Raw genomic sequence first — 112,691 nt, forward strand, 5'->3', positions numbered from 1 at the left:
ATCCTCATCGTCCCCGAACTGCCCAAAACCCGCTCCGGCAAAATCATGCGCCGCCTCCTCAAAGACGTCGCCGAAGGCCGGGACCCCGGCGACGCGACCACCCTCGCCGACAACACCGTCATGACCCAGATCGCCCAATCACTCAAGAAATAACCCGCCGCGCGTTTCGACACGGCGTGTGTCCGACGGCGGCGCTGCCCACAATGGTGGGCCGCCGTCGTCGTTGACCGAGTTGGCCAGCGCCGCAGCAGCGGTCACGATTCCCGGCGAGGAATCATGGGCCAGTAACGAACAGCGGGCGCGGGCCGCGGCGCGATAGATTTGCAGACATGACTGAAGCCACCTCCGCCAGCGGCGCCGGCCGCGGCACCATCCTGGTCCTCAACGGACCCAATTTGAACCTGCTCGGCACCCGCGAGCCGGAAAAATACGGGACGGCGACGCTGGCCGACGTCGAACAGCTCGCCAAGGACGCCGGTGCGGCACATGGACTGGACGTCGAGTGCTTCCAGTCCAACCACGAGGGGGCCCTGGTGGACGCCATCCACGCCGCACGCGGGAAGGCGGTGGGAATCGTGCTCAACGCCGGCGCCTACACGCACACGTCCGTGGCCATCCGGGACGCCATATCCGCTGTTGCCCTGCCGACCGTCGAGGTCCACATCACCAATGTTCACGCCCGGGAGCCCTTCCGGCACCATTCCTACCTTTCGGATATCAGCAAGGCCGTGATTGCCGGCGCCGGGATCCTGGGCTACCGCTTCGCTGTGGAATATCTCGCCGGGCTGCAGGCGGACAAGGACTGAGCATGTCCCCCTCGGAACCCGTGCCGACGTCCGGGGAATCGGCCGCAGTGTCAGGCACGGCGCCAGGCACAGAATCAGGCACGGCGCAGTGGTACCGGCACTTCGGCACGGTCGATGCGCCCGGTTCTTCCCCATGCTATGCCGCGTGGGCTGTGGGGATCGCCGGAGACGCCGAGCTGATCCGGCGGATCGACCGGTGGCCGCACAACAAGCGCCAGCCGCTGCTGATCCTGGCCGCTGCGAGGTTCCTCGGCGCGCAGATCAGCCCCTACCGCAATTTCCGGATCTTCCTGGATGAGCACTGGGCCCAGATCTCGGAGATCGTTCTTTCGCGGGCCACGCAGACGAACGAGGCCGGACGCTGCGCCACCTTGTTGCCGTCGCTCGGACAGATTTCGGCCGTGGAGGGCAGGCCCCTGGCTCTTATCGAGGTGGGCGCCTCGGCCGGCCTGGCCCTGTTCCCTGACTGCTACGGCTACGAGTTTGTCCGCGCGGGGGCCGACGGCGCCCCGGAGGGAGCGGGCGCCGGCACGGCGGGGGCGGGCGCCGAAACGGCGGAGGCTGACGGCGCCGACACGGCAAAGGGCGCAGACGTGCGGACGACGCGGCTGCTTCCGGCCGGCGCCACGCCCGGTACGTTCCCGGTCCTGCGCTGCGTCATCTCGGGTCCGGTGCCGCTGCCGGCGGAAATGCCCCGGGTGGTGTGGCGCGCCGGGATCGATCTCAACCCGCTGGACGTGCGCAACCCGGACGACGTCGCCTGGCTCGAGGCCCTTGTCTGGCCGGAGCAGGAGTTCCGGCTCGAACGGCTGCGCCAGGCGATCGCCATCGCCCAGGAACGGCCGCCGCTGCTGGTGGCCGGCGATCTCAATGAACAGCTCGTGGCCCTCGCCGGCCGCGCCCCGGCGGATGCCGCCCTGGTGGTATTCCACAGCGCCGTCATGGCCTACCTCGACGCCGCGGGCCGCTCCAGGTTCCGACGCACCATCGCGGATCTCGCGGCGGAGCGGGGTTGCCATTGGCTCTCGAACGAAGGCCACACGGTGGTTGCCCAGGCGGACGGATCCAACGTGGTCCCGGAAATGGAGGATGCCCGGCTCCGCGGCCGGTTCCTGTTGCTGCAGGACGGCGAGCCGGCGGCCATCACCGGCCCGCACGGGCAGAGCCTGGAGTGGCTCTAACCGGAGCCCGGATCCAACCGGAGCGCGGCGCTAACCGGAGCGCGGCAGTAACCGGAGGGCGGCAGTAACCGGAGGGCGGCAGTTCGGCGATTCCCTGAAGCGGCGTCATTTCTTGACGCAGTGTTATTTCTTGATGCACTGTCCGGACGAGACGGCACTGCCCAAACCGGGCGCCTGGGCCGCGACGGGGCCGAGGTCATTCATGGTGATCGCGAACCCGAGCGAGGACTCAGTTGTCGCCTTGGCAAAGACCACCCCCGCCACCTGCCCGTCCATGGTCAGGAGCGGGCCACCGGAGTTGCCCGGCTGCACGTCGCCGGCGAGCCGGTACACGTCCTCGGGCGAGGCATTCTTGCCGTAGATGTCCGGGACCAGCACGGTGGTGATGTCCTGCACCGTGGCAGGCTTGGACTGGAAGGGGCCGCCGTGCGGATAGCCGGCTAAGGCTGCGGCGCTGCCGGACGGCAGGTCAGCGGCCAGCGCCAAGGGCTCCGTTCGCAGGCCATCCACGGCCACGACGGCGAGGTCGTGCTGGGAGTCGAAGTACACCACGCGTCCAGGCAGCGCTCGGCCGCCGGACGTCTCCACCACAGGCTCGTCGACGCCGGCGACCACATGGGCGTTGGTCACCACGCGGCCGGGGGAAACCACGAAGCCGGTTCCGGTCTGGTTCTGGCCGCACTGGTAGGCCGTGCCGGCGATCTTGAGTACTGACGCGGCTGCCTTGTTCAGCGCCGGTGTGTCCGTGCTTGTATCCGGGATGGCAACGGGCTGGCTCTGGCCGAAGCCGTCCAGCAGGGTGGGTATGCCCTCGCCGATCACCGCTGAGCGCAGCTGGGCCATCGAGGCCTTGACCGGCGTCGGCGTCACGCCGTCGATGAACCTGATGACTTTGGACTCCGCGAGCTGCTGGGACACGAACGGCACGCCCAAGGCCCCGACGCTGAACGCCAGCATCGACATCACCAGGGCGGACACCACCACATTCACGCCTCCGCCCACGAGGCGGTCCGCCGCCCGCAATGGGCTGAACGGGACCACGCTGCGGATGCGCCGCCCGATCATGGTGCCCAGGCCGTTTCCCACGATCATCAGCAGGACGGCGGTGGCAACAATTGCCGTCAGGCGCCAGCCGCTGTCCTCCACGAGCCCGCTCACGATGGGAACCGACACGAACGCGGCCACCGCGCCTGCCGCGAATCCGGCGATGCCTCCGAGCGTCACAAGAAAGCCGTTGCGAAGACCGTGGATCAGGTAGGACAAGAGCGCCACAATCAACGCCAGGTCCAAAATGGTCAAGCCAAACACCGGGGGCTCCTCACAGACAGTTCAGCGACGATTGTACCGGTGTAAGCTGAACGTTTGCCGACCGGCCGCCGGTCTGCACAGGGAACTGCGCGGACATCCCGAGCCGTGCGCTTTCAGCCCCCTTCGGGCGTTTCGGTGCCAGCTACGTCACAGAAGCGCCAAAATTCTGAAAGAATGGCTGAAGCGCCCCAGCCGACACAGCTAGTCAGGAGATTTCATGGATATCGAGGTATTGCGCCGCGCACCCCTTTTCGCCACGCTCGACGACGAGGCGTTCCGTCTGCTGACGGACGAACTTACCGAGGTGGACCTTTCACGCGGTGCCTCGGTATTCCGGGAAGGCGATCAGGGTGACCAGCTCTACTTCATCGTCTCCGGCAAAGTCAAGCTTGGCCGCACGTCGCCGGACGGCCGCGAGTCACTGCTCGCCATCCTCGGCCCGGGCGAACTTTTCGGCGAAATGGCGCTGTTCGACCCCAGCCCGCGAACGGCCACGGCAACTGCCGTCTCCGAGACGCGTCTCGCCGGCCTGAAGAACGAGAGCCTCAACGCGCTGCTACGCACCCGCCCCGAGGTTTCGGCCCAGCTGCTGCAGGCCTTGGCCCGCCGCCTGCGCCGCACCAACGACTCCCTGTCCGACCTCGTCTTCTCCGACGTGCCGGGCCGTGTGGCCAAAGCCCTGCTGGATCTGGCCGACCGCTTCGGCCGCCCGGCGACCGACGGCGTGCTGGTCGCCCACGAATTGACGCAGGAAGAGCTCGCCCAGCTGGTCGGTGCCTCCCGCGAAACGGTCAACAAGGCTCTCGCTGAATTCGTGCAGCGCGGCTGGCTCCGTCTGGAAGCCCGCGCCGTCGTGATTCTCGACATGCAGCGCCTGCGCCAGCGTTCCCGCTAGGGATCCTCAGCAACCACGAAGGCCGGCCCCGGAAACGGGACCGGCCTTCTGTTGTTCACCCCGGGTTTGTCCACGGGACATGCCCAGCCCTGGCTGCGACGACTGGACATGATGCCACTATGTCCACCGGCCAGAGTGACCAGTGGGCATGTCCCGGGCTCAGCCAGGGCAACGAGGGACATGTCCAGTCGCGCGGTACAGGGAAGGGCATGTGCCCAGCGGCCGCAGACCCCATCAAGCCAAGCCCGTTCAGGCCACCCGCATAGTGGAGCCGTGCCCTTGAACCAGCGCGCCCTCGGGCCGAGCTCCCCGGACCCAACGCCCGTGCCCGGACATATTGGCCCCGGACCTAGCGTTCCCTCTGGGGTTCGCCGGCGATCGTGGTGGCGGCCTCGACTTCGAGCATGAGCCGGCCGCCCTCGTCGACCAGCTTCGGCTGGTAGACGTGGGCCTTGCGTTTGTAGCTGAGGTAGGCGATGCAGCCGTTGGCCTTGGCCATCTTCTCGAGCATGATCTCCGACCCTGGCACCAGGAGTTCGCCCAGGGTTCGGCCGACGGTGTTCTCCTGCCCCACCTCGTCGCCGAGCGCGGTGGTGTCGCGTTCGAGCACAACCTGCCGGGCGCACACCCAGCGGCCCCACACGCCCTTGCTGGCCAGCAGCGAGGGCTGCTGGTTCACGGGCACGGTGGCGGCGAAGTAGCGGGTGTTGAACCGGCGGTGCGCGAAATCGGGGCTGAGCCAGTTCACCAGGGGCTTGAGCAGGTCCGTGCGGAGGGAGAGCCCCCGCTTGGCGAGCAGTTCAGTGAAGGACTTCTCCTGCTCCGCCACGGCTTCGCGGGCACGCATCCAGTCCGCGCTGGAGGTCATCTCCACCGTGCTGGACAGGTCCGGGCCGGCCAGCAGGAGGCCGGTCTCCTCGAACAGCTCACGGATGGCGCCAACCACGTGGCGGCGCGCCAGCCCGACGTCGTCCGTCCCCATCTGTTCGGCCCAATGCTGGGGCGAGGGGCCAAGCCAGCCGACGGCGTCGTCGTCGGACGCCTCCAGCGATCCGCCGGGGAAGGCGAGGACACCGAGCGGGGAGGAGCCCGCCCGGTAGCCGAGCCAGGTCTCCAGGCCTGTGGGCGAGTCCCGCAGGAGGATCACCGAGGAGGCCAGGCGGGGCGCGCGGGGCGTCCGCTCACCGTGTTCAATCCAGCTTTTGGCTGCTCCCTCAAGATCGGGGGGCAAAACGAACAAGCGACGTGCTAACTGAGGCAACGAAGTGACCGGCCTTCTAGGCGAATTCGGCGATCAGTTCGACTTCGACGGGCGAGTCGAGCGGCAGGACAGAGACCCCGACGGCGGAGCGTGCGTGCTGGCCGGCGTCGCCGAGGACCTGGCCCAGCAGCTCCGAGGCGCCGTTGATGACGCCGGGCTGGCCGGTAAAGGAAGGATCGGAGGAAACAAACCCGACCACCTTGACGATCCGCGTGATGCGGTCGAGGTCGCCGATCACGCTCTTGACGGCCGCAAGGGCGTTGACGGCGCAGACGGCGGCGTAGGCCTTCGCGTCCTCCGGGGAGACCGTGGACTCGTCGGAGGCGCCCTGGGAGCCGGAGGACACCTTGCCGGTGGCCTCGAGCTTGCCGTTGATGAACGGCAGCTGCCCGGAGGTGTAGACGTGGTTGCCGGAGATGACGGCCGGGACATACGCCGCAACCGGGGCGGCGACGTCGGGGAGCGTGAGGCCCAGCTCGGCCAGGCGCTGCTCGACGGCGGACGACGCGCCCGCGCCGTTAACGTGGCTCGCTGCGCCGGCGGCGCTTTCGGAGGTGTTTTCCGCGGCGGCCGGCGTGGCCGGAACGGCTTCTGAGGGGGTGCTCATGGCTACTGCTTCTCCCGCTTCAGGTAGGCAACCAGGCCGTTTCCGTCAGGGCCAGTAACAACCTGGACGAGCTCCCAGCCGTCCTCGCCCCACTGGTCCAGGATCTGCTTTGTGGCGTGGATAATGAGCGGAATCGTGGCGTACTCCCATTTGGTCATGACATAAAGCCTAGTCGTTGCCGGTAAAGTGGAAAACATGGCGACTGGCAAGAACCCTTTATTCGACACGGCCACCACCCTCGGAAAGATCTTTCTTTTCCTGGGCGTGAGCGCCATTTGCGGCGTCCTGGTGGCCGGCCTCCTGGTCCCCGCGGCAGCCGTTTCGGGCAGCGCGGCGAGCGGTTCGATCCAGTTCTTTGACACCCTTCCGGCAGAGCTGAAGGTCGATCCGCCGAGCCAGTCGACCACGATCCTGGCCTCCGACGGCAGTGTGATCGCCAACCTCTACGCGGAAAACCGCACCCGTGTTTCGCTCGACCAGATGTCGCCGTACATCAAGGACGCGATCATCGCCATCGAGGACAGCCGCTTCTACGAGCACGGCGGCGTGGACACCACCGGCATCCTGCGCGCCCTCGTGAGCACCGCCCGCGGCAACAAGCAGGGCGCGTCCACCATTACGCAGCAGTACGTGAACAACGTCATCAACTCCTCGCTCGAGGCCGAAGGCAAGGGCGACGAGGTCCTCCTGAACGGCGTCAACAAGGGCGTCGGGGACAAGCTCCGTGAAATGAAGCTGGCTATCGCGCTGGAGAAGAAGTTCACCAAGGAGCAGATCCTAGAGGGCTACCTGAACATCGTCTTCTTCAACCGGGACGCCTACGGCATCGAGGCCGCGTCCAAGTTCTTCTTCAGCACCACGGCCAAGGACCTGACCCTGCCGCAGGCGGCGCTGCTGGCCGGCGTCGTGAACAGCCCCTCGTACTATGACCCGATCACGAACCCGGAGAACGCCAAGACCCGCCGCGACCTCGTGCTCAAGTCGATGCTCACCCAGGGCAAGATCAAGCAGGCCGACTACGATGCAGCAGTCGCGACGCCGGTGGAAACCAAGGTCACCCAGCCCCGCCAGGGCTGTGCCTACTCGCAGACGGCGCCGTATTTCTGCGACTACGTCCTTCACCTGCTCCTGAACAACCCGGCCTACGGAGCCGACGCGGCCGAGCGTGAGCGGAAGATCTTCCGCGGTGGCCTGACCATCAAGACCACGCTGGATCCCAACGCCCAGGCCGTGGCCCAGGCCCAGGTGGACGGTTCGGCCGGCGCGAACCCGGACAAGTGGGGCGCCTCGCTGGTGTCCGTGCAGCCCGGTTCCGGCAAGATCGTCTCCATGGCCCAGAACACGGTCTGGTTCCCGACCGACGGCAAGTTCGACCAGACCCAGAACTTCAACGTGGACAGCCAGGACGCCAAGGGCAACGACCTCAACGGCCTGGGCGGTTTCCAGCCCGGCTCCACCATGAAGCCCTTCACGTTCGCGGAATGGCTCAATGAGGGCAAGTCCATGAACACCCTGCTCAACGGGGCCGTGCGCCGATATCCGCAGAACTTCCCCTGGCGGAACACCTGCCCGGCACCGACCGTCGGCTGGTATGACGCAACCAACGGCAGCCACGACCTCCAGAACGCGGAGGAGGGCTACTACAAGTACATGTCCGTCCTCGACGGCCTGGCGAACTCCATCAACACCATCACGTTCGCCACTGCGGCCCAGGTGGACCTCTGCGGGATCCAGAAGGTCGTCGACGCCGTCGGCATCCACGGCGGACTCCCGAGCGCGGACAACCCCAACCCCCAGGTGCCGATGACCACCCTGGGCAACCTGATCGGGTCCACCCAGACGGCGCCGCTGACCATGGCCAGCGCGTTCGCCACGTTCGCCAACGACGGCAAGTACTGCGAGCCGATCGCCATTGACTCGGTGACGGACGCGACCGGCGCCCAGCTGCCCGCGCAATCACCGAACTGCAGGGATGCCATCAAACCCGAGGTCGCGCGCGGCGTCGCGTACGCCATGCAGGAAGTGCTCAACCGCGGCTCGGGCTCACTGATCCAGCCCCGGATCTCGACCCGGACCAACTTCCCCATCGCGGCGAAGACCGGTACCAACGACACCAACAGCTCCACGTGGGTGGCGGGCTACACCAAGGGCCTGGCGACGGCCACCTGGTTCGGCGACCCGCTGGGCAACCAGCAGCGTGCCGGCCAGAACGTCACGATCAACGGCAAGTTCTACAAGGGCATCGACGGCTACATGATCGCCGGGCCGCAGTTCTCGAACTACATGGCCCAGGTCGCGCCGGGCTACGGCACGGATCCGTTCCCGGCTCCGCCGTCGAACCTGCTGAACTCGCCGGCCCCGGCTCCTCGGGCCACTACGCCGACGAGCGAGAGCAGCGCTCCGGCCTCGGAACCGTCCGCCGACCCGACGCCGGCGCCTACAAAGTCGTCCGGCAAGAAGAAGTAGCCGATGACCCGGGGGAATGATCTGGCGAGCCGCGTTCGAAGCATCGGACGCGGCTTTGCCGTGACCGCCGCGATCGGGACGGCGGCAGGGGCGGCCACCGCCGGGTACGGGCTGTGGGAGAAGAACCAGTTCGTGCTCAGGGCGGAAACGCTGCCCATCCTGCCGGCCGGGTTTGGCCCGTTCCGGGTCCTCCACCTCTCCGATATCCACTTCGTTCCGGGCCAGCACCGGAAGGCACAATGGCTGTCCTCCCTCGCGGAGTTGCGGCCGGACCTCGTGGTCAACACCGGCGACAACCTCAGCCACGCCAAGGGCGTGACACCCTTGCTGGCGGCCCTGCGCCCCCTGCTGAACTTCCCCGGCGTGTTTGTCCCCGGCTCGAACGACTACTTCGGCCCGCGCTTCAAGAACCCCGCCTCCTATTTGCGCGGCCCCTCGGCCCAGCGCAAAGACCCGGAGAAGCTCGACTGGCCGCGGCTAAGGTCCGAGTTCGGCATGTCCGGCTGGGTGGATCTGACCAACCGCTGCCAGTCCGTCGTGCTGAAGGGCATCCGGTTCGACTTCTCCGGCGTCGACGATCCCCACCTGCGCCTGGAACGCTACGCCGGCTGGCCGCGCGGCACCAAGGGCCGGGCCGCCGACCCGCACCTGCGCGTCGCCGTGGCGCACGCGCCGTACCAGCGCGTCCTCGACCACTTCACCCAAGCCGGAGCCGACCTCCTCCTGGCCGGGCACACCCACGGCGGTCAGATCTGCGTCCCGGGATACGGCGCACTGGTCACCAACTGCGACCTTCCCACCTGGCGGGCCAAAGGCCTGCACACGTGGGAAAGCAACGGCAGCACGACGCCGGTGAACGTCTCGGGCGGAATCGGCACCTCACGCTTCGCCCCGGTCCGGATCGCCTGCCGCCCCGAAGCCGTCCTACTCACGCTGACCTCGCGCGCCTAAGGCTGCCCAGGGCTGGTCCTGCCCGCGCGGGTTCAGCCCGGGTCCTTGCCGGCGTCTGCGTTTTCGGCCCGCGTCTGCGGCCCGACGGATGGACATGCCCTCCTCTGGGCCCGACGGATGGACATGCCCTCCTCTCGCGCCCCCGCCCACGGGACATGCCCTCCCTAGGTCGCGAGCACTGGACATATAGGCATCATGTCCACTCCACGCAGCCAGCACTGGGCATGTCCCACCGGGGCCCAAGCCAGCACTGGGCATGTCCACCCGTGGGCGCAAAAACGGGGCATGTCCCACCGGCGCCGCAACCAGCACTGGGCATGTCCACAAGGGGGTGCCAAAAACGGGCATGTCCCGCGGGGCCTGGGCCTGGCACGCCGGCACGCCGGCCGCCAGGCATTGCGGACCGTGATGACTAGGCGAGATCCCCGGACCGCCCCACAACGTGTGAATCCGGTCACGTGATGCCCTAGGGTAGTTGCTAGAGGAAACTACATTCAACGGTGCTATCCACGCACGGGCGTAAGAAGCAGGCATGGCCAAGCAGAGTTCGTTCTTCACTTCCATCAGCCGTCTCTATCCGCATGTCAGGCCCATCATGCCGCGGCTGGTCATGGGCCTGCTGTGTGCCCTGCTTGCGAGTGTCATGGCGCTGGCGATCCCCCAGGTGCTGCGCGTGCTGGTCAACGAGTCCCTGCAGCCCGGCGGCAGCCCGGAAGCCGTCTGGGGCGCCTCGCTCCTGATCCTGGTCCTGGGCGCTGCCGAGGCCGGCCTCGTGGCCCTGCGCCGTCAGTTCGTCATCAATCCGGCCACCACCGTGGAAACCCGGATGCGGGTCTCGCTCTACGGGCACCTTCAGGACCTCACGGTCTCCTTCCATGACCGCTGGGGTTCCGGGCAGCTGCTCTCCCGCGCCATGACGGACCTGAACTTCCTGCGCCGCTGGATGGCCTTCGGCGCCATCATGCTGGTGGTCACCACGCTCACCGTGGTGATCGGCGTCGCGGTGATGTTCTCCATGAGCTGGCAGCTGGCCCTGATCTTCCTGGCTGCCGCGGTGCCAATCATGTTCTACGGATTCCGTTTCCGGACCCGGTTCAGCAAGGTGGCCCGCCGCAGCCAGGACCAGGCCGGGGACCTCGCCACGACGGTCGAGGAATCCGTCCACGGCATCCGTGTCCTGAAGGCCTTCGGCCGCAGCCGCGAGGCGCTGGAGAGCTTCAACGAACAGGCCGAGGAACTCCGCCAGACCGAGATCGCCAAGGCCAAGCACCTGGCGACGTTCAGTCTGGTGGTGACGCTCCTGCCCGAGCTCGCCCTCGGCGCCGGCCTGGTGGTAGGCGTCCTGCTGGCCTCCACGGACCAGCTGTCCATCGGCTCCCTCGTGGCCTTTTTCGCCACCGCCGCCGTGGTTGCCGCGCCAGTCGAGTTCTGCGGCATGCTGCTGGCGATGGCCCTCACCGCGAAGTCCGCCGTGGACCGGCACTTCGAGGTCATGGACGCGCAGAATACGATCACCAGCCCGGACCAGCCCCGCCGGCCGGCCCGGCTCAAGGGTGCCCTCAGCTTCCGCGACGCCTCGTTCGCGTACGAGGACGCCCCGGACAAGCCGATCCTGAAGAACATCACCCTGGACATCCGGCCCGGCGAGACCATGGCCCTCGTGGGCATCACGGGCAGCGGCAAGAGCGCCCTGCTCCAGCTGGTCCCCCGCCTCTACGAGGTCACCGGCGGTTCCATCAGCATCGACGGCGTGGACCTGCGCGAGTTCGGCGTGGAGGACCTGCGCACCGTCGTCGCCGTGGCATTCGAAGACACCACCTTGTTCTCCAGCTCCGTCCGGGACAACGTGCTGCTTGGTGCCCCCGACGCCGGTGCCCCCGACGCCGGATCGGCGGACGGCCGCGACGCGGCCCTGGAGGAAGCCCTCGACGTCGCCCAGGCCCACTTCGCCTACTCCCTGCCGGACGGGGTGGAGACCCTGATCGGCGAGGAGGGCCTCAGCCTCTCCGGCGGCCAGCGCCAGCGCATCGCCCTGGCCCGGGCCATCGCCGCGAAACCGGCCGTGCTGGTCCTGGACGACCCGCTCTCGGCGCTGGACGTGAACACCGAGGAACGCGTCGAGGCGAGGCTGCGTGAGGTCCTCGCGGACACCACCACGCTGATCGTGGCCCACCGGCCCTCCACCGTGGCGCTCGCCGACCGGGTGGCCCTGCTCGAGGACGGCCGGATCGCCGCCGTCGGAACCCACACGGAACTGCTCGCCAAGAACAGCCACTACCGCTACGTGATCGCCAGCCTGGACACGGAACCCCGGGACCTGGATTCAGAATTGTCCGCCCTCGAGGACCAGTCCGAGGAGATTTCCCGATGAGCAGCGCAACGTTCGGCACCGCCAATGAGGACAACGCGCACCTCAGCAGGAACGAGAGCAAGGCCGTCCGGCGTCGTTCCCTGGCTCTTCTGGGCTCGCTGATCCGCCCGGTCCGGGCGCGGTTCTGGCTGACGATCGGCGCCGTGGTCTTGTCCCAGGCCGCCCGTGTGGCCGGGCCGGCGCTGATCGCCTTCGGGATCGACCACGCCCTGCCGGCCGTGCGCGCCGGCGACAGCCTCCCCCTGGTCCTTGCCGGCGTCGCCTACCTTGCCGCGGCCGCGGTGGCGGCCGGGCTGACGGCCCTGTATGTGACCTCGACGGCGCGACTCAGCCAGGCGATGCTGCTGGACCTCCGCGTCCGGGTGTTCCGCCACACGCAGCGGCTGAGCCTGGAATTCCACGAGAAATACACCTCCGGCCGCATCATCGCCCGGCAGACCTCGGACCTGGAGGCGCTGCGCGAGCTACTGGATTCCGGGGTGAGTTCGCTGGCCTCGGGCATGCTGTTCATGGCGTTTACGGCCGTGACGGTGTTCGTCCTTGACTGGCGCAGCGGGCTCCTGGTGCTGGCCGCCGGGGTGCCGATGTATTTCCTGGCCCGCTGGTACCAGAAGCACTCGCAGATCGCCTTCCGCGAATCCCGGGTGGTCTCGGCTCGGCTGATCGTGCACTTCGTGGAGACCATGACCGGTATCCGCGCGGTGAAGGCCTTCCGGAAGGAACGCGAGAACGCCGCACGCTACGCCGAGCTATCCGAGGACTACCGGCGGGCGACCGTCCGCTCCATCAACCTCAACGGCATCTTCCAGCCCGGGCTGGTCCTGATCGGCAACGTCTGCGTCGCCCTCGTGTTGCTCACCGGCGGTTTCCGGGTCCTCAGCGGCGACCTCGAGGTGGGTGTGCTCCTGGCCCTGATCCTGTCCACCAAGCGCTTCTTCCAGCCCGTGGACCAGATGGCGATGTTCTACAACTCCTTCCAGAGCGCCCAGGCGGCCCTGGAAAAGGTCTCGGGCCTGCTCGAGGAGGTCCCCACCGTGCGGCCGCCGAAAAACCCGGTGGCGCTGGAGCACGCGCAGGGCGGCATCGACTTCACCGGCGTCGAATTCCGCTACGGCGACGGCCCGGTGGTGATCCCGCGCCTTGACCTGCACATTCCCGCGGGCCAGACGGTCGCGCTCGTCGGGCAGACCGGTGCCGGCAAATCCACCCTCGCGAAACTGATCGCCCGGTTCTACGACGTCTCGGCCGGGTCCCTCACCCTCGACGGCGTGGACTTGCGCCAGCTGACCACCGAGGACCTGCGCCGGAACGTCGTCATGGTCACCCAGGAGGCCTTCCTGTTCAGCGGTTCCGTGGCGGACAACATCGCCCTGGGCCGGCCGGAAGCCTCCCGCGAGGAGATCGAGGACGCGGCGCGGGCAGTCGGCGCGCACGCCTTCATCATGGAGCTTCCGGACGGCTACGACACCGACGTCAACAAGCGCGGCGGCCGAGTCTCCGCCGGGCAGCGCCAGCTGATCAGCTTCGCCCGGGCGTTCCTGGCCCGCCCGCCCGTACTGATCCTGGACGAGGCAACGTCCTCGCTGGACATCCCGTCGGAGCGCATGGTCCAGCAGGGCCTCGCGGGGCTGTTGCGCGGCACGCGGGGGGCTAGCACGCGGGAGGCTAGCACCCGGGAGGCCGGCACCGGGCGGACAGCGCTGATCATTGCGCACCGGCTCTCCACCGTGGAGACGGCGGACCGGGTCCTCGTGGTGCACGACGGCCGCGTCGTCGAAGACGGCACCCCCGAGCAGCTGATCGGCGACGGCGGCGCCTTCGCCCGGCTCCACGGCGCCTGGAAAGACTCGCTCGTCTGATCCCCGGGGCCGGGACGACTGCGGGGCACCCCGCCTCCCCCACGCCGATTTCACATCGGGGCCCTGATCCGATACTCTTGTGAAGTTGCTTTTGAAGCAGCGGATCGGGATGTGGCGCAGCTTGGTAGCGCGCGTCGTTCGGGACGACGAGGTCGCAGGTTCAAATCCTGTCATCCCGACCACAGAAAAAAGAGGGCCCTCCACACGGAGGGTCCTCTTTTTGTTTCCCTCACTTTTGGTGCCCCGGACTAGGGACCTCGCCCCGGAAGCAATACGGCCCCGGAAGAACATCTTCCGGGGCCGTATTGCCGTTAGGTCAAAACTCTTACATCGGGTCGGGCCAGTTGCCGACGTTCAGCTTGGCGGTCATGGGGTCGGGCCAGTTGCCCACCGCCTGGGCCGCCCGCATGGGATCGGGCCAGTTGCCGACGGCGGCAACGTGTGAGACATCCGTAAGTGAAGCAGCGGACAGCACGGCCGGGGCCGCGGCGGAGAATGCCAGTGCGCCCGCCAAGACGGCGCCGGCTGCAATCTTCTTCAACATAGAGTTCCTCAATATGAGTCGGGGTCGTTAACCAAGTCAGCACTACCCTTGTTGACACACATTGTAAAATGGTTTCCACAGAGACTGTCAAGCATTTAGTACAAAGAATGTCCGGAATTAGGAGGTATCCGTGGGGAACGGATTTGGGGAGAAGCTCCGCGCGGAACGGCTCGAAAGGGGCCTGACGCAGGCGGAACTGGGCCGTGACCTGTACTCCCCCAGCTACATTTCTCTACTGGAAACCGGACGCCGCGAGCCGACGGCCGACGTCATCGAAGAGCTGGCCCGCCGGCTCGAGCTGGCGCCCAAGGCCCTCGAGGCCTGGAGCCAGCCGGTGTCCGTCAGCGACGCCGAATACGTCCTCGCCGGCCTGTACGCCCGGCAGGCTTGGGACCTCCGGGACTACCCCGTGGCCGCCACCCACGCCGCGGCCGCCGCCAAGATCGCCCTGGAGGCCAAGAACACCAGCGCGTGGTGGAACATGACCTACATGCAGGCCGAGTGCCTGATCAAGCAGGGCCTCTGGCAGGAGTGCAAGGACGTCGTGCAGAACCTACTGGAGCACCCCATGGCCGCGGAGTCGGCAGGACTCGGCGTCCGGGCCCAGCAGATGCTCGCAGCGGCCTCGCAGGGGCAGGGACAGCTGACCGCTGCCGTCGGACATGCCCAGGAGGCCGTGCGGCTCTGCGCCGAGCTGCCCAAGGGCTCCACGATGATCATCGGCGCCTTCCGGGCGCTTATCGGCGCCCTGGCCGAGAGCGGCCGGCTGGATGAGGCCTGGGAGTACTGCCAGGCCATGAACGACCAGATGGACGACCACTCGATGTCCCAACTCGCCGGCGAGGTGGCCTGGGTGATCGGCAACGTGGCCTTCATGCGCCATGATTACCCCGAGGGGATCAAGTACCACGAGCGTGCCGGCCGGCTGCTATCCCCAGCGAATGACATTGACCTGTGGGCCCGGTTCAACAAGGCCTCGGCCGCCGTCCGGCTGTCCTCGGGGATCGTTGAACCCGAGACCCTGTCATCGATCGAACGCGCCGAACTGGCCCTTTCGATTGTCGGCGGCAACAAGACGGACCAGCTCGAGGTCGCCTTCATCCGGGCCCGCTGGCTCTACCTCACCGGCGACATCGTGGCCGCCGTCCAGAAGCTGCGCGAGATCCACGCCGAGCGGGAGGCGCTGGCCCGGCACACGGCAGGCGAGGTGTCGCTGCTGCTGGGCAAGGCCCTCAAGGCTGCCGGGGAGTCCGCCGAGGCCCTGGTGTACCTCGAGGAAGCCCAGAAGGAGTTCAGCGCCGCGGGCGCCTCGGACCGGGTCCAGCAGGCCCTCGATGCCGTGCTCGAGATCAAGCTGGCCCAGCGCCGGGTCGAGGCCGCCTCCGCGGAGGCATAGCCCCCGCGGCGGCAGCGCTGTCGTGCCGTGTACCGCCTTAGGCGAACGTGCGGCCGGTGAGCTTCTCGTAGGCCTCCACGTAGCGGCTGCGCGTGCGCGCCACGACGTCGGCCGGAAGGACGGGAGGGGGCGTGTCGGAGGCCTTGTCCCAGCCGGATTCCGGCGAGGTCAGCCAGTCGCGGACGTACTGCTTGTCGTAGGAGGGCTGGGCCTGACCGGGCTGGTACGTGGCCGCGTCCCAGAAGCGTGACGAATCCGGGGTCAGCACCTCGTCGCCCAGGGTGATCACGCCGGTGGCGGGGTCGAGGCCGAACTCCACTTTGGTGTCGGCCAGGATGATGCCGCGGCCGCGCGCGATTTCCTCGGCCTTGGTGTAAATCGCCAGGGTGAGCCTGCTCAGCTCCGCCGCGACGTCGGCACCCACCAGGCCAACGACGGCGTCGTAGGTGATGTTCTCGTCGTGCTCGCCCACCTCGGCCTTCGCCGACGGCGTGAAGATGGCCTCCGCCAGCCGCGATCCGTCAACAAGGCCGGCGGGCAGCGGGATGCTGCACACGGTGCCCGACTCGCGGTACTCCAGGAGCCCCGAACCGGTGAGGTAGCCGCGGGCGATGCATTCGACCGGGAACATGTCCAGCTTCTTGCAGATCATCGCCCGGCCCTCGACGGCGGCCGGGACACCGCCGTCGACCGTGGACGCGAGGACATGGTGCGCGACGCCGAGCTGTTCGAACCACCACAGGCTCAGCTGGGTCAGGATCCGCCCCTTGTCCGGGATCTCGCTGGCCAGCACGTGGTCGAAGGCGCTGATGCGGTCACTCGCCACCACCAGGACGCAGTCCTGGCCGAAGCGTTCCGTGGCGGCGTCCGCGGGGACGTAGAGGTCGCGGACCTTGCCGGAGTAGACGTGCCGCCAGCCCGGCAGGTCCTGCGTGGCGGTGTCGAGTCCGGCCTTCGGCCTGATGTCGGGAGCCGGGGCTGCGGGATCGCTCATGCTCATGCCTTCGCTTTCGACGAGGCCGGGGTTCCCGGCGCCGCAACGCGGATTTGCCCGCGGGCGGCCTTGCGGCCGATGTCGGTGCGGAACTGGCTGCCGTGGAGCTGGACGAGCTCGACGCCGTCGTACGCCCGTTCCCGGGCCTCCACGAGGTCCGTGCCAAGCGCGACGACGGCCAGGACGCGGCCGCCGGCGGAGACCACCCGGCCTTCGTCATCAAGTTTGGTGCCGGCGTGGATGACGTGGACGCCGTCCAGGGCATCGACCTTCTTCAGGCCCCGGATGCGATCGCCCGTCCGCGGGGTGTCGGGGTAGTTTTCCGCGGCCACGACGACGGCGACGGCCGTGTCCTTGGACCAGCGCAGCGGCTGCACCTTGTCCAGTTCGCCCTTGGCGGCGGCCATGAGCAGCCCCCCGAGGGGGGTCTTGAGCCGTGCCAGGACGGCCTGGGTTTCGGGATCGCCGAAGCGGACGTTGAATTCGATGACCCGCGTCCCGCGCGAAGTCAGGGCCAGGCCGACGAAGAGGACGCCGACGAACGGCGTGCCGCGGAGGGCCATCTGGTTGACCGTGGGCTGGGCGACGCGGTCCAGCACCTCCTGGACGAGGCCTTCGGGGGCCCACTCCAGGGGTGTGTAGGCGCCCATGCCGCCGGTATTGGGGCCCTCGTCGTTGTCAAAGATGCGCTTGAAATCCTGCGCCGGGGACAGGGCCACGGTGTTGCTGCCGTCGCACAGGACGAACACTGAGACTTCGGGCCCGTCCAGAAACTCCTCGATCACCACGGTGCCACCGGCGTCGAAGCAGCTCTGGGCGTGTGCCAGGGCCTCGTCGCGGTTCTTGGTGACTACGACGCCCTTGCCGGCGGCGAGCCCGTCATCCTTGACGACGTAGGGGGCACCGAAGGTGTCGAGGGCGTCGGCGGCTTCCGCGGCGTCGGAAGCCACGCGGGCCATCGCCGTGGGGACGCCGGCCTCGGCCATGACTTCCTTGGCGAAGGCCTTGGACGCTTCCAGCTGGGCCGCGGCCTGGCTCGGACCGAACACCGGGATCCCGGCGGCACGGACGGCGTCGGACACGCCGGCGGCGAGGGGCGCCTCCGGGCCGACCACCACCAGGTCCACGCTGAGCCTGAGGGCCAGCGCGGCGACGGCGTCGGGGTCGTTCGCGTCGATCGCGTATGTGGGGACCAGCACGCTGATGCCGGCGTTGCCCGGGGCCGCGTGGACCTCGGAAACATTGGGGTCGGCGAGCAAGGATCGGACAATGGCGTGTTCGCGGCCGCCGGGGCCGATGACAAGTACCTTCACAGTCTCCAAGGGTACGTGGTGCACCCCGCAGGCTCCTAAGCTGTGTCGGCCGCCGGACATGCTCAATTTTCGCTGCGCGGTTCACTGGGTGCTGGACTGCGGGGTTCACTGCGGGCTGGACTGCGGGCAGGACTGCGGGGTTCACCGCGGGGCCGGCCCCGGCGCCGGGGAATCCGCGGGGCATGCCCAGCCAGGGCGCGGCCACTGGACATATCGCCCTTATGCCCACGCCTGAGCACAAGGACTGGACATGTCCCCGGGAGTCACGGAGCATGTCCACTGCTCTATCCCAAGGCCGGACATGTCCCCCAAAACCACCAGGCACTTCCACCGCAGCCACCCAGCCCGTGCGCAGCACCCCTGAGGACATGCCCAGCCCAGGCCCCGGCCACTGGACATATCACCCCTATGCCCACGCCTGAGCACAAGGACTGGACATGTCCCCGGGAGTCACGGAGCATGTCCACTGCTCTATCCCAAGACCGGACATGTCCCCCAAGCCACGGAGCATGCCCACTCCCCGGTCCCGGAAGAGGGCATGTCCAGCCCGGCATCAGACAATCCGCCGGCCGCACGGCTACGAATGGCCTGTATGAACAAGCCCAGCATGAAGCCCAGCAAGCGGTCCCGCGGCGCCACTGCCTTGGCGGCGGTGGCCGGTGTGGCCGCCGCCGCCGTCGTACTGTCCGTGGCGGAACTGATCGGCGCGTTCTTCACGGCAAGGGCGACGCCCCTGGTTGCGCTGGGCTCGACGTTCATCGACTTCACGCCGCCGTGGATGAAGGACTTTGCCATTGCCACGTTCGGCACCAATGACAAGGCCGCGCTGTTCGTCGGGATGGCTGTCACGATCCTGCTCCTGGCCTGCGTGCTCGGCATCGTGGCGTACCGGAAGTGGGCCCTGGGGGTGGCCGGTGTGGTGCTGATGGGTGCCGTCATCGTCGGCAGCGTGGTCACCCGGGCCAGCGTCAAACCGGTCGACGCCATCCCGTCCCTGGTCGGCACCGTGGCCGGGCTGGTGGTGCTGCGGTTCCTGATCACCCGGCTGTGGCGGATGCGGCAATGGCCGGACAGTGCCGCCGACGTCGCCGCGAAGGATCCCGACCGCCCGGCGACCACGCGGCGCGCGTTCTTTGCCGCCGCCGGCATCACCGCCGCCGCGTCGGCCATTGCCGCCACCGGCGGGCGCCTGCTCAGCGCCGCCCGCAGCAACGTGGCCGCGGCCCGCGAATCCCTGAAGCTGCCCGCACCCGCCAAGGCCGCCGCCGCGGTCCCGGCCGGTGTCCAGTCCAAGGTCCCCGGCGTCACGCCGTGGCTGACCCCGAACAAGGACTTCTACCGGATCGACACGGCCCTCAGCGTCCCTGAGATCAACGCCCAGGACTGGGAACTGCGCATCCACGGCCTTGTCGAGAAGGAAATCCGACTCACCTTCCAGGACCTCCTCGACGCCCAGCTCATCGAATCCCATGTCTCCCTGACCTGCGTGTCCAACCCGGTCGGCGGCAACCTCGCCGGCAACGCCAAATGGCTGGGCATGCCCGTCCGCGATGTCCTGAAGATGGCCCGCCCAAAACAAGAGGCGGACATGGTGCTCTCCACCTCGATCGACGGTTTCAGCGCCTCCACCCCGCTGGAGGTCCTCCAGGACGACCGCGACGCGATGCTGGCGATCGGCATGAACGGCGAGGCCCTCCCCCTGGAACACGGCTACCCGGTACGGATGGTGGTTCCCGGCCTGTACGGCTTCGTCTCCGCCACCAAGTGGGTGGTGGACCTTGAGGTGACCCGTTTCGCGGACAGCAAAGCGTACTGGACCCAGCGCGGCTGGTCCGACCACGGCCCGATCAAGACCATGGCGCGGGTGGAAGTGCCCAAGTCCTTTGCCAAGGTCCCCGCCGGAAAGGTCGCAATCGGCGGCACCGCATGGGCCCAGACCCGCGGGATCACCAAGGTCGAACTACAGATCGACAGCGGCCCCTGGACCGAGGCAGTGCTCTCCGACGAGGCCTCCCTCATCACGTGGCGGCAGTGGTCCTTCGAGTGGGACGCCACACCCGGACCGCACTACATCAAGGTCCGCGCCACGGACGGCACCGGCGAGCTCCAAACGGACAAACGCGCGGACCCGGTCCCGAACGGCGCCTCCGGCTGGCAGTCGGTTATGGTGACCGTGGAATAACCGGGGTATCCGCGCCCGGCACCATAGACTTGCTGCATGGCTTTGAACCCGCATGCAACCTTCTCAGTCGACTCCGCCGTCGAACTGGCAGTCATCGAACGCAGCGGCTTCGTTGAGTCCCGCCACATCGGCTCGGCTGTTGTGATGGCTGCGGACGGAACGGTCGTATTCGAGCTCGGCGATATCACCGCCCCCATCCTTGCCAGATCCACGCTCAAACCCTTGCAGGCCCTCGCCTCGATGCAGTCGGGGGTGCCCCTGCGCGGCGCCCAGGTGGCCATCGCGTGCGGCAGCCACACTGGGTCCCTCGACCACATGGACGTGGTGGAGGGCATGCTCAAGGCGGCCGGTGCGAAGGAAGACCAGCTGCAGTGCCCGGCCGACTGGCCCCAGGATGAGACCGCCCGGAACTGGCTCGTCCAGACCGAGCGCGGCAAGTCCAGGCTGGCCTTCAACTGCTCGGGCAAACACGCCGCGTTCCTGTGGGCGTGCACGGAGAACGGCTGGGACAAGAACAGCTACCTCGAACCGAACCACCCGCTGCAGCAGCGCATCCGCTCGGTCATCGAGGAGTACTGCGGCGAACGCATCGCCCATCTCGGCATCGACGGCTGCGGCGCGCCGGTGGCTGCCGTCTCCCTGACCGGCCTGGCCAGGGCCTACTCGAAGCTGGCCAAGGCCCCGGGCGACAAGAACTCGAACGCGCGGGCCGCCACGGTTGCCACGTCCATGCTGGACTACCCGTGGGCGGTCCAGGGACGCGGACAAGCCAACACGATCGTCATGGACGAGCTCGGCATCCTGGCCAAGATCGGCGCCGAGGGCGTGCTGGTCATGGCCACTCGCCAGGGCGTCTCCGTTGCCATCAAGATGCTCGACGGCAACATCCGGGCCACCACGCTCGTCGGGCTGACCCTCCTGGCCGCTTCCGGCGCCGTTGAAATTCCCGAAGTGTCCAGCGTCCTGGACAAGGTGGTGGACCCGGTGCTGGGCGGAGGACGCCCGGTAGGCAAGATCCGGCTCGGACGGGCCGTCGCGGCCCTGCTGGACTAGGGGCAGGAGGGCAGGAACGTGGCTGTATCTCGCCGTCGAATCGCCGTGGACGAGGGCCGCGCGGCGCTTGCCGCATGGCAGGCCGCCAACCCCGCGGCGCCGGACACCGAAGGAGCCGGCGCCGCGGCACCGGACACCGAAGGAGCCGGCGCCGCGGCACCGGACACTGAAGGAGCCGGCGTTGTCCCGCGCGCCACGATCGCGACGGCGGTGCGCTACTCGCTGGAGGAAGTCACCGCCCGGGCGCCCGGCAATTCCGTGGAGGTGCGCGTCCCGCCGTTCGGCGTCACGCAGTGTGTGGAGGGCCCGCGGCACACGCGCGGCACGCCGCCGAACGTCATCGAGTGCGACGCCGCCACGTGGCTGGCGATGGTCAGCGGGCAGCTGAGCTGGGCAGACGCCGTCGCGGCCGGCAACGTTGCCGCCTCGGGACTGCGCGCGGACCTGTCCGCCCTCCTGCCCCTCTGACCGGTACCTTTCGAGCCCCGCCCTCAGACCGGGCACCTCTGGCCGGGGCCCTGCGGCCCGGGCCCTGGCCGGGACTCAGCCCCGCCCGAGGAACGGCATGCCCGCGGCCGTAACCACGAGGGATCCCACGTTCGCCGCAGCCGGCATTCCGGCCATCAGCAGCACGGCCCGGGCGGCGTCCTGCACCGCAAATGTCGGCTCCGCCCGCAGGCTGCCGTCCGCCTGAACGGCCCCGGAGCCGACGCCGATCTCTTCCATGAGATCCGTTGCCGCATTGCCGATATCGATTTGTCCGCAGCTGATGCCGAACCCGCGCCCGTCGAGGTCAATACTCTTGGTCAGGCCCGTGATCGCGTGCTTGGTCACTGCGTAGGCGACAGTCCGCGGCCGCGGCGAATGCGCCGCTATCGAACCGTTGTTGATGATCCGTCCGCCCTGGGGCGACTGCGCCTTCATGGCCCGGACGGCGGCGGCGGCGCAGAGGAGGGATCCTGTGAGATTCACGGCGACGGTCGCGTCCCAGTCCTCCACGGTGATCTCGTCCACCGAGGCGGCGGGGCCGAACACGCCCGCGTTGTTGAAGAGCACGTCCACCCGTTCCCACTGCCCCAGCGCCGCGGCGAAGAGCCGCTCGACGTCGGCGGGGACGGTGACATCGCACGGGACCGCGAGCGCCTGGCGGTGGCCCGCCGCGGTCTCGAGGAGCGGCTCCTCCCGCCGCCCGGCCAGCACCACCCGGTAGCCCTCGGCCAGCATGAGCCGGGCCACCGCCCGGCCGATGCCGGAGCCGGCTCCGGTGACGACGGCGACCTTTCCGGGGGTATGGTGCTGGCTCATTCGGTCCTCCTCGACGATTGCGCGGTGTGCGCGGCTGCCCGGCCAGCCTATCGCCGAGACGGCACATCACGGCAGTGTTGCGCGGCCCGACCGCCGCGTACTGTCATCTCGGCGGTAAATCCAGGGTGGGATTCGCCTACCGGGACTCGTCATCCCGGTCCCGGGTCTGCCGGCCCGTGCGGTAGCCGGACCAGAACGCCAGCACGAGCAGCCCGACGCCGATAAACGCGACCCCGGTCCAGGTCTCGGCACCCATGAACATGAGCCCTTGCGGCACGACGGGCCTCGTGGCCAGCGGGGCATACGCGAACCAGCCAAAGTCCTCGGAGGACACCGGCTGGGCGAGCAGGACCAGACCGGCGAGCAGCATGGCCGCGGCAGTGAGCGGCACGGCCACCCGGCCGAGCAGCCTCTTCCGGGCACGGCCGGCACGCCGGTCCCCCCTCTGGTCCATGGCCATACTGTAGCCGCTCTGCACGGGGAACCCGCCAAGGAAACGGCCCTCGCCGCAGAGTCAGTGCGGTGGAGGATCAGTACCAGTGGCGCGGAGGGTCAGCGGCGGGCCTGCGCCCTCTTTCCCGCCGCCAGCGGGCCGCCCATTGCGGAGTGGAAACGCCCGGCGCCGGCTCGCCGCCCCCTCACCACCCGTGCGGACGAGCCGGGCACGGCGGCCCGCCCATCGGCGCTGCGGTCCCTGATCAGGCCGGTTCCGGCGATCTCCCGCGTCTGGGCCACGCCGGCAACCGCCGCCTTCTTGTTCGGAAACGTGACCGAGACGGCCATAAGCCTTCCTGCCCCGTCCATCATCCGAATGCGGTAGCCGCCGTCGGGCGCGTCCACGAGCTCAAAATATCCCGCCATTGAAGATTCCTCACTCCCTCGTATCCCCCGCCTTGGTATTGGTAAGTGTACTTACTTTGCGGTGGAAGGAAAGTGCTGAAAGTCCTGCCACTCGCTTGGGGAATCACACGCGCCCGCGGCGGGGCGCGCTACCCGCGCGGGGCAGGGCCCGGACGGGGCGCCCGGGCGGTCCGTACAGGCGCCCCGCCCGCACCCGCGGGCGGGGCGGTGTCGCTGCGGCGGACTCCATCCTCATGCAGTTCCAGCGCGCTCATCACCAGGGCGAAGTGGCTGAAGGCCTGCGGCGTGTTGCCCAGTTGCCGGCCGGCCTCGACACCCCACTCCTCGCTGAGGAGTCCGACGTCGTTGCGCAGCGCCAGCAGGCGCTCGAACAGCTCCCGGGCCTCGTGGCGCCGGCCCGCCCCGATCAGCGCCTCCACCAGCCAGAACGAGCACGCCAGGAACACCCCTTCCTCGCCGGGAAGCCCGTCGTCGCTCTGCGCCGGCAGATAGCGGCGCAGGAACCCGTCGCGCATCAACTCACGCTGGACAGCGTCGATGGTTCCGATGATGCGCGGATCATCCGGCGGCAGGAACCCCACCCGGGGCAGCAGCAGGAGGCTCGCGTCCAGCTCGGGCCGGCCGTAGGACTGCACGAAAGTGTTGCGTTCCGCGTCGAACCCGTTGGCCATGACCTCGGCGTGGATGGTGTCCCGCAGCTCCTCCCACCGGTCCGCCGGGCCGGTCAGGCCGAAGTCCCGGACGCCCTTGACCATGCGGTCCGCCGCCACCCACGCCATCACCTTGGAGTGTGTGAAGTGGCGCTGCGGGCCGCGCATTTCCCACAGCCCGTTATCCGGCTGGGTCCAGGCGGTCTCGAGATGTTCCATGAGGGCCACCTGGACGTCCCAGGCGTCGTCGGTGTGCTTGAGGAGTGAGTTCCGGGTCAGGGACAGGCAGTCCAGCACCTCGCCCCAGACGTCGAGCTGCAGCTGGCCGGCCGCGCCGTTTCCGGTGCGCACCGGCGCGGAATTTTCATAGCCTTTCAGCCACGGCAGTTCGAGCTCCGGGAGCCGGCGTTCGCCGTGGAGGCCGTACATGATCTGCAGGTCCGCCGGATCCCCGGCGACGGCGCGGAGCAGCCAGTCGCGCCAGGCGCCGGCCTCCTCCGTGTAGCCCGCGGCCAGCAGCGCCTGCAGCGTGAGGGTGGCGTCGCGCAGCCAGCAGAAGCGGTAGTCCCAGTTCCGGGTGCCGGCGATCTCCTCCGGCAGGGACGTCGTCACGGCGGCGACGATGCCTCCGGTGGGGGCGAAGGTCAGGGCTTTGAGGGTGATGAGTGAGCGCTGGACCGCGTCCCGGTGCGGCCCGGTGATCTTGCACTTCGCGGACCAGTCCTGCCAGAACTGCTCGGTGGACGCCAGGACCGTTTCCGGGTCCACGGTCCGTGGCCGGCGGAGGTGGCTGGGGCTCCAGGTCAGCACGAAGGGCACGCGTTCCCCGGCCGTGACCGTGAAGTCGCTGACGGTGTGCATCCGCTCGCCGCGCAGGGGCGCCCCGGTCACCAGGTAGGCGGCGTCGGGGCCGGCGACGGCGTGGATCCCGCGGTCGTCATGGCGGACCCACGGCACAATATGGCCGTAGTCGAACCGGAGCGCCAGTTCGCCGCGCATCCGCACCGTGCCACGGACTCCGACGACAATCCGCACGATGTCCGCCACTTCGTCCCGCGGTGGCATGAAGTCAATGATCCTGACCTTGCCCTCGGGCAAGTCCCACTCCGTTTCGAGGATCAGCGTGCCCTTGCGGTAGCGCCGCCGCGTACATTCGCCGCCGCTTTCGGGCGCCAGCAGCCACCGGCCGGCCGCTGGGGTGTCGAGGAGGGCATTGAAACAGGCCGGCGAGTCGAAGCGTGGCAGGCACAACCAGTCGATGGAACCCTCGGTGCTGATCAGGGCCGCGGTGTGCAGATCCCCGACCATTGCGTAATCCTCGATGCGTGCCATGAGACTTACAGTGCCACACCGTGCCGCGGCACACGAGGACCCGTCGCGGCACCGCCCCCGCGGAATACGGCGGCCGCCACTGCGGACCGCCCGCCCGGTCCGGGCCTCCCGGTTCGGCCCGCCCGGCCCGCGGGTCTAGGATCCAACCATGCGCAGGAGCCGGAAAGGGACGGCCGATGGCTGACCGCGGCGGGGAACTGCGGATCGGCACATCGGGCTGGAGCTATGACCACTGGGAGGATGTGCTGTACCCGCACGGCCTGCCAGCCCGGGACCGGCTGGAGCACTACGCGGCCCGCTTCAACACCGTGGAACTGAACGCCAGCTTCTACCGCTGGCCGAAAGAGGTCTCGTTCGCCAGTTGGCGCCGCCGGCTGCCCGAGGGTTTCGCCATGTCCGTCAAGGCTCCCCGCGGCCTGACGCACGCCAAGAAGCTCTACTCCCCGGAGGTCTGGGTGGACCGGATCACCCGGTGCTGGCACGAGCTGGGCGACAAGAGGGCCGTGCTGCTGGTCCAGCTGCCCCCGGGCCTGGCGCGGGACGACGCCCGGCTGGACTACTTCCTGGCGGCGCTCCCCGAATGGATCCGCGTCTGCGTGGAGTTCCGCCACCCGAGCTGGAACGACGACGCCGTATACGCCCTGCTGGAACGCCACGGCGCGGCCTACTGCATCATGAGCGGCGCCGGCCTCCCCTGCGTCCTGCGCGCGACCGCGCCGTTCGTGTACATCCGGCTGCACGGCCCGGACCACGACTTCCTGTACGGCGGCTCCTACTCGGAGGACGACCTGCGCTGGTGGGCGGACAGGATCCGCGAGTGGCAGGCCAGCGGGAAGGACGTCTACGCCTATTTCAACAACGACGGCGGCGGCAACGCCGTCCGCAACGCCGCCACACTGCGCGGGCTGCTGGGCGAGCCGCCACCCGGGTAATCCGGCGTCATGGGCGCCCCCTCCCGGAACCCCGCGGGCACTGCCGGAGCCCGGCGCTGTGGGAGAGTGGAGGCATGGAATTGGCGTCACAACCAGCGCAGCACCTGCCCGTGTCCGGCAACAGGGCCTTCAGGCTCGCCCACTTGGTGTCGGACACCGTCAACGGGGTTCGCCTCAGGACGGCCCGGCGCTGGAAGTTCATCCCGCAGACCGTTGCCTACCAGGGCTACGGCTCCACGGAGTGGGTCAGGATACTGGGACGCGTGGTCCTCACCAGCAGGCCCGTGCCCGGCAGCAAGGCCGAGCGTCTTGCCCAGAACGGCAACCAGAACTTCCGCGGCTGGCGCGCCTTCACCAGCGTCCCGGTCCAGTTCACCGAGGTGGAAATCCAGATCGGCGGCGTCACCACCCGGGTGCGCGCGGACCGCGGCGGCCTGGTGGACACGCTGGTCCACGTGGCCCTGACTCCGGGCTGGCACACGGCCGTGCTGCGGGCCGAAGGCACGGAACCGGTGGAGGCCAAGATTTTCGTGATCTCCCGGGACACCACACTGGGCATCGTCTCGGACATTGACGACACCATCATGGTCACGGCCCTCCCCCGGCCCTTCCTGGCGCTGTGGAATACCTTCGTCCTGAACGAACGCGCCAGGATGGCGACACCGGGCATGGCAGTCCTGATGGACCGGCTCAAGGTGGAGCACCCGGAGGCGCCCGTGATCTACCTGTCCACCGGGCCGTGGAACGCAGCGCCCACCCTGGGCCGCTTCATCGCCCGGAACCTCTACCCCTCGGGCGCGCTCCTGCTGACGGACTGGGGACTGACCCATGACCGCTGGTTCCGCAGCGGCCAGGAACACAAACGCCGGAACCTCGAGCTGCTGGCACAGGAGTTCCCGAACATGCGCTGGCTGCTGTTCGGCGACAACGGCCAGCACGATGAAGAGATTTACTCCGGTTTCGCGCAAGAGCACCCGGAACAGGTTGCCGCGATCGGAATCCGCCAGCTCTCGGCCAGTGAGGCCGTCTTCGCCGGCGGCCATTCCGACACCGGGGACCACTCGGAATCATCGGTCCCGTGGATCTATTCGCCCGATGGCGCCGGACTCGCCAAGGGCCTGCAGGACCTGGACCTGCTCTAGTCAGGATCTACGGTGCCGGATCTACGGCAGGGACGACGGCGGCGCCGTCTTCCTGCCCGACGGCGGCACTGGTGGCGCGGGCGGCGGTGGCCGCGCTCCGGGCCGCGATGACCTCCTGGAGCCAGTAGTAGGAGGCCTTCGGCGTGCGGACCTGGGTGTCGAAATCGACGTGCACCAGACCGAACGGCTGCTTGTAGCCGGCTGACCACTCGAAGTTGTCCATAAAGGACCACACATAGTAGCCGCGTAGGTCCACGGACTCGGCGGCACCGCCGCGCTGTGTCGCTTCCAGGGCCGTGCCGATGTGGTCCGCGAGGTAGCGCAGCCGCCGTTCATCCGGAACCATCGGCCGGTCAGCCCCGGGAACCCGGACCACGACGTCCTCAAAACTGGCCCCGCCCTCGGTGATGTAGACCGGCGGCAGATCCGGATAGCGCTCGGCCATCTCAGCCAGCGCGACGGACATGTATTCGGGCTTCACCGGCCAGCCGTAGGCCGTGGTCTCGGTGTCCGGGAAGGACGCGATGTGGAAGGGAGCGCCGGGTGTCCCGCCGAGGTCGTTCCCCATGGCCTCGGCCATGCCCGGCGGCACGGCTCCTTCACCCGGACCCGCCCCGACAAGGGTGGGCATGTAGTAGTTCAGGCCGTAGAAATCCAGGGGCTGCGAGATCAACTCCATATCGTCGCTGGAAGGGCTGAAGGAGGATGAGAAGAACGTGGCGGCCCTGATGACGTCCGGGTACTTGCCGAGCAGCACAGGATCCGCGTAGAGCCGGTTCTGCGCCATGTCCATGAGTCCGGCGCTTACCTTGTCCAGCGGGTTGGCGGTGGCCGGGACCATCGGCGAATACACGTTGGTGATGCCGATGTCCCCGCGTACCTTGGCAGCACGCAGCGCCTGGAGCGCCAGGCCGTGCCCCAGCAACTGGTGGTGCGCGGTGGGGAGCGCCTGGAGCATGAGTGCCTCGCCGGGCGCGTGCATGCCCAGGGCGTAGCCGTTGGTGGTGACCGTGGCGGGCTCGTTGACAGTCACCCAGCGGGTAACGCGGTCCCCGAAGGCAGCCGCGGCGATTGCGGCGAACTCCCCCAGCCGGTAGGCAGTGTCCCGGTTCATCCAGCCGCCGGCCTGGTCCAAGGGCAGCGGGGTGTCCCAGTGGTAGAGGGTGGCCATGGGGGAAATGCCGCTGGCGAGCAACAGGTCGATCAGCCGGTTGTAGAAGTCCAGTCCTGCGCGGTTCACAGGCCCGCTGCCGCCGGGCTGGATCCTGGACCAAGACAGCGAAAACCGGTAGGAATCGATCCCCAGGTCCTTCATCAGTGCCACGTCCTCCGGCATCCGGTGATAGTGGTCGCAGGAGACAGCCGGGCTCTGGTCCCCCACGATCGAACCCGGTTTCGCGGCGAAAACGTCCCAGCCGGAGGGGCCCCGGCCGTCTTCATCAAGCGCGCCCTCGATCTGGAAGGCCGACGTCGCCACACCCAGAGTGAATCCGGGCGGAAGGAGGGAAGCCAGATCCCTGGCGGATGCGTTCATCGACGGGAACCTCTATGTAGTTTCAGTGGTGGTGGACTGATTTTAGGCTTCCCCCGGGGCGGGCGCCACGACCTGCGGAGTTTGACGGACGCTATGCAGTCAACTCAACGAGCGGAGCCCAGGCGGGCCGCAGCCGCTGACGCCGATTAGTCCTGGCCGGCGTCAGCGCCGGCGTCAGCGTCGGCGTCGGAGGCAGCGTCGGCGGTGGACAGCGTCCCGGTGACCTGTTCGCCCGGAATCCTGGCTGTCCGCCAGGTATCCAGCGCAATGACAGCGCCAAGGACCACGAGCGAGATCGAGAAGGCGCCCAGGGCATCGGTCAGCCAGTGGTAGCCCAGGTAGAGGCGGCTGAAGGCGGCGAAGAACATGCCGATCCCCGCCACAATGAAGGCGACGACGGCGGCCGCGGGGTTCTTCCGGCGCGAAAAGACCAGGTACGTGGTCACCAGCAGGAAATCGCAGGCGCCCAGGACGTGTCCGGAGGGAAAGGAGAACGTGGAGTCGGCCCCGAAGAGCATCAGCTCTATGGGCGGACGCTGGCGTTCCACGATCCGGCCAATAACTTGCGCCAGGATCACCCCGGTCAGCATGGCGCCGGCCAGGAGCATCGGCCGCCAGGCATGCTTGGCGAGCAGGCCCCAGGCCACGGTCACCACCAGGACGATGATCGGCAGGCCGATGGGGCCAAAGATGATCGCCAAAATGATCATGATGGTGGTGGTAGGTTCCCCGCGCAGGGTCAGGAGCCAGGACCGCGTGGGCTCATCGTCCGCCGAAATGCCGCCATGCTGGAGGACTCCGGCCAGCAGGACCACGAACAGCACAACGCCGGTGATCATCAGGACGACGGCGGTGCGGTAGAGATTCCGGCGTGCCGCCGCGCTCATGTACCGCTCTTCCACGACGAACTTTTCGTGGAAGGTCCGCCACCGGCCCTGCGGTTTGCCTGTTTGAGCCTGTGCCATGTCGCCGTACCGCCTTTGCGCCGTGTTGGATAGTCTCCGCTGTCGATTATCCCCGTTATTCGCTGCGGTGGCAGGTAAGAATGCAGCCGAAAGCATCCGTGCGTGGATGGAGGCCGGGCTTCCGGCCGGGGTAACCTGCCGGCCGGAAGACGCAAATGCCTTGCTGCGAGCCGCTTGGCACTGCGCCCTCCAAACAACTTATGATGTCTAATAAGCAACTCTAACTCGTCTTCGCCCGGGCCGCGGACGGCCGCATCCTCAGCGTCCACGAGCGCAGGTCCGCCGGTCGGTTCGATATCTAGGGCCGAAGGTGCCGGAGCGGGAGGAAGCGCAGGTCAACAGCGCACAGCCCTCCGGAACCGTATTTCCGGACCGAAAGTTGACCCTTTGAGGATTTGACGCGTGAATAAATATGACGTTAGTGTTCCTGAATCCATTGGGGCCGACTAGAAGTACTCCAAGAAAGACAGAGCGATGACCACCATTACCGAGTCCATTGAGATCAAGGTCGACAGCCGGAAGGTCCTCGACGAACGACTCAACGACGCCGTCCGCGGCCTCCAGCAGGTCGCCATGACCACTGGAACCCACGGCATCCTGCTCACACGGCACAAGCCGGGCCACTACACTGCGGCCCTTTCCGAGCAGGTTCCCTTCGGCATGACCCGCGAGCTCGTCCACTAAGCCGAATCTTCCGCAAGGCCACAACGCGGGGTCACTTCCCGCCCGTCCACCTGGAGCGGCGCGAAGTGACCCCGCGTTGTTTGGTTGGGGCGTTGCCGGGTTAGCGCGTTGCCTGCCTAGCGGCCGCCCTCGAGCTTTCGGCTGCGCTGTTCCTGGGCCATGGGCCCGTACGGATAGACGCCGACGCGCGGCCGGCTGACCTCGGTCAGCCGGTCTGTCTCGCCCGCGGTGAGCTTGAGATCCGCCGCCGCGAGGTTGTCCGCCAGCTGCCCGGTGGAGCGGGCGCCCAGGATAACGGAGGTGACCGCGGGCCGGTCCGCCAGCCAGGCCAGCGCCACCTGGGCCGGGCTTACGCCGTGCCGCCCGGCGGTTTCCTCCACCTCGGCAATCACCTCCCACGTGCGGGGATCGGCGTTCCGGGCCTCCCAGGCCTCCATTCCGCGTTTCGGATTTTCGCCGAGTCGGGTGGCCCCCGCGGGCGGCTGGTCGCGCTTGTACTTGCCGGACAGCCACCCGCCGCCGAGGGGCGACCATGGCAGCAGCCCGATTCCGGCGTCCAGCGAGGCCGGAACCACTTCCGATTCGATGTCGCGGACCAGCAGGCTGTACTGCGGTTGCAGCGTCACCGGGGCACTCCAGCCATGAGCCTTCGCCACGTGGACGGCCTTGGTCAGCTGCCAGCCCAGGAAGTTGGAGAAGCCGTAGTAGGCAATCTTGCCGCTGGTGACGGCGTCGTGCAGGAAACGGAGGGTCTCCTCGAGGGGAGTGATGGGATCCCACGCGTGCAGCTGGTACAGATCGATCTGCTCGACGCCGAGCCGGCGCAGGGAGTCATCCAGCGCCCGGACCAGGTGCCGCCGGGAGGTCCCGACGTCGTTGGGGGCCTGGCCCATCGGGAAGCGGCCCTTCGTGGCCACCACGGCCCGGTCCCGGACTTCTGCCCGGTCGGCCAGCCACCGGCCAATGATTTCCTCCGACACTCCGGAGCTGTAGACGTCTGCGGTGTCAATGAAGTTGCCGCCCGCCGCGAAGTAGTCATCCAGGATGGCGCGGGACTGCTCCTCGGTGGCCTCGGCACCAAATGTCATGGTTCCCAGCGCATAGTTGGAAACGACGGCGCCGCTGTTGCCCAGGGTGCGGTATTGCATGGGACTCCTCAGGTTGGGTCAGTCTTCTGTGGGGGTGGTGCGCAGCGAATGGTAGGTCCGCCAGCTGTGCTCGGGCGCGTAGCCCAGCAGCCGTTTGGCCTTGTCGATCGACAGCATGGTCTCGTGCTCGCCGAGGTCCTTGACCACTGTGACGTTGGGGAACACCTCGGCGGCGAGGCTGGCGCTGGAGCGGCTCATCACGGTGTCCGCGTTGGCGATGATGAACGCCTCGAAGCCCGGCTTGGCGTGCTCCAGGGCGCGGGCCACGGCCTGCGCGCCGTCCCGGCCGTCAATGTAGCCCCAGAGGTTCCATTTGCGCAGGGTGGCATCGTGGTCGAAGGAGGGGAACTCCTCGTAGTCCTCCGGGTCCATCACATTGGAGAACCTCAGGCCGGTGATGCTCAGCTCCGGGTCCCAGCGGGTCAGCTGGATGGCCATCTGCTCCTCAAGGTGCTTGACCAGGGAGTAGGTGCTTTCCGGCCGGGCCGGGTAGTCCTCGTCCACCGGGATGTAGGGCGGGTCGACGTCGAACGGCAGCCCCAGCACAGTCTCGCTGGAGGCGTAGACAATCTTCTTGATCCCGGCCCGGCGGGCGGCCTGGAACACGTTGTAGGTGGAGAGCATGTTGTTTTCGAACGTGGCGGCGTCGGGGGCAAGTCCCGGTGCCGGAATCGCGGCCAGATGCACGACGGCGTCGAAGCCGGCGTGGCGGTCGTCCAGGCCAAGGATCGCATCCACCACCTGGCCGTAGTTGCGCAGGTCCACCTGCGTGAACCCGCGGCCGCTTGCGCCCGTCCGGTCCAGGTTGGTCACCTGGTGCCCGTCTTCGCCGAGCCGCCGCACGACGCTTCGGCCCAGCTTTCCGCTTCCTCCGGTAACAGCAACTCTCATCAGGTACTCCTCGGGTGGCAGGCTCTGGAAGTCCGGCGCCTGTGCCGGCGCCGGCAGTCACCGTTCCACCCTATGGGTAGGCGGGCCCGGCGCCCAGCCCCAGCGTGACTTTCGGCCCTAGGCAGTTCCCGGACCAGGCGGGAGGCTGGGGGCCATGAACGGTGACCAGCGCGTTGGCGTGGGCGCGGACCGCCATCAGGTCCACCGGACCACCGCATGAGCCACACCGGATCTCCGCCGGCAACCCGGCCGGCTACGCACGCCCCTGGCAAGATGCGCGGACCGATCGCGGCCTTTGCCGCCGCAGCCGCCGGCGCCGCGTACGTCCTGGCTCTCCGGCCGCGGCTCCTGCGCTGGGGCGCCACCACCCAGGAGGCCGCCGGGCCGCTCGCCGGGGACGAGATCGTGCCCGGACCGCGCATGCAGACCACCCGCGCCGTGACCATTGCGGCGCCGGTGTCCGAAGTCTGGCCATGGCTGGTCCAGCTGGGCGCCGGGCGCGGTGGCTTTTACTCCTACGACTGGCTCGAAAACGCCGCGGGTCTGGGCATCAGGAGTGCGGACAGAATTCACCCCGAGCTTCAGCACTTGAAGGTTGGCGACGTCGTTCCGCTGTCCCCCGACGGCGGCCTGCCGGTCAGGCTCCTCGAGTCCGAGGCTGTACTGGGGCTGGGCGGATCCTTCGATTTGCGCACGGGGAAGATGTCGCCGGCTGGGGTTCGTCCAACCGGGCCCCGGCTGGACGTCGGTTGGACCTTTGTGTTGCGGCCCGCGGGTCCCCGGGCCACCAGGCTGCTGTCCCGCACCCGGTATGACTACTCCCCCGTGGCCGAGGGAGTGGCCCTCCGGACGCTGCTGGAACCGGCGCAGTTCCTGATGGAGCGGCGGATGCTCCTGGGGATCCGTTCCAGGGCACAGCGTTCCAGGGCACAAAGACGCCGGCGCTGAGGACCCGGGCGGCGCCCTTCAGACACCGGCGCCCTTCAGACACCGGCGGCCCGCGGGTTGGTACTGCCGAGGGGCAGCAGGTAGTCGACAAACCAGTCCCGAGCCAGGATGGCCGCCGCCGCGAGCGTGCCAGGTTCTTCAAACAAGTGCGTCGCACCCTGCACGACGGCGAGCTGGCTGGGGCAGCGCATCATGGCCTTCGCGCGCCGGTTGAGGTCCAGGACCTCGTGATCCAGGCTCCCCACGATCAGGAGGGTTGGCGCTGTCACGGCGGACAAGCGCGGGCCGGCGAGGTCGGGGCGGCCGCCGCGCGACACGACAGCAGAGATCCGCGCTGAGGGCTCCGACGCCGCCCACAGCGCGGCCGCGGCGCCCGTGCTCGCGCCGAAGTAGCCGACGGCGCACGCGGCAGTGTCCGCCCGGGTGGACAGCCAGTCCGTTGCGGAGGACAGCCTGCGGGCCAGGAGCTCGATGTCGAAGACGTTGGCGCGGCTGCGCTCCTCCGCGGTGGTCAGCAGGTCCAGCAGCAGCGTGCCGAGGCCGGCCTGCTGCAGGACGCCGGCCACATACCGGTTCCGGGGGCTGTGGCGGCTGCTTCCGCTGCCATGGGCGAACAGCACCACGGCCCGTGCCGGCACCGGAAGGTGGAGCTGCGCCTGGAGCCGCATCGCGCGGGACGGGATCTCTACTTCCTCGTCGACGTCGGCAGCGGCGTCTTTGCGGGCCGCCGCCGAGGCCCAGAATGGCGGCGGCGCGGCCTCGAGGCGTTTGGCCGCCAGATCGAGCAGGCGGAGTACCTCGTCGTCGTCCGTCGGCGAGAAGTCCCGGTAGTGGTACCCGACGGCGGTGAACTGGCGCGGCGTGGCCAGGCAGACGACTTCATCCGGTTCGCTCAGGTTGGCGAGGGTCTCCGCCGGGGCCACCGGAACGGCCAGGATCACTCGTGCCGCGCCCTGCTTGCGGGCGACCCGGCAGGCCGCCCGGGCGGTGGAGCCGGTGGCAATCCCGTCGTCGACGATCACCGCGATGCGTCCGGTCAGGTCGAACCGGGTCCGGCCCTTCCGGAAGAGGACCAGCCGGTTTTCCAGCGCGGCGCGTTCATGCTCCTCAACGGCCTGCAGTTCGCCGGCGGTGACCCGTGAATGGGCCAGGACCTGCTCGTCCAAAACCTTGGCTCCGCCTTCACCGATTGCCCCCATGGCGAGCTCGGGCTGGTAGGGAAGGCCAAGTTTCCGCACCACAATCACGTCCAGGGGAGCGTCCAGGGCGGCGGCGACTTCAAAGGCGACGGGCACGCCGCCGCGCGGGAGGCCGAGGACCACGATGTCCTGGCCACGCAATTCCGCAAGACGCCGGCCGAGCTGCCTGCCGGCGTCGACCCTGTCTTCAAAGATGCTCATGGGTTATGGCTTTCCAGTCGAGACGTCGGCCATGGGCCATCAGTCGGGTGCTGAACTGGTGCGCTCCCCCAGGCTCCCCGCGCCCGGAATGGACCAGATGGCCGCTCTCTCCAACTATCCGCCCGGCGCCGAAACCCGTTGAGGGCCATAGTGCCCGATTTTGCAGCCGCGGGACGGGCACCCGCACCGCGGCTGACGGGGAGCTGCCCGGATGTATATACTCACTCGGTACGGTTTTGCAGCGAGCCGTTGGATTGTTCTTCGATCCGGCCTGCTGCTGCCGTACCCGCCTCCTGCCGCGGTGCCAGCACGGACGGGTCGTCTTGACCTGAGTGAAACGGCACAACAGACAAGTGGTCAGCGAATCAACGGCACATTCTATTAACCAGCACCTGCATGAAATGGTACTCAGCAGCTCCGACGTCGAGGACTTCCTGTGCGAGCTCGCTCGCGTGTCCGCGCGCAGCCTGTCGGAGGCCGGGGACGAAATCCTGTGCGGCATCACGCTGCTGCGCCACAGGAAGGCGGCCACCGTCGCCAGCAGCAGCCCCGCCGCGCAGGCCATGGACGAACTCCAGTACGCCTACGGCGACGGGCCTTGCATGACGGCTTCCCGGGAACAGGAAACCGTCCGCGTTGAGGACCTCGAATGCGATGGCCGCTGGCCGCAGTACGCCGCGACGGTGCGCGGGCACGGTTTCCGGTCCATCCTGGCACTGCCGTTCCTGCTGGAAGGCGGAACCCGGGCGGCCTTGAACCTGTATTCGCACCGGCCGGGCCGGTTCGATGACCGTGCCACGGAGCTGGCCCGTGACTTCGTCCACCAGACATCCCTGGCCCTGCGGCTCGCGGTCCGGTTCGCGCACAGCAGCGATACCGCCGCCAACCTCAAGGCCACCCTGGAAACGCGGACCGTGATCGACGTCGCCATCGGCATCATCATGGCGCAGAACCGCTGCAGCCAGGTCGAGGCGTTCGGGCTCCTGAAGTCGGCGTCAAGCGCCCGGAACATCAAGCTCCACGTCGTCGCGGCCGGGGTGGTCGAGTCACTCGGTCAAGGCCCCACCCGGACCCACTTCGAGGTCTAACCCTGCCTAGGCGGGCTCAGAACCGACATTCACCAGCCAGTCGATCCCAAACTTGTCCTTGCACATGCCGAAAATGTCCCCCCAGGGCGCCTTGCCCAGCGGCATCGCGATGGTGCCGCCCTCGGCCAGTTTGTCGAAGTAGCCGCGGAGTTCGGCTTCGTCGGAGCCGCTCAAGGACACCGAAAAGTTGTTGCCGGGGGTGAAGTCCATGCTGTTGGGTGTGTCCGCCCCCATGAGCACCATGCCGCCGTCCGTCCGCAGCTGGGCGTGCATGATCTTCTCCTGCTCCGCGGGGTCTTCGCTGGCGTGGTATTCGGCGAAGGTACTCATGGTCAGTTCCCCGCCGAACACCGACTGGTAGAACGTCATGGCGTCCTTGGCGTTGTCGCGGAAACCGAGGTAGGGGTTGAGCGTGGTCATGTCCGAAACTCCTTGCTGCATGGGGCGGCTGCTGGGGCGTCGGCCTGGACGGCAGCGACGACGGTGCACGTTACAGGGCATATCCTGCCCCAAAACCGCCAGCGTGGGTAGGTGCCCGGCAGAAGCCCAAGGCAGGAGAAAGAAGAGCAACCGGAAGCGTCCGACGGCGGCGTGTGCCGCCGTCGGACGCTGCAGCGGGAACGGGGCTAGGCGGTCTGGCCCGCGTGTTCTCCCTCGGCTATTTCCTCAACGAGTTTGGCGTTGAAGGCCGGGAGGTCTCGCGGGCTGCGGCTGGTCACCAGGCCCTGGTCCACCACCACTTGTTCGTCCGTCCAGATCGCGCCGGCATTCTTCAGGTCCGTCTGGAGCGTGTGATACGAGGTCACGTTCCTGCCGCTGACCACGCCGGCATCGATCAGCAGCCACGGGCCGTGACAGATGGAGGCGACGGGCTTGTGCTGCTCGAAAAACGCCCGGGTGAACGCTTGGGCATCCTTGTCGACGCGGAGGTGGTCGGCGTTGACGACGCCGCCGGGGATGACCAGGGCGTGGAAGTCGGCGGCGTCTGCCTCGGCCGCGGTCACCTCGACGGCGAACGTCTCGCCTTTTTCAGTGCCGTTGTAGCCCTGCAGCTTGCCGCTCTTCGGCGAGACCAGGGTGGGCACGCCGCCGGCTTCCTTCACGGCATTCCATGGGCTGGTCAGTTCCACTTGCTCGACGCCATCGGTCAGCAGGAACGCGACTTTCTTGCCCGAAATCTGCTTGCCCGAAATCTGCTTGCCGGAAATATTGTGCTCTGACATATGTACTCCTCGTGCCGGGGCGCGGGCCGGGCGCGCCCGTCCGCGCCCGGCGCCTGCGCAGAGTCTTATTGGCTGGCACTTTCAACTCTAGGAAGCCGCCAAGTCATAAGCAAGCTGATGATATGCCGATGAGGCCTCCAGCGACGGCCGTGTTGCTGGCAGAATAGGGCAATGGAAGTCGCTTTCGGGCTGCTGGCCCTGGTCGCAATTGTCTGCGCCTGCAGCGCGCTGGGCCACAAAATCAACATCTCCGTCCCACTCCTGCTGGTGCTGGCTGGCGTTGGATGTTCCTTCCTCCCGTTCGTCCCGACCATCGAGCTGAACCCCGAGCTCGTGCTGGTCGGGCTGCTGCCGCCGCTGCTCTACGCGGCCGCCTTGCAGACCTCGCTGTTCGACTTCGGTTCCAACCGCCGCGCCATCGGTCTGCTTTCGGTGGGTTACGTCATTTTCGGCACCGTCTGCATCGGTCTGGTGGTCGCCTGGCTGTTCCCGGAGATCCCGCTGGCGGCGGCCATGGCCCTTGGCGCCGTCGTCGCACCCCCGGATGCCGTGGCTGCGACCGCCATTGCGCGCAAGGTGGGCATGCCCCGCAAGATTGTCACCATCCTGGAGGGCGAATCGCTGGTCAACGACGCCACGGCGCTGGTCTGCCTGCGCGCTGCCATCGCCGCCATCGCCGGAACGGTGTCCGCCGCGGAGATCGCCGGCGGCTTCGTCCTTGCTGCCGGCGGGGGCCTGGTGGTGGGCATTGCCGCAGCCTTCGTGCTCACCGCGCTCCGCAAACGGATCCGCAACGTGGCCATCAACACCTCCATTTCCCTGATCGCCCCGCTCGTGGCCTACCTCCCGGCGGAAGCGATCCACGCCTCCGGCGTCCTGGCCGTCGTCGTCACCGGGCTGATCATGGGAACCAAGGCGCCGTCCATGCCGAACGGGGCCGCCCGGCTGAGTCAGCGCAGCAACTGGCACACCGTCCAGTTCCTGCTGGAGAATTCGGTGTTCCTGCTGATTGGGCTGCAGGTCCGGACCATCATCGAGGGCGTCCGGGATGACTCGCTGGGGCCGGAACGGATCTGGATCGGCTGCGCCGTGGTCCTGCTGGCCGTGCTGGTCCTGCGTCCGGTCTGGGTCTTTCCCGCAACGTACCTGCCGCGGCTCATTCCCGCGGTCCGGCGCGCGGATCCTGCGCCGCCCTGGCAGTACGCCGCCATAGTCTCCTGGGCCGGCATGCGCGGCGTGGTGACGCTGGCCGCCGTTCTGGTCCTGCCGGCAGGGCTGGAGCACCGGTCCGTGCTGATCCTGATGGCCCTCGTGGTGGTGGCCGGAACGCTGACGCTGCAGGGCTTCACGTTGCCGGGACTGGTCCGGTGGCTGCACGTGAGCGGACCAGATCCGCGCGAGGACGCACTCAACGAGGCTTCGCTCATGCAGATGGCCACGGCGGCCGGCGTACGGCGGCTCCAGGAAATCCGCTCGGACAGCGACCCCCCGGAAGTCGTGGCGATGCTGAAGCGGCGGACCCAGGAGCGCGGGCTGGCCGCCTGGGAGCGGCTGGGACGGCCGTCCGCGGAAGCCGCCACCCCCAGCCAACGCTACGCCCAGCTCCGGCTTGAGATGCTGGACGCCGAGCGCGCCAAGGTCCTCGAGCTGCGGCGCAACGGCGAATACGCCCACGAGGTCCTGGCCAACGTCCTTGACCGCCTCGACGTCGAGGAGTCCATGCTGGATGCCTCGCTGGAGGAGCCAGAGAGCGACGGCGGCCGCGGCGAGGGGATCGCCCGGCCCCGTGGCGTGTGCCCCCACTTGGAGTCCGCCCCGGACCCGGCCATCCCGGCGGATCCCTTCTGCGCTGCCTGCCTGCAGGAAGGAACGACGACGGTTCACCTGCGGATGTGCGTGGAGTGCAGCAACGTGGCCTGCTGCGATTCCTCGTCCGGAACCCATGCCTACAAACACTTCAGGGCCAGCGGCCACCCCGTCATGCGCAGCATTGAGCCGGGCGAAGACTGGCGCTGGTGTTACCCGGACGAACTCCTTGGCTAGGCCCAAGACCGAGGCGTAGTTCCCAAGGACCGCGTACGTGGCTGTGCGCCGCAGCCGTGTGCCGCATCAGCCCCCCCTGTTCAGGGCCACTTCCCGTCCGTAGGCTGGGAAGGGACCCACGGACGGTTCGGGGCCCCGCCGCCGTCGGACGAAAAGAGGACACAGTGGACAACCAGGACATCCTGGAGCGCATCAAGGAACTCGTGGCGGAAGAACACAACCTCCGCGAGGGCTCAACCCAGGACGGGACGGGAGTCCCCAACATCCTCAGGCTGCAGCAGGTGGAAGAACAGCTGGATCAGTGCTGGGACCTGCTCCGCCAGCGGCGCGCCAAAAAGGACTACGGCGAGAACCCCGACGAGGCGGAGGTGCGGCCGGTCAGCGAGGTCGAGGGCTACCAGAGCTAGCCCCCGGCCATGACCTGACGGACCGGTTGGCCATGCGGATCGCGCTGCTGGGAGACGTCATGCTGGGCCGCCTGGTGAACCGGCACCTGGCAAGGGCCGGGCCCGCCTACCCGTGGGGCGACACGCTGGAGGTCCTCCGGCAGGCGGACCTCCGCATCGCCAACCTCGAGTGCGTCCTGGCATCCGGCGGCGAGCCCGAGCCTGGCAAGGTCTTCACTTTCCGCTCAGACCCGGAGAACGTCGCCAGCCTCCTCGCGGCCGGGATCGACGTCGTCTCGCTCGCCAACAACCATGTCCTGGATTACGGCCAGGATGCGTTCCGGGAAATGCTCCCGGTACTGGACGGCCGCGGCATCCTGCATGCCGGGGCCGGCCTTGACTCGGACGCCGCCCGGCGGCCGGCCGTGCGGCGGGTGGGCACCACCGCCGTCGGCGTCATTGCCTTCACGGACAACCAGCCCGACTGGGAGGCCGGCGCCACGGCCCCGGGGGTCCACTACGTTCCCGTGGAATACGTTCCGCTGAAGGCTCGTCCCGCGAACGACGGCGGCGGCCAGGGCGGTGCCGCCCCATTGGACGACCTGTTGGACCTGGTCCGGCGGACCAAGGCCCGCGTCCAGCTGCTGATCGTGTCCGCCCACTGGGGAGGCAATTGGGGATACGACGTCCCTGCCCGGCATCAGGACCTGGCCCGGAACCTCATCGACGCCGGCGCCGACGCCGTCTTCGGCCACTCACCCCACGTCTTCCGCGGTGTCGGGATCCACCGGAACCGTCCGATCATCTTCAGCGCCGGCGACTTCGTTGACGACTACGCCGTGGACCCCGTCGAGCGCAATGACCAGTCCTTCGTGTTCATGCTGGAAACCGACGGCGGCGAACCCCGCACGCTGCGGCTGTATCCCACGATCATCACCGGGTTTCAGGCCCGGCTGGCCCGCGGGGCGGCGCCCGATATTGCCGCCCGGATGCAGCGGCTGAGCCGGCATCTCGGCACGCCGAGCGGCTGGAACGCGTCCGGCCGCTGCCTTGAGATCCCCCTCGACCAGGCCCGCGGACCGGGCTGACGCCGCCACGTCTCGGCTAGCGGGAGTGCATTCCCGCTAAAGCACAATGCCGCAAAAAATCGGCCTGGCCGGCACCTCACCGCCGGGCGGCACAGCATTCTCCCGCCGCCGCTGCCGATCCGCCTCTTCGGCCCCGGCGGTGAGCACCGGGCCGACGTTCGCAAGAGATCCCGTTTACATTCCTGAAACATGCCGGTCACGCGAACTTCACGCAGTCCCGATTCCTGTAACGTGCCCGCAACTTTTCGCCCCACTGCCGGAAACATGGCTCCGCGAGGATTAAACCCGGATCGGGGGGCCGGCGGCGACGTGTCCCGGCAAAGGAAGACTGACGAGAAGGGACCCCCGGTGGAACTCACTGCTGGCAGCGTCTGGATGATTATTTCGGCGGCGCTCGTTCTGCTGATGACCCCCGCACTGGGACTCTTTTATGGCGGCATGACCCGGGCCAAGGCCGCGCTGAACATGATGATGATGAGCTTCGTCTCCGTCGGAATCGTCGGCGTGGTGTGGGTCCTCTGGGGCTACTCCATGAGCACCGGGCAGGGCGTCCTGGGAGTCTTCGGCAACCCGTTCGCCAGCTTCGGCCTGAGCAACGTCATCGGTTCGCCCGACCTGATCAAGGCCGGCTACAGCGCCACCTTTGCCATCCTCACGGTGGCCCTCATCAGCGGCGCAATCGCGGACCGCGCGAAATTCACCTCCTGGGCCGTGTTCGTTCCCATCTGGATCACCCTCGTTTACTGCCCGCTGGCCTTCATGGTCTGGGGCGGCGGCCTCATGAGCGCCGGCGGTGCCGTGAGTGCCGTCTTTGGTCAGGTCATCGACTTCGCCGGCGGCACCGTGGTGGAAATCGCCTCCGGCACCGCGGCACTGGTTCTGGTCCTGATCCTGGGCAACCGGCACGGCTTCGGCAAGGACCCCGGCCACCGCCCGCACAACATCCCCTTCATCATGCTCGGCGCAGGCATCCTCTGGTTCGGTTGGTTCGGCTTCAACGCCGGCGCCGCCACCACTGTGGAGCAGGCCGGCCTGATCTGGGTCAACACCTTGGCCGCTCCCGCCGCTGCCATGATCAGCTGGCTGGTCGTGGAAAAGGTCCGCCACGGCCACCCCACCTCTCTGGGTGCGGCGTCCGGCGCCGTTGCCGGCCTGGTGGCGATCACGCCGTCGTGCGCCAACATCAGCCCGCTCGCCGCGCTGGGCCTGGGCTTCTTGGCCGGTGCGGCCTGTGCGGTGTTCGTGGACCTGAAGTTCAAGTTCGGCTTTGATGACTCGCTCGACGTCGTCGGCGTCCACCTGGGCGGCGGCCTCATCGGCACCCTCGCGCTGGGCTTCATCGCCCTTCCGGTGGACGGTGCGGGCGGCGGCCTGTTCTACGGCGGCGGGCTCCACCAGGTCATCGCGCAGACCGTGGCCGTGCTCATCACGGTGGCAGTGTCCGGCCTCGGGACCGCCGTGATCGGGCTCGCCATCCACAAGACGCTGGGGTTCCGGGTCAGCCACGAGGACGAACTCGCCGGCGTGGACCGGACCGAGCACGCGGAGACCGCCTATGCCTTTGCCGAACTCGGTTTCAGCCGCTTCAACCCGTTCGGCCACCACACCAGCCCGGCACACTCCGTGCACGCCGCGGCGTCCGCCCACGCGGCCGGCCGGGCTCCGGCGAGCGCGCCGGCACCGGCACCCGTGAAGGCACCGGCGCCCGTGAAGGCGCCCGTGAAGGAAGACAGCCTGGTCTGAGGCAGCGGCCGCTGCCCCGGCCGAGACGGATGATGCCGCTGCCGCGGCCTGGCGGAAGCACAAGTTTTTCCAAAGGGCCTGGGTATAAGACACGGCCGGAGGCTTAAGATATGGGCGGGGGGCACTCGAATTAGCGAACACGCTTAATGGGAGGCCACGATGTTCAGCCAAGCCAGCCGCAAGGCATCAAACCCGCAGCTAACATCGGTGGCGCGGGCCCCGCGCAGACACCGGCGCAGCGGACTTCCCAGACCGGACAGACTCCCTTTTCGGCGTGCGCTGGCCTCGCTGAGTGTCGTTGCGCTGGTCTCCGGCTTTTCCCTGGTGGCCGCCGCCCCCTCGTCCGCAGCTGAGACGGCGCAAAACTACATCGTCGTTCTCAAGGATGGCGTCGTGGATGCCGGAGCGGCGGCGGCCGCGCAGCAACGCGCCTACGGGTTCACGGCCTCGAAGGTCTACCGCAACGCTGTAAACGGCTACTCTGCCACGCTGACGGCGGCCCAGGCGCAACGCCTTCAGGCCGACCCCAACGTTGACTTCGTCACTGCGGGCCGGACCTTCCAGCAACCGCGGGATCTGGGATCCGCGGCCAGCCAGGAGACACCGTTCTGGCGGGAGCGGATCGCCGGAACAGACTCAGACGTCCGGAAGGCGCTCGACAAGGGGCCTTCGCGGATCAATGTCAACGTTGCCGTGATTGATAGCGGCATCGATGCGACCCACCCGGACCTGAACGTCAAGGGTGGCGTCGACTGCCAGTCCGGCTCGCCCGTGGACGTGACACCCGTTGACGTATTGGGGCACGGGACATTTGTCGCTGGCGTCATCGGCGCCAAGAACAACCGCTTGGGTGTCATCGGAACGGCCCCGGGCACCCCGCTGTGGTCTGTCCGGGTGGTTGACGACGCCGGCCTGATCTCCGAGCAGAGCCTGATCTGCGCCATCGACTGGGTGACGTCCACACAAAAGGACGACGACCCGGACAACGACATCGCCGTGGCCAACATCAGTATTGCCGGCGGCGCCCCGGACACGCCTAACTGCGGCAAGGGCACCGACCCGATGCACTACGCCATCTGCCGCTCCGTCCGGGCCGGCACCACCTATGCTGTCGCGGCCGGCAACGAGGGTATGGACTTCGCCAACACAGTGCCCGCCACCTACGACCAGGTGCTGACCGCCACCGCCATGGGCGACTTCGACGGGAAGCCTGGCGGCCTCGCCGCCCCAACCTGCGACACCACGGATTTTTCGAAGTACGGTCAAAAGGATGACGAGCCAGCATTCTTCTCCAACTTCGCCACCACGAGCGACGACAAGGCCCACACGGTCTCCGGTCCGGGCGAGTGCATCCTCTCCACCGTGCCCGGCGGCTACGGCGTGAACCACGGCACCAGCTTCGCCAGCCCGGCAGTGGCAGGGTCCGTGGCCCTGTGCATCAGCCAGAAGGCCTGCACGGGCTCGGCCGAGCATGTCATGGAACAGTACCTGGACCTGACGAAGGGGTACACCAAGCGCCACCACAGCTACGGTTTTGAAGGCGATCCCGTCCACCCGATCAGTTCCCGGTACTACGGCTACCTGACGCAGACGACCAGCTTCTGACGAGCCAGCAAACGACGTCCCGGCCGCGAGATCTGCGGTCGGGACGTGGGGTCCCGGCCGGTCTCGTGGCCGGTCTCAGCCGCGGCCATCAGCCCAGTAGCCGGCGCTCATAGGCAAACGCCACCAGCTGAAGCCGGGTCCCGAGGCCCAGCTTGGCCAGCACGCTCCTGAGGTGTGTCTTGACGGTAGCCTCGGATACGAACAGGCTTCCGGCGATCTCCCCGTTGCCCAGCCCCTTGGCCGCGAGCAGGAAGACGTCCCGTTCCCGGGCCGAGAGCACTTCCAGCGCGGACAGGTCCGGTCCCGCGGCCGGCACTGTCCGGGCGGCGTGCTGGAACAAGTCCTGGACCGACCCGGGCGCAATCACGGAATACCCTGCGTACACAGTCCGGATCGCGGCGAGCAGGAACTCCGGTTCGGCGCTCTTGAGCAGGTAGCCGCTGGCCCCGGCGTGCACGGCGTCAACCACCGCCTGGTCCCGGTTGAAGGTGGTCAGGGCGATGATCTTCGGCGCGCCGGCGCCTGCTGCGTCCGTCTGCTGCACGATCCGCCGTGTGGCGCCCACGCCGTCCAGGACCGGCATACGCAGGTCCATGAGCATCACATCGGGGCACTGTTCGACGGCGAACGCCGCCGCCTGTGCGCCGTCGCCGGCTTCCCAGGCCATTGCCATGTCCGGCTGGCTTTCGACCAGCATCCGGATTCCCGCCCGGAACAGCGCCTGGTCGTCGACGATCGCCACCGTGATAGCCGTCCCGGCATCAGCCACGGTCGCCGGCCTCCACCAGCGGCGTTTCCGGGCGCGCTGCGGGACGTCCCGCGGGCACCAGGTCCGGTCCCGCGCTGGTGACGGCGGCGGCGTCGACAATCCTTGTACCGTAGGGGACGAACACGGTCACCCGGTACTGTTCCCCGTCCGGTCCGGCCGTCATCCAGCCCCCGGCGAGGTGGGCGCGTTCCCGCATCCCCGGGAGACCGCGGCCCACCCGCGTGTCGGCGGCGGGGTCGGAATTGTCCGCCGTTGCCGGGATCCCGGATGCCACATGCAGCGTGAGCCCCGGGCCGCTCCAGTCCAGGTGCAGCCGCACTGCGGTGCCGCGGCCGCCATGTTTCAGGGCGTTGGTGAGGCATTCCTGGATGATCCGGAAGACCGCGAGCTCCTGCCCGGCGGAGAGCCCGGCGGGCGCACCGGACTCGCTCTCTTCGATGGCGAGGCTGTCCTGCATGCGCGCGACCAGCGGCCCGACGTCGCCCAGCCGGGGCTGGGGCGTGACCGCGCCGTCGTCGTGCACTCCCTCGATGACGCGCTGCGCGTCCACCAGGGCGCTCCGGGCCGACGTCGCGATGTTTTCCAGTGCGTTCAATACGGCCCTGGGCTGGTCCTTGCTCAGGTACCGGGTGCCATCCGCCTGCGCGGCAATCACGGCGAGGGAATGGGCCAGGACATCGTGCAGGTCCCGGCCGATCCGTGTCCGCTCCTGTTCCACGATCAAGTCCACCTCGGCTTCCCGGAGGCTGGTCTGGGCGATGGTCCGGGCCCGGAAGAGGCTGCCGCGCTCCTCGTAGAGGGCCAGTGCCAGCCCGACGGCGGCGCAGGCTCCGGCGATGACGGCCAGGAGAGCGAAGAGCTGCCAGCCGAAGGCCCGAAACGTCCACCGGTCGCCCATGTAAAGCGGCGGGAACCAGCCCACCCCGGCGCCATAGCGCCAGGACAGCATCAGAAATGTCATAGTGGCGGCGAACACCGTGGCGGCGCCGGCGGCGATGAAGCGTGTCCTTCGCCGGGCCGTCCACTGGATGAAGCCCAGGGCCACAAACGCCCCCAGGTAGATGGCCCAGTCGTTGTCATACATCGCGGGAATGGCGTGCCCGAGCTGGCCCGCGAGCAGCCCTGCCGTGAATCCGAGGGACACATAGGGCTTCCAGGCGGCGACGGCAATGGCTGCTGTCGTGAGGATCAGCGGCAACGTCCCCGGCCAAGTATCGAGGCCCGGCCCCATCCTGCCGGCCTCGGCCACGCACCACAGCGTGAAAAAGAGAACGGCCGCCGCGGGGGCGCCCCAATGCCGCAAGACTTTCAGTAGTGGTTCCATGGTTGTCACCCTATCCACGGGTGTGGGTGCTGGCCGGCCAAATCACGCCAGGCTCAACCTCTGGGCCAGAAGATTCATCCTTCGAGCCAACTGCCGCCGGTGCGCGTAACATGACGGCCATGACCAAGGCCGCGGTTGAGGTCGCCGCCCCCGCCGACGCGGTGCCATACTCCCTGCTGGACACCTTCTTCTTCGTGGTGGGTGGCCTCGCGGCCGTATGGCTGTCCTCGCTGCTGCTGCAACTGAGCTTCCAGTGGGGCTGGGGGGCAGGTCTGGTTCATCTTCATCTTTTGGGCCCTGCTCGCGTATCTGGTGCTCCCCCGGCTCCACAGAATCCTGACCCGGCTCTACGTCCCGGACTATTTCATCGGCCGGGCGCGCACCAGCGACGGGCTGCTCGGCGATCCCGTGAACGTGGCCCTTCTGGGATCCGCACCGCAGGTGCACGGAGTGATGAAGGCCGCGGGCTGGACACTGGCCGATGACGTCACGCTCGCCAGCAGCCGGCGGATTGTCTCCTCCACACTCCTGCACCGCAGCTATCTCGAGGCCCCGGTCAGTCCCCTGTTCCTGTTCGGCCGCCAGCAGGATTTTGCCTATCAGCAGGAAGTCGACGGCACCCCGGGCAAGCGGCACCACGTCCGTTTCTGGCGCTGCCCACCCGGGTGGCTGCTTCCTGGCGGCCTGGCCGTTGACTGGCTGGCTGCGGGCACATACGACCGCAGCGTCGGGCTGTCCCTGTTTACCCTGCAGATCACCCACAAGATCGCTGAGAACACCGACGCCGAACGCGACCACGTCGTCGAAGCCATCACCCAAGCCGACCCCGCGGCCGGACTCCGCGTGGTCCGGGACTTTTCGACCGGCTATCACGCGCGCAACGGCGGGGGCGACACCATCACCACCGACGGCGACCTCCCGATCATTGATCTCAGGCAGACCGCCGAGGCACCGGCGGCCTTGTCCTCGGGCGACAAGCTTTCGGGCGGCGGGCTTCCGAGCGACAAGCTTTCGGGCGGCGGGCTTCCGAGCGACAGCCGGAACAGGCGCCCGGCGCCCACGATCGTCGGGGCGATCTTCGTCGGCGCCCGTGCGGTGGCGGCTGTCCTGCTCGCCATATCAACGGTGCTCTTCCGGGACGCGCACGTGGAGTCCCTGGCGCAGCCTGCAACCGGCCCGGGGATCACGGAGGCCCAGGCTGAAGTGGCCCTCAGCATCGCAACGGTGCTGGTCCTGCTCTTTGCCCTGGCCTACGTCCTGCTTGCCTGGTTTGTGTTCCTGGGCCGCAACTGGGCCCGGACGCTGGCCATGGCGCTCAGCACGGGCGCCATCTTCATCCAGGCCGTCGATGTCTTCCACGGCGGTCCCGACATCACGCTGGCGTCCAATCTGCCCGGCCTGACGCTGGATATCCTGCTGCTTCTGGCGCTCTCCAGCAAGCGGTCCCGCGACTATGCCCTGCGCCCCCGCAAGGAACCCAAACGGGATTCCAGCCGCCCGGGCGGCCGGGCACCGTTCTGACAACGCAAGGATCCGGGAGGCCTTGACAGCCCTGTGACCCCGGGAGCTAGATGATCAGTAGCCGACAATCCACCGCAGGAACAGCAGGATTCGCAGCAGAGGAGCGGACATGAACCAGGACTCACAGGCGCCGGAGCGCGCCCACAGCGAGACCGCGGCCGAGGGCGACGCAACGGCTGAACCCTTTGACGACCGGGCGCATTCCCAGGACGCAGCGGAAGGCCCGGACATCGACGATGAACCGGGGACCACGGCCTAAATCGGGACAGCGCCGAAGCTTCGCCGACGCGCGAGTTCGCCGGTTTCCGGCGACTTGGCTGGCCAGTGCGCTGACGGTCCCGGGCGAAATATCTGTGGCCGTCCGGGTGTTGGCCCCGACATGACAACAATCGGATTCATCGGTGCAGGACACATTGGCGGCCAGATGGCCCGCAAGGCCGTGGAACTCGGCTACGACGTCGTGATCAGCAACTCCCGGGGGCCGGAATCCCTCGCGGGCATCGTGGCGGAACTGGGGCCCAAAGCCCGGGCCGCAACGCCGGCCGAGGCCGCGGCGGCCGGCGACTTCGCCGTCGTCACCGTGCCGCTCAGGAGCCTCCCGGACGTGCCGGTGGAGCCGCTGGCGGGCAAGATCGTCCTGGACACCAACAACTACTACTGGGAACGCGACGGGCATTTCCCGGCCCTGGACGCCGGTGAGGCCACCACCTCGGGCCTGCTGCAGGAGCACCTTCCCCAGTCCAAGGTGGCCAAGGCCTTCAACCACATCATGTTTTCCCAGATCACCACCGACGGCACTCCGCCCGGCACCCCCAACCGCCGGGCCCTGGCCACGGCGAGCGATTTCCCGGAAGCGGCGAAGCTGGTTACCAGGCTCTACGACGAATTCGGCTTCGACACCGTCAACATGGGCCCGCTGTCCGAGAGCTGGCGTACGGAGCGGGACCGCCCGGCCTACGTGGTCCGGCAGAACGCGGCCGAGCTGGCAGAGAATCTGGCCAAGGCCCCGCGGACCATCTGACGTCTCCTACCCCGACGCGCGAAATCGCCGGAAACCTGCGAGTTCGCCGGACTTTTCCGGCGTATGGGCAGCTTTCCGGCGAATTCGGCCGCGTGCGGACCTACGGCGTTGGGCGGCGGCTCAGCGCTGGGCGGCAGGCTCGAGCTTGAGCATCTTGGCGATGACGTAGTCGAGCTCGGAGTCGTCGAAGATTTTCTTCCAGTCGTCCTTGATGATGGTGTCCTTGCCATACTGGATGGCGATTTCGCAGGCCTCCGAGAACGGGTTGGAGCCGCGCAGGGCGTTGGTGAGGGCGATCTGGACGTGCCCGAACAGCATGGCCTTGGCAGCCTCCTCCGGGACGCCGGCGGTGTGCACGGTCTCGTGCAGGGCTTCCTTGAGCAGGGTGCCGATCATGCAGGCGACGGTCTCGACGAGGGTGGGCTCGAGGATGGCGAGCTGCTTCACCGTAACCCAGTGCACATCGATCACCGGGGCGTAGATGACCTTGATGGTCGCCTCGGCGGCGGCGCGGGCGGCCTCGGTGGCGTCCTCGTCGATCGCGGCGACGACGTTTTGCGGGGCGCCCTGGCCGCCGAAGGTGTCGGCCCATTCTTCCTTGGTGGTGCGCTCCAGGAAGACCGAGGGGTGGCAGGGGTGCGCCACGGCCTGGACGACGTCCTCGCGCTTGGCGAGCAGACCGGCGTAGGCAGCGGCCGGGTCGAGGGTGAGCAGGATGGCGCCGGATTTCAGCTGCGGGACCACGCCGTGGGACACGACGCCCAGGACGGTGTCCGGGACAGCCAGGATCACGACATCGGCGTCCTTGATGGCGTCCTCGGTGGTGCTGATTTCCCGGCCCTCGGCGCGGACGCGCTCCTGGCCTGCCGGCGAGTTTTCGCTGTAGTAGACGGTGTGGGCGCTCTTCTGGAGGTTGGCTGAAACACGCAGCCCCATTTTGCCTCCGGCTCCGATGACGGCCACGGTCAATTGTTCTGCTGACATTTCAGTTACTCCTTAGGAAATCGAGGCTTTGCTGGGTCCACTGCTTTTCGAGGCGGATGGTCGCTTCTTCGGAGGCCTGCCACGGCAGCCAGTGCTCGATGATCTGGTTGATGTTTCTTTCTTTGGGCTGCAGTTTCCGGGCCATGTAGGCATAGTCCAGGAGGCCTTCGCCGAGGGGAGCGCCGGAGTACGTGAACCCGACCCACCCCTCCTTGCGGCTGAACGCAAAGTCTTTGATGTGCATGTTCAGGACATACGGCGCGACGGCGTCAATCACCTCGCGCGGGGATTCCAGCGCCGCCACGGTGTTCGCGGGATCGCTGCAGATGCCGAGGTAGGGGCTGCCCACCCGGGCGACAACGTCCAGGACGCGGGAGGTGGGGACCTGCTCGTAGGTTTCCACGGCGATCTTCACCCCGGCGGCCTCGAACTCAGGCAGCACCTCGGTGAAGGCGGCCACCGCCTGGTCCGCGTCCGGGGTGTGGCCCGGGACGTTGAACATGGTCCGCAGCAACGGCGCGCCCAGGATTCCGGCGATGAGCAGGAACTTCCGGAGATGCTCTGGCCGGATGCCCTTGGTGCCGAGCTCCAAGGACATCCCCAGCGAGTCCGCGGTGGCCCTGATGTCTTTGAGTTCGGCGTCGGTCATGGATTCGAGCCGCGCGTAGTCGCAGATCTGGAAGAGGTCCACGCCCAGGGCCGCGGTCGCGGCCAGTGCCTCATGGAGGTCCAGCGGTGCGGAGACGCGGTCCGAGAGCTGCCAAAAGAAGGCGTAGCTGCTCAGGCCAATTTTCGAACCCGCTCCGGTCCGGGAGCCCTGGCCGGCCCTGCTCATGCTGCCGCCGTCCCGGACAGGAGTCCCAGGCGTGCCGCGGTTTCGTCCAAGATGGTCCTGAGAGCCTTGGGGTCGTGGGCGAAGCGGCCCAGGAACAGCCCGGCGACGGCGTCATCGAGCTGGCCGATCAGGCCGGGGCCGGCGCTTCCGCCGTAGATCACCCGGCTGTCGGCCTGGCCGCGGAGCCCGCGCAGGTGCCCGTCCAGTCCGGCGATGACGGCGCTGATGTACTCCGGGGTGGCCGGTTCCGGGGCACCGATGGCCCACTGCGGTTCGTAGGCCACAATGGTCCGGCGCGCGGGTCCCAGGGACTGTGCCCGGTTGAGCGCGGCGTCGATGTCCGCAGTGCAGTGCCGGATGGCTTCCTCCACCGAGCCGGGCTGCAGCTCCCCGACGCAGAGCACCGGGGTGAGCCGGTTGCGGAAGGCGGCGGCGGTCTTGAGCCCGATGGTCCTGTGGTCCTCGCCGAAGATCCGGCGACGCTCGGCGTGGCCCACCTCGGCGTAGCGTCCGCCGAGCTCGGACACAGTCCGGCCGGAAACCTCACCGGTGTAGGCGCCCTCGTCTTCCCAGAAGATGTCCTGGGCGCCGGCGCCGGCCCCGGCCACGCCGAGGATCCGGGCAGCCTCAGGCAGTGCCGGCAGCGCGGGCAGGACAAACAGTTCGATCTCGCCGCTCTGCACGGCGGGGTGTGCCAGGGCGACGGCGGCGACCTCGCGGCAGTAGTCCAGCGTGCGCTGGTAGCCGAAGTACATTTTCAGGCTGACGCCGATGATGGCCCTGGGCTGTGTTGCGCCGGCGCCGGCGGCGGCACGGCCGGCGGCACGGCCGGCGGCTGTGGCTGTCCCGGCTGTCGCGGAGTTAGCAGGAAGTGACACCCTCGTAGTCCTTAATCAGTGTGACTTTCTCGGCCGAGGCCGAGTTCTCGTCGAACGTGTAGGTGAGCCACTCACGGGCCAGCCGGCGGGCCAGTTCCAGGCCGACGACGCGCTGGCCGAACGTGAGGACCTGGGCGTTGTTGCTCAGGACGGAGCGTTCCACCGAGAAGCTGTCGTGCGCCGTGACGGCGCGGACCCCGGGGACCTTGTTGGCGGCGATTGCTACGCCGAGGCCCGTTCCGCAGACCAGCAGGGCGCGGTCCGCCTCGCCGGAGGCAACGAGTTCGGCGGCCTCGATGGCCACGGAGGGGTACGGGGTGTGGCTGGTGGCATCGACGCCCACATCGCGGACGGACTCGACCAGCCCGCTGGCTTCAAGGTCTGCCTTCAGGGCTTCCTTGTACTCGAATCCGGCGTCGTCGCACCCGATGACCAGGCGCAGTTTGGCGCTCATGCGTTCTCCTTGACTGTTTTTCCCTCGACTGTTTTTTCGAGAAGAGTGTTGTGGATTGCTCGGACGATCAGTGCCATGGACACCGCTCCCGCGTCCGGGGTGCCGAGGCTTTTCTCGGCGTGCGGGCGGGCCCTGCCCATGAGCGGCAGCAGCTGCGCGGTGTCTTCGGCGGCCTGCTGCGCAATGGTGGCGGCGGTGCCCCAGGCGCTGGTGAGGGACTTCCCGGCGTCCACGCCGCCGGCAAGGGCGTCGCGGAACGGGACCAGGACGTCCACGAGGGTCTTGTCGCCCGGCGCGGCCTTGCCGAAGCCCATGATGGCGGCAGCGGCGCCGGCGACTCCGGCGGCGACAGCACCGGCGTCGGGGGCGTTGGTGTTTCCGAGCGCATCCCCGACGGCCCGCAGGGCCATGCCCCAGAGGGCACCCGAAGTGCCGCCGGCCTTGTCGGCCCAGGCGTCGCCGGCCAGGTGGAGGGTGGTGGCGGCGCCGGCCCCGCGGGCGACGGCGGCTGCCGCGGCGTCGACGGCGGCGCGGACGCCGCGTTCCATACCGATGCCGTGGTCCCCGTCGCCGGCCACGGCGTCGATCCGGCCTAGTTCCTCGGCGTTGGCGTCCACCACGTTCTTCGCGGCGCCGAGCGCGGCGAGGACCCGGACGGCGCCGGCGCGGGATTCGTCGGAGGTCTCCGGGATGGACGCTTCGATCTCTGACGGGTCGGTGAAGTCGGCGGCCTCGAGGGCGGCAGCGGTGACGGCGCCGCGGCGGAAGGCCGGGGCGTCGGCGGGTGCGTGCCAGAGGGTCTCGAGCTCGTTGTCGAGCCAGAACAGCGTGAGGGAGGTGCCGGCCATGTCGAAGCTGGTGACGAGTTCGCCCACCTGCGGGTCGACGGCGTCCAGGCCGGCCTCGGCGAGGAGATGGGCGACGCGGCGGTAGACCACGAAGAGTTCCTCGTACTTGACGCTGCCCAGCCCGTTGAGGATGGGCACAACGCGCGGCCGGGCGGCGGCATCTGCGGAAGCGTCGATACCTTCGGGGATTTCGGTGAGGAGCTTGGCGACCAGCAGCTCGGCGAGCTCATCCGCCGTCGGGATGCCCGTCTCGCCGATGCCGGGTTCGCCGTGGATGCCCATGCCGACGGCCATCCGGCCCTCGGGGACGGAGAACAGCGGATGGTCCGCGCCAGGCAGGGTGCAGCCGCTGAAGGCCACGCCGAAGGAGAGGGTGCGGTGGTTGGCGCGCTCGGCGATCTCGAGGGTCTGGTCCATGCTGTATCCGGCCTCGGCAGCGGCGGCGGCCACTTTGAAGACGGTGAGGTCGCCGGCGATCCCGCGGCGCTTGGCGCGCTCGGCCGGCGGGGCGGAGGAGACGTCGTCGGTGACGGCGATGCTGCGGCAGTCGATGCCTTCGGCGCGGAGGCGGGCCTGGGCCTGGTTGAAGTGCAGGACATCGCCGGCGTAGTTGCCGTAGCCGAGGAGGACGCCTGCGCCGTTGTTGGCGGCCTTCGCCACGTTGTAGATCTGCTGCGCGGACGGGGAGGCAAAGAGATTGCCCATGGCGGCGCCGTGGGCGAGGCCCTGGCCGACGAGCCCGGCGAACGCGGGGTAGTGGCCGGAGCCGCCGCCGATCACGAGCGCCACGGTGTTGGCGGTGCTTTGGGTGTTGCGGACGACGCCGCCGGAAACGCGCCTGACCCAGCGGCTGTGGGAGGCGACGAAGCCCTCGATCATTTCGTCAGCGAAGGCTGCGGGGTCATTGAACAGGCGGGTCATGGGGGTACTCCTGGAAGAGGGAAAGCTGCTTGGTGGGTGCCCGCCGCGGCCGTTGGCACGCGGCGGGCACCGGTTTGTTGGGAGCGGGCTACGTCCGTTAGTGGGCGGCGGCCGACTCCGCGGCCTCGGACTCCCCTGACATGGCGGAAAGGTCCGTGGCCGTTGCGTTGGCGGTGCCCTTGCGGGCAAGCACCACCATGAGGATGGCCGAAAGGATCATGAAGCCACCCACTACGAACATGGGCACGTTGTAGCTGCCGGTCCAGTCCTTGAGCCAGCCGGTGACGTAGCCGGCGCTGAAGCCGGCAAGGTTGCCCACGGTGTTGATCAGGGCGATGCCGGCGGCGGCCGCGGCACCGGTGAGGAACTGGGTGGGGACCGTCCAGAAGTTCGGCAGGGCCGCGAAGATGGACATCGCCGTGAGGGTGATGACCGCGATCGTCGCTGCCGGCGATCCCGCGAAGAGGGCCAGCGGGATGCTCAGTCCGCCGATGAGGGCGGGGACGGCGATGTGCCAGGTCTTCACACCGCGCTTGGTGGCGTCCTTGGACCAGAAGTACAGGGCAAACGCGGCCGGCAGGTACGGGATGGCCGTGATCAGACCCTTCTGGAAGACGTCGAACTTGGTGCCGTACAGGCCCTCGAAGCCGGAGATGATCGTCGGCAGGAAGAAGCCGAGTGCGTACAGGCCGTAGATGAAGCCGAAGTAGATCAGGGCAAGCATCCAGACGCGGCCGTTGCCAAAGACGGTACGGACACTGACGTGCTTGTTGCTGGCGGCGGTTGCGTTCTTTTCCTTCTCCAGCGCTCCGGTCAGCCAGGTCTTCTCGTCAGCGCTCAGCCACTTGGCCTTGGCCGGGGAATCCGCGAGGTAGAACCAGGCGGCGACGCCGATCAGGATGGCGGGGATGGCGACACCGAAGTACATGACGCGCCAGCCTTCGAGGCCGAAGAGGCCATGCTGCTGGATCAGGAGGGCGGCAAGCGGGGCTCCGATGACTGTGGTCAGCGGCTGGGCCAGGTAGAACAGGGCAAGGATCTTGCTGCGGTGCCGTGACGGGACCCACAGGCTGAGGAAGAGGATGGCGCCGGGGAAGAATCCGGCCTCGGCCACGCCCAGGATGAAGCGCAGGACGTAGAGCTGCTCCACGTTGCCCACCCACGTGAAGAGCAGGGAGACAATGCCCCAGCTGACCATGATGCGGGCCAGCCAGCGGCGGGCACCGAACTTGTGCAGGGCGAGGTTGCTGGGGACTTCCAGCAGGATGTAGCCAATGAAGAAGACGCCGGAGGCGAAGCCGAACTGGGCCGCCGAGAGAGCGAGATCGGTGTTCATGCCGTTGGGGCCGGCAAAGGAGATGGCCGTGCGGTCCAGATAGTTGATGAAGAACATGAGAGCGACGAACGGCACCAGCCGCACTGCCACCTTCTTGATTGCAGATCTTTCGACCACTGATTGCGTGGTGTCCACATTGACTCCTAGATGTTGATGTCCCGGCCGCATCCTGCGTTGGAAGCACGGGGTTGGTCTCACCGCATAGTTCTTGAGAGCTGGCCAGGCCCAACTAAGCGTGTGATAAAAACCATACGCCGCTCATCCTAAATTGGTCAACCGGTTGACATGTTTATTTCACAGATGGAAGTCTGCATGGTTCGGCGGGTCCGGGTTGTTACGCTTTGAAGGTGTCCGTAAATTCCGCCGCTTCAACGGCCAAAATAAGTGCCGCACTCGGTTCCATGGAGCAAGGCTCGGTTGTATCCGAGGTCGCGGAACGCCTTCTGGGGTACTTCACGAGCGGCGAGATCGCCGTCGGGACCCGACTGCCGGCGGAGCGCCAACTCGCCGCCTCGCTGGGGGTCGGACGCTCAGCGGTCCGTGAAGCCCTCGCAGCACTCGAGATCCTCGGGATTGTCATTGTCCGCCCGGGGTCCGGAACCTACCTTCGCGACGGCATCTCCGAACTCCTCCCCCGCACCCTGAGCTGGGGCCTCATGCTTGGCGCCCCTCGCACCCGCGAACTCGTGGAACTGCGCAGCGGACTCGAGGTTCAGGCCGGCCAGCTGGCGGCCCAGCGGATCACCGACGACGCCCTGGCCCGGATGCGCGAAAATCTGGCCACCATGGAGCACAACCTCGGGGACCTGGCAACGTTCGTGGAGGCCGACGCCGCCTTCCACCGCGAAATCGCCGCCGCCTCCGGCAACCAGGTCCTGCAGGAACTGCTGCAGAGTATCCGCTCGCTGCTGCGCATCTGGGTGGACCGTGCCTTGACGGACGAAGGGCACGCGGCGGCGGCCCTGGCCGAGCACCGGGAAATCTTCCGCGCGCTGGAATCGCGGGATGAGGCCGCCGTGACGGGAGCCATGCGCTCCCACATGGACACGGCCTCCCGGCGCCTCCTGGCCGGGTTCGACGCCGACCAGGGCTCCGCCGCAGACTGAAGCCGCCTGGCTTCCGCGCCACGCCTTCTTCCCTCCGCACCCTCCTCCCTCCCCCTTTGCCCCCCGGCGCGCGAAATCGCCGGAAACCTGCGAGTTCGCGGAAATTTTCCGGCGAGCCCGCAGCTTTCCGGCGACTTCGGCCGTGGAGGGCTGGGAGGGTGCAGCTGGGAGGATCGGGGTGGGAAAGTGCAGCCGGGCGGCGGCTACGAAATGGCCGCCACAGGAGACGGCGCGATGGCGACCAGTTCGACCGGGGCGGGCCGCGCTGCGGTGCTGGCGATCCGGACCGGCGTACCCGTGTGTGCCGACTCCAGCACGGACTCCATCACCTCCAGGGCGTGGAAGGCCAGGACACCTCCGGCCCGCGGCTCCTGTCCGGCCGGCGTGCGGATGAGGTCCGCGACGCCGAAGCCGCGCCCCGAGTCCTCATAGCCGGCGGAGACGGGAAGACTCTGCCAGTCCTCGGCGCCGAGGGCGAAGAGCTGCACGTCGCCGTCGAAGTGGTTGGGATCCGGGACCACCAGGGAACCGTGCTCGCCGTGGATTTCGATGTTGGGGCTCCTGGTCTTCACGGCGTCGAAGCTCATCACCAGCGTGGACAAGGCCCCCGAGGCGTGGACCAGGACGCCGGTGACGTGGGTGTCGATCGCCACAGGCACGTTCTGGCCAACGCGTGCGCCCGAGCCGATGGTCCGTTCGTCGCGGGTGTGGCTGGCCGCACCGATCACCGAGACCACAGGTCCAAGCAGGGTGACCAGGGCCGACACGTAGTACGGGCCCATGTCCAGCAGCGGCCCGCCGCCGGGCTGGTAATAGAAGTCCGGGTTCGGGTGCCAGCGCTCGTGCCCAGGCGTGACCATGGTGGCGGTGGCAGAGATCGGCCGGCCGATGAGCCCGTCATCGATGGCCTTCCGGGCGGTCTGGATCCCGGTGCCGAGCACGGTGTCCGGGGCGCAGCCAACCGTGACGCCGGCTGCCCGCGCGGCGTCGAGAACCTGCCGGGCCTCCGCGGTGGTTGCCGCCAGCGGCTTCTCGCCGTAGACGGATTTGCCGGCGGCGATCGCACGAAGGGCGACCTCGGCGTGGGCCGCGGGGATGGTCAGGTTCAGGACGAGGTCGACGTCGTCGGCCGCCAGGAGCGCCTCGACGGTGAGCGCCCGGACGCCGTCGTACGAGTCGGCAACTGCCTGCGCCCGGGCCGGGTCCAGATCTGCGACCGCGACCAGGTTGATGAGGTTGCTGCCCTGAAGTCGGCGGAAGCTCGCCAGGTACTGGGCGATGATGGCTCCGCAGCCGATGATTCCAACGTTTGTTGGCTGGTCTGGGTCTAACGGCTTGCCCACAGCAGGCCCCTTTCGATGATGGTGCGGACATTGCTGTCCTGGAGGATTTCGACGCGGTGTCCCGGGGTGCAGACGAAGATCTTGCCCTTGCCCCACTGCCGGGTCCAGATGGCGGGCGAGGTGACCTCCCGGTGCCAGGGGTCCCATTCGCGGACTTTCTGGGTGGTGGTGGCCAGGACGTCGATGTAGTCGTCGGCCAGGACCCAGTACTGCTCGGTGACGAGGTCGAAGTCGCCCAGACCGGCAGTGATCGGATGCTCGGCCGCTGCCGGGAGCATGTTGACCGTGTAGGGGACGTAGTTGTCCGGCTGCCCGCCGGTGCGCTCGTCCGGGTGCTTGCCCGGGTGGCAGGCAAACTGGCCGCCGATCAGGTGCAGGTAGTCGGAGGTGTTGCGGTAGGAATCAGCGATGCCGCCGTGCCAGCCGGCCAGGCCGGTTCCGTTCTCGACGGCGGCCCGGAGGCCCTCGAACTCGTCCTTTTCGATGGTGGACATGGTCACGCACTGCAGGATCAGGTCCACGCCGGCCATGTAGTCGGCGTCAGCATAGATCTTGGGCGATTCCTCCACCCGGACCTCATAGCCGCTGGCTTGCAGGTACGGGATGAACTCCTCGGTGGCCGCAACGGGCTGGTGCCCGTCCCAGCCGCCGCGCACCACGAGGGCGGTTTTTTGCTCGGTTGTCATGGGGTTCCTCTGTTGTTGGTTTGTTGTGGCCGGGGCCGGTTCAGCGGGCGGCGAAGGCGGCGTCGAACGCGGCCGCGGGCGGTGTGATCGTGGCAAGTTCCGTGACCAGGGCGAGGGCCTGCGGTGCGCCGACCAGGCGGTCCATACCGGCGTCCTCCCATTCGACGCTGGTGGGCCCCTGATATCCGATCGCGTTCAGGGTCCGGAATATCGGCTCCCAGTTGACGTCGCCATGGCCGGCCGTGACGAAGTCCCATCCGCGGCGCGGGTCGGCCCAGGGCAGGTGGGAGCCAAGCCGTCCGTTGCGGCCGTTGAGCTGGCGGACCGATTCCTTGACATGGACGTGGAAGATCTTGTCGGCAAAGTCCTGCAGGAACATTACGGGGTCCAGGTCCTGCCAGAGGAAGTGGGACGGGTCGAAGTTCAGGCCGAAGTTCTCCCGGTGGCCGATGGCTTCCAGGGTGCGCTTGGCGGTCCAGTAGTCGTAGGCGATTTCGGACGGGTGGACCTCGAGGGCGAACCGGACCCCTTCCTGGTCAAAGACGTCCAGGATCGGGTTCCAGCGGTCCGCGAAGTCCTGGTAGCCTCGTTCGATCATGGCGTCCGAGGCGGGCGGGAACATGGCGACGCATTTCCAGATCGAGGACCCGGTGAACCCGGTGACGGTCTCCACGCCCAGCCTGGCGGCCGCGCGCGCCGTGGTCTTCATGGCCTCGGCGGCGCGGGTGCGGACCCCTTCGGCGTCGCCGTCGCCCCACACCTGGGCGGGAAGAATGCCCTCGTGGCGCTCGTCGATCGGATCGTCGCAGACGGCCTGTCCGGTGAGGTGATTGGCGATCGCATGGACCTTGAGCTGGTGCTTGTCCAGGATGTCCAGCCGGCCTTGCAGGTAGGCGTCGTCCTCGACGGCACGCTGCGGGTCCAGGTGGTCGCCCCAGCAGGCGATCTCCAGGCCGTCGAAGCCCCACTCGCCGGCGAGCCGCGCCACCTCTTCGAAGGGCAGGTCTGCCCACTGGCCGGTGAAGAGGGTGATGGGTCGTGTCATGGTCTTTCCTCTCAGAGGGTGTGCCAGTGGCTGTTGTTGCCGGCGCTGGTTTCGATGGCGGCGAGGACTTTTTGGACCTGCAAGGCGTCCGCGAACGACGGCGAGGGCTGCTCGCCAGCGCCGATCGCGGTAACCAGGTCCACCACTTGGTGGGTGAATACGTGCTCGTAACCGAGGCCGTGGCCGGTGGGCCACCAGTTGCCGGTGTACGGGTGGGAAGGTTCCGTGACCATGATCCTTCGGAAGCCTGCGTCCGGCTCTTGGCCGGCGTCGTAGACGGACAGGGAGTTCATGTCCTCGAAGTCAAAGGCCAGGGAGCCCAAAGTGCCGTTCAGTTCCAGGCGCATCGCGTTCTTCCGGCCCAGGGCAAAGCGGGTGGCTTCAAAGATGCCGATCGGGCCGGAGGCAGCACCGTCGTCGGGCGTTCCGGCAAAACGCGCGGTGAACAGCGCGGCGTCGTCCACGGTGACCGGCCCGCGCGGGGCGCCGGCGGCGCCGAGTCCGCCCAGGCCCACCAGGTCCCCGGCCAGGGGCCGTTCGGTCACGAACGTTTCCAGCAGCGCCGAGACGCCGGTGATGTTCCGCCCGGTGATCCACTGGGCGGCGTCGATGCTGTGCGCCCCGATGTCCCCGAGCGCGCCGGACCCGGACTTGGTTTTGTCCAGCCGCCAGGTCAGCGGAGCGTCGGCGTCGCTCAGCCAGTCCTGCAGGTACTGGGCCCGGACGTGCCGGATCTGCCCGAGCCGGCCCTCGGCGACCATCCGCCGCGCCAGGGCCAGCGCCGGGGTGCGGCGGTAGCTGAACCCGCACATCGAGTACACGCCCCGGCCCGCCGCCGCGTCCGCGGCCGCGGCCATCTGCTCGGCCTCGGCCACCGAGTTCGCGAGCGGTTTCTCGCACAGGACGTGTTTGCCGGCCTCGAGCGCGGCGATGGCGATCTCGGCGTGCGTGTTGCCGGGAGTGCAGATGTCGATCAGGTCGATGTCGTCCCGCTCGATCAGCGCCCGCCAGTCCGTCTCCACGGAGTCCCAGCCGTACTTCGCCGCCGCGGCCCGCACCCCCTCCCGATTCCGGCCGGCAACGGCCGCCAGCTCGGGAGCGAGCGGGAGGTCGAAGAACCGCGGGGCGGTCCGCCAGGCGTGGGAGTGCGCGGCGCCCATGAAGGCGTAGCCCACCATTCCCACCCGCAAGGGTTTCGGTTCAAACACAACAAGTCCTCTCTATTTGCTGAAGCCGGCCGTGAGGCCGCTGAGCAGCTGGCGCCGGGCGATGATGTAGACCACCAGCAGTGGCAGCGTGGCGAGCACGACGGCGGCCAGCACGGCCGGGATGTTGACGCTGAACTCGCCCTGGAACGTCCACAGCGACAGCGGCAGCACCCGGGTTTCCGGGCTTTGGGTCAGGATCAGCGGGAACAGGAAGCCGTTCCAGACGTGCAGGGCATTGTAGATTCCCACCGTGATGACCGCGGGTTTGGTCATGGGCAGCGCCAGGCGCCACATCATGGCCCAGTCGGAGCAGCCATCCAGCCGCATCGATTCGAAGAGCTCGTTGGGCACGTCACGCATGAAGTTGGACAGGATCAGCACGGAGATCGGGATGGCGAAGGCAATGGAGGGCAGGATCAGGGCCAGCAGGGTGTCGTACATGTGGGCGCGCGTGATCATCCAGTAGATGGGGATGATCGTGGCGTGCAGCGGGATGGCCAGGCCCAACAGGAACAGGTTGTTGGTCCAGCTGAGGAACCTGCTCTTGCCGCGTACGATCGCGTAGGCGGCCATGAAGGAAACCAGGAGTGCCGGCACAACGCTGCCGACTGTGACGATCAGGCTGTTGGCAAAGTACCGGGCGAAGTCGTTCTCCACCACCAGCTTGTAGTTGTCCAGGGTGGGCTCAGTGGGCGGCATCATCGGGTTGGACGAGAAGAACCCTGCCTGGTTTTTCAGGCTTGTCACCACCACGTAGTAGACGGGGACGATGATGATGGCCAGCCAGAGCCAGCCGCCAAGGCCGCCAAGGAAGTTGGGGCGGGTCCGTCCCGGTCCCTTGGTCCGCGGGCGGGGCCTGGCAGCGGGGCGGGCGGGGGCCGAGGGCGGGACGGGGAGCTGGGTGATGGAAGCCATCAGGCACCTTCCAATTGGCTTGCGTTGCGGTTCTTGCCGCCCAGTCGCTGCAGCAGCAGGGCCAGTGCCAGCCCGATCGCGACGAGGATGACGCCGAGGGCACTGGCGGCGCCCATGTCATTGGCTTTGAACCCGGTGAGGTACATGTGCAGCGGAAGCAGCCGTGTGGCGTAGCCGGGACCGCCGCCGGTGAGGACGAAGACGAGGTCAAAGTAGGCCAGGGAACCGACCACCATGAGCGTGGAGGAGGTGATGATGGTGTACTTCAGCTGGGGCAGCGTGATGTTGAAGAACTGCTGGACCCGGCCGGCGCCGTCGATCTGCGCTGCCTCATACAGCGACGACGGGATCTGGCGCACGCCGCCTTGGTAGATCAGCGTGTGGAACGGGACAAACTGCCAGCCGATGACGAAGACGACGACGAACAGCACCAGGTCCGAATTGCCCAGCCAGTCCTGGGCCAGGATCGGCAGGCCGAGCCCGGCGCCCAGGCCGAAGTTGGGGTCCAGGAGGGCCTTGAACGCGATCGCGACGGCGGCCGAGGACAACAGCAGCGGCACGAAGTACAGGACGGCCAGGGCCGCGCGGTACTTCTGGCCCGCGGCGGTGAAGACCCCCAGGAGCAGGCTGATCGGCGCCTGGACGATGAAGGAGAAGAACATGATCTTCGCCGTCACCAGCAGGGCGTTGCCGGTCACGGGGTCCGTCAGAACGGTTGTCCAGCTGGACAGACCGTCCAGCTTGATCTCGCCCAGGCCGTCCCACGAGGTGAAGCTCAGGAACAAGACGCCCAGCAGCGGAATGATGGCGAAGAGCAGGAAGAAGGCAAGGGCTGGCGCGGCCAGCCACCCCGACGGGCCCGGTTGAAGGGCCCGCCGGGAGGAACCGGATGTGGTGGACACTGGATTACTTTCCGATCGTCGCGTTCATCGTGGCGACGAACTGCTCCGGGGTGATCTTCTTCAGGAAGATCTGGTCCAGGTTGGCCAGCATGGCGTCACCCTGCGCGGGGCTCAGGGCCTGGTCCCAGGAGAGCGTGAAGCTCGGCGCGTTCTTGGCCATGCCATAGACGTAGGTCAGGAAGTCCTTGTCCGGGGACGCGGCGAGCTTGCTTTCGATGCCCTTGACCACCGGCACGGCCCCGGAGTCGATCAGGCCCTGGATGTTGCTGTCCGAGAACATGCCGGACTTCACATACTCGAGGGCCGCTTTCTTCTGGCCGTCGGTGGCTTTCGAGGAGACGGACCAGAAGTTGGAGGGGTTGCCCACCACGTTGGTGGGGTCGCCCTTGCCGCCGGAGACCGTGGGGAAGGTGGTGTAGCCGAGCTTGCCGCTCTTGACGAAGTCGGCGGCGTCCTTCTTCATGCCCTGGTAGATCCAGCCACCCTGCAGGATCATGGCCGCCTTGCCGGTGTACAACAGGGCCTGGTCGGCGTTGCTGTCCGCCGCTATGGACGAGAAGCCGTTGGCGAAGCCGCCGGCGTCCACGAGCTGCTGGATCTTGGTCAGCGCCTCGGTGACCGCGGGGTCGGACCACGCGTCCGGCTTGTTGGCCGCGATGTTGGCGAAGACTTCCGGGCCGCCGATGCGTTCCACGAGGTACTCCAGCCACATCAGATCCGGCCACCTGGACTGGCCGCCGAGTGAGAACGGGGCAATGCCTGCGTCCTTGAACTTCGGCACCAATGCCATCAGTTCGTCCCAGGTCTTGGGAGCCTCGGCGCCCACCTTGGCGAAGACGTCCTTGTTGAAGTACAGCACCACAGGCTGCACGTTGTTGTTGGGCAAGGCGTAGGTCTTGCCGTCGATGACGCCGTTCTTCAGGACGGCCGGAAGGTAGCGATTCTGGACGTCGGGGTTGTCCTTCAGGAACGAGGAGAGATCGTCCACCTGTCCGGCGTCGACGTAGGATTTCAGCACCCCGCCGCCCCAGCCGTAGATGAAGGTGGGGCCCTGGCCGGCCCCGACGGCGGTGCGCACCTTGGTCTTGTAGGCGTCGTTCGCGAAGAAATCCAGTTTGATGGACGAATCCGGGTGGGCGGAGTTCCAGTCAGTGACGGACCGCTGCAGGACGGGCTGGTTGCCGCCGGTCAGCCCCCACATTGTGGCCGAGTCTGCGCTGGCGGCAGTTCCTGCCGGGCCGCTGGAACCGCAGGCGGCCAGGCTGATCGAAACTGCGGCGGCCGAGAGGGCCATTGCGGCACTGCGAAACGTACGATTTTTCATCTGGGATTCCATTCGTCCTCCGGGGTCTGCGCTGATGGCCCGGTTGTGGGAGTGGCAGCCCAGCCCTCGTGAGGAAGGCTGCGCTGCCGCTGCTGATGGGTGAAGCAAGTTTCGAAAAGTTTCGTAAAAGTTTGCGACTTCTGAAACTAAAGTAGTGGTGACACCAATCACAGTCAAGAGCGAAATCGGAACTCACAGGACATTAATGGCGAATGTACTTGACGCGCTGGGCAAACACGGTGAGACTTCTTCGTATCGAAATATTTCGAAAGTACAGGAGTCATCGTGTCACTAGTCCAGGGTTCCGGCAGGCCCACGCTTGCCGCCGTCGCCCGGGAGGCCGGCGTCTCCTCACCCACCGTCTCCAAGGTCATCAACGGACGGGAGGACGTTGCCGAGAGCACGCGCACCAAGGTCCTGGCGGCGCTTGAGCAGCTGGGCTACCAGTCCACGCACCAGCGCAAGCATGCCGAGGGCCGGACCGGGATCGTGGAAGTGGTGTTCGACTCGCTGTACTCCGCGTACTCCGTCGAGGTCCTGAACGGCGTGCTGGAGCAAGCCGCGTCCATCGACGTCCAGGTTCTGATCGATGTGACCGGGCACCCAGCGGCCATGACACTCAGCCCGGAGCGGCGGGCCCAGCGCATCCTGGATGAAGGCCGGCTCGGTTTGATTGTGGTGACGTCCGGTTTCAGTACGGCCCAGTTGAGCGCCTTCCGCCGGCGGCACATCCCGGTGGTGGTAATCGATCCGCTCAACCCGCCGCCGTCGGAGGTTGTCAGTGTGGGGGCCACCAACTGGGCCGGCGGCAAGGAAGCCACGGAGCACCTCCTCGGCCTCGGCCACCGGCGGATCGCCTACGTCGGCGGACCGGAATCGGCCGAATGCAACCAGGCCCGCCTCCATGGCTACATGGCAGCGCTCATGGCCGGCGGAGTCCAGGTCCGGCCGGACTACGTCATGCTGGACAAATTCCGCCCCGAACACGGAATCCGCTCGCTCAAGGCGCTCATGGCCCTCCCCGAGCCCCCGACCGCCATCTTCGCGGGGAGTGACAGCATCGGCCTCGGCGTCCTGGCCGAAGCCCGGCGTCACGGACTGCGGATCCCCGAGGACCTGAGCCTGGTGGGCTTCGACGGCACGTACCAGGCGGAGCAGTCCATCCCCGCCCTGACCACCGTGACGCAGCCGCTGCAGGAGATGGGCCGCGCAGCCCTGCGCGCCGTCCTCCGGCTGGCCAACGGCGAGGAGCTCGACTCACGACGGGTCGAACTGGCCACCCACTTGGTAGTCCGGGAATCGACGGCCCCTCCCGCCGCCGGGAACCCGGAGCCGGGCGCATAGCCGCGAACCAGACACCCGGCAGGTTCCGGCTCCGCTGTTGGCCGAGGCGACCGCACGCGCGGCGTTCCGGCCAGCAGCGGCTCAGTTGCCGGGGTCAATGTGGCCGCATGCCCTCAGGTAGTTCTGCCTAATGACCGGTTGGTAGTCCGGGGCCGGCGCGGCGTCCACCGCGACGGGCCAATCAGGACGGCTGCCGTGGTGGGCCCACGCCGCTTGGACAGCGGCACCCCGGGCCACGTACTCACCCGGGCTGGGGACCACTACCGGCAGATCGAAGACCTGGGCCGCGATGGCCTGCACCGCCGGATTCTGCACGGCGCCGCCGATCAGGAGCAGGCGTGTTGCGGCGCCGCCTTGCGACCGCAGGGAATCCAGCCCTCCGGACAGGCCGCAGAGCATGCCTTCGATGGCGGCCCGGGCGAGGTTGCTTCGCGTGCTGGAGGCAATGCTGAGCCCGTGGAAGCTGGCTTTGGCGTGGGGCAGGTTGGGTGTGCGCTCACCTTCGAAGTACGGCACCAGCACGACGCCCCCGGCGCCAGGTTCGGCCTCCAAGGCAAGGCGAGACAGTTCGTCGAAGTCCACACCGAGGATACCGGCCACGGAGCTGAGCACCCGGGCGGCGTTGAGCGTGACGGCGATGGGCAGATACTCGCCGCTGGCGTCCGCGAATCCCGCCACCGTTCCGCTGGGATCGGCGACGGCGCGGGAGGCCACCGAGAACACGGTGCCGCTGGTGCCCACGGACACCACCACGTCACCGGGCTTCGTCCCCAGCCCCAGGGCTGCGGCCGCGTTGTCCCCGGCGCCGGCGCCGAGCACGATCCGTTGCCCTGGCGCCGCCGTGCCGGGTCCCGCCGACCCTGATCCAGCCGCGCCGGGCAGTTCCGCCGCGCCGGATCCGAAGCAGCCGGGGTGGATCGCTCCGGCGGAGTCGCCGGGGCCAAGAACCCGGGGCAGGACCACAGTTCCTGGTTCCCCCGGCCCGGCGCTCCCGACGGCTTCCCTGGCGTCCCGGCCGAAGGCCAGTTTGAACAGGTCGAGGTCGTATTCCCCGGACGAGGGGCTCCAATAGCCCGTTCCGCTGGCATCCGAGCGGTCCGTCGTGAGCTGCTCCAGGTCCGGGCCCAGCGGGCTGGAGGCCGCCGGGCCGTAGCCACGCAGCCGCCAGGTCAGCCAGTCATGGGGCAGCGCGACGGCCGCCACCCGGTCCGCCAGGTCCGGTTCGTGGTCTCGGACCCAGCGGACTTTCGTGATGGTGAAGGAGGCCACCGGGACCAGCCCGGTCCGTCGGGCAAAGTCTTCCGCCCCCACTTCGTCGGTCAGCGCGGCGGCTGCCCCCGCCGACCGGGTGTCATTCCACAGCAGCGCCGGCCGCACCACCTCACCGGCGTGATCCAGCAGCACCATGCCGTGCTGCTGGCCCCCCACCGAGAGGGCGCTGACGTCCGCCAGCCCGCCGGCGTCGTCGAACGCTGCGGACAGAGCCCGCCACCAGTGGTCCGGTTGCACTTCCGTGCCGTCCGGGTGGGCGGCACGGCCCTCGCGGACCAGCGTGCCGCTGCCGGCGTCCAGGACCACCACCTTGCAGCTTTGGGTGGAGGAGTCGACGCCGGCAACGAGGTTCATGGGAGCAGCCGTCACGGGATCAGCGGGCGCCGAGCAGGTGCTCGATGAAGAGCTGCTGCAGCTTCACGAAGCCGAAGCCCTTGCCGCCGAAGTAGGCGTCGGCGTCGAAGTCCTCGTAGGAAGCACGGTCAGCGCGGAGCTGCTCGTAGCCTTCGCCCGGGTTCAGCGTGGGTTCGTTGATTTCTGCCACGCGCGAGGCCTGCAGCGCCGCCTGGACCTCGGGGTCGGCGCGGAAGGCCTTGGCACGTTCCTTGAGCAGGAGGTAGGTCTGCATGTTGGCGGCAGCTGAGTCCCACACGCCGTCGATGTCCTCGGTGCGGCTGGGCTTGTAGTCGAAGTGGCGCGGACCGGTGTAGACAGGACCGCCGTCGGGACCACCGTTTTCCAGCAGGTCCACCAGGGAGAACGCGTTCTGCAGGTCGCCGTGGCCGAACACCAGGTCTTGGTCGAACTTGATGCTGCGCTGGCCGTTGAGGTCGATGTGGAAGAGCTTGCCCTGGTAGAGCGCCTGGGCGATCCCGTGGGTGAAGTTCAGGCCGGCCATCTGCTCGTGTCCGGTTTCGGGGTTGATGCCCACCAGTTCGGGGCGGTCGAGCGTTTCGATGAATGCCAGGGCGTGGCCCAGGGTGGGCAGCAGGATGTCGCCGCGGGGTTCGTTGGGCTTGGGCTCAATGGCGAACCGGATGTTGTAGCCCTTGTCCGTGACGTAGTCGCCCAGCAGGTTCACGGCTTCGCGGTAGCGTTCCAGGGCGCCGCGGATGTCCTTGGCGGCGTCGTATTCGCTGCCTTCGCGGCCGCCCCACATGACGAAGGTTTCCGCACCGAGCTCTGCGGCGAGGTCGATGTTGTCCAGGACCTTGCGCAGGGCGAAGCGCCGGACGCCGCGGTCGTTGCTGGTGAAGCCGCCGTCCTTGAAGACGGGGTGGCTGAACAGATTGGTGGTGACCATCGGGACGACCATTCCGGTGGCCTTCAGCGCACCGGTCAGGCGGTCGATTTCGCGCTGGCGGTCAGCGGCGGAGCAGCCGAAGGGAAAGAGGTCGTTGTCGTGGAAGGTGATGCCGTAGGCGCCGAGGTCGCTGAGCCGGTTGACGGCCTCGACCGTGTCCAGCGGCGGGCGGGTGGCGGAGCCGAACTGGTCCTGGGCCTCCCAGCCGACCGTCCAGAGGCCGAAGGAAAACTTGTCTTCACGGGTGGGCTGAATCGTCATTGACTTCTCCGAGGGGTAGATGTGTTTGGTTCAGGATGAATTGTTCTACACACCAACATATTATGAATTTCTGTGGTGTCAACCACATGCCCGAGAAGACTTTGGAAAAATCCCATCGTTCTGTGGTCGATTTACATAGCGCATGGCGGACGCGACTGTTATGTTGTGAACAACAGCAAATAGCACCGCCGATGAGGCGACCACAGGCAAACACACAGGCAAAGAGGCCCGGAATGAAGGATTCAACCGCGATCGACCAGCTGGTGACCGAACGCAACTGGGCAGGGAACTACGGCTACCAGGCGGCGAAGATGGCCCATCCGGCCAGCATCGCGGAGCTGCAGGATGTGGTGGCCGGAGCCGGGAAGGTCCGGGCGCTGGGGTCCCGCCACTCCTTCAATGACATTGCGGACACCGCCGGGACCCAGGTGGTGCTGGACAGGCTCGACGCCGGCATCAGCATCGACGTCCAGGCCATGAACGTCAGCGTCAGCGGAGGCACGCGCTACGGGACGCTCGCGGCGGAACTCCAGCGCCATGGCTTCGGCCTCCACAACCTCGCCTCGCTGCCGCACATCTCTGTGGCGGGAGCTGTTGCCACCGCCACGCATGGCTCCGGCGACGGCAACGGCAACCTCGCCACGGCCGTGGCGGCCCTTGAGCTGGTCAGCGCCGATGGCACGGTAGTCACGGCCCGCCGCGGCGATCCCGACTTCGCCGGCATGGTGGTGGGACTGGGCGCGCTGGGCATCGTCAGCCGGCTGACCCTGGACATTGAGCCGAGCTTCGAGATTGCCCAGAGTGTCTTTGAAGGCCTCGACTGGGGCCAGGTCCTGGAAAGTTTCGACGCCCTGACTTCCTCGGCCTACAGCGTGAGCCTGTTCACCGACTGGAGCGGGGCGACCGTGGGCCAGGCGTGGCTCAAGAACCGCACGGACCGGGCCGTGCTGCCCGCCGGATTGCCGGAATTCTTCTCCGGCACGCCGGCCACCCAGGCCCGGCACCCGCTGCCTGGCGTGTCCGGAAGCAACTGCACCCAGCAACTCGGCGTTCCCGGGCCGTGGGCCGACCGGCTCGCCCACTTCCGGATGGAGTTCACGCCCAGCAAGGGTGACGAGCTGCAGAGCGAATACCTGATCCCGCGGGAGCATGCCGTGGAGGCCATCCGCACCATGCGCAGGCTCTCCGGCGTGGTCACTCCCCTGCTCCTGGTCGGGGAAATCCGGACCATCGCGGCTGACGAGCTGTGGCTCAGCCCCAACTATGGCCGGGACGGGATCGGCCTGCATTTCACCTGGCGCCAGGACGAGCCGGCGGTCAGGGCAATCCTGCCGCTCCTTGAGGCGGAACTGGCCCCGTTCGGCGCCAGGCCGCACTGGGGCAAACTTTTCCACGCCGACGCCGCCGGGCTCGCCCCGCTGTACCCCCGCTTTGCCGACTTCACGGCACTGGCCGGCCGGCTGGATCCGGCCGGAAAATTCCGCAACGCCTTCCTGGACCGCACGGTGTTCGGCCGCTGATAGTCTCACGATGATGCCTCCACGTACCCATGTTTCCGGCGCGGCGAGCGAGCCGGACCCGTCGCGCCGCAACAATTTGTCACTGCTGACTTCCCTCGTCCATCACCACGGCGTCCTCAGCCGGGCCCAGCTGACCCGGCACACGGGGCTGAACCGCTCCACCGTCGGCACACTGATCGGCCAGCTCGTCGCGCTGGGCCTGGTCTATGAAACGGCTCCCGCCGGCGAGGGCCAGGTGGGCCGGCCCAGTCCGGAGGTGCATCCCAGCCCGTCGGTTGCGGCGCTGGCCGTCAATCCGGAAATCGATGCCGTCACCATCGGCCTGGTCAGCCTCGGCGGGAAAGTGCAGAAGAAGATCCGCTTCGAAACCGAACGGATACCGAGCGCCCGGGAAGCGGTGAACATCGCCTCGGCTGTCATCGCCGGGATGCGCTCCGAACTGGACGCCTCGTACCGGATCACCGGCATCGGCATGGCCGTGCCCGGCCTGGTTAATCGCGACGACGGCGTCGTGCGGCATGCGCCGCACCTGGGCTGGCGCAATGAGCCGGTGGCCCGGATGCTGGCTGAGGCCACCGGATACCCGTGCCAGGCCTCCAACGACGCCTCCCTGGGCGCCGAAGCCGAGATGATTTTCGGTGCGGGCGCCGGGCAGGGGAACCTCATTTACCTCAACGGCGGCGCCAGCGGCATTGGCGGCGGGATCATCTCCGACGGGCAACTGCTCCGGGGGGCCTCCGGCTACGCCGGGGAACTCGGGCACACTTTTGTCCGCTCCGGAGGCACCACCTGCCACTGCGGCGCCACGGGCTGCCTCGAAACCGAAGTCTCCCAGTCCCGGCTCCTTGAACTGGTTGGCTTGAGCAGAGGCGACACTGCAGACCTCGAAGAGGCGCTCGCGAACAGCAGCAGCGCCGAGGTGAACGAGGAGGTGCTACGCCAGCTCCTGTATCTGGGGATCGCACTGCGCAATGCCGTGAACATTTTCAACCCGGAGGCCATAGTCCTGGACGGATTCCTGGGGACGCTGCATGCGCTCGCCCCGACGGCGTTGAACGAAGCGCTGCTCGCCCAGGCCATGGACGGTCCCGCGGGCCAGGTCAAGATCTACCGGGCCGCGCTCGGTTCCGACCTGATGATGATCGGGGCCGCGGAGCTGGCCTTCGCACAATTCCTGGCCGATCCCGCAGGCATCGGCACCGCCACCGCGCCTTCACCTGGACGCGCACCCGCGTCACAGACTGGCTGACCATGCAGAACCAAGCAGTGCAGAGGCAGCCCCTGCAGCACCATGCCGTGCAGAACCGGATCGTGTCCCCGATGGGCGAGCACTACGAACTGCAGGCCAAGCTGGGCGGCCGCCGCCAACGAGCCGTCGTGACGGAAATTGCCGCCAGCCTGCGCGCCCTCGAAATCGACGGCGTCGCCCTCCTGCAGGACTACCCCGCCGCGTCCGCACCGCCGTCGTGCGCGGGCTGGGTCCTGGTGCCGTGGCCCAACCGGGTGGCTGGCGGAACGTGGACCTACGACGGCGTCCCGCAGCAACTGGAGATCACGGAGCCGGCCAACGGAAACGCCCTCCACGGGCTCCTGTCCGGCGCCGCGTACAGCGTCGCAGACCGGACGACCGACAGCATCACGCTGGCCGCCGATGTCACGCCTGCACCGGGCTACCCGTTTGAACTCGCGACGGCGGTCCGCTACCAGCTCACCGAGGCCGGGGTGGTTGTCACCCACAGCCTGACCAATACGGGCAGCCGGTCCGCCCCGGTCGCCGTCGGGGCGCATCCTTTCCTCAAGCTGGGCGCCGTACCGACGGAGGACCTGACTCTGTATATCAATGCCGACACCCACATCGAAGTCGACCACCGGCTGAACCCGACCGGCGCCACCACAGCTGTCCGCGGAACCCGGCATGACTTCAGGGCAGGACAACGTGTGGGAGACGTCGCCCTCGACGACGCGTGGGGCGACGTCCGCAGGGAACCGGACGGCAGCTCACTGCACCATCTGGAAGCCCCGGACGGCAGCCAGGTGCAACTGTTCATGGATGCCTCCTTCGGCTATGTGCAGTCCTTCACCACCCGGATCTTCCCCAGCGACGACGGCGGCCTGGTTACGGCCGTAGCCGTGGAACCGATGACGGCTCCGGCCAATGCCTTCAACACCGGCGAAGGCCTGCGCTGGCTGGCTCCCGGGGAGACGTGGCACCTCAGCTGGGGTATCCGCCACCAGACGCCCTAAGCCCGCCGAAGTCGCCGGATACCTGCGAGGTCGCCGGAACTTTCCGGCGTACGGGCAGCGTTGCGGCGACTTCGGCGGTCAAGGGCCCCGCTACCGACGTCCCCTGCCGCCCGGCGCGTCCTTGCCGAACCATGCACTGGCCAGGAGCCACAGGGTCCACACGAGGATCAGCACAATCCCGGCCAGCGTGGGAATGGTGTTCGCCGGGGAAAAGCCTTCGGCCCCGATGATCCAGCCCTGGGCAAGGTAAGCCAGCCCGGAGAGTGCCATCAGCCAGCCGATCAGCCGGGAGACGCGGCGCGCCCCGACAACCACAACGCCGGTCAGGAGCAGGGCCGCGCCCAGCACGAAGCTCTGGTAGCTGCGCATGCCCCACTCCAGCCAGCGGATGCCCTCGGCGGTCGCAAACCGGGCCGCCTTCTCCGGTTCCGCGGCGGCGGCCCAGGCGTCCACGGCGTGCTTGAGTGCAACCCCGTCGACGGCTTGGAGCGCGGCATACAGTGCCAGCGCGGCCACCGCCGCCACTGCGCCAAAGCGGGCCGTCAAGGCCAAGGCGCCGCCCGGCGCTTTCAGGACCGCCAGCAGAACCACCAGCCCAGAGATGAGAAGCGCCATGCCGGCGAATTGGCCCAGGTGCACCGCGGTCCAGATGCCGCTGCGGGCGTACTCAGCGAAGGTCGCCGCGTGGTCGTTGGCGCTGGCGGTGTCGGCATGGAGCAGCCCGGAAATCACGGACACCGCGAAGCCGGCGAACGCCAGCGTAGCGGCGAGGCGCAACGGCCCGCGCGTCGGCCGCAGGCGCTCTGGTTGGTCCGAAGCCGTTGGCCCCGGGCGCTGACTGTCTGCTGTGCCGAACTCTTCCATGCCGAACTTTTCCATGGGAATCGCCCGCTCCATGCTGACGTGCGGGGCGCGATGCGTGCCCTAAGCGCAGGCTACGCCGATCGCGCCGGCGAAGCCACGGCACGGCGCCCTGGGTCCGCGCCCGGCGCCGTGGGCCCGCGAAGTCGCCGGAAACCTGCGAACTCGCCGGAATTTTCCGGCGAACGGGCAGCTTTCCGGCGACTTCGGCGGTGCGGGGCCCAATCCGTGCAACGCTAGAGGCATGGACCTGGAGGTATCGCCCGCGCTCACGATTCCCGCGTCGGAACTCGGCTGGCGGTTCTCGCGTTCGTCCGGGCCGGGCGGCCAGCATGTCAATACCTCGGACAGCCGCGTCGAACTCTCGTGGAATGTCGCGGGCTCGGCGGCGCTTTCGGATGGCCAGCGGCTGATGCTGCTCGCGCGCCTCGGATCACGGCTGACCGGCGGGGTGATCACCGTGACTGCCTCCGAGCGGCGCTCCCAGCTGCGCAACCGCGAGCTCGCCCTGGCCAAGCTCGCCGGCCTCGTGGCGGAGGGCCTTGCCCCGGACGCTGCCCCGCGCCGGCCGACCAAACCCACCCGGGGCTCGAACCGCCGTCGCCTCGCCGCCAAGGAACAGCGGGCGGCGACGAAACGGCAACGGCAGCGGCCGTCCGCCGAGTAGCGCCGCCCGGCCGGCAATTTTGCCCAGGCCCGCGTCCGGCCACCGGAGGCCCCTACGGACGACGACGACGGGACCGCCCGCCGCCGTCGTCCCCTACCCGAGCGTCCCCCGCCCAAGCCTCGCGTCGCCGCGCGACTATGGGCTTCGCTCGTCAGTGGCCCAGCTGCGCTGCGAAGCGCGCGATGGCGTCTTCCGGGGTGGGCACCGGTCCGAAGAGCTCGGCCTGGCGGCTGGTATTTGCCACGTAGCGGCCGGTATTGAACCAGGCCGCCATGGCGCCCATGTCGCTCATGAGCGGGGCGGACTTTCCCGCTACCTTGCCGACGGCCCGAAGGAGCCCGGCGGGCATGGACAGGACCCTGATTTTCTTGTCGGTCCGGCGCGACGCCAAAGCGGCGCAGTCCCGCATGCTGATCGGGCGTGTCCAGCCGAGATCGATGCGTTCCCCGGCGGCGATGTCCGCGTCGACGGCGTCCGCGAGGTAGGCCGCGAGGTCGCCGGTCAGCACGAACGTCAGCGGGACGCTTTTGGAGCCGAGCCAGATGATGCGGCCCTTCTCGAACGGGTCACCGCCCATCCGGGCCACCTGGTCGAAAAATGCTCCGGGGCGCAGCGCGACGAAGGGGACGCCGAGTTCTTCGAGTTTGTCCTCGGCGAGCTTCTTGTGCCAGAAATGCGGCACGTCGGGTGTCTGGTCACTCGTGAGGATGCTGGTGAGCACGAAGCGCGGCACCCCGGCTTTGCTGGCGGCGATGGCGAGATTGGCGTTGCCACGCGTGTCGATCTCGAGGGCGTTCTTGTTCTTCCCGGTGTAGCCGGCCGCCGTGGTGATGACCGCCGCGGCGCCGGTCATCGCGGAGACGAGCGAATCAAGGTCGAGCATGTCGCCGCGTGCTATCTCGACACCCTTGGCCTCGAGTTTGCCTGCATCTGAGGCCGGGCGGACCAGCGCGCGCACTTTCTTGCCCTTGGCCAGAAGCCGGTCGACGACCTGGCCGCCGAGATGTCCCGTTGCGCCGACTACCAGGACAGGTTCTTGTTCGGGCATTGTGGCTCCTAGTTATTGTCAGTGCAGAGATGCTGAGTGGACGGCCCCTACCTAAAGGCAGGGTAGCCCTTTTTGCCGCGGTGGTCGCCGCAAAAGCAGCCCGCGCGCTCCTGGCTGTTGAACAGGCTGCCGCCTTTAGTCCGGGAGCGCAGCGGGGCCGGCCCTTGGCCCGGCCCCGCTGTGCTGTTCCGCGCTGCGCTGTGCTGTGCCGCGGGGAGACAGCCCTAGTACTCGATCCGCTCGGACCGGCCCGTGCGCAGCGAGCGGGTGGCGGCCTCCGCGATGGCCTGCGCCTTGAGCCCGTCATCGAGCGACGGCGCCAGGGCAGCTCGGCCCTCCACCGCGGCAACGAAGTGGTCCAGGGCCGCGGCGTAGGTGGGCTGGACGCGTTCGAACCAGCCGGGGTGGAGCCCGTCGTCGATCACCTGGCCGGCGCTGTAGCGTGACACGGCTCCGGTGCGGCGGCGACCGGCCTCGATCAGGCCGGCCGAGCCCATGACTTCGATCCGCTCGTCATAGCCGTAACCGGTGCGCCGGGCGCTGTCGATCTGCACCAGCGCACCGGTGGGCAGCCGCAGCGTGACAGCGGAGGTGTCGACGTCGTCGTACTCGGCCAGGCCGGGATCTGCCAGGGCGGACCCCGCCGCGAAAACTTCCACCGGGTCCAGCCCGGTGAGCCAGCGGGCGAGGTCGAAGAAGTGCACGGTCTGGTCCCGCATCTGGCCGCCGGACGTGGCGATGTAGGACAGCGGCGGGAGGGACGGGCCCCGAGTGGTGAGCTGGAGGAGTTCGACGTCGCCGATCCCGTCGGCGTCGATGATCCGCTTCAGTTCGGCATAGTCGCGGTCGAAGCGGCGGTTGAAGTCGACCATGACCGGCACGGCGCGCCCGGCGGCGTGGGCGGCCGCCTCCCGGGCGCGGTCAAGGTCTAGGTCGATCGGCTTTTCGCACAGCACGGCCAGGCCGGCGTCGGCGGCGCGGACCAGGTGCTGGGCGTGCGTGTCGGTGGAAGAGGCGATAAACACCGCGTCATTGTGTTCAGGATCGAACACCTCGTCCAGGTCCGCCGCGGCGACGGCTCCGTGCGTATAGGCCAGGGCCTTGGCCCGGTTCTGGTCGATGTCATAGACACGGGAAAAGTCGACGCCGGGATGGGCGGCGAGGTTGGCGGCGTGGACGGAGCCGATGAAACCGGCCCCTAGCAGAGCGAAGCGCAGCATGTCAGTGTCCTGTCGTGAGAAGGGCCGACTTCGGCGTGATCCAGCCGGCGTCGTTGGTGTGCGAGGCGGCCACCGCTTCGACGAACTGGACGCCGATCAGGCCGTCGCGCCCGGTGGGGAAGCTCAGTTCGCGGGTCGGCGGCGTTTTTCCGTCCAACACAGTTCCGTCCAACCGTGTTCCGTCGCGGCGGGCGCGGAGCTCGTCGGCGAGGTCGCGGTAGAAATTGGCGAAGGCCTCGAGGAAGCCCTCGGGGTGGCCCAGGCCCACCCGGGTGAGGCGGGTCGCGTCCTCGGAGAGTGTGCTGAGCCCCTGGGTGAGGACCGTGGTGGTGCCGTCGAGGTCCTGCAGCGTTAGGTGGTGCGGGTCCTCGTGCTGCCACTCGAGGCTGCCCTTTTCGCCAAAGACCCGGATGCGCAGGCCGTGGTTGTGTCCGGTGGCGGCCATGCTGGCCCACAGCCGCGCCGGCACGCCGCCGGAGAGGTCCATTTCCACCGTGGCGTGGTCGAAGACGCGGCGCTGGGGCACGAGGGACCTCAGCCGTGCGGAGAGCCGCTCGGCGTCGAGTCCGGTGATGTAGCGCAGCAGGTGGTAAGCGTGGGTGCCGAGGTCGCCCACCACGCTGGGGAAGCCCGCGACGTCGGGGTCGGTGCGCCAGGACGCCTGCTTGTGCCCGAGCAGCTCCAGCGGCGTCGCGGCCCAGCCGGAGGCGTGTTCGACGTCGACGAACGTGACGGCACCGAGCTGGCCGTCGCGCACCAGCCGGGCCGCGTGCCGGACCATGGCGTAGGCGGAGTAGCAGTGCGGGACGGCGAGCACGGCGTCGTGCTCAGCTGCGATCCGCACGAGTTCCGCGGCGGTGGCGGAATCCTGCGTCAGGGGCTTTTCGCAGACCACCGAGATCCCGGCTTCCAGGAAAGTGCGGGCGATCTCAAAGTGGCTGTCGTTGGGGGTGGCGACGGCCACCACGTCGACGCCGTCCTCGCGGGCGGCCTCGGCACGCGCCATCTCGCCGTAGCTGGCGTAGGCGCGGTCCTCCGGGATGCCGAGTTCCGCCGCGAGGGCGGCCGAGCGGCCGAGGTCCCTGCCGAACACACCGGCCAGGAGGTCGAACTGCCCGTCCAGCCGCATCGCATACCGATGCGTCTTCCCGATGTCGGCGCCCGCGCCGCCGCCGACCATCCCGGCGATGAGCCGCCCGGACTGTGGTGCACTCATAACTTTTCCTCACTGCTGGACAAACACTTGGATGGCGCCCACTTGGATGACTACTTGGACAAACACTTGGACCGGTCCATAATGGACGTTGTCGGGATCACTCGTCAACCCCTTATGCTGAGACGGCATCCAGAGGAGGAGCGCCATGAACCACCCGCCGGCCCCCGGCCCACCGCCCCGCCAGCCCACAATCCGCGACGTCGCCGAGCGCGCCGGAGTGTCCAAGTCCCTCGTGTCCCTGGTGCTGGGCGGGTCCTCGAACGTGGGCGCCGGCCGCCGGCAGGCCGTCCTGGACGCGATGGCAGAGCTGGACTACAAGCCCAACCAGCTGGCCCGCGGGCTTTCAAGCCCGCACAGCGGCACCGTCGGAGTGCTGCTCAACGACCTCCGGAATCCCTGGTTTGTGGAGCTCCTCGAAGGCCTGAGCGCGACGCTGCACGCGGCCGGCGTCTCCCCCGTCCTCGTCGATTCCTACACCGGCCACCGGGTGGGCCGCCGTTCCGTGGACACGCTGCTCGAGCAGCGCATCGACGGCCTCGTCGTCGTCGGCACCACCCCGGAAGAGGCCGCCCTGAAGGCGGCCATTGCCAGCGTGCCGGTGGTCCTGGCCGGCACCCGGGAACCCGCGCTGCCCGGCGCGGACATCGTGGTGGACGACGACGCCTCCGGCGCCCGACAGGCGGCCGAGCACCTCATTGGCCTTGGCCACCGGCACATCGCCCACCTTCAGGGCCCCGGCGAGATCGGCCGGCTGCGGCGGGAAGGGTACGAGGACGCGATGCGCAACGCCGGGCTTGCCCCGCAGGTGGTGGCCGGCGGCATGAGCGAGGAAAGCGGGTACGACGCCGCCCGCCGCCTGCTCGCGGGACCACAGCGGCCCACCGCGATCTTTGCCTTCAACGACCTCGCCTGCATCGGCGCGCTCTCGGCTGCCGCCGACCAGGGCCTGACCGTGCCGGGCGATCTCTCACTTGTCGGCTACGACAACACGTACCTCGCCCGCATCCGACACCTGTCCCTGACCTCGGTGGACAACGGCAACTTCGCCGTGGGCCTGCAGGCGGGCAAATTCATCCTGGAACGGCGGGAACACCGGGATCTTCCGCAACGCCTGCACCTCGTTCCGACACAGCTGGTGGTGCGCGGCTCCAGCGGGCACGCCCCCGACGGCGCCTAGCTAAACGTCGCTTAGCCGGCTCCGTTCCAGAGCCGCCGCCACCAGGGCTGCTCCGGGGCCGGCTCGGGCGGGGCAGCGGCTGCCGCGGCAGCCCGGCGGACCCGCCAGCGGTCCAGTTCGACGTCGACGTCCCGCGTCTTGGTCACGACGGGCGGCCCGCCCTGGAGCTGCCGCCGGGCGTCGATGACCCGGGCGTTGAAGTCCTCCACGATCTCGCGCACCTGCTTTTCGCTGAACAGGGCATCGAGCCGGGCATCGAGCTCGGCGTCCTCGGTGCGGAGCAGGATCGCCTTCGGGCCCAGGCCGGAGATGTGCTCGCGCTGAATCAGGCCCTTGACCCACCAGTCCGGATCATATGCCTCGCCCAGGCCCGGAATGGGTTTGCCGGCGTACTTGAGGTTGTCGAACTTGCCCTGTGCCATGGCGTCGCGGATCAGGTATTCGGCCTTGGCGGCGTCGTCGATCCTGGCGCGCTTTTGCCGGAGCTCTTCCTCGGCGGCGTTGACCGCGTCGTTCTCCTGGGCGGTGCTGCCCGAGGCCCGAACGGCTCGGAGTTCCGCGGCACGCTCCACCCGGCGCCGGAACGCACTGCTGGAACCACTCACGCCGCTGCTCATCAGCCACCACCGTCCTCGCCCGGAATCGCGGATCTGCCTTTCCAGTATGAGGAACAGCCGGGCGGTGGCAAAAGGCCCCACGGCGATTTCGCTCAGGCTTCCCGCGGGGCTTGAGGCATACCGGCCCGGATGGTCGCAGCGTCAAGCCCTCGAGGAGACCGGAACGTTTGTCGCGTCAGAGGTGAACTCCGTCGATCCCAGCGCGGCGATGAATCCGCCAACGAACGAATCACCCAGGCCGATGGTGGTGGGGACGGCCGGGCTGAGCGCCAAGGCAGGAAGGCAACGGACCAGGTGCCCCAGCCGCTCCTCGATCGCCACGCTGAATTCCGCTCCGGCCCGGTTCGCCGGCATCTGCGCCACGGCCTGGTAGTCGGCGGCCGTGAAGTCATCGCCGTGGCAGAACCGGGTGCTGGCCATGGTGATGCCTCCTTGGAGGCTGGCCGCGAAGCCGGCGGCATCCTGCCCTATCGCGGCGGACCAGTACTTGGTGTGGACCACGAGTGTTCGGGCGGGCACCACCGCCCGGAGCCGGATGAGTGCCCACTCCATCTCCGCGGCGTCGAGGAGATCGAGCTCGCGGCCCAGATACGCCTGCATCTCGTCCTCGTTCAGGCTGTAGACGTCCACCGTCGCCGCCATGGCGTCGCGGACACGGTCCCCGAATTCCGGGAGGTGGAACCCCGCATCCTCGTAAACCACCCGGGCGCCGGGGGCGAGTCTCCGGATCAGCCGGCGCAGTTCCTGCAGCCGTTCCTCCAACGCGGATGGATCATTCATGACGTTGAGCCCGGAGACGAGGAAGACGTCGGCGGTGTCCAGCAGGCCGCCGAGCTGATCGCTGAGCAGCATTTCCGTGTTGGGAGGGTCGTTGGTGTAGATGACCCGGTTGGGGTGCGGCGCCCGCAGGACCACGTCGCCCAACCGCACGGCGTCGCCCTGGCTGAACTGCACGATCAGGTGCGGATCGGTCGAGTCCCGGGCTGCGCTGCAGACGTAACGACAGTCCGCCGGCAGCAGCCGGCGGACGTCGTCGTCGATGCTCACCAGATGCACAGTGCTGGGGACGCCGATCTTGGACATGGCCAGGGCCGCCCTGACCGGGGTGCCGCCCAGCGTGACACGCTTCTCGAATCGGGCAGCGAACGCCTCGACGACGTCGGAGGAGGCGATGAACCGCTCTCCCCCGACGCCGTCGTGCAGGAATGCGAGCAGGGTGACCGTCAGGTCGCGCTCGGTTTGAACCGGAATCGTCCGGGACAGCTCCTCCAGACGGATCCCGTAGGCCGCCACCAATTCATCCATGACGGCCGAGTCCCACCTGATTTCGTAGTCGACCGTTCCGCCGAGCCCCAGCACCACATTCTGCGTCATGGCCGCGCTCAGTACAGCTTTGCTTTGCCCGCGGCATCGAACAGGGCAATCTTGTGCGCCGCGACCACCTTCATGGCGGCGATCGACGGCGGCTGGATGGTGTTGGGCTCGCGAACCCCTGAGTCGGCCAATACTTCACGCATCTTCTGGTGGTAGGCCACCTTGATGTCGCTGGAGATGTTGATCTTGTTGACGCCGAGCTTTACGGATTCGCCGATCTCACTGTCCGGGTTGTTGGAGCCGCCGTGCAGGACGAGTGGGACGTTGACGGCGTCCTTGATCTCGCGGAGCAGGTCCAGCTTCAGCTCCGGCTTCATGTGCGCCGGGTAGATGCCGTGGGAGGTGCCGATCGCGATTGCCAGGCTGTCGACGCCAGTCTCCTCGACGAAGCGGACGGCGTCCGCAGGTTCGGTGTAGATGATGGTCGCGGTGCCGTCCTCGGCCTCGTCGTCGGTTTTGCCGATGGTGCCGAGCTCGCCTTCCACGGAGAGGCCGACGGCGTGGGCGGTTTCCACGATCCTCTTTGTGATCGCCACATTGTCCTCGAAGGGGAGCGTGGAGCCGTCGATCATGACGGAGGTGAAGCCAGCCTGGATGGCGGTCAGGACCTGCTCGTAGGTGGCACCGTGGTCGAGGTGGATCGTGACGGGAACGGTGGAACGGTGTGCCCGGGAAATGATGGCCGGCAGCATGTCGACGCCGATGTGGCTGAGCTCGTCCGGGTGGATGGCGATAATCACGGGCGCCTCCAGCTCTTCGCTGATCTCGAACACGCCGTTCATCATGGCGTAGTCGCTGATGTTGAATGCCGGGACCGCGAAGTTATTGGCGTTTGCCACGTCGAGCATTACTTTTCCATTTACCAACATTGTTTATTCTTCTTTCTTGGTTGACCCACGATGGGCGGCTTGGTTGAGAGCTATCTACTTGACGGCACCGGAGGTCATGCCGCCGATGAAGTAGCGCTGAAAAAACAGGAAGAGGATGAGGATGGGGATGCAGCCGAGGATGCTCATGGCCATCATTTCGTTCCACTCGTAGGAGTTCTGGCCCATGAGGAGCTGGATGCCGATCGGAACGGTCCGCATGTCCGGGGTCTTGGTAAGCGTGAGGGCGAACAGGTACTCGTTCCAGGCGATCATGAACGTGTAGATCCCCACGGAGACGATCCCAGGCACGGACACGGGAACCAGGACGCGCCACAGCGCCACCATGTGGCCGGCGCCGTCGATCTTGACCGCCTCGTCCAGCTCCCTGGGAAGGGTGTTGAAGTAGCCGGTCAGCATGATGATCGCGTACGGAAGCGTGAACACCATGTAGGTCAGGATCAGCCCCTGGTAGGTGTTGAAGAGCTTCAGGAAAACCATGAGCCCGAAGTAGGGCACGAGGAGTGTGATCGGCGGAACCGCCTGGACGCTGATGATGACGACGTTCAGGGTGCTCTTGAAGCGGAACTCGAAACGGCTCAGGGCGTAGGCCGCCATCAGTGCGACGACGAGCGTCAAGGCGGTGACGGTCAAAGACACCACGTAGCTGTTGACGAAGAACCGGACCTTCGTGGGGTCTCCGAATATGGCACCGTAGGCCCCGAAGGAGAAGTTTTCCGTGATGATGCGGGGCGGGAATTCGAAGATCTCGGTATTGGATTTGAAGGAACTCAGCAGCATCCAAAGGACGGGGAACCCGGCAAACACCGCTCCAGCACAGAGCGCCAGGATGACGCCGATCTTGCTGGCCTGTTCACGGCGCTGTCTCGTGGTCATCATGTCAATCACGCGCCTTTTGGTAGCGGACGTAGAAGAAGGCCAGCACCATGGAGAAGATCAGGATGATCACTGCGCTTGCGGCCGCCATGGAGAAGTTGTAATCGCTGAACGCCAGCTTGTAGGTGAAAGTGCTGAGCATTTCCGTGGAGTTGATCGGCCCGCCGCCGGTTGTCATCCAGATGAGGGCGAATTGCTGGCTGGTCCAGATCAGGTCAAGCAGCGCCATGCTGATGATGATGGGGCGCAGCTGCGGAAGGGTGATGTTGACGAACTGCTGCCAGGGGTTGGCCCCGTCCACCCGTGCGGCCTCGTAGAGATCTTTCGGAATGCCCTGCAGCCCGGCCAGGAGACTGACCATGAAGAAGGGGTAGCCTGCCCAGATGTTGATGAACGTGACCGCGAGAAGCGCCGTGTCGCGGGATGCCAGCCACTCGATGGACGTGCTGGAAAGCCCGAGCTCCATGACCAGGAAGTTGATGATGCCGTTGGGGCTCAGCAGGAGCCGCCAGAGGATGGCAATGATCGCCACTGTGAACAGCCAAGGCATCACGTAAATCACGCGGAAGATCGCCTTGGTGAAGGACTTCAGGAACCGGGTGTTCAGCAGCATCGCGAAGATCAAGCCAAGCACCAGGTGAGCGGCCACGCTGACCGTTGTGAAGAAGACGGTGTTGGTGATTGCGGTGTGGAAGACCTCGCTGCCGAGGACTTCGGCGTAGTTGCTGAAGCCGACGAATTTGGGGTTCTTCTTGGTGATGACGTTGTCCATCATCGAGTACCAGATGACCATCGCGATCGGAATGAGCATCAGGACGACAATCAGGAGGACTGTCGGGGAAAGAAACCCGTAGGGCACCAGGTTGATCCTGCGTCTGCGCGCCGACGGTGTTCCGGGGCCGGGACCGGTCCCGGTTCCCTGCACCGTTTGTGTTTCGGTTGTGAGAACCATGTCTTCAGCTTCCTGGGGTCGGGCCGCGCCAGGTTTTCGGTCTGGCGCAGCCCGGGGCCCGGTAGGTTTGGCTAGAACTTCTGCTTCCAGGCGTCCTGGGTCTTGCCCAGCATGTCGTTGACCGGCTGGTCTCCGGAAAGTGTCTTCTGGAACTGTTCGGCGAAGCTGCGCATAAGTTGCTCTGCGACCGGGAGGCCCACGAACTCGTTGGCGGGGTAGCCGCTCTTGTAGACGTCGAACGCGGTCTTGAACAGCTCGTCCTTGCCGGTGAAATCCGGTGTCGCGTTCTTATTGCCGGGGAAGGCGTTGGCCGTGGTGGCCAATTCGCCGTTGACTTTCTCGCTCATGAGGAACTGGATGAGTTTGAAGGCCTCCGCCTTGTGCTGGCTGTTTTCCGCGACGCCGATGCCCCAGGAGGCGTACGGGATGCCGCGTTTGCCGCTGAAGCCGTCGGCCGCGGGAACAGCAGAAATGCTGAACTTAAGGTTGGGGTTCTTTTCCCGGATGGCCGTGATGTGGGCCAGGGAGTCGATCATCATGCCCACACGGCCGTTGGTGAATTCCTCCACCTTGTCCTGTTCCTTCATGGTGAAGGAACCGGGCGCGATCACGCCGGCGTCCCAGAGGCCCTTGACGTAGTCGACGGTGCCCGTGATCTCCGGCGACGTCAGGTCCGGCTTGCCGTCCTTGAGCATGCTCTGCCCGGACGCCCAAGCCCACGACATGACATCATTCTGGACGCCGTTCGGAGCCTCCAGAGAGAGCGGCATGACCCAGCCCTTGGTGTTGCCGCCCAGCGCGCTCACCGCTTTGGCCGCGGCGGCGAACTCCGTCCGGTTGGCGGGGGCCTTGGTGACGCCCGCCTTGGCCAGCAAGTCATCGTTGCTGAACATCGGGTAGACAAAGTTCAGGACGGGGAGCATGTAGGACGTGTCTTCAACCTTGACCTGGCTGGTCAGCTGGTTCTGGTCATAGCCGGCGTCGGACATCAGCTTGCCGAGGTCCGCGATCGCCCCCTGCTTGGCAAAGTCGCTGATCCAGGCACCGTCGAGGCCGACGACATCGGACATGGTGCCGGCGGCTGCCCCGGCCACCACCTGTTCCTTCGTGGAAGCGTAGGGTCCGCTGAGAAGCTTGACCTTGATGCCGGGATTCTGCTGCTCGAACTGGTCCATGAGCTGCCGAAGCGATCCTGCCGGAAGTTCCGGTTCCCACCATTGCGCGAATTCGAGGGTGACCTCGCTGCTTGCCGTTGATCCGCCGCTTCCGGCGTTTGCCCCCGCACACCCGGCGATCAAGGTGACGGCCGCAGCAGCCGCAATTGCGGTTACGACGCCGCGTTTGACTCGAGCATCCTTGCCCATAACTCTCCTATCAAAGAATGCCTATTTACGCCGGTTGTTGCATTTTCCTGCAAACTTGTGCGTATATCTGCACAGTAATCCACGTCACACCCTGCGTCAACAAGTGCTTAGCAAGTGCCGGATTGCTACGTTTCCCACGCTTGATAGCACACTCCTGCGGAGTCAACCCGGAAACTGCCGCGCAGATAATGGCAAGAAAACGCACTTCTGTGCTACATCTGGTACATGCAGAAATCAGTGGGGGACCTGGAACAGAGCCGGCCCCGCCTGCCGGCCGGGCGGAAGTCCGATCTCGCCGCGTTCGTCGGCGCAGAAGGGGAAGTGACGGTCGCGGCGCTCGCCGACCGGTTCAAGGTTTCCTCTGACACGATCCGCCGCGACCTGGATCAGCTCGACGCCGACGGTGTCCTGATACGCACGCATGGCGGCGCCGTCAGCCTCACCGCCCACCCGCGCGCGGACACCGGCGTGGACGTGCGGTCTCGCCTGCAGACCACAGCCAAGGAAAAGATCGGAGCACTCGCGGCCGGGTTGGTCCACGATGACTCCGTGGTCATCTTCAATGCCGGGACCACCGCTCTGTCCGCCGCCCGTCACCTCCACGATCAGCGCGGGCTGACAGTGGTGACCAACAATCTGCGGATACCAGCCGAACTCTCGCCCAACGTGTGCCGTGATCTCTGGGTTGTTGGCGGCGCCGTGCGCCTAAGCGCCCAAGCCACTCTGGGTCCTCTCGCCTTCCGCGCCCCGGGGCAGGTCAACGAAATCAACATCCGCTGCGACCTCGCGATCATCGGTGTGGGTGCCGTCTCGGCAGAGGGCGGGTATTCGACCAGCAACCTGGACGAGGCCGTCATGATGGCCGACATGATGAACCGCGCCACTAAGGTTGCCGTACTCGCCGACTCGTCGAAGTTCGGGCGCAGCCTTTTCGCGCAGATCGCAGACCTCGGCGCGGCCGACTACCTCATCACCGACACGCCGCCCCCGGCCGAGCTGGCGGCCGCCCTTGCCGCACACGACGTCCAGGTCCTGGTGCCGGGCGACGGAGGTTAGCCACACGCCACTGGCGGGGGCTGGCGCTCAGTCCTTTTGCAGGAGGCCTCGCACCAAGACTGGGTAGATCCTTACATCCCCGTAACCCGGTGTTAACCCACCCGTGCGAAACTGGGGGCTTCGGATAAAACTAAGCATCCTTCCCATCCCCTCTGCACAGCAGATCCCGAGGAGTTGCGCCGTGAACAGCCAAGACCAAAGTGTGTCCGGAAGCCCCCACCCAACCAGCCGCGAGGAAGCGCGCCCGGATCAGAGCAGCACGCACGTCACGCATGTCCGCGAAGACGTGGCCATGGCGGGATGGTGCGCCAATGTCCATCTGCCCACCGGGCGCACCTGCACGTTGCCCGTGCGCCATCCCGGCTCGTGCAACTTCGTCGGGCCCGAGGACGCGAAAAACGCCGCACTGCATTAGGCAGCATCGCCCGGGCATCAGCTTCCCCGGATAACAGCGCACCCATCGGGTCGCGGTGGATCCTGGCGCCGTCCGCAGCGCACTCCAAACGCAAGTTTGCGCAAGGATTCCGCCGAACCCCGCCACGTGTGCCGCGCCGCGGCTACGATGATCGGACATTGAGCACCGGATCTGGCTGGGGGAGATCATGTGCCCGGTGAGGATCTCCGGCAGCGCGCCAAAGCGCTTTGGCCGACTCGGTATCCGCCGGAACTGACCGGCTGCCGGAGGCGGTGCCGGCCCGGTTGCAGGTTATTCACACACCACCAAAACAGCCGGACGGATCCCAGATCGCGTCCCTGCGGGCGTCCGACGACGACTGGGCCGCCTACCGCGCGCTCGCGTTGTGGATCTTCCACACGCCTGCAGGGGCGCTGCCCGATTTCCCGCCCAGCGTCCCGGCGAGTGGGCAGTTCGCGGCAGTGTTTTTTCACTAACATTGCCGCGAAATGCCATTTCGGGTGTTCCCTCTAAGATGGGCGCCAATGGGCGGATGGGCACGTCGCGGTGGGCGGAGCCTGGGCGGCTGCCGGGTCAGCCGCGGATGCCGAGGTAAATGCCCGTGTGGTCCAGGTCGCCGTGCCCCGCCGAAACCATCTTCTGGAACGCCGTCAGGAGGCTGCCGGCCACGGGCAGCGTCAGGCCGGCGCAGGCTGCGACCTCCGCGATGAATCTGAGGTCTTTGAGCTGGTTCTTGGCAGATCCGCCGCCCTCGAAGTCGGCGTCAACCCAGCGCTGTCCCTTCTGCCGGAGCACTTCCGAATTGGCAAGCCCGCCCGCGAGGATCGACTGGACTTGTTCCAGGTCCAGCCCGGAGGCCGCGGCGAGCGCCATGGCCTCCGACAGGGCGGTGACGGTGGCCGCCACCACGATCTGGTTGCAGGCCTTCACCGTCGACCCCGCGCCGGCGCCACCGAACCAGGCGACCGTGGAACTGTACAGCCGGAAGAGCGGTTCGAGCTGTTCCACCACGTGGCGGGGGCCGCCCACCATGGTGCTCAGCCGGCCTTCTTCGGCACCGATTGTGCCACCGCTCAGCGGCGCGTCGATGACTGTCACCCCGTGGTCCCGCTGGCACTCGGCGGCAAAGGCCGCGACGGCGACGGGCGACACCGTACCGTGAACCACCAGCACGGGATGGCCAATCCCGGCGGCTTTCCATCCCGCCAGCAGCCCGTCCTCTCCGGGAAGCAGGGCCGCAACCTGGGGCAGGTCCGGCAGCACGGTCAGCACCACCGCGCGGGCGGCACCGGCCGGGGAGGCCAAGACGGTGCCGCCGCCAACCGCGTGGGCCTTTTCCGCCGTGCGGTTCCACAGCGTCAGCGGCACTCCCCCGGCGATGATGTTGCGGGCGATCGGGGCGCCCATGGGACCGGTCCCCAGCAAGGCCACGGACGCGGGCAGTCCGGCCGATGAAATGTCCATGGTTCACTGTCTCCTGGGTTAGAAGGGGATGAGTCCGGCGAGTGCCGGGAGGAACGTGCTGAACCAGGGAACCGCGGCCAGGACGAGGAGTCCGATGAATACTGCCACCAGGTACGGCCAGAAGTGCTTCAGGCTGTTTTCCACGGTTTCGCGGGCGGTGGCGCAGGCGACGTAGAAGCCGACGCCAGCCGGCGGCGCGAAGGACCCGATGCCCATGGAGATGATGAGCACCATGGCGTACTGCACCGGGTTGACGCCGAAGTCGGTGGCGATCGGCAGCAGGAGCGGGGCGAAGATGAGCACCGCGGGCAGGCCCTCGAGCAGCTGGCCCATGATGATCAGCAGGATCACGGTAAAGAGCATGAACAGGATCGGGGAGTCTCCGAGTCCGGACATGAGGTCGTGGATCTGCTGCGAAACGCCGGCGAGGGCGAGGGTCTGGGCCAGGGGCGAGGCTGCGGCGATGATGAAGAGCACCATGCCCGCCGTCGTCGTGGTTTCGCGCAGGGTGTCCCCGAGGAGTTTCTTGCTGCCCCGCCGGTAGGCGGCGGCCAGCACGAATGCGTAGGCCACAGCGACCGAGGAGACCTCGGTTGGGGTCGCGAAGCCGCTCATGATGCCCACCACCATGCCCACGGGCAGGAGGAGGGTTGGCAGGGCGAAGAAGGTTGCTGAACCGCGTGTCCGCCAGGTGGCCTTGGGGCTGGCGACGCCGCCCTGTTTGCGGGCCCGCAGGAACACCAGTGCCATGACGACGAGCGCGAGGAACGCCGCGGGAACGAAGCCGGCCAGGAACAGGGTGGTGGTGGAGATGGTGGTGATGGAGCCGAGGATCAGCAGCACGATGCTGGGCGGGATGGTTTCACCCATGATGGCCGAGGCCGACAGGACGGCGACCACCTCGCCGCGCGGGTATTTGCGCTCTTCGAGCATGCCGCGCATGGTGGTGCCGACGGCCGCGACGTCGGCGACTTTGGAGCCGGAGATGCCGGAGAAGATGTACATGGTGACCACGACCACCTGCAGCAAGCCGCCGCGGAGGTGGCCGATGAGGGCGTCGACGAGCTTGGCCAGGGGCAGGGTGAGGCCGGCGGAGTTCATGACCGTGCCGGCGAGGATGAAGAACGGGATGGCCAGGAGCACGAATCCCTTGGCCCCGGAGGCCATGCCGATCGGGATGGCGCTGACGTCGGAAATGCCGCCCAGGTAGAGGTAGATCCCCGAGGCCAAGGCCAGGACGAAGGCGATCGGGAGGCCAAGGAAGAGCAGCAGGAACAGCACCGCGAGCACCACGCCCAGGAGGACGTTAGGGGACGCGTAGTAGAACAGGGGCGGGGCCAGCACGACGACGGCGACCATCGCCGCGGCGATGCCGGCGGCAGCCAGGACGGGGCGGCGTTCCTGCCGCCGGAGTTTGACGAGGGCGAACCATGCGATGAGCACCATGCCGATGGAGAAGGGCATCGAGACCCAAAACACGGGCAGTTGCAGGATGGGTGTCTTTTCTTCGATCTGCTGGGCCAGGGTCGGCACGAAGAGAGCGAACGCGCCTGCGCTCATGACAAAGACGAGCCAGTCGACCAGGGCGGCCAGGTAGGGCTTCCATGTTGCGGGCAGGCGCATGATGAGGGCCTGTACCGACATGTGCGCACCCTTGGGGTAGGCGATGGCTCCGCCGATGAAGGCGATGGTCAGGAGCGCGATTTCTGACACTTCTTGGGTCCAGAGCACTGAATCACCGGTGATGACCCTGACCGCGATGTTCAGCAGGATGACGACGAGCTCGGCAAGGATCGCCGCGCCCACGGTCCATTCGAGGACCTTGTCGAGCCAGACGGCGCCGCTCCAGCCTGGCGGGACGTGACCGTGGTGCAGGATTTCTTCCGCGTCGGACGGAATGACCTCCTCGAGTTCCTCGGAGGCGAGCGTGTGTTTCATGTTCTTCCAGACTGTCGACGTTGAGAGCGGGATGTATTGGGGCCGGGGCACCGCTGGCGCCCCGGCCCCCTGCGGGGCTACTTGGAGGCCGTGAAGGCGATGGCCTCGTCGAAGAACTCCTTGCCAATCAGCTGGGAGAACTGCGGGTAGAGGCTCTTGGACGTGGCCTTGAATTCCTCCAGGCCGGCGGCGCTGAGCTCGTTGACCGTCATGCCCTTGGCTGTGAGTTCATCCAGCTGCTTCTTGGACTGCTCTTCGTCGTAGCCGGTTTTGAACGTCGCTGTTTCGGCCGAGGCGTCAGTGAGGGCCTTCTTCTGGGCCTCGGAAAGTCCGTCCCACTTCTTCGATGACAGGGCCAGGACCCAAGCGTCGTTGATGTGGTTGGTCAGTGACACATACTTCTGGACCTCGGAGAACTTATTGGTCCACGGCACCTCGATCGGGTTTTCCTGGCCGTTGATAGTTCCGGTCTGCAGGCCCGTGAAGACCTCGGAGAAGGCCATGGTGGTGGGGCTTGCTCCCAGCTTCCCGAAGAAGTCGGTCCAGAGCGGGTTGCCGGGGACACGGATTTTCAGGCCCTTGAGGTCCGCAGGCTTCTCGATGGGGCGCACCGAGTTGGTGATCTCACGGCCGGTCCGGGTGAGGAAGGACAACGCCACGGTGTCTTTGGCTGCGAGCTTTTCCTTCAGCACCTGACCCGGCTTTCCTGCCAGGAACGCAGCTTCCTCGGTTGTGTCCTTGAACAGGTAGGGGATGCTGATGCCGTTCATTTCCGGTACCACGGAGGCGTACACGGAGGTCGAGAGGATGAGGGCATCGAGCGAGCCGCCCTGCAGGCGGGTGACGGCGGCGTTCTGGTCCCCGCTGAAGCTCGTGCCGTTCGGAACCACCGTGACGACGACCGACCCGTTGGAGGTCTTCTTGACCTCGTCGGCGAAGTGCTGGGCGGAAACGCCGACGGACGATGTGAGCGGGTCCGGGATGGACAGCTGGATTTTTGCCGGTGCGCCTCCGGCCGAGCCGGGGGCTCCGGAGGCGCAGCCGGCGAGGAGCGTGGCCGCCAGGGTGCAGGCCAGCACTCCGGTGAGGGCGCGGGTCTTGGATTTCATGTGGTGCCTTTCTTCATTGGAAGGAGTCTGGTTCCGGAGGCGTGAAGTTCATGGCCGCGCCCGGATGAGTGTGCGGGGAGCGTCAGGCGCTGAGGGCGGGTTCCGTCACGAGTGCTTCGGTTTCGCGGCGCAGTTCAAGAGCCTGGGCCAGGGAGTCGTCAATAATGACGTCGTCCCAGCCGACGATCTCGCCCTTGGCGACGTCGTTGCGCAGTTCGACGTGGTGGGCCAGCGCCACCGGGAGGGCCCCGGTTGCGACGGAGTGCCTGGCCGAAACGAGCTTGCCCCAGACCGTGTATCCGCCTTCGCCGTCGAGGAATTCACCGGCTTTGAGGTCCTTCTTGGCTGTCGCGACGACGTCGCCGAAGAACCCGATCGGTGAACCCGTGGAGATCCCCCGAAGTACGGCGTTGGCGATGGACATGTTCAGCTCCAGGCCCACGTAGTGGTACGGGCGGTACAGTGCGGCGTACTGGCCGGTGGGGTCCGGGTGCCACGGGTACTCGTTGAAGCAGCCGGACACGTAGTCGTTCGTGGCCTTGACGACGACGAACACGCCTTCCTGGGTGTTGTGGGGGATCCAGGTGCCGTCGCGGTTGACGCTGGACATGACGTCGACGCTGCCTTCGTGGGCGAGGGCTCCCCCGACGTCGGCGGGGCGGCAGATCGTGGCGATTTCTTCGACGTTGCCGGGCGTGAAGCTCAGGCCGTTGTCCGAGGGCACCAGGCCGGCGCCGTTGGCGACGGCGGCCATCTCGATGGAAGCCTTGGTTCCGTCACGGAATGAGGTGTGCATGTTGGGGTTCAGCTGCCCGGAGTCGGTGAGTTCCTTGGAGAACTCCCAGTTCTCCCAGACGTTGTCCGGGTTCATCTCGTGATAGTGCTCGAGATACTTGGCGCCCTTGCCGGCGCAGACGACGTCGAAACCACTGGTGCGTGCCCAGTCCACGAGTTCCATGATGAGGGCCGGCTGGTCGCCATAAGCCATCGAGTAGACAACACCGGCGGCTTCCGCACGCTTGGCTAGGGCGGGACCTGCCAGGGCGTCGGCCTCAACGGTGACCATGATGATGTGCTTCTTCGTTTCGATGGCGCGCAGTGCATGCTTCACACCCACGATGGGGTTGCCCGTCGCTTCCACGATGACGTCGATGTCGACGTCGAAGAGCTCGTCCGCGTTGGCCACGATCGTCGTGGAGCGGTCCCGGAGTGCGGTAGCGATGTCCGGCGCGATCTGGTCTTTGGGCCACCCGACGAGATCGAAGGCGCCTTCTGCGCGCTTGACGTTGATGTCTGCGATGGCTACGACGTGGACGCCCGGGATGTTGTTCGCCTGCGCCAGGTACATGGTGCCATAACGGCCGGCACCAATCAGGCCAACCCTGATGGGACGGCCTTCCTGCTCGCGGTCGCTGAGGAGTTTGTGAAGATTCATGGGGATCTCTCTGGTTGACGTTCGCATCGGACCCCCGCCTGAAGGCGGAGCAACGTCGTCGTCGCGAATGGAGTTTAGGACCGGAGTGGAACCGGTTCCACATTTGTACCAGTCCGTGTTAGTCTGTGTCAACAGTCACAATCGAACGCAGTTGAACGGGCAAGGATCGCAGGGCGGATGGACAGCCCGCGGTCATCGGCCGCCGATAGCGGACCTCAAGGAGGAGCATTGAAGAAGGCCCCAACCATTCGCGATGTCGCGGCGGCTGCGGGAGTCTCGGTCTCTGTCGTGTCCCGGGTCCTGAACCCGGACTCCGGACCCGTTGCGCCGGCAAAACGGCAAGAAGTTCTCAGGGTCATCGACGAACTCGGCTACCGTCCCCGGGCGGCCGCCCGCGAGCTCAGCGCGGGCCATGCCCTCACCATCGGACTCGTGGTCACGGACCTCTCCAACCCGTTCTTCGCGCGGCTAGCTGACCGCATCGTGTGGGAGGCCCGCAGCCACGGCGTGCAGGTTGTCCTGATGACCACCCAGGAGGATCCGCATCTGGAAGCGGAATCGCTGGATACGCTGTTGGACCGGTCCGTGAGCGGGGTCATAGCTACCCCCACGGGCGGGAACGTTGAGAAATGGGCCCGCCTGCAGGACCTCGGCGTGAATGTGGTCTTCGTTGACCGCACCATCGAGGAACTCGGCGAGGCCGACGTCGTCAGCATTGAAAACTATGACTCCGCCCAGCGCTCCACGGAGTACCTGATCGGCCTCGGCCACACCAGGATCGCCCTTATTACCGGGCCCCGGAGCACCTCAACGGGCGCGGCCAGGATCAGCGGCTACACCGCGGCGCACGTCAGCGCGTCCCTTCCGGTTGACCCCCTACTCATCCGCGATGTGCCGTTCCGCGGGGACGCCGGCGGCGATGCCGTCGGCTCCCTGCTTGCCATGCCGCAGCCGCCCACGGCCCTCATCGTGGGCAACACCGCCCAGGTGCAGAGCTCGGTCCGGCGGCTTGTCCAGAAGGGGGTCCGGATTCCGGATGATCTCTCGGTGATCGTCTTCGATGACAATCCGTGGACAGAACTGATGTCCCCGCCGCTGAGCGTGATCCGCCAGCCGCTGGACATGCTGGCCGTCCATGCCCTTGAACTCGTGCTCGGCCGGATGCAGGGCAAGTTCCCCGAAGGCCCGCGGCTCATCGAGGTCAAGGCCGATTTCCTGCCCCGCAACAGCTGCGCCCCGCTCACCCTCGCCAACCTCCCTACCCACTAAGGAAAACCATGCCCGTCGTCGTCACCGCCATGTTCACCCCCAAAGAGGGATCCTTCGACGAGGTCGTCGCGGCCCTCTCCCCGGCCATTGCCGAGGTCCACGAGGAACCCGGCTGCCTCCTCTACGCCATCCATGAGACTCCCGAGGGCCAGATCCTCATGATCGAGAAGTGGGAATCCGCCGAACTGCTCGACGCCCACGGCGCAGGCGAACCGGTCAAACGGCTCAACGCCTCCCTCGACGGGCTGCTCCAGAGCCCGGTCGAAGTGGCCCGCCACGAGCCGATCCCCGCCGGGACCCCGGACCAGGGCGCGCTTTAGGAACCGTCACCCGCCGCAGGATCCGCCGAGAGGGCACTTCGTGGCAGTGTTTTTCACAAACATTGCCACGGAGTGCCCTCTCGCGTGGGCGCGTGGGTTGGGGCGAACCCATGGCGGCCTCCGGTGAAATGTTGCCCGTCAGGCCTCGTCTAGGCAGAGGATGAAGCCGGGGAACACGTGCCGGCCCGGGCGTCCGCCCGCCTCGTCGGCGGCCCGGCGGATCTCCCGGAGTTGGTCCACTGTCATCTGCAGTGGGGGCTCTTCGGGCTGGTAGGTGGTGAAGATCGGATAGTCGACGCCGGGATCCCGCGACATTTCGATGTGGCAGCCCAGGACGTGGGTGACGGGGTGCGTGCCGCTGAACCGGATCAGCCGGTCGATGGTGCGGACAAACGCGGGCCAGTCGTGGATGTACAGGCGGCCCGGGTAGACCGTGTCTCCTGTGAGCAGGAACCCTGTGTGGGGATCGTAGAACGTGACCGCCGCGTTGTGGTGCCCCGGGCTGGGCCAGCATTCCAGGACGCGTCCGCCCAGATCCACGTGCGCCGTTTGAACGGCGTCGTCGATGTCCCCAGATCCGTCGCCGAACCCAAAGAATTCCCATGCGCTCTCCCGACCCGCGTCCACCAGAACGGTGTCGGGCCGGCCGGCGAACTGGGCGTCCCCGGCAACATGGTCGCCGTGCGGATGCGTGTGGAGGACCAGGAGCCGGTATTCGTCGCGGGGATGCGCGGCGAGCCACGTGTCCACCAGGCCGTCGACAACGCGGCGCAGGGGGAAGAAGTCCGCGGATGCGGTGGCGCCGGTGTCGATGAGCACGGCCCGGTCGTTGCCGAACAGCAGGAACATGAACGGCGCCTCGTAGTTGACGGCCATGTTCTGGCGCAGGATGAACGTGTGCTCGTCGCAGGCGTGGACCTGGATGTCCGGGTCCGTGTTGTGTTTCGCGGACTCTGATCCGTGGATCCACGCCACGTCCAGATCGGCGGAACTGCGGCCGGCCGCGGTGAAGTCGATCAGCTCCGGGGGCGAGTCCATGCGTTCTCCTGTGTGCGTCGGCATCAGTGGCGGTGCGGCGGACGTGGGGTTCCGCAAATGACGCACCAACACTCCATGATGACGGTCCCGACTGCGCCAATGCGCGCCACACGCCGCGCCCGGCTTAGACCGGTCGGCGTCCGGTTCCGGAACGGCGGCCTTCAACCTCCGCGTCAGCAGGATGGCGGCCAGGGTCACGACGGCGAGCCCTGCGCTGGCCGCAAATATTCCCTGGTATCCGAGTGCGGTCATCGATCCGAAGGCGATGATGGGTCCGGACACAATCGCGCCGACGCGCCGGGTGTTCACAAAGAGGCCAGAGGCCAGCCCCGGACGGGGAATGATCTGCTGAAACAGGGTCAGGCCGATCCCGGCGACGATCGCAAAGAACCACGCATTGAGGATCTGGAGGGCGATCAGGCCGACGGGGTCCGCGACGAAGGCCATGGCGGCGTAATACGCAATCCCGGCAAGACAGCCTGAGGTGATCAGAGTGTGGCTGGAGAACCGGGCACTCAGCCGGCCAGTCACGAAGAGCCCCATGATCGACACCGCAGCACTGTTGCTTGCCTGCAGGGCAATGAACGCGAGGACGACGGCGGCGACGCCCGCCCGGGACAGCGCCGGACCGTCGTCGTCCTGGCCGGTCGCGGTTGCCGGTCCGCTGTCCGCCTGCGGCTTCCGGCGGATCATGGCGGCTGTGGTGCCAATGTTGAGTACGGCCACGGCCGCGAGCGCCAGCAGGATCGCCCGCGGCCGTGCTGGCCCGGGAGTGACTGCCAGTACCCCTGTCGAGCGGCCTCGCCAGGCAAAAACCCCATCGATTGCTCCGCAGACGCCCTTTTGAGGAGTCATAACGGCACTTATGGAGCAATGGATGGGGTTTTCCCGTTTCACTACGGTCAGCTGACGCCCTGACCTTGCACGGGCAGGCTCCGGGCCTCGTCCGCCGCCAGGGCCGCGGCGAACACGGTGACGTCGGCGGCCGCGGCGCTGTTGTCGAACTCCAGGTGACGGGCACCGGACCAGTGGCAGGAATTGGCCTGGGCGCCGGACCAGAACGTTTCCCAGTTCGCCAGTTTCCATTCGTCCCGCGGGTAGCCGCGTGCAATCAGTCGCGCCCGGAGCGCCTCGCCGGCCAGCTTAACGTGCACCACCACCAGTTCCGCCTCGGGCCAATCGTGGCGAACCCGGATCTTGGCGAGGTAGTCCTCATCCGGGAAGTATTTCCCGAACGGCGCGTCCAGGACCACGGAGTTCCCGGCCATCAGGTTGTCGCGGGTGAGGTCCAGGATGGACGCGTACTCCAGCGGCATGATGGTGGTTTGGTAGAACTCGTTGTTGTCCCGCTCATTCGGGTCCGAGTTGTTGAGCTTGAGCAGCAGCTCGGTGAACCGGATGGTGGCCGTGTCCTTGTCGATGTACGCGGCCCCGAACTGCCGGGCGATGAGCCGGCTGACGCTGGATTTCCCGGAGCCGGCCGGCCCGATCACAAAGAACACTCTGGGGAGGATGGTAGTCAAGTGCCTGTTCTTCCTTGAACTTCGCTCGGGTAGGGGTCAGGCCCGGGCAGCCGGGCGGCGGTCCTTGACGAAGATGCCGTAGGACAGGGCGCCGACAATCAGCAGCAGGCCGCCAATCACGAACACCAGCGTGTAGTTGCCGCCGGTTTCGGTCAGGATGTAACCCGTGACGATCGGTGCCACGGCGGCGCCGAGGAACCCGCCGAAGTTCTGGATGGCGCCCAGGGATGCCACCTGGTTGGAATCCGCGATGTCCGAGGCCAGGGTCCACAGCACGCCGATCGGCACCTGGGCCGCGAAATAGCCGACGGAAAGCAGCACGATCGCCAGGGCAGTGTTCTCCACGTAGGCCACCGGGAGGACCGCGGCGGCGGCGAGCAGGGCGCCGCCCACGATCGGGATCTTGCGTGAGGTGATGGTGGGAACGCCGCGCTTGATCAGCTTGCCGGAGAGAATGCCGCCGGTGAGGACGCCGATGATGCCGCAGAGGAACGGCAGTCCGGCGAGCCAGCCGATCTGGCTCAGGCTGAAGCCGCGGGCGGTCTGCAGGTAGCTCGGAAGCCAGGTGAGGTACACCCAGACGGTGTAGAAGATGCCGAAGGCGCCAAGGACCATGAACCAGGTGTTCTGCTTCTTGAGCAGTTCGCCCCAGCCGGCCTGCTTTTCCTTGGGCAGCTGCTGTTCCTCGAACTCGTCACCCTTGATGATGAACTGTTCCTTCAGGGTGGGGTCACGGTAGATCCGGAGCCAGACGAGGGCAATCACAATGCCCAGGGCGCCGATCACGAGGAACATGCCCCGCCAGCTCATGGTCAGCATCAGGAACGTCAGCAGAGGCGGGGCGATCGCGTTGGCGAGCTGGGAGCCGGTGTTAATGATGGAGACCGGAAGTGCACGTTCGGATTTGTTAAACCACTTGTCGGCCACTTTGAGCCCGGAGGTGAAAAACGGGGACTCGGCGATGCCGAGTGCCACGCGGGCGGCGTAGAGGAAACCGAAGGAGTTGGCGAGCGACGAGAGCATCGAGATGATGGACCACAGTCCCGCGGCCCACGCGAACATCCGCTTCGGGCCGAACCTGTCCACGAGGTAGCCGGCGGGCAAGTTCGCGATGGCGTACGGCCAGGAAAATGCGGACAGCAGCAGGCCCATTTGCAGGGCATTCAGGCCGAACTCCTTAGCGATCGTGGTGTTGGCGATGCTCAGGTTGTTGCGGTCCAGGTAGTTGATGATGCCGCCGATCACGAGCAGCGCGACCAGGTACCACCTGATCCGCACGCTCTTCGCGGGCTTCACCTCGGATGTTGCGATTTCTGCGGAAGCGTGGCTCATGCAGCTCACTCCTTTGTGTTCTGTTGACAGTTTCTGTCGGATTTTCGTTTGATGCCAGCGACTACTGGCGGGCGTTGTCTATCGCGTCGAGGAACGTCCGGGCAGCGCGGGCAACCAGCCCGTAGTCGCCGTCGTTCTGTGCGGCCTTGGTGACGAAGCTGCCGACGCCGACGGCCGTCACCCCGGCGGCAAACCACGCGCCGACGTTTTCCGGGGTCACTCCCCCGGACGGCATGATCGGTGCCTGCGGCAGCGGCGCCATGATCGTCTTGACGTAGGCGGGGCCGCCGAGCTCGGCCGGGAAGAGCTTCACGATGTCGGCGCCGGCCTCGAGCGTGTTGAGCACCTCCGTGGGGGTGAAGGCTCCGCTGGCCGTGACGGCCTGGTAGCGGTTGGCCGCGGCGATCATGTTCGGGTTGAGCTGCGGGCTGACCAGCAGCCGCGCCCCGGCGGACACTGCGGCGTAGGCAGCCTCGGCGTCGAGCACGGTGCCCGCTCCGACGACGATCCCCTGGTCGGCGTACTTGTCGGCGAGCCGCTCGATGACGCCGAGGGCGCCGGGCACGGTCAGCGGGATCTCGACGGCGCGGATGCCGCCGTCGATGGCCGCCTCCGCCACCCGGTAGGCCTCGTCGGCCGAGTCCAGCCGAGCGATGAGCAGGGCGCCGGTGCGGACGATCGTTTCGAGTACTTCAAACTTGGTTAACATGATTTAAAAGATTAGCCCAAATCTTCACAAATATGAACACCCTGTGAAAAATTGTTAGACTTGTTACGTCCGCGTCCCGAAGGAGCCCCGCGTGAACCAGCCAACCCGACCGCTCATCCCGGAACAGCGCCACCAGGAGATCCTGCGCCTGCTGCGCCGCGAGGGTGTTCTGAGCATCCGCAGCCTCACGGACTACATGAACGTCTCGCACATGACCGTGCGGCGGGACATCACGGCGCTGGAGGAACAGGGCCAGGTGGCGTCGGTGCCCGGCGGTGTCCGGCTCGCGGACTGGACCAGCCAGGAGCCGCCGCGGGAGCGGGAATTCCGGGCCCAGCTGGAGCTGCCGCGCAAGCAGGCCATCGCGGAGCTCGCCGCGCAGTTCGTGGAAGATGACATGGTGGTGTTCCTGGACGCCGGAACCACCTGCCAGTCCGTGGTGCCGTATCTCGCGGCCCGCAAGAACATCACGGTGGTCACGAACGATTTCTACGTGGTGACCAGCCTCTTCGCCCACCCGCATGTGGAGACCATTCACACCGGCGGCGTCGTGGACCCCTCCAGCGCCTCCAGCTGCGGCCGGATCGCCGCTGACGCGGTCAAGGGCATCAACATTGACCTCTTCTTCCTCAGCACCGGCACCTGGAACGTGTCCCGCGGCGTGACCACCCCCTCGATGGACAAGGTGGAGATCAAGCTCGCGGCCCTGGAGGCGTCGTCGTCGTGCTTCCTGCTGGCGGACAGCACCAAGTTCGGCACGGTCTCGAAGTTCCGGGTGGCGCCCCTGGACAAGCTGGATGCCGTGGTCACCGACAGCCAGCTCCCGCTCGAAATGCAGGAGAGCATCCGCGAGCTGGGCGTGAGCGTGCACGTGGCGCCGCTCGCCGCCAAATAGCGCGGCACGCATCCGGTGCACCACGGATCCGGCACGCCTTGGTCCGCAGACCTAAAACTGGTCGCGTAACTTAGGATCTTTTCCATATTTTCGGCACTGGCCGCTGGATAGCATGAGGTGTCCGGACAGAGCAGTCCGGGCGGGTGCCGATGTCAGAAGGAAAGCCCATGGCCGCAGCTACAGTGGACGACATCCTCGCGGATCTCCCCCTCGGTTTCGCCAGCCTCATGCTCCGGCCGGACCGCACGGACGCGGCGATCGAACGCTTCCTGATAGTTGACGCCGACGACGAGACCTCCGACGGCGGGTCGGCGTTCGTCCTGCTGATCGGGGTCCGCGGACGCTCCGCCTTGCCGGCCGTGCGAAGGCTCCTGAAAAACCCTCCCCTGGTCCTTGCCGTCAAGGGCAGCCAGGACGAACTGGCCGAGGCGGAAGAGCTGCTGCGCGCCGCCGGAACCGGGCTGCTGCTGGTGGACCCGACCGCGGACTGGGACCGCCTGCTGTCCATCGCCAAGGACCGGATCCAGGCGCGCAGCTACCAGAGCGAAGTCCTGACCCTGCTCGAGGAAGACCTCTTTGCCGTCGCCCAGACCACGGCCCGCCTGACCTCGAGCCACGTGGTGATCGAGGACGCCGCCAACAAGGTCCTGGCGTATTCCACGGTCACCAACGCCATTGACGAGCTGCGCAAGGCCTCGATCCTGGCCCGGCGCGGCCCGCGCAAATACGAACTCCTGCTCAAGGACCTCGGCGCCTACCGCGAGCTGCACCGGACGCGCCTGCCCGTCCGGGTTCCCGCCCGGCCCCAGGACGGCCTGCGGGAGCGGGTGGCCATCAGCCTGTTCGCCGGCGACCGCATCATGGGCTATATCTGGCTCCAGGAAACCGGCGCCGGATTCGGCGACGACGTCGATTATGTGCTCACCGGCTCAGCCGCGCGCGCTTCCGCCGAGCTGATCCGGTACCGCAACCAGCAGTCCGTGCACATGCGCGAGGACCGGATCGTGCGGCTCCTGTCCGGTCCGGCGGAAGCTGCGGCGAGCGCGCACAGCGAGAAGATCCCGGCGGACCGTCCCGCGGCCCTTATCCTGCTTGGCTTGTCGGCGTCCGAGGCCCGGATGGACGACGCCGCCCTCAAACATGGCGAGCTGGCCAACCTCGCGTCAATCCATGCGGCGGCCTACAAGCCGTCAGCCATCGTGGGACAGTTTCACGGCGACACCGCCGTGATCCTTCCCGGGCTCCAGTCCGCCAACGCAGTGCCCGGGCTGCGGAGCCTGGCCGAGGCAATCGTCAAAGACGCCGGCAAGCACCTCGGCATCAACCCGTTCGCCGCCGTCGGACCCGTCGTTCCCGATCTGCTCTCAATCCATTCCGTGACCGGAATATCCGAAGCGCTGCTGGGCTGTATGCGCCGGTCCGGCGAAGCCTCGGTGGCCACCGTGGACGACTTCGAAGCCGAGATCCTGTTCCGCGACGCCGTGGAGAACTTTACGACGGCGGCCTTCCGGCACCGCAGCCTCTGGGCCCTGCTCCGCGACGACGCGGAACTGGCCGAGACGCTGCGTGCGTTCTTCGACGCCGGCCTGGACGTGGCCGAGTGCGCGAAGCGGATGCAGCTGCACAAGAACACCGTCTACTACCGGATCGGCAAGGCCAGCCGGATCACCGGACTGGACTTCGGCAATTCCCGCCATTCGCTGGTCGCCCTGCTTCATATTCAGGAGTGGGCCGGCACGCAGAAGGAGCACTTGGGCAAGAAATGATGACAGCACTCAATTCGCCGCCGCTTGGCCTGGTACTGGATGACATTGTCCGCAGCCACCGGCCCCGGACGGAAGCGGGGTCAGTTCCGGCAAATATTCCCCATCTGCAGTCCCCGCCGTTCGACGGTTTCGGCATCGCGGTGGCCACGACGTCCGGGGAAGTTTTCAGTTCCGGCGACGCCGATCTTCCATTCTCAATCCAGAGCATCTCCAAGGTCTTCACCCTGGCGATGGCGCTCAGCGCCGATGGCTCCGGCTCGTTGTGGTCCAGGGTTCTTCGCGAGCCGTCAGGGACGTCCTTCAACTCCCTGGTCCAGCTTGAGGTCGAGCACGGGATCCCACGGAACCCCTTCATCAATTCGGGCGCCCTGGTGGTAACCGACCACCTGATGGAAAGATCTCCCGACGCCGCCGCCCAGGTCGTGCGCTTCCTCACCGGCCAGGTGGGTCACCCGGGTCCTTTCATCGACGAAATGGCCGCAAGGAGTGAACTCTCCAGCAGCAGCCGCAACCTGGCCCTCGCCCACTTCCTGAAGGAATTCGGCAACCTGCGGCGGCCGGCACAGGCAGTGGTCGAGAACTACGTCAGGCAGTGCTCAATCATGATGAACTGCGTGGAAGTCGCCAAGGCGGGCCTTTTCCTCGCGCAGGATGGTCGCGGAGCGCGGGGCGCGGTGATCTCCAGGAGCGAGGCCAAACGCATCGGATCCATCATGCTGACCTGCGGCATGTATGACGCAGCCGGCGAGTTTGCCTACCGCGTGGGACTTCCAGGGAAAAGCGGTGTGGGCGGCGGCATCCTGGCAATCGTCCCCGGCGAGTGCGCCATCTGCGTCTGGAGCCCGCGGCTGGATTCCAAAGGAAATTCCCTGGCAGGCACGGCGGCTCTCGCTGACCTGTCCGACCGCACCGGATGGTCGATCTTCTGATCTGACGCCTGGCTGTCCCCCACAATCTTCCTCCAGAACCCATTTAGATCTCACAGATCGAAAGGAACACCCATGTCCAACAACCCCAATGACGAGGTTGGCTTGTACCAAGCAGATGGTGGCCACGCCCACGCTTCGGATGCCTTGATCCACGCCGAGGACTCGGGATACCACAAGAGCCTGAAGCCCCGGCAGATCCAGATGATCGCGATCGGCGGCGCCATCGGAACCGGCCTGTTCCTGGGCGCCGGCGGCCGGCTCAACGCGGCCGGCCCGTCTCTGGTCATCGCCTACGCCGTCTGCGGCTTCTTCGCCTTCCTGATCCTGCGCGCCCTGGGAGAACTGGTGCTGCACCGGCCCTCGTCAGGATCCTTCGTGTCCTACGCCCGCGAATTCTACGGAGAGAAAGCCGCGTTCATCTCCGGCTGGTTCTATTGGATCAACTGGGCCACCACGACGATCGTGGACATCACCGCCGCGGCCCTCTACATGAACTTCTTCGGCAAATACATCCCCTGGATGGGGGCCGTACCGCAGTGGGCTTGGGCGCTGATCGCGCTCATCGTGGTTCTCTGCCTGAACCTCGCCTCCGTCAAGGTGTTCGGCGAACTCGAGTTCTGGTTTGCCCTGATCAAGGTCGCAGCCCTCGTCGCGTTCCTGCTGGTCGGCACCTACTTCGTTATGTTCGGCACCCCCGTGGAAGGCCAGGAAGTAGGTTTCAGTCTCATCACCGACAACGGCGGCATCTTTCCCAACGGCCTGCTGCCCATGATCATCCTCATGCAGGGCGTGCTGTTCGCCTACGCCTCGATCGAACTGATCGGCACCGCCGCCGGCGAAACCGAAAACCCCGAAAAGATCATGCCCAAGGCCATCAACTCCGTGGTCTTCCGCATCGCCGTCTTTTATGTCGGCTCCGTCATCCTGCTCGCCCTGCTGCTGCCCTACACCTCATACGAAAAAGGCGTCAGCCCCTTTGTGACGTTCTTCGGATCCATCGGCATCCAGGGCGTGGACGTCATCATGAACCTTGTGGTCCTCACGGCCGCCCTGTCCTCGCTGAACGCCGGACTGTACTCCACCGGCCGCATCCTGCGCTCCATGTCAGTGGCCGGATCGGCCCCGAAGTTTGCCCAGCGGATGAACAAGGCCGGCGTCCCCTACGGCGGCATCGCCATCACCGCCGGCGTCTCCCTCCTTGGGGTCCCTCTGAACTACCTGGTTCCCGGCCAGGCGTTCGAGATCGTCCTGAACGTCGCCTCTGTGGGCATCGTTGTCACCTGGGCCACCATCGTGCTCTGCCAGATCCAGCTCCAACGGTGGGCAGCCAAGGGCTGGCTTGAGCGCCCCTCTTTCCGGATGTTCGGCGCCCCCTACACCGGGTACCTCTCCCTGGCGTTCCTGCTCGGCGTGCTCGTCATGGTCTTCATCGACTCCCCGCTTACGTTGCTGGTGACCCTGGTGGCCTGTGCGCTGATGGTTGGCGGCTGGTACGCCTGCCGGAAACAGATCCACGACATCGCCGAAACCCGCGACGGCTTCACGGGCGCCGCGCCCGTGCTGGCCAACCGGACTCCAATCCGCTAATCGATCATCCCGGTGCCGAATAGTCCCACAACTCGACATACAACCTGAAAGCCTCCATGAAGCCTCGAAACCCGCTGAGTCCCGGCCGCCCTAGCACTCTGCAGGAGCTCGACCCGCCAGCCGCGCACAAAGGCATGCCGCCGGCGTCGAACGACACTTGCGAAGACGGCTGCTTCTTCTGTACCGGACCGGAAACAGACTAGGCACCCCCAACCGCTCCGCTGAATTCAGTGGACATGCCATGCCCGCCAACCAACCCAAGAAGACAAGTAGTGATGAAAACGGAGTCTGCATCCACCATGACCGCAACCGACGCGCACCCAGTCGACGGCGACACCCTCACACCCCTCCAGACGGTCCTGGCGGCCATCCCGGACAACCTCAATGGCGGCAGCACCCTCAAGTCCGCCGGGCACGTGATCGTTGATTCGCTCGTGGCGCACGGGGTTGAACGCACCTTTGTTGTCCCGGGGGAAAGCTTCCTGGATGTCCTCGACGGACTGCACGGCTCTGAGATCGAGACCGTGGTCTGCCGGCACGAGGGCGGCGCCGCCTACATGGCCGAGGCCGACGGCAAGCTGAACCAGCGCCCCGGCGTCGCCATGGTCACCCGCGGGCCCGGGGCGGCGAACGCCCACGTGGGCCTGCACACCGCGTGGCAGGATTCCACCCCCATGCTCCTCTTTGTCGGACTGATTCCGTTCGCGCACCGGGACCGCGAGGCGTTCCAGGAGTTCGACATCAAGGCGTGGTTCGACACGGGAGCCAAGCGCGTGATGGTCCTCGATCACCCCGAGCGGGCCTCCGAAATTGTGGCGGAGGCAATGTTCGCGGCCATGAGCGGCCGTCCCGGCCCGGTGGTCGTGGGCCTGCCGGAGGACGTCATCCGGGTCCAGATTGATCCGGCCCTGCACCCAGCCATCCCGGTGGCGGCAGGCGGCATGAGCAGCACCGACGCCGGCGCCCTGGCCGAAGCCCTGGCCCAGTCCAAGAAGCCGCTCTTTGTCACCGGCGGGAACGACTGGACCCAGGAAGCGGCCTGGGAGCTCACCGATTGGCTCGAGAAGCACCACATCCCGGCCGCGGCGGAATGGCGCACGCAGGGAACCGTCTCCTTCGACTCCCCCAGCTATGTGGGGCCGATCGGCTACGGCCGGCCCCGCCCCACCTATGACCTCCTGGAGGAGACCGACCTGCTCGTTTTCGTCGGGACCGTTCCGGGTGACGTGATCACAGACGGCTTCGTCTGCCGGCAGGACTGGAACAAGAAGAATTTCCTGGTCACCATCGATCCCTCGCTGCGCGGCCGCTCCGGCCCGGTCTCCCGCCAGATCCTGGCCAAGCCGGAGGCCTTCGTCCGGGATCTGGCCAACATCGACCTCCCCGTCAAAGAGGAGTGGAAGGCGTGGACGGCCCGGATGCGTGCCGAGCAGCAGTCCTTCGCCAGCCTGCCGCCGTCGGCCCCCGGCGACGGGCCAGCGAAGATGGACACCCTGATGGCGAACCTCGTCCCGCAGCTGCCAGAGGACGCGCTGGTGACGTTCGGGGCCGGCGAGCACACCAACTGGGCACACCGGTACTTCCCCACCCGGCGCTACGCCTCGATGATCAGCGCGCGGAACGGCTCCATGGGGTACTCGGTGCCCTCCGCGATCGCCGCCTCGCTGGCCAGTCCGGAGCGCCGGGTGGTCACCATTGCCGGCGACGGGGAATTCCTGATGAACGGCCAGGAGCTCGCGACGGCGGCCCAGTACGGGGCCACGCCGCTGATCATCGTGATGGACAACCAGGAATACGGCACCATCCGCACCCACCAGGAACGCCACTACCCGGCCCGGGTGTCGGGCACGCAGCTGAAGAACCCCGACTTCGGCCTGATGGCGCGGGCCTTCGGCGGCTTCGGCATCACCGTCACCCAGGACAAGGACGTGCCGGCAGCCCTCGAAGCAGCGCTGGCCGCCATCGACGATGACCGGGTGTTCGCCCTGATCCACCTCGTCGTCGAACAGCGGGTCAAGGCCTACTAGGGGCACGGGACGACGACGGCGGGAGCCGCCCGCCGTCGTCGTGACCTAGTTGCGATATCAGTCCTGGTCGTCATTCGGCGTCCATAACCGCCATTTCTGATAGCGCAACGGGTGGTTGGAGGCGTGCTTGGACGGCCGACCACCCTCAGCGTCGACCCCGCGGGGCCTACTCGCCTGTCTCGCCGTCCACTGCCTCGCGGAGGAGATCGGCGTGGCCGTTGTGCCGGGCATACTCCTCGATCATGTGGCAGAGGATCCAGCGCAGGCTCGGCGCCGAACCGTCTGGCCACGGGCGCTTGGCCAGTTGGTCCAGGCCGCCGTCGGCCAGGGCTTCCGCCACGCGGAGCCGGGACCGGTCCACGGCGTCCTGCCACAGGGTGCGCAGCTGTTCCGGCGTGTCCTCCGCAGCGGAATCCCACTCCCAGTCCGGGGTGGCCTTCCAATCCACGGTGTCGAACGGCGCTTCCCGGTCCCGCGCGTGCAGGGAACGGGAAAACCACTCGCTCTCCACATAGGCCATGTGCTTCAGCAGTCCGCCCAGCGTCATCGATGAGGCAGCTGTGGTCGCCCCGAGGCCGGCCGCGTCCAGTCCGGCGCTCTTCCACGCCAACGTGGCCCGCTGAAAGTCCAGGAAACCCAGAAGGGTCGCGGCTTCGTCGGCTGCAAGGGGAGGTTCGGGGCGGCCCTGATCGTCAACAGTTGTCATGCGCGTGAGTTTAGCGCCGTCCGCGCCCCCAGCCCCGAACACGCCGGAACCCTGCGAGGTCGCCGGAAAATTACGGCGAGCCGGCACGCTTCCGGCGACTTCGGCGGGGCCCCTGCGGCGGGGGCCACGGCGGCGGCGGGGGCCTCTGCGGCGGGAGCTACTCTTCCAGGAACCGCAGCAGGTACGGGATGGCGGTCCGCATGGCCCGCAGGTCGCCGCCGCTTGCGGCCAGCTCCCCCAGGTAATCGCCGTGGGTGCCGGGCACGATCATCAGGCGTGCTCCCGGAATGACGCGGGACATGCGCACGGCGTGTTCGGCGCTGATGACGTCGCGGTCGGCGCTCAGCACCAGCGTGCTGGCCGTGATGCGGCGCAGGTCATCGTCCGGCCAGCCGGGGAAGGTCAGGATCCGCTGGCGGTCCAGCTCGAACATCCGCTCAAGGTGTCCGGGCTCCGGATTGAGCCGGCGGTCTGCGTCCTTGTACACCTCCGGCATCTCATCGAGGGTGGCCTTCGCCATGCCCTCCCAGAACTCGTCGCCGACGGCGTCCCGGCTGACGAAGGAGGACGCTGCGATGAGGCACCGCACGGAAGCCGGATACTTCATGGCCAGCGCCAGTGCGGTGTGGCCGCCGGCGCTGAAGCCGAGCACATCCACGAAGCCCACATTGAGCGCATCCAGCACGGCCTTGACGTCCTCGGCCGAGCCTTCGGCGGTGAGCGGGCGGCCGGTGGCGGCGGTGCGGCCGTGGCCTTCCTCATCGACGGCGATCACTTGGCGGCTCTCGGCCAGCAGCGCCGGGATGAGCCCGGCAAAGCTGGTTTCGATGGTCGAGCCCCCGCCGGGAATCAGCAACAGCGGGGGCTGGTCGGCCAGCGCGTGGCCATGGACCTCGTAGTACATGCGGAGGTCGCCATTGGCCGCGTAACCGTGTGTGAATGCCACAGAGGGCATGCTACCGCCGCGCGTACGTGGCTGAACAGGGCTATGCGGACGACGGCGGGAGATTCCCGCCGTCGTCCGGTTGCGTTGCAGGTCAGGCGTTGACGGACTCGGCGAGGATCGCGTCCACCTGGCCCAGCGCCTCCCTCATGCCCTCTTCCATGCCCATGGCGACAATCTTCTCCATCTGCTCCTCCGCCTCGAACGTGGACAGGATGGTCATTCGAGTGCGGTCGCCGATTGGCTCCAGCGTGACGACGCCGTGAATGGTGCCCATGTCGGCCACGGGATCGCCGTTGTCGTCCGCGAAGCCATCGTCGAACTCCAGGCGGTGCGGCGCTTCAATGGCCGTGAACCGCCACCAGCCGCGGGCTTTCTCCCCCTCGGGCCCCGTCATGAAGTAGCTGGCCGCACCGCCGGGGACAAACTCGTGCTTCTCGAAAGTGGCCGGCCAGGTGGGCGGTCCCCACCAGCGTTCGAGCAGGCGCGGGTCTTCCCAGACCTGCCAGACGCGCTCCACGCCCGCGTCGAACTCGGCGACCACGGTGAGGCTGAGCGCCTCAAGATTCTTGACTGAACTGGTAACCGTCATGACGAACCCTTCCCATCCTTCATCTGTGTTGGTTGTGCCTTGCTGGTATGCCTGTTGCCGGTTTGCGTGCTGCCTGGTTCCGTGGCGGCCGTTTCGGCGAGGAGGTCTTCGATCCGGTCGGCCCGCTGCCGCCAGATGACCTCGTACTCGTCGAGCAGCCGGCGCGCCCTTTGCAGTCCGTCGTGGTTGGCCCGCACAATTTGCTCCCTCCCCCGCTTCTCCTTGGACACAAGGGAAGCGCGTTCCAGGACCGCCACGTGCTTCTGGACGGCCGCAAAACTCATGGCGTAGAGGGCGGCGAGTCCGGAAACCGAATACTCGCCCACCGTCACCCGCCGCACGATGTCCCGGCGGGTCGTGTCGGCGAAGGCTTGGAACACGCGGTCAAGTTCTTCGTCGCTGAGCTGTTTCCTAAGCTGATCTACAACCATTTGGTTGTAGGATAGTCCGGCCGTTTCCGGGGTGTCAATAGCGGGCGAGATTGTCCTGACCCCGCCGAGTTCGCTGGAGAGTCGCCAGCTCGCAGGAAACTTACGGCGAGCCCGCAGGTGTCCGGCGATTTCGCGCATCGCAGCCTCGGCACACCACCGAAAAGGCCCCGACACCGCGCGGCAATGAGCCGATGTGCCGACTTTGGCGCGAGCGTAGAGTGAGCCCATGGAGCGCGTGGTCATTGACCGCTACGGCGGCCCCGAAGTCCTGAACGTGGTGGACGTCGACGATCCACGGCCAGGTCCGGGCGAAGTCCGGGTCAGCGTCCTCGCTTCGGGTGTTTCGTTCACCGATGCACAGCTGCGCGCAGGTACGTATCTCGGCGGGCCGAAGCCGCCGTTCACGCCCGGCTACGAGCTCGTCGGCATCGTCGATGAACTCGGGCCCGGCTGTACACGGATACAAGTGGGAGACCGCATCGGCGCGCTGACGGTGTGGGGCGCCAACGCCGAGCGCGTCTGCGTGCCGGAGCTATACGCCGTCGCTGTGCCCGAGGACCTCGACCCGGCCGAGGTTGTAAGCCTCGTTTTCCCTTACATGACCGCATATCAGCTGCTTCACCGCACGGCCAAGGCGAAGGCTGGGGAGAGCGTTCTGGTTCACGGCGCGGCCGGCAGGGTGGGCACCGCGCTCCTCGAGCTCGGGGCGCTGGCTGGCCTGCGCCTCTACGGGACCGCCGCCGGTCGGGACCGCGCCGCAGTGGAGCGGCTGGGCGCCGTCGCGATCGACTACCAGCACGAGGACTTCCTGGCCCGTGTGCGCGGGCTCACCGGCGACGGCGTGGACATTGCCCTCGACGGGCTTGGCGGCCCGTTGTCGCTGCGCTCCTTCCGCGCGCTGCGGCCCGGTGGCCGGCTCGTTGTGTTCGGCCGCTACGCCACCATCGCTCAGGGGCGCAAGAACTGGCCGGGCGTCATCGCCTGGTACGCGGCAACCGGGACAGTCGCCCTCTGGGGCTGGCTGTCACCGCGCCGAAAGGTGCTGTCCTACCGGATCCAGAAGCTGCGCATTCACCACCAGGACTGGTTCCAGGCGGACTTCCTCGCGCTGCTCGAGATGCTCCGGCGCGGCGAGATTCACCCGGTGGTGGCCGAGCGGCTGCCGCTTTCTGAAGTTCGACGCGCCCATGAGCTGCTGGACAGCACCGCGGCCAAAGGAAAAATCGTGCTCGTACCTTGAGCCGGATTGGTCGCCGCCGGGGCACAACGCGCACAGCCCCAGCCGAATTCGCCGGACACCTGCCAGATCGCCGGGCCGTTACGGCGAGCCCGCACGTTTCCGGCGAACTCGCGCAACTGGTGCCGGGACCCGCGATCGAGGATAGTTTTAGGGCATGACGGGAAGCTACAGGTACGACGTCGAGGTCCTCCACCTCCTCGTCTCGCCGGCGCACGCCTACTTCGGCCGCGCACGCGATGGCGCAGCAAATGTCCCCACCACCGACGCGGACCGGGTGGAACTGGTGGCCGGCAAGGGCATCGTCGGAGACCGGTTCTTCGGCAAGGCCGCGCACATGGACGCCGCCGTCACCCTCTTATCGATCGAAGCCCTCGATGCGATGGCCGAGGAACTGGGAGCCGGGCCCTTTGACCCGCTCCTGACCCGGCGCAACGTTGTCCTCAGAGGCGCACACCTCGCTCCCCTGCTCGGCCATGACTTCGCGCTCGAATCGAACGGGGACATGGTCCGGCTGCGGGCCGGACGGCCTGCCCACCCGTGCGCCTGGATGGACCGGATGCTGGCCCCGGGCGCGCACGCCGCGATGCGCGGGCGGGGAGGCGTCCGCTGCCAGCCGCTCTCGGACGGCCTCCTCAGCCGCGGGCCCGCCGTGCTGGTCAGCCCCGTGCCTCTGGACCCTACGGAGGCCGGAACTCCCACGCTGCTGCGCCCGTCGCGGCTGCCGTAGCGGACACCCGCGCGGTTGCCGTAGCCGACACCCGCCGCCGTCGCGGCTGCCGTGTCCGCACGGCGCCCCGCGGCCGCTGGGCCCACTCCTGGACTAATCCCGCCCTGACTATTGCCGTTCGGCGATTCCTTTCACGCTCTTCACAAGGCTGTCCCACATGCCCTTCGAATGCTCGGCTTCTTCGGCGCTTGCGTTGTTGTCCTGCGAGAGCGTGAATTCTGTCGTGCCGGGCTGGTCCTCGAGCGTCCAGGTAAGCGTGTGGTAGTTCTCGGGTGCGTCCTCCTGGCCGCTCAGCGGGCTGAAGTGCGTCACGACGAGCCGCCGTCCGGGTTCAAACTCCAGGACGCTGCCCCTGTCCTCGTACGCTTTGCCGTCCCAGATGCCGCGCCACACAATGGGCCCGCCAACCGTCCAGTCGGTCACGACGTCGGTGCCGAACATGAACTCCTTGATGGCGCCAGGGTCTGTGAGCACGGACCATACTCGGTCTGCGGGCGCCGCGATGGTGATTGTCGACGTCGCCACATACTTCCCAGTCATAGCTTTCCCTTTTCTCTCGGAATCGGTCAGCGCCGCCAGCGCCCGGCACCGACACTACTCCGCCGGTCGGGACGGCCGTAAGCCTGCCCCCAGCCTGTCCCCCAGCACGGCGCACGCCAGCCCCGGCCGGGCGCACGCAAGTCCAGCCTGCCGCCGACTGTGGCTAGGCCGGGTAGATGGCGATGGCCGTGGCCTTGATGACGAAGTAGACGGTCATTCCGGGGGTGAGGCCGAGGTCGGCTGAAGCGGCCGGTGTGATGTCGGCGGAGAGGCCGCCGGCATGGACGCGGATCTGGTCGCCGTGCGGCTCAAGGTCCGTGATTGCCACTGCGAATGAGTTCCGCGGGCTGCCGTGTTCTTCGGTGAGGAAGACGGATACTGCCGAGGGCGGAAAGACCGCGACGCCGTCCTGGCCAGGCTCGATACTGCCGTCCTGGTGGCCCGCGACCACCATCCCTTCGGCCGTGGTGACGCCGGCGGCGCTGACAGTTCCGGCCACAAGGTTCAGCCCGGCCAGGCCGGCAGCGAACCGGCTGCGTGGCTTTTCGAGGACATCGCGGGTGGGCCCGGCCTCGCTGATCCGGCCGTCCTCCAGGACGATCACCCGGTCGGCCAGCATGAGGGCGTCCAGGATGTCGTGCGTGATGATGATGGCCCTGCGGCCTGCGAGGACCCGCTTGAGGAGCCGCCGGAGCAGCGGGGCCGCGTGGATGTCGAGGGCCGCCATGGGTTCATCGAGCAGCAGCAGGTCCGGGTCGGCGGCGAGGGCGCGGGCCACGGCAACGCGCTGGGCCTGGCCGCCGGAGAGCTGTCCCGGACGCCGCGAGGCGAGGTCCCCGGCGTCGACTTCGGTGAGCCAGTGAATGGCCGTTTCCCGGGCGGCGGCGTTGGACGCGCCGGCGCTGCGGGGCCCGAACGCGACGTTGTCCAGGGCGCTGAGATGCGGGAAGAGGAGAGCCTCCTGGGCCAGGAGTGCCGTTCCCCTGGTGTGCGGTGCCCGCCAAATGTTCTTCCCGGCCGCCAGGTCGAACAAGACCCTGTCCCCGAGCACGGCCCGGCCCGCGTCGGGGCGCAGCAGGCCGGAGATGATCGAGAGGAGGGTCGACTTTCCGGCACCGTTCGGGCCCAGGATGGCGATGGTTTCGGCCGGCCCGAGGCTGAGCGAGACCTCGAAGCCCCGCGCCGCGAGGGTTGCGTCCAGTTGGAAGGTCACTGGGGCGCCCCTTCCTGTATTGGGGCGATGCGGGGGCGCCGGTAGGAGAGTCCGACGACGGCCACCGCCACGGCGACCAGCAGGAGGGAGAGCGCTACGGCGGCGTCGGCGTCGGTTTCGCGTTGCAAATAGATCTCCAGCGGAAGCGTGCGGGTGACGCCTTGCAGGCTGCCGGCGAAGGTCAGGGTGGCGCCGAACTCGCCCAGGCTGCGGGCGAAGGACAGGACGGCGCCGGAGGCAAGGCCAGGCAGGACCAGCGGGATGGTGACGCGGCGCAGCACGGTGCTGGGGCGTGCCCCGAGGGTTGCGGCGACCGCCTCGTATTTGTTGCCGGCGGTTCGCAGGGCGCCTTCCAGGCTGACCACCAGGAACGGCAGGGCCACGAAGGTCTGGGCGAGGACGACGGCGGTGGTGGAGAACGCGATCTGGATGCCGGCCAGTTCGAGACTCCGGCCCAGGAGACCCTGGCGTCCGAAGGTGTAGAGCAGGGCGATGCCACCCACCACGGGCGGCAGGACCAAGGGCAGCAGGACGAAGGCGCGGAGCAGCCGCTGGCCCGGGAACGGGCTCCGGGCCAGGACCAGCGCCAGGGGCACGCCGAGGAGAATGCAGAGGGCGGTGCTGGCCGCCGAGGTGCGCAGGCTCAGGCCCAGGGCGGTGAGCGAGGATTCGGAGGTGATCAGCGGGATGAACTGCGGCCAGTTGACCTTGGCCACCATTGCCACCAGCGGCAGCAGGACGAAAAGCGCTCCTGCCGCCGCGATGGCGTAGATCCAGGGCGGGATGCCGGTATATCCGGTGCTGCTGCGTGGGTTCATGCCGCCCTTACGGGGTGCCAAATCCGGCGTCACCCAGGACCTTCTGGCCCTCCGGGCCGGTGACCGTGGCGATGAAGGCGGCGGCCAGGTCCTTGTTCTTGCTCGTGCCGACGGCGGCGATCGGGTAGGTGTTCACGGCCTGGTTCGACTCGGGGAAGGGGATGCCCTTGACCTCGTCGCCGGCGGTCTTGACGTCCGTGACGTAGACCAGGCCGCCGTCCGCCTCGCCGGAGGTGACCTTGCCCAGGACGTCGGTGACGGAGGATTCCTCGCTGACAGGCGACAATGTGACGCCGGTGGCTTTTTCGACGGTCTCGGTCGCGGCGCCGCAGGGAACCTGGGGCGCGCAGACCACCACCTTCACGCCCGGCTTGGCGAGGTCCGCGAAGGCGCTGATCGACGCCGGGTTGGACAGCGGGACCGCGATCTCCAGGACGTTCGTGGCGAAGTTGACCGGGGACCCGTCAATAAGTTTCGCGTCGGTGAGCTTGGCCATGTTCTTGGTGTCGGCGGAGGCGAAGACATCGGCCGGGGCGCCCTGGATGATCTGCGTGACCAGGTCAGAGGACCCCGCGAAGTTCAGCGTGATCTTGGTGCCGGGGTTCTTCGCCTCGAAATCGCTGGCCAGCTTGGTGAAGGTCGATTTCAAGGAAGCGGCGGCGTACACGGTCGCAGTGCCCGAGAGTGACGGCGCCGGGGAGGCACTCGCGGCGGCAGAGGAGCTTCCGGTAGCCGCGGGGGTTCCCGAGGCGCAGCCGGCCAGGGCCGCGGCCAGGGTGCCGCCAACCAGCAATGCGGTGACGTGCTTGCGGGTGATTCTCATATAATGCTCTTTCCGTGGGGCGTTTCGATGATGACAGTGGTGGCCTTGACCACGGCTGTCGCGACGGA

The 112,691-nt window shown here is 67.4% G+C and carries 103 protein-coding genes, 1 tRNA gene and 1 pseudogene (1 of these 105 running past the window's edge); 43 read left to right on the forward strand and 62 right to left on the reverse strand.

Annotated features, from left to right (window positions below):
* Positions 1–329 precede the first annotated feature (329 nt).
* The gene (gene aroQ / locus ACFVTM_RS12045) at positions 330–806 is read left to right on the forward strand and encodes a type II 3-dehydroquinate dehydratase (RefSeq protein ID WP_390203692.1); all 477 of its coding nucleotides are present in this window, start codon (positions 330–332) and stop codon (positions 804–806) included.
* A gap of 2 nt (positions 807–808) precedes the next feature.
* The gene (locus ACFVTM_RS12050; protein WP_390203693.1) at positions 809–1,987 is read left to right on the forward strand and encodes a DUF2332 domain-containing protein; all 1,179 of its coding nucleotides are present in this window, start codon (positions 809–811) and stop codon (positions 1,985–1,987) included.
* Positions 1,988–2,110: 123 nt separating this feature from the next.
* Here the strand turns inward: ACFVTM_RS12050 and ACFVTM_RS12055 are convergent, their stop codons facing one another.
* Entirely contained in the window at positions 2,111–3,295 is a 1,185-nt protein-coding gene (locus ACFVTM_RS12055; RefSeq protein WP_390203694.1) for a MarP family serine protease, read from the reverse strand.
* A gap of 217 nt (positions 3,296–3,512) precedes the next feature.
* Between ACFVTM_RS12055 and ACFVTM_RS12060 the strand changes: the two genes are divergently transcribed.
* The gene (locus ACFVTM_RS12060; RefSeq protein ID WP_011693220.1) at positions 3,513–4,190 is read left to right on the forward strand and encodes a Crp/Fnr family transcriptional regulator; all 678 of its coding nucleotides are present in this window, start codon (positions 3,513–3,515) and stop codon (positions 4,188–4,190) included.
* A gap of 349 nt (positions 4,191–4,539) precedes the next feature.
* Here the strand turns inward: ACFVTM_RS12060 and ACFVTM_RS12065 are convergent, their stop codons facing one another.
* From ACFVTM_RS12065 to ACFVTM_RS12075, 3 genes are read right to left on the reverse strand one after another with little or no spacing between them, the layout of a single operon-like run.
* Positions 4,540–5,451 (reverse strand): NUDIX hydrolase, encoded by a 912-nt coding sequence (locus ACFVTM_RS12065; protein WP_390203695.1) that lies wholly within the window; start codon positions 5,449–5,451, stop codon positions 4,540–4,542.
* A gap of 16 nt (positions 5,452–5,467) precedes the next feature.
* Complete coding sequence (locus ACFVTM_RS12070; RefSeq protein ID WP_390203696.1) at positions 5,468–6,058, reverse strand: RidA family protein; 591 nt, start codon at positions 6,056–6,058, stop codon at positions 5,468–5,470.
* 2 nt (positions 6,059–6,060) lie between these two features.
* Positions 6,061–6,216 carry a DUF4177 domain-containing protein gene (locus ACFVTM_RS12075; RefSeq protein ID WP_011693223.1) on the reverse strand — a complete coding sequence of 52 codons (156 nt, stop codon included), beginning with the start codon at positions 6,214–6,216 and terminating at the stop codon, positions 6,061–6,063.
* A gap of 37 nt (positions 6,217–6,253) precedes the next feature.
* On the opposite strand from ACFVTM_RS12075, the gene ACFVTM_RS12080 reads away from it, so the two are divergent.
* The 5 genes from ACFVTM_RS12080 to ACFVTM_RS12100 all read left to right on the forward strand — a co-directional run bounded on the left by ACFVTM_RS12080 (position 6,254) and on the right by ACFVTM_RS12100 (position 13,887).
* Positions 6,254–8,524, forward strand: a complete 2,271-nt coding sequence (locus tag ACFVTM_RS12080) for a transglycosylase domain-containing protein (RefSeq protein ID WP_390203697.1) — start codon at positions 6,254–6,256, stop codon at positions 8,522–8,524.
* A 3-nt stretch (positions 8,525–8,527) separates the two neighbouring features.
* A complete protein-coding gene (locus ACFVTM_RS12085; protein WP_390203698.1) occupies positions 8,528–9,475 on the forward strand; it encodes a metallophosphoesterase in 948 nt (315 codons plus the stop codon).
* Positions 9,476–10,007: 532 nt separating this feature from the next.
* Positions 10,008–11,846 (forward strand): ABC transporter ATP-binding protein, encoded by a 1,839-nt coding sequence (locus tag ACFVTM_RS12090; protein WP_390203699.1) that lies wholly within the window; start codon positions 10,008–10,010, stop codon positions 11,844–11,846.
* Complete coding sequence (locus tag ACFVTM_RS12095; RefSeq protein WP_390203700.1) at positions 11,843–13,705, forward strand: ABC transporter ATP-binding protein; 1,863 nt, start codon at positions 11,843–11,845, stop codon at positions 13,703–13,705. The genes ACFVTM_RS12090 and ACFVTM_RS12095 overlap by 4 nt, the downstream gene beginning before the upstream one ends.
* Before the next feature lie 105 nt (positions 13,706–13,810).
* Positions 13,811–13,887 (forward strand) — tRNA-Pro (locus tag ACFVTM_RS12100).
* A gap of 143 nt (positions 13,888–14,030) precedes the next feature.
* Here the strand turns inward: ACFVTM_RS12100 and ACFVTM_RS12105 are convergent.
* Positions 14,031–14,249, reverse strand: coding sequence for a hypothetical protein (locus ACFVTM_RS12105; protein ID WP_390203701.1), 219 nt, complete (start codon positions 14,247–14,249; stop codon positions 14,031–14,033).
* A gap of 130 nt (positions 14,250–14,379) precedes the next feature.
* Here ACFVTM_RS12105 and ACFVTM_RS12110 point away from each other — a divergent pair, with 130 nt between their 5' ends.
* A complete protein-coding gene (locus ACFVTM_RS12110; RefSeq protein WP_390203702.1) occupies positions 14,380–15,645 on the forward strand; it encodes a helix-turn-helix domain-containing protein in 1,266 nt (421 codons plus the stop codon).
* A gap of 37 nt (positions 15,646–15,682) precedes the next feature.
* Here the strand turns inward: ACFVTM_RS12110 and ACFVTM_RS12115 are convergent, their stop codons facing one another.
* Both ACFVTM_RS12115 and purD read right to left on the reverse strand, forming a co-directional pair.
* Positions 15,683–16,639 (reverse strand): phosphoribosylaminoimidazolesuccinocarboxamide synthase, encoded by a 957-nt coding sequence (locus ACFVTM_RS12115; protein ID WP_390203703.1) that lies wholly within the window; start codon positions 16,637–16,639, stop codon positions 15,683–15,685.
* Positions 16,640–16,641: 2 nt separating this feature from the next.
* Positions 16,642–17,952 carry a phosphoribosylamine--glycine ligase gene (gene purD / locus ACFVTM_RS12120; protein ID WP_390203899.1) on the reverse strand — a complete coding sequence of 437 codons (1,311 nt, stop codon included), beginning with the start codon at positions 17,950–17,952 and terminating at the stop codon, positions 16,642–16,644.
* A gap of 592 nt (positions 17,953–18,544) precedes the next feature.
* Between purD and ACFVTM_RS12125 the strand changes: the two genes are divergently transcribed.
* From ACFVTM_RS12125 to ACFVTM_RS12135, 3 genes are read left to right on the forward strand one after another with little or no spacing between them, the layout of a single operon-like run.
* Positions 18,545–20,134, forward strand: coding sequence for a molybdopterin-dependent oxidoreductase (locus ACFVTM_RS12125; RefSeq protein WP_390203704.1), 1,590 nt, complete (start codon positions 18,545–18,547; stop codon positions 20,132–20,134).
* Positions 20,135–20,170: 36 nt separating this feature from the next.
* Positions 20,171–21,187: an asparaginase gene (locus tag ACFVTM_RS12130; protein WP_390203705.1), complete on the forward strand. Its 1,017-nt coding sequence runs from the start codon at positions 20,171–20,173 to the stop codon at positions 21,185–21,187.
* Between the two features lie 18 nt (positions 21,188–21,205).
* Positions 21,206–21,655, forward strand: coding sequence for a sterol carrier family protein (locus tag ACFVTM_RS12135; protein WP_390203706.1), 450 nt, complete (start codon positions 21,206–21,208; stop codon positions 21,653–21,655).
* 75 nt (positions 21,656–21,730) lie between these two features.
* On the opposite strand, the gene ACFVTM_RS12140 is transcribed toward ACFVTM_RS12135, so the two are convergent.
* The 4 genes from ACFVTM_RS12140 to ACFVTM_RS12155 all read right to left on the reverse strand — a co-directional run bounded on the left by ACFVTM_RS12140 (position 21,731) and on the right by ACFVTM_RS12155 (position 25,335).
* Positions 21,731–22,492: an SDR family oxidoreductase gene (locus ACFVTM_RS12140; RefSeq protein WP_390203707.1), complete on the reverse strand. Its 762-nt coding sequence runs from the start codon at positions 22,490–22,492 to the stop codon at positions 21,731–21,733.
* Positions 22,493–22,628: 136 nt separating this feature from the next.
* Positions 22,629–22,946, reverse strand: a complete 318-nt coding sequence (locus tag ACFVTM_RS12145) for a hypothetical protein (RefSeq protein ID WP_390203708.1) — start codon at positions 22,944–22,946, stop codon at positions 22,629–22,631.
* Between the two features lie 98 nt (positions 22,947–23,044).
* Complete coding sequence (locus tag ACFVTM_RS12150) at positions 23,045–23,353, reverse strand: hypothetical protein (protein ID WP_390203709.1); 309 nt, start codon at positions 23,351–23,353, stop codon at positions 23,045–23,047.
* A gap of 128 nt (positions 23,354–23,481) precedes the next feature.
* Positions 23,482–25,335 (reverse strand): glycoside hydrolase family 15 protein, encoded by a 1,854-nt coding sequence (locus tag ACFVTM_RS12155; RefSeq protein WP_390203710.1) that lies wholly within the window; start codon positions 25,333–25,335, stop codon positions 23,482–23,484.
* Between the two features lie 176 nt (positions 25,336–25,511).
* On the opposite strand from ACFVTM_RS12155, the gene ACFVTM_RS12160 reads away from it, so the two are divergent.
* Positions 25,512–26,267, forward strand: a complete 756-nt coding sequence (locus ACFVTM_RS12160) for a DUF72 domain-containing protein (RefSeq protein WP_390203711.1) — start codon at positions 25,512–25,514, stop codon at positions 26,265–26,267.
* 74 nt (positions 26,268–26,341) lie between these two features.
* Entirely contained in the window at positions 26,342–27,409 is a 1,068-nt protein-coding gene (locus ACFVTM_RS12165; RefSeq protein WP_390203712.1) for an App1 family protein, read from the forward strand.
* 7 nt (positions 27,410–27,416) lie between these two features.
* Here the strand turns inward: ACFVTM_RS12165 and ACFVTM_RS12170 are convergent, their stop codons facing one another.
* On the reverse strand, positions 27,417–28,943 hold the full coding sequence (locus ACFVTM_RS12170; RefSeq protein WP_390203713.1) for a glycoside hydrolase family 1 protein: 1,527 nt from the start codon (positions 28,941–28,943) through the stop codon (positions 27,417–27,419).
* 146 nt (positions 28,944–29,089) lie between these two features.
* A complete protein-coding gene (locus ACFVTM_RS12175) occupies positions 29,090–29,908 on the reverse strand; it encodes a phosphatase PAP2 family protein (protein WP_390203714.1) in 819 nt (272 codons plus the stop codon).
* A gap of 474 nt (positions 29,909–30,382) precedes the next feature.
* Between ACFVTM_RS12175 and ACFVTM_RS12180 the strand changes: the two genes are divergently transcribed.
* The gene (locus ACFVTM_RS12180; RefSeq protein ID WP_390203715.1) at positions 30,383–30,592 is read left to right on the forward strand and encodes a hypothetical protein; all 210 of its coding nucleotides are present in this window, start codon (positions 30,383–30,385) and stop codon (positions 30,590–30,592) included.
* Positions 30,593–30,708: 116 nt separating this feature from the next.
* Here ACFVTM_RS12180 and ACFVTM_RS12185 read toward each other — a convergent pair whose 3' ends face one another.
* Both ACFVTM_RS12185 and ACFVTM_RS12190 read right to left on the reverse strand, forming a co-directional pair.
* Positions 30,709–31,740 (reverse strand): aldo/keto reductase, encoded by a 1,032-nt coding sequence (locus ACFVTM_RS12185; RefSeq protein ID WP_390203716.1) that lies wholly within the window; start codon positions 31,738–31,740, stop codon positions 30,709–30,711.
* A gap of 18 nt (positions 31,741–31,758) precedes the next feature.
* Positions 31,759–32,631, reverse strand: coding sequence for an NAD-dependent epimerase/dehydratase family protein (locus tag ACFVTM_RS12190; protein ID WP_390203717.1), 873 nt, complete (start codon positions 32,629–32,631; stop codon positions 31,759–31,761).
* Between the two features lie 216 nt (positions 32,632–32,847).
* Here ACFVTM_RS12190 and ACFVTM_RS12195 point away from each other — a divergent pair, with 216 nt between their 5' ends.
* Positions 32,848–33,579 (forward strand): SRPBCC family protein, encoded by a 732-nt coding sequence (locus tag ACFVTM_RS12195; RefSeq protein ID WP_390203718.1) that lies wholly within the window; start codon positions 32,848–32,850, stop codon positions 33,577–33,579.
* Between the two features lie 35 nt (positions 33,580–33,614).
* Here the strand turns inward: ACFVTM_RS12195 and ACFVTM_RS12200 are convergent, their stop codons facing one another.
* Positions 33,615–34,979 (reverse strand): phosphoribosyltransferase family protein, encoded by a 1,365-nt coding sequence (locus ACFVTM_RS12200; protein WP_390203719.1) that lies wholly within the window; start codon positions 34,977–34,979, stop codon positions 33,615–33,617.
* A gap of 353 nt (positions 34,980–35,332) precedes the next feature.
* Between ACFVTM_RS12200 and ACFVTM_RS12205 the strand changes: the two genes are divergently transcribed.
* The gene (locus ACFVTM_RS12205) at positions 35,333–36,067 is read left to right on the forward strand and encodes a GAF and ANTAR domain-containing protein (protein ID WP_390203720.1); all 735 of its coding nucleotides are present in this window, start codon (positions 35,333–35,335) and stop codon (positions 36,065–36,067) included.
* Between the two features lie 6 nt (positions 36,068–36,073).
* On the opposite strand, the gene ACFVTM_RS12210 is transcribed toward ACFVTM_RS12205, so the two are convergent.
* Both ACFVTM_RS12210 and ACFVTM_RS12215 read right to left on the reverse strand, forming a co-directional pair.
* On the reverse strand, positions 36,074–36,487 hold the full coding sequence (locus ACFVTM_RS12210) for a VOC family protein (RefSeq protein WP_390203722.1): 414 nt from the start codon (positions 36,485–36,487) through the stop codon (positions 36,074–36,076).
* A gap of 206 nt (positions 36,488–36,693) precedes the next feature.
* Complete coding sequence (locus ACFVTM_RS12215; RefSeq protein ID WP_390203723.1) at positions 36,694–37,290, reverse strand: type 1 glutamine amidotransferase domain-containing protein; 597 nt, start codon at positions 37,288–37,290, stop codon at positions 36,694–36,696.
* A gap of 171 nt (positions 37,291–37,461) precedes the next feature.
* Between ACFVTM_RS12215 and ACFVTM_RS12220 the strand changes: the two genes are divergently transcribed.
* The 5 genes from ACFVTM_RS12220 to ACFVTM_RS12240 all read left to right on the forward strand — a co-directional run bounded on the left by ACFVTM_RS12220 (position 37,462) and on the right by ACFVTM_RS12240 (position 44,155).
* On the forward strand, positions 37,462–39,333 hold the full coding sequence (locus ACFVTM_RS12220) for a Na+/H+ antiporter (RefSeq protein WP_390203724.1): 1,872 nt from the start codon (positions 37,462–37,464) through the stop codon (positions 39,331–39,333).
* 164 nt (positions 39,334–39,497) lie between these two features.
* A complete protein-coding gene (locus tag ACFVTM_RS12225; RefSeq protein WP_390203725.1) occupies positions 39,498–39,740 on the forward strand; it encodes a DUF2630 family protein in 243 nt (80 codons plus the stop codon).
* 32 nt (positions 39,741–39,772) lie between these two features.
* Positions 39,773–40,807 (forward strand): CapA family protein, encoded by a 1,035-nt coding sequence (locus tag ACFVTM_RS12230; protein ID WP_390203726.1) that lies wholly within the window; start codon positions 39,773–39,775, stop codon positions 40,805–40,807.
* 375 nt (positions 40,808–41,182) lie between these two features.
* Positions 41,183–42,550 carry an ammonium transporter gene (locus ACFVTM_RS12235; RefSeq protein ID WP_390203900.1) on the forward strand — a complete coding sequence of 456 codons (1,368 nt, stop codon included), beginning with the start codon at positions 41,183–41,185 and terminating at the stop codon, positions 42,548–42,550.
* Between the two features lie 324 nt (positions 42,551–42,874).
* On the forward strand, positions 42,875–44,155 hold the full coding sequence (locus ACFVTM_RS12240; protein WP_390203728.1) for a S8 family serine peptidase: 1,281 nt from the start codon (positions 42,875–42,877) through the stop codon (positions 44,153–44,155).
* Positions 44,156–44,243: 88 nt separating this feature from the next.
* Here the strand turns inward: ACFVTM_RS12240 and ACFVTM_RS12245 are convergent, their stop codons facing one another.
* Positions 44,244–44,924, reverse strand: coding sequence for a response regulator (locus ACFVTM_RS12245; protein WP_390203730.1), 681 nt, complete (start codon positions 44,922–44,924; stop codon positions 44,244–44,246).
* The gene (locus ACFVTM_RS12250) at positions 44,917–46,248 is read right to left on the reverse strand and encodes a sensor histidine kinase (protein ID WP_390203732.1); all 1,332 of its coding nucleotides are present in this window, start codon (positions 46,246–46,248) and stop codon (positions 44,917–44,919) included. Before ACFVTM_RS12250 ends, ACFVTM_RS12245 begins: the two co-directional genes overlap by 8 nt.
* A gap of 119 nt (positions 46,249–46,367) precedes the next feature.
* On the opposite strand from ACFVTM_RS12250, the pseudogene ACFVTM_RS12255 reads away from it, so the two are divergent.
* The 3 genes and pseudogenes from ACFVTM_RS12255 to ACFVTM_RS12265 all read left to right on the forward strand — a co-directional run bounded on the left by ACFVTM_RS12255 (position 46,368) and on the right by ACFVTM_RS12265 (position 48,790).
* Positions 46,368–47,769 (forward strand): annotated as a pseudogene (locus ACFVTM_RS12255) (LssY C-terminal domain-containing protein).
* Between the two features lie 109 nt (positions 47,770–47,878).
* Positions 47,879–48,028 (forward strand): hypothetical protein, encoded by a 150-nt coding sequence (locus tag ACFVTM_RS12260; protein ID WP_390203733.1) that lies wholly within the window; start codon positions 47,879–47,881, stop codon positions 48,026–48,028.
* 120 nt (positions 48,029–48,148) lie between these two features.
* Complete coding sequence (locus tag ACFVTM_RS12265; protein ID WP_390203735.1) at positions 48,149–48,790, forward strand: NADPH-dependent F420 reductase; 642 nt, start codon at positions 48,149–48,151, stop codon at positions 48,788–48,790.
* A 120-nt stretch (positions 48,791–48,910) separates the two neighbouring features.
* Here the strand turns inward: ACFVTM_RS12265 and ACFVTM_RS12270 are convergent, their stop codons facing one another.
* The 6 genes from ACFVTM_RS12270 to ACFVTM_RS12295 form a co-directional block, all read right to left on the reverse strand.
* On the reverse strand, positions 48,911–49,774 hold the full coding sequence (locus ACFVTM_RS12270) for a phosphogluconate dehydrogenase C-terminal domain-containing protein (RefSeq protein ID WP_390203737.1): 864 nt from the start codon (positions 49,772–49,774) through the stop codon (positions 48,911–48,913).
* 1 nt (position 49,775) lies between these two features.
* Positions 49,776–50,609: a sugar phosphate isomerase/epimerase family protein gene (locus ACFVTM_RS12275; protein WP_390203738.1), complete on the reverse strand. Its 834-nt coding sequence runs from the start codon at positions 50,607–50,609 to the stop codon at positions 49,776–49,778.
* Positions 50,606–51,487: a triose-phosphate isomerase family protein gene (locus tag ACFVTM_RS12280; protein ID WP_390203739.1), complete on the reverse strand. Its 882-nt coding sequence runs from the start codon at positions 51,485–51,487 to the stop codon at positions 50,606–50,608. The genes ACFVTM_RS12275 and ACFVTM_RS12280 overlap by 4 nt, the downstream gene beginning before the upstream one ends.
* Positions 51,471–51,941 (reverse strand): ribose-5-phosphate isomerase, encoded by a 471-nt coding sequence (locus tag ACFVTM_RS12285; protein ID WP_390203740.1) that lies wholly within the window; start codon positions 51,939–51,941, stop codon positions 51,471–51,473. Before ACFVTM_RS12285 ends, ACFVTM_RS12280 begins: the two co-directional genes overlap by 17 nt.
* Positions 51,938–53,710: a dihydroxyacetone kinase family protein gene (locus ACFVTM_RS12290; RefSeq protein WP_390203741.1), complete on the reverse strand. Its 1,773-nt coding sequence runs from the start codon at positions 53,708–53,710 to the stop codon at positions 51,938–51,940. The genes ACFVTM_RS12285 and ACFVTM_RS12290 overlap by 4 nt, the downstream gene beginning before the upstream one ends.
* Positions 53,711–53,807: 97 nt before the next feature.
* The gene (locus ACFVTM_RS12295; RefSeq protein ID WP_390203742.1) at positions 53,808–55,181 is read right to left on the reverse strand and encodes an MFS transporter; all 1,374 of its coding nucleotides are present in this window, start codon (positions 55,179–55,181) and stop codon (positions 53,808–53,810) included.
* A 212-nt stretch (positions 55,182–55,393) separates the two neighbouring features.
* Here ACFVTM_RS12295 and ACFVTM_RS12300 point away from each other — a divergent pair, with 212 nt between their 5' ends.
* Positions 55,394–56,152 carry a FadR/GntR family transcriptional regulator gene (locus tag ACFVTM_RS12300; protein ID WP_390203743.1) on the forward strand — a complete coding sequence of 253 codons (759 nt, stop codon included), beginning with the start codon at positions 55,394–55,396 and terminating at the stop codon, positions 56,150–56,152.
* A gap of 203 nt (positions 56,153–56,355) precedes the next feature.
* Here the strand turns inward: ACFVTM_RS12300 and ACFVTM_RS12305 are convergent, their stop codons facing one another.
* From ACFVTM_RS12305 to ACFVTM_RS12335, 7 genes are read right to left on the reverse strand one after another with little or no spacing between them, the layout of a single operon-like run.
* The gene (locus ACFVTM_RS12305) at positions 56,356–57,495 is read right to left on the reverse strand and encodes a Gfo/Idh/MocA family protein (protein ID WP_390203744.1); all 1,140 of its coding nucleotides are present in this window, start codon (positions 57,493–57,495) and stop codon (positions 56,356–56,358) included.
* The gene (locus ACFVTM_RS12310; RefSeq protein WP_390203745.1) at positions 57,480–58,181 is read right to left on the reverse strand and encodes a ThuA domain-containing protein; all 702 of its coding nucleotides are present in this window, start codon (positions 58,179–58,181) and stop codon (positions 57,480–57,482) included. The genes ACFVTM_RS12305 and ACFVTM_RS12310 overlap by 16 nt, the downstream gene beginning before the upstream one ends.
* A gap of 40 nt (positions 58,182–58,221) precedes the next feature.
* Positions 58,222–59,226 (reverse strand): sugar phosphate isomerase/epimerase family protein, encoded by a 1,005-nt coding sequence (locus ACFVTM_RS12315; RefSeq protein ID WP_390203746.1) that lies wholly within the window; start codon positions 59,224–59,226, stop codon positions 58,222–58,224.
* Positions 59,227–59,237: 11 nt separating this feature from the next.
* Complete coding sequence (locus ACFVTM_RS12320; RefSeq protein ID WP_390203901.1) at positions 59,238–60,404, reverse strand: Gfo/Idh/MocA family protein; 1,167 nt, start codon at positions 60,402–60,404, stop codon at positions 59,238–59,240.
* Positions 60,405–60,446: 42 nt separating this feature from the next.
* Positions 60,447–61,349, reverse strand: coding sequence for a carbohydrate ABC transporter permease (locus ACFVTM_RS12325; RefSeq protein ID WP_390203747.1), 903 nt, complete (start codon positions 61,347–61,349; stop codon positions 60,447–60,449).
* Positions 61,349–62,251 (reverse strand): carbohydrate ABC transporter permease, encoded by a 903-nt coding sequence (locus tag ACFVTM_RS12330; RefSeq protein ID WP_390203748.1) that lies wholly within the window; start codon positions 62,249–62,251, stop codon positions 61,349–61,351. The genes ACFVTM_RS12325 and ACFVTM_RS12330 overlap by 1 nt, the downstream gene beginning before the upstream one ends.
* A gap of 4 nt (positions 62,252–62,255) precedes the next feature.
* On the reverse strand, positions 62,256–63,575 hold the full coding sequence (locus tag ACFVTM_RS12335) for an extracellular solute-binding protein (RefSeq protein ID WP_390203750.1): 1,320 nt from the start codon (positions 63,573–63,575) through the stop codon (positions 62,256–62,258).
* 282 nt (positions 63,576–63,857) lie between these two features.
* Between ACFVTM_RS12335 and ACFVTM_RS12340 the strand changes: the two genes are divergently transcribed.
* Positions 63,858–64,919 carry a LacI family DNA-binding transcriptional regulator gene (locus tag ACFVTM_RS12340; protein WP_390203902.1) on the forward strand — a complete coding sequence of 354 codons (1,062 nt, stop codon included), beginning with the start codon at positions 63,858–63,860 and terminating at the stop codon, positions 64,917–64,919.
* Positions 64,920–65,000: 81 nt separating this feature from the next.
* On the opposite strand, the gene ACFVTM_RS12345 is transcribed toward ACFVTM_RS12340, so the two are convergent.
* Together ACFVTM_RS12345 and xylA are read right to left on the reverse strand one after the other, a co-directional pair.
* Complete coding sequence (locus ACFVTM_RS12345; RefSeq protein WP_390203751.1) at positions 65,001–66,545, reverse strand: xylulokinase; 1,545 nt, start codon at positions 66,543–66,545, stop codon at positions 65,001–65,003.
* A gap of 19 nt (positions 66,546–66,564) precedes the next feature.
* Complete coding sequence (gene xylA / locus ACFVTM_RS12350; protein WP_390203752.1) at positions 66,565–67,755, reverse strand: xylose isomerase; 1,191 nt, start codon at positions 67,753–67,755, stop codon at positions 66,565–66,567.
* A 233-nt stretch (positions 67,756–67,988) separates the two neighbouring features.
* On the opposite strand from xylA, the gene ACFVTM_RS12355 reads away from it, so the two are divergent.
* From ACFVTM_RS12355 to ACFVTM_RS12365, 3 genes are read left to right on the forward strand one after another with little or no spacing between them, the layout of a single operon-like run.
* The gene (locus tag ACFVTM_RS12355) at positions 67,989–69,275 is read left to right on the forward strand and encodes an FAD-binding protein (RefSeq protein ID WP_390203753.1); all 1,287 of its coding nucleotides are present in this window, start codon (positions 67,989–67,991) and stop codon (positions 69,273–69,275) included.
* A 10-nt stretch (positions 69,276–69,285) separates the two neighbouring features.
* Positions 69,286–70,524 carry an ROK family protein gene (locus ACFVTM_RS12360; RefSeq protein ID WP_390203754.1) on the forward strand — a complete coding sequence of 413 codons (1,239 nt, stop codon included), beginning with the start codon at positions 69,286–69,288 and terminating at the stop codon, positions 70,522–70,524.
* A 2-nt stretch (positions 70,525–70,526) separates the two neighbouring features.
* Complete coding sequence (locus ACFVTM_RS12365) at positions 70,527–71,519, forward strand: aldose 1-epimerase family protein (protein WP_390203755.1); 993 nt, start codon at positions 70,527–70,529, stop codon at positions 71,517–71,519.
* 90 nt (positions 71,520–71,609) lie between these two features.
* Here the strand turns inward: ACFVTM_RS12365 and ACFVTM_RS12370 are convergent, their stop codons facing one another.
* Positions 71,610–72,383 (reverse strand): DUF4386 family protein, encoded by a 774-nt coding sequence (locus tag ACFVTM_RS12370; RefSeq protein ID WP_390203756.1) that lies wholly within the window; start codon positions 72,381–72,383, stop codon positions 71,610–71,612.
* A 241-nt stretch (positions 72,384–72,624) separates the two neighbouring features.
* Here ACFVTM_RS12370 and arfB point away from each other — a divergent pair, with 241 nt between their 5' ends.
* A complete protein-coding gene (gene arfB / locus ACFVTM_RS12375; protein ID WP_390203757.1) occupies positions 72,625–73,047 on the forward strand; it encodes an alternative ribosome rescue aminoacyl-tRNA hydrolase ArfB in 423 nt (140 codons plus the stop codon).
* Between the two features lie 151 nt (positions 73,048–73,198).
* On the opposite strand, the gene ACFVTM_RS12380 is transcribed toward arfB, so the two are convergent.
* From ACFVTM_RS12380 to ACFVTM_RS12390, 3 genes are all read right to left on the reverse strand, one after another.
* Positions 73,199–74,095 carry an SDR family oxidoreductase gene (locus ACFVTM_RS12380; protein WP_390203758.1) on the reverse strand — a complete coding sequence of 299 codons (897 nt, stop codon included), beginning with the start codon at positions 74,093–74,095 and terminating at the stop codon, positions 73,199–73,201.
* A gap of 224 nt (positions 74,096–74,319) precedes the next feature.
* On the reverse strand, positions 74,320–75,315 hold the full coding sequence (locus ACFVTM_RS12385) for a Gfo/Idh/MocA family oxidoreductase (protein WP_390203759.1): 996 nt from the start codon (positions 75,313–75,315) through the stop codon (positions 74,320–74,322).
* Position 75,316: 1 nt separating this feature from the next.
* Complete coding sequence (locus tag ACFVTM_RS12390) at positions 75,317–76,531, reverse strand: Gfo/Idh/MocA family protein (RefSeq protein ID WP_390203760.1); 1,215 nt, start codon at positions 76,529–76,531, stop codon at positions 75,317–75,319.
* A gap of 145 nt (positions 76,532–76,676) precedes the next feature.
* Here ACFVTM_RS12390 and ACFVTM_RS12395 point away from each other — a divergent pair, with 145 nt between their 5' ends.
* Entirely contained in the window at positions 76,677–77,708 is a 1,032-nt protein-coding gene (locus ACFVTM_RS12395; RefSeq protein WP_390203761.1) for a LacI family DNA-binding transcriptional regulator, read from the forward strand.
* Between the two features lie 11 nt (positions 77,709–77,719).
* Here the strand turns inward: ACFVTM_RS12395 and ACFVTM_RS12400 are convergent, their stop codons facing one another.
* The 6 genes from ACFVTM_RS12400 to ACFVTM_RS12425 all read right to left on the reverse strand — a co-directional run bounded on the left by ACFVTM_RS12400 (position 77,720) and on the right by ACFVTM_RS12425 (position 83,778).
* Positions 77,720–78,313 (reverse strand): DUF1992 domain-containing protein, encoded by a 594-nt coding sequence (locus ACFVTM_RS12400; RefSeq protein WP_390203762.1) that lies wholly within the window; start codon positions 78,311–78,313, stop codon positions 77,720–77,722.
* 153 nt (positions 78,314–78,466) lie between these two features.
* Positions 78,467–79,699 (reverse strand): ADP-dependent glucokinase/phosphofructokinase, encoded by a 1,233-nt coding sequence (locus ACFVTM_RS12405; protein ID WP_390203763.1) that lies wholly within the window; start codon positions 79,697–79,699, stop codon positions 78,467–78,469.
* A gap of 8 nt (positions 79,700–79,707) precedes the next feature.
* Positions 79,708–80,568 (reverse strand): ketose-bisphosphate aldolase, encoded by an 861-nt coding sequence (locus ACFVTM_RS12410; RefSeq protein ID WP_390203764.1) that lies wholly within the window; start codon positions 80,566–80,568, stop codon positions 79,708–79,710.
* Positions 80,569–80,622: 54 nt separating this feature from the next.
* Positions 80,623–81,465, reverse strand: a complete 843-nt coding sequence (locus tag ACFVTM_RS12415) for a carbohydrate ABC transporter permease (RefSeq protein ID WP_390203765.1) — start codon at positions 81,463–81,465, stop codon at positions 80,623–80,625.
* Between the two features lies 1 nt (position 81,466).
* Entirely contained in the window at positions 81,467–82,414 is a 948-nt protein-coding gene (locus ACFVTM_RS12420; RefSeq protein WP_390203766.1) for a carbohydrate ABC transporter permease, read from the reverse strand.
* A gap of 71 nt (positions 82,415–82,485) precedes the next feature.
* Positions 82,486–83,778 (reverse strand): ABC transporter substrate-binding protein, encoded by a 1,293-nt coding sequence (locus tag ACFVTM_RS12425; protein WP_390203767.1) that lies wholly within the window; start codon positions 83,776–83,778, stop codon positions 82,486–82,488.
* Positions 83,779–84,003: 225 nt separating this feature from the next.
* Between ACFVTM_RS12425 and ACFVTM_RS12430 the strand changes: the two genes are divergently transcribed.
* A complete protein-coding gene (locus ACFVTM_RS12430; RefSeq protein WP_390203768.1) occupies positions 84,004–84,834 on the forward strand; it encodes a DeoR/GlpR family DNA-binding transcription regulator in 831 nt (276 codons plus the stop codon).
* A 181-nt stretch (positions 84,835–85,015) separates the two neighbouring features.
* Positions 85,016–85,249, forward strand: a complete 234-nt coding sequence (locus ACFVTM_RS12435) for a hypothetical protein (RefSeq protein ID WP_390203769.1) — start codon at positions 85,016–85,018, stop codon at positions 85,247–85,249.
* A gap of 573 nt (positions 85,250–85,822) precedes the next feature.
* On the opposite strand, the gene ACFVTM_RS12440 is transcribed toward ACFVTM_RS12435, so the two are convergent.
* From ACFVTM_RS12440 to ACFVTM_RS12455, 4 genes are all read right to left on the reverse strand, one after another.
* Entirely contained in the window at positions 85,823–86,713 is an 891-nt protein-coding gene (locus ACFVTM_RS12440; RefSeq protein ID WP_390203771.1) for an NAD(P)-dependent oxidoreductase, read from the reverse strand.
* A gap of 18 nt (positions 86,714–86,731) precedes the next feature.
* Positions 86,732–88,651, reverse strand: a complete 1,920-nt coding sequence (locus ACFVTM_RS12445) for a TRAP transporter large permease subunit (protein WP_390203772.1) — start codon at positions 88,649–88,651, stop codon at positions 86,732–86,734.
* Positions 88,652–88,728: 77 nt separating this feature from the next.
* A complete protein-coding gene (locus ACFVTM_RS12450; RefSeq protein ID WP_390203774.1) occupies positions 88,729–89,760 on the reverse strand; it encodes a DctP family TRAP transporter solute-binding subunit in 1,032 nt (343 codons plus the stop codon).
* Between the two features lie 82 nt (positions 89,761–89,842).
* Positions 89,843–91,195 (reverse strand): NAD(P)H-dependent oxidoreductase, encoded by a 1,353-nt coding sequence (locus ACFVTM_RS12455; RefSeq protein ID WP_390203775.1) that lies wholly within the window; start codon positions 91,193–91,195, stop codon positions 89,843–89,845.
* A 228-nt stretch (positions 91,196–91,423) separates the two neighbouring features.
* Here ACFVTM_RS12455 and ACFVTM_RS12460 point away from each other — a divergent pair, with 228 nt between their 5' ends.
* Both ACFVTM_RS12460 and ACFVTM_RS12465 read left to right on the forward strand, forming a co-directional pair.
* Positions 91,424–92,464, forward strand: coding sequence for a LacI family DNA-binding transcriptional regulator (locus ACFVTM_RS12460; protein ID WP_390203776.1), 1,041 nt, complete (start codon positions 91,424–91,426; stop codon positions 92,462–92,464).
* Positions 92,465–92,472: 8 nt separating this feature from the next.
* Positions 92,473–92,784, forward strand: a complete 312-nt coding sequence (locus ACFVTM_RS12465; protein ID WP_390203777.1) for a putative quinol monooxygenase — start codon at positions 92,473–92,475, stop codon at positions 92,782–92,784.
* Positions 92,785–92,922: 138 nt separating this feature from the next.
* On the opposite strand, the gene ACFVTM_RS12470 is transcribed toward ACFVTM_RS12465, so the two are convergent.
* From ACFVTM_RS12470 to ACFVTM_RS12485, 4 genes are all read right to left on the reverse strand, one after another.
* A complete protein-coding gene (locus ACFVTM_RS12470; protein WP_390203778.1) occupies positions 92,923–94,677 on the reverse strand; it encodes an MBL fold metallo-hydrolase in 1,755 nt (584 codons plus the stop codon).
* Positions 94,678–94,724: 47 nt separating this feature from the next.
* Positions 94,725–95,345 (reverse strand): AAA family ATPase, encoded by a 621-nt coding sequence (locus ACFVTM_RS12475; RefSeq protein WP_390203779.1) that lies wholly within the window; start codon positions 95,343–95,345, stop codon positions 94,725–94,727.
* A 36-nt stretch (positions 95,346–95,381) separates the two neighbouring features.
* Entirely contained in the window at positions 95,382–96,677 is a 1,296-nt protein-coding gene (locus ACFVTM_RS12480; RefSeq protein ID WP_390203780.1) for an MFS transporter, read from the reverse strand.
* Between the two features lie 61 nt (positions 96,678–96,738).
* A complete protein-coding gene (locus tag ACFVTM_RS12485; RefSeq protein ID WP_390203781.1) occupies positions 96,739–97,386 on the reverse strand; it encodes a bifunctional 4-hydroxy-2-oxoglutarate aldolase/2-dehydro-3-deoxy-phosphogluconate aldolase in 648 nt (215 codons plus the stop codon).
* Positions 97,387–97,477: 91 nt separating this feature from the next.
* On the opposite strand from ACFVTM_RS12485, the gene ACFVTM_RS12490 reads away from it, so the two are divergent.
* From ACFVTM_RS12490 to ACFVTM_RS12510, 5 genes are all read left to right on the forward strand, one after another.
* Entirely contained in the window at positions 97,478–98,281 is an 804-nt protein-coding gene (locus tag ACFVTM_RS12490) for a DeoR/GlpR family DNA-binding transcription regulator (RefSeq protein ID WP_390203782.1), read from the forward strand.
* Positions 98,282–98,448: 167 nt separating this feature from the next.
* The gene (locus ACFVTM_RS12495) at positions 98,449–100,047 is read left to right on the forward strand and encodes a PucR family transcriptional regulator (protein WP_390203783.1); all 1,599 of its coding nucleotides are present in this window, start codon (positions 98,449–98,451) and stop codon (positions 100,045–100,047) included.
* Positions 100,044–100,976, forward strand: a complete 933-nt coding sequence (locus ACFVTM_RS12500) for a glutaminase (protein ID WP_390203784.1) — start codon at positions 100,044–100,046, stop codon at positions 100,974–100,976. Before ACFVTM_RS12495 ends, ACFVTM_RS12500 begins: the two co-directional genes overlap by 4 nt.
* Before the next feature lie 72 nt (positions 100,977–101,048).
* Positions 101,049–102,563: an amino acid permease gene (locus ACFVTM_RS12505; protein ID WP_390203785.1), complete on the forward strand. Its 1,515-nt coding sequence runs from the start codon at positions 101,049–101,051 to the stop codon at positions 102,561–102,563.
* 299 nt (positions 102,564–102,862) lie between these two features.
* Complete coding sequence (locus ACFVTM_RS12510) at positions 102,863–104,590, forward strand: thiamine pyrophosphate-dependent enzyme (protein WP_390203786.1); 1,728 nt, start codon at positions 102,863–102,865, stop codon at positions 104,588–104,590.
* A gap of 166 nt (positions 104,591–104,756) precedes the next feature.
* Here ACFVTM_RS12510 and ACFVTM_RS12515 read toward each other — a convergent pair whose 3' ends face one another.
* The 4 genes from ACFVTM_RS12515 to ACFVTM_RS12530 form a co-directional block, all read right to left on the reverse strand.
* Positions 104,757–105,296 (reverse strand): DinB family protein, encoded by a 540-nt coding sequence (locus ACFVTM_RS12515; RefSeq protein ID WP_390203787.1) that lies wholly within the window; start codon positions 105,294–105,296, stop codon positions 104,757–104,759.
* Between the two features lie 157 nt (positions 105,297–105,453).
* The gene (locus ACFVTM_RS12520; RefSeq protein WP_390203788.1) at positions 105,454–106,242 is read right to left on the reverse strand and encodes an alpha/beta fold hydrolase; all 789 of its coding nucleotides are present in this window, start codon (positions 106,240–106,242) and stop codon (positions 105,454–105,456) included.
* 91 nt (positions 106,243–106,333) lie between these two features.
* Entirely contained in the window at positions 106,334–106,831 is a 498-nt protein-coding gene (locus ACFVTM_RS12525; RefSeq protein WP_390203789.1) for an SRPBCC domain-containing protein, read from the reverse strand.
* A complete protein-coding gene (locus ACFVTM_RS12530) occupies positions 106,828–107,262 on the reverse strand; it encodes an ArsR/SmtB family transcription factor (protein ID WP_390203903.1) in 435 nt (144 codons plus the stop codon). The genes ACFVTM_RS12525 and ACFVTM_RS12530 overlap by 4 nt, the downstream gene beginning before the upstream one ends.
* Positions 107,263–107,488: 226 nt before the next feature.
* Between ACFVTM_RS12530 and ACFVTM_RS12535 the strand changes: the two genes are divergently transcribed.
* Positions 107,489–108,502: a medium chain dehydrogenase/reductase family protein gene (locus tag ACFVTM_RS12535; protein WP_390203790.1), complete on the forward strand. Its 1,014-nt coding sequence runs from the start codon at positions 107,489–107,491 to the stop codon at positions 108,500–108,502.
* 154 nt (positions 108,503–108,656) lie between these two features.
* Positions 108,657–109,229: an MOSC domain-containing protein gene (locus tag ACFVTM_RS12540; protein ID WP_390203791.1), complete on the forward strand. Its 573-nt coding sequence runs from the start codon at positions 108,657–108,659 to the stop codon at positions 109,227–109,229.
* Between the two features lie 108 nt (positions 109,230–109,337).
* On the opposite strand, the gene ACFVTM_RS12545 is transcribed toward ACFVTM_RS12540, so the two are convergent.
* The 5 genes from ACFVTM_RS12545 to ACFVTM_RS12565 all read right to left on the reverse strand — a co-directional run.
* Positions 109,338–109,769, reverse strand: coding sequence for an SRPBCC domain-containing protein (locus tag ACFVTM_RS12545; protein ID WP_390203792.1), 432 nt, complete (start codon positions 109,767–109,769; stop codon positions 109,338–109,340).
* A 163-nt stretch (positions 109,770–109,932) separates the two neighbouring features.
* A complete protein-coding gene (locus ACFVTM_RS12550; RefSeq protein ID WP_390203793.1) occupies positions 109,933–110,982 on the reverse strand; it encodes a sulfate/molybdate ABC transporter ATP-binding protein in 1,050 nt (349 codons plus the stop codon).
* A complete protein-coding gene (locus tag ACFVTM_RS12555; RefSeq protein WP_390203794.1) occupies positions 110,979–111,800 on the reverse strand; it encodes an ABC transporter permease in 822 nt (273 codons plus the stop codon). The genes ACFVTM_RS12550 and ACFVTM_RS12555 overlap by 4 nt, the downstream gene beginning before the upstream one ends.
* A 7-nt stretch (positions 111,801–111,807) precedes the next feature.
* Entirely contained in the window at positions 111,808–112,623 is an 816-nt protein-coding gene (modA, locus tag ACFVTM_RS12560; RefSeq protein WP_390203795.1) for a molybdate ABC transporter substrate-binding protein, read from the reverse strand.
* On the reverse strand, positions 112,620–112,691 hold the 3' end of the coding sequence (locus tag ACFVTM_RS12565) for a molybdopterin-binding protein (RefSeq protein ID WP_390203796.1). It continues 339 nt past the right edge of the window; the window shows 72 of its 411 coding nt (coding positions 340–411); its start codon lies beyond the right edge, outside the window; the stop codon is at positions 112,620–112,622. Before ACFVTM_RS12565 ends, modA begins: the two co-directional genes overlap by 4 nt.

The sequence above is a fragment of the Arthrobacter sp. NPDC058130 genome, assembly GCF_042884475.1.
Taxonomy (GTDB): Bacteria; Actinomycetota; Actinomycetes; order Actinomycetales; family Micrococcaceae; genus Arthrobacter.

Bases quoted from the DNA above. Each gene is read 5' to 3' on its own strand.
- aroQ (WP_390203692.1), top strand. From the start codon at position 330: ATGACTGAAGCCACCTCCGCCAGCGGCGCCGGCCGCGGCACCATCCTG.
- ACFVTM_RS12050 (WP_390203693.1), top strand. From the start codon at position 809: ATGTCCCCCTCGGAACCCGTGCCGACGTCCGGGGAATCGGCCGCAGTG.
- ACFVTM_RS12060 (WP_011693220.1), top strand. From the start codon at position 3,513: ATGGATATCGAGGTATTGCGCCGCGCACCCCTTTTCGCCACGCTCGAC.
- ACFVTM_RS12070 (WP_390203696.1), bottom strand. From the start codon at position 6,058: ATGAGCACCCCCTCAGAAGCCGTTCCGGCCACGCCGGCCGCCGCGGAA.
- ACFVTM_RS12075 (WP_011693223.1), bottom strand. From the start codon at position 6,216: ATGACCAAATGGGAGTACGCCACGATTCCGCTCATTATCCACGCCACA.
- ACFVTM_RS12080 (WP_390203697.1), top strand. From the start codon at position 6,254: ATGGCGACTGGCAAGAACCCTTTATTCGACACGGCCACCACCCTCGGA.
- ACFVTM_RS12085 (WP_390203698.1), top strand. From the start codon at position 8,528: ATGACCCGGGGGAATGATCTGGCGAGCCGCGTTCGAAGCATCGGACGC.
- ACFVTM_RS12090 (WP_390203699.1), top strand. From the start codon at position 10,008: ATGGCCAAGCAGAGTTCGTTCTTCACTTCCATCAGCCGTCTCTATCCG.
- ACFVTM_RS12095 (WP_390203700.1), top strand. From the start codon at position 11,843: ATGAGCAGCGCAACGTTCGGCACCGCCAATGAGGACAACGCGCACCTC.
- ACFVTM_RS12105 (WP_390203701.1), bottom strand. From the start codon at position 14,249: ATGTTGAAGAAGATTGCAGCCGGCGCCGTCTTGGCGGGCGCACTGGCA.
- ACFVTM_RS12115 (WP_390203703.1), bottom strand. From the start codon at position 16,639: ATGAGCGATCCCGCAGCCCCGGCTCCCGACATCAGGCCGAAGGCCGGA.
- ACFVTM_RS12125 (WP_390203704.1), top strand. From the start codon at position 18,545: ATGAACAAGCCCAGCATGAAGCCCAGCAAGCGGTCCCGCGGCGCCACT.
- ACFVTM_RS12130 (WP_390203705.1), top strand. From the start codon at position 20,171: ATGGCTTTGAACCCGCATGCAACCTTCTCAGTCGACTCCGCCGTCGAA.
- ACFVTM_RS12140 (WP_390203707.1), bottom strand. From the start codon at position 22,492: ATGAGCCAGCACCATACCCCCGGAAAGGTCGCCGTCGTCACCGGAGCC.
- ACFVTM_RS12145 (WP_390203708.1), bottom strand. From the start codon at position 22,946: ATGGACCAGAGGGGGGACCGGCGTGCCGGCCGTGCCCGGAAGAGGCTG.
- ACFVTM_RS12150 (WP_390203709.1), bottom strand. From the start codon at position 23,353: ATGGCGGGATATTTTGAGCTCGTGGACGCGCCCGACGGCGGCTACCGC.
- ACFVTM_RS12155 (WP_390203710.1), bottom strand. From the start codon at position 25,335: ATGGCACGCATCGAGGATTACGCAATGGTCGGGGATCTGCACACCGCG.
- ACFVTM_RS12160 (WP_390203711.1), top strand. From the start codon at position 25,512: ATGGCTGACCGCGGCGGGGAACTGCGGATCGGCACATCGGGCTGGAGC.
- ACFVTM_RS12165 (WP_390203712.1), top strand. From the start codon at position 26,342: ATGGAATTGGCGTCACAACCAGCGCAGCACCTGCCCGTGTCCGGCAAC.
- ACFVTM_RS12170 (WP_390203713.1), bottom strand. From the start codon at position 28,943: ATGAACGCATCCGCCAGGGATCTGGCTTCCCTCCTTCCGCCCGGATTC.
- ACFVTM_RS12175 (WP_390203714.1), bottom strand. From the start codon at position 29,908: ATGGCACAGGCTCAAACAGGCAAACCGCAGGGCCGGTGGCGGACCTTC.
- ACFVTM_RS12180 (WP_390203715.1), top strand. From the start codon at position 30,383: ATGACCACCATTACCGAGTCCATTGAGATCAAGGTCGACAGCCGGAAG.
- ACFVTM_RS12185 (WP_390203716.1), bottom strand. From the start codon at position 31,740: ATGCAATACCGCACCCTGGGCAACAGCGGCGCCGTCGTTTCCAACTAT.
- ACFVTM_RS12190 (WP_390203717.1), bottom strand. From the start codon at position 32,631: ATGAGAGTTGCTGTTACCGGAGGAAGCGGAAAGCTGGGCCGAAGCGTC.
- ACFVTM_RS12195 (WP_390203718.1), top strand. From the start codon at position 32,848: ATGAGCCACACCGGATCTCCGCCGGCAACCCGGCCGGCTACGCACGCC.
- ACFVTM_RS12200 (WP_390203719.1), bottom strand. From the start codon at position 34,979: ATGAGCATCTTTGAAGACAGGGTCGACGCCGGCAGGCAGCTCGGCCGG.
- ACFVTM_RS12210 (WP_390203722.1), bottom strand. From the start codon at position 36,487: ATGACCACGCTCAACCCCTACCTCGGTTTCCGCGACAACGCCAAGGAC.
- ACFVTM_RS12215 (WP_390203723.1), bottom strand. From the start codon at position 37,290: ATGTCAGAGCACAATATTTCCGGCAAGCAGATTTCGGGCAAGCAGATT.
- ACFVTM_RS12220 (WP_390203724.1), top strand. From the start codon at position 37,462: ATGGAAGTCGCTTTCGGGCTGCTGGCCCTGGTCGCAATTGTCTGCGCC.
- ACFVTM_RS12230 (WP_390203726.1), top strand. From the start codon at position 39,773: ATGCGGATCGCGCTGCTGGGAGACGTCATGCTGGGCCGCCTGGTGAAC.
- ACFVTM_RS12235 (WP_390203900.1), top strand. From the start codon at position 41,183: ATGATTATTTCGGCGGCGCTCGTTCTGCTGATGACCCCCGCACTGGGA.
- ACFVTM_RS12250 (WP_390203732.1), bottom strand. From the start codon at position 46,248: ATGGAACCACTACTGAAAGTCTTGCGGCATTGGGGCGCCCCCGCGGCG.
- ACFVTM_RS12260 (WP_390203733.1), top strand. From the start codon at position 47,879: ATGAACCAGGACTCACAGGCGCCGGAGCGCGCCCACAGCGAGACCGCG.
- ACFVTM_RS12265 (WP_390203735.1), top strand. From the start codon at position 48,149: ATGACAACAATCGGATTCATCGGTGCAGGACACATTGGCGGCCAGATG.
- ACFVTM_RS12270 (WP_390203737.1), bottom strand. From the start codon at position 49,774: ATGTCAGCAGAACAATTGACCGTGGCCGTCATCGGAGCCGGAGGCAAA.
- ACFVTM_RS12275 (WP_390203738.1), bottom strand. From the start codon at position 50,609: ATGAGCAGGGCCGGCCAGGGCTCCCGGACCGGAGCGGGTTCGAAAATT.
- ACFVTM_RS12285 (WP_390203740.1), bottom strand. From the start codon at position 51,941: ATGAGCGCCAAACTGCGCCTGGTCATCGGGTGCGACGACGCCGGATTC.
- ACFVTM_RS12290 (WP_390203741.1), bottom strand. From the start codon at position 53,710: ATGACCCGCCTGTTCAATGACCCCGCAGCCTTCGCTGACGAAATGATC.
- ACFVTM_RS12310 (WP_390203745.1), bottom strand. From the start codon at position 58,181: ATGACAACCGAGCAAAAAACCGCCCTCGTGGTGCGCGGCGGCTGGGAC.
- ACFVTM_RS12315 (WP_390203746.1), bottom strand. From the start codon at position 59,226: ATGACACGACCCATCACCCTCTTCACCGGCCAGTGGGCAGACCTGCCC.
- ACFVTM_RS12320 (WP_390203901.1), bottom strand. From the start codon at position 60,404: ATGGTGGGCTACGCCTTCATGGGCGCCGCGCACTCCCACGCCTGGCGG.
- ACFVTM_RS12325 (WP_390203747.1), bottom strand. From the start codon at position 61,349: ATGGCTTCCATCACCCAGCTCCCCGTCCCGCCCTCGGCCCCCGCCCGC.
- ACFVTM_RS12335 (WP_390203750.1), bottom strand. From the start codon at position 63,575: ATGAAAAATCGTACGTTTCGCAGTGCCGCAATGGCCCTCTCGGCCGCC.
- ACFVTM_RS12345 (WP_390203751.1), bottom strand. From the start codon at position 66,545: ATGAACCTCGTTGCCGGCGTCGACTCCTCCACCCAAAGCTGCAAGGTG.
- xylA (WP_390203752.1), bottom strand. From the start codon at position 67,755: ATGACGATTCAGCCCACCCGTGAAGACAAGTTTTCCTTCGGCCTCTGG.
- ACFVTM_RS12355 (WP_390203753.1), top strand. From the start codon at position 67,989: ATGAAGGATTCAACCGCGATCGACCAGCTGGTGACCGAACGCAACTGG.
- ACFVTM_RS12360 (WP_390203754.1), top strand. From the start codon at position 69,286: ATGATGCCTCCACGTACCCATGTTTCCGGCGCGGCGAGCGAGCCGGAC.
- ACFVTM_RS12365 (WP_390203755.1), top strand. From the start codon at position 70,527: ATGCAGAACCAAGCAGTGCAGAGGCAGCCCCTGCAGCACCATGCCGTG.
- ACFVTM_RS12370 (WP_390203756.1), bottom strand. From the start codon at position 72,383: ATGGAAGAGTTCGGCACAGCAGACAGTCAGCGCCCGGGGCCAACGGCT.
- arfB (WP_390203757.1), top strand. From the start codon at position 72,625: ATGGACCTGGAGGTATCGCCCGCGCTCACGATTCCCGCGTCGGAACTC.
- ACFVTM_RS12380 (WP_390203758.1), bottom strand. From the start codon at position 74,095: ATGCCCGAACAAGAACCTGTCCTGGTAGTCGGCGCAACGGGACATCTC.
- ACFVTM_RS12385 (WP_390203759.1), bottom strand. From the start codon at position 75,315: ATGCTGCGCTTCGCTCTGCTAGGGGCCGGTTTCATCGGCTCCGTCCAC.
- ACFVTM_RS12390 (WP_390203760.1), bottom strand. From the start codon at position 76,531: ATGAGTGCACCACAGTCCGGGCGGCTCATCGCCGGGATGGTCGGCGGC.
- ACFVTM_RS12395 (WP_390203761.1), top strand. From the start codon at position 76,677: ATGAACCACCCGCCGGCCCCCGGCCCACCGCCCCGCCAGCCCACAATC.
- ACFVTM_RS12405 (WP_390203763.1), bottom strand. From the start codon at position 79,699: ATGACGCAGAATGTGGTGCTGGGGCTCGGCGGAACGGTCGACTACGAA.
- ACFVTM_RS12410 (WP_390203764.1), bottom strand. From the start codon at position 80,568: ATGTTGGTAAATGGAAAAGTAATGCTCGACGTGGCAAACGCCAATAAC.
- ACFVTM_RS12415 (WP_390203765.1), bottom strand. From the start codon at position 81,465: ATGATGACCACGAGACAGCGCCGTGAACAGGCCAGCAAGATCGGCGTC.
- ACFVTM_RS12420 (WP_390203766.1), bottom strand. From the start codon at position 82,414: ATGGTTCTCACAACCGAAACACAAACGGTGCAGGGAACCGGGACCGGT.
- ACFVTM_RS12425 (WP_390203767.1), bottom strand. From the start codon at position 83,778: ATGGGCAAGGATGCTCGAGTCAAACGCGGCGTCGTAACCGCAATTGCG.
- ACFVTM_RS12430 (WP_390203768.1), top strand. From the start codon at position 84,004: ATGCAGAAATCAGTGGGGGACCTGGAACAGAGCCGGCCCCGCCTGCCG.
- ACFVTM_RS12440 (WP_390203771.1), bottom strand. From the start codon at position 86,713: ATGGACATTTCATCGGCCGGACTGCCCGCGTCCGTGGCCTTGCTGGGG.
- ACFVTM_RS12445 (WP_390203772.1), bottom strand. From the start codon at position 88,651: ATGAAACACACGCTCGCCTCCGAGGAACTCGAGGAGGTCATTCCGTCC.
- ACFVTM_RS12450 (WP_390203774.1), bottom strand. From the start codon at position 89,760: ATGAAATCCAAGACCCGCGCCCTCACCGGAGTGCTGGCCTGCACCCTG.
- ACFVTM_RS12455 (WP_390203775.1), bottom strand. From the start codon at position 91,195: ATGAATCTTCACAAACTCCTCAGCGACCGCGAGCAGGAAGGCCGTCCC.
- ACFVTM_RS12465 (WP_390203777.1), top strand. From the start codon at position 92,473: ATGCCCGTCGTCGTCACCGCCATGTTCACCCCCAAAGAGGGATCCTTC.
- ACFVTM_RS12470 (WP_390203778.1), bottom strand. From the start codon at position 94,677: ATGACTCCTCAAAAGGGCGTCTGCGGAGCAATCGATGGGGTTTTTGCC.
- ACFVTM_RS12480 (WP_390203780.1), bottom strand. From the start codon at position 96,677: ATGAGCCACGCTTCCGCAGAAATCGCAACATCCGAGGTGAAGCCCGCG.
- ACFVTM_RS12485 (WP_390203781.1), bottom strand. From the start codon at position 97,386: ATGTTAACCAAGTTTGAAGTACTCGAAACGATCGTCCGCACCGGCGCC.
- ACFVTM_RS12495 (WP_390203783.1), top strand. From the start codon at position 98,449: ATGGCCGCAGCTACAGTGGACGACATCCTCGCGGATCTCCCCCTCGGT.
- ACFVTM_RS12500 (WP_390203784.1), top strand. From the start codon at position 100,044: ATGATGACAGCACTCAATTCGCCGCCGCTTGGCCTGGTACTGGATGAC.
- ACFVTM_RS12505 (WP_390203785.1), top strand. From the start codon at position 101,049: ATGTCCAACAACCCCAATGACGAGGTTGGCTTGTACCAAGCAGATGGT.
- ACFVTM_RS12510 (WP_390203786.1), top strand. From the start codon at position 102,863: ATGACCGCAACCGACGCGCACCCAGTCGACGGCGACACCCTCACACCC.
- ACFVTM_RS12515 (WP_390203787.1), bottom strand. From the start codon at position 105,296: ATGACAACTGTTGACGATCAGGGCCGCCCCGAACCTCCCCTTGCAGCC.
- ACFVTM_RS12525 (WP_390203789.1), bottom strand. From the start codon at position 106,831: ATGACGGTTACCAGTTCAGTCAAGAATCTTGAGGCGCTCAGCCTCACC.
- ACFVTM_RS12530 (WP_390203903.1), bottom strand. From the start codon at position 107,262: ATGGTTGTAGATCAGCTTAGGAAACAGCTCAGCGACGAAGAACTTGAC.
- ACFVTM_RS12535 (WP_390203790.1), top strand. From the start codon at position 107,489: ATGGAGCGCGTGGTCATTGACCGCTACGGCGGCCCCGAAGTCCTGAAC.
- ACFVTM_RS12540 (WP_390203791.1), top strand. From the start codon at position 108,657: ATGACGGGAAGCTACAGGTACGACGTCGAGGTCCTCCACCTCCTCGTC.
- ACFVTM_RS12545 (WP_390203792.1), bottom strand. From the start codon at position 109,769: ATGACTGGGAAGTATGTGGCGACGTCGACAATCACCATCGCGGCGCCC.
- ACFVTM_RS12555 (WP_390203794.1), bottom strand. From the start codon at position 111,800: ATGAACCCACGCAGCAGCACCGGATATACCGGCATCCCGCCCTGGATC.
- modA (WP_390203795.1), bottom strand. From the start codon at position 112,623: ATGAGAATCACCCGCAAGCACGTCACCGCATTGCTGGTTGGCGGCACC.